Here is a 114,909-nt window from a genome sequence, read left to right on the forward strand (position 1 = left end):
CTAAACTCGCGCCGTTCGTTCGCTGAAGCGGATGAACCCACGATTCCAGCTTGCCGGCCCAGCCGGCTCATGTGAGGAGCGCCCAGCATGGCCTCGCTGCACCCCACTCTTGCGTCCGTGACCGAGCGCGTGATCGCGCGCAGCCGGCCGACGCGCTCAGTCTATCTCGCCCGCATCGACGCCGCGCAAGGCCGCTTTCCGGCGCGCGGCGCGCTGTCGTGCGCGAATCTCGCGCACGGCTTCGCCGGCCTCGAGGGCAACGACAAGTTCTCGATCAAGGCGATCAAGCAGCCGAACATCGGCATTGTGTCGTCGTACAACGAGATGCTGTCCGCGCACGCGCCGTACCGTGATTTCCCCGACATCATCAAGCAGGCCGCGCGCGAGGCGGGCGGCGTCGCGCAGTTCGCGGGCGGCGTGCCGGCGATGTGCGATGGCGTCACGCAGGGCAATCCGGGCATGGAGCTGTCGCTGTTCTCGCGCGAGGTGATCGCGATGAGCACGGCGGTCGCGCTCACGCACAACATGTTCGATGCGGCGCTGTGCCTCGGCGTTTGCGACAAGATCGTGCCGGGCCTGCTGATCGGCGCGCTGCAATTCGGCCATCTGCCGACGATTTTCGTGCCGGCGGGCCCGATGACGAGCGGCTTGTCGAACGACGACAAGGCGAAGATCCGCCAACAGTTCGCCACCGGCCAGGTGGGGCGCGACGCGCTGCTCGAGGCGGAATCGGCCGCGTATCACGGCCACGGCACCTGCACGTTCTACGGCACCGCGAACAGCAACCAGATGCTGATGGAGGTGATGGGGCTGCACCTGCCGGGCGCGGCATTCGTTCATCCGCACACGCCGCTGCGCGACGCGCTGACCGCCGAGGCCGCCAGGCGCGTGCTCGAACTGACGGCCGAGCGCGGCCATTACACGCCGATCGGCCGGGTGGTCGACGAGAAGGCGGTCGTCAACGGAATCGTCGCGCTGCTCGCGACGGGCGGCTCGACGAACCATACGCTGCATCTTGTCGCGATCGCGCGTGCGGCGGGCATCGTGATCGACTGGGACGACTTCGACGCGCTGTCGAGCGCGGTGCCGCTTCTTGCGAAGATCTATCCGAACGGCAAGGCAGACGTGAACCATTTCCATGCAGCGGGCGGCATCGCATTCCTGGTGCGCAATCTGCTCGAAGGCGGTCTGCTGCACGACGATGTGAAGACGGTAGCGGGCGATGGGCTGTCGTCGCACTACACGCGCGAGCCGCGGCTTGTCGACGGCAAGCTCGCGTGGGTGCCGGGCGTCGACGCGAGCGGCGACGACAAGGTGTTGCGGCCGATCGACGCGCCGTTCCAGCCGGACGGCGGCCTGCGTCTGATGCAGGGCAGGCTCGGGCGCGGCGTGATCAAGATTTCGGCGGTGGCGCCCGAGCACCGGAAGGTGAAGGCGCCCGCGATCGTGTTCGATTCGCAGGAAGCGGTGCAGGCCGCGTTCGACGCGGGCGAACTCACGCGCGACTTCGTTGCGGTGGTGCGCTTCCAGGGTGCGCGCGCGAACGGAATGCCCGAACTGCACCGCCTCACACCGCTGCTGGGCGTGTTGCAGGATCAGGGCTTTCACGTCGCGCTGGTGACGGATGGCCGGATGTCGGGCGCCTCGGGCAAGGTGCCCGCGGTGATCCACGTGTCGCCCGAGGCGCTGTTGAGCGGCCCGCTCGGCAAGGTGCAGACGGGCGATACGATCGTGATCGACGCACCGGCCGGCGTGCTCGACGTCGAGATCGACGAAGCAGCCTGGGCGGCGCGCGCGCTCGCGCAGCCCGCGCATCAGGCGGATAACGAGGTCGGCTTTGGCCGCGAGCTGTTCGGCGTGTTTCGCGCGGCGGCGGCGCCGGCGGAGCAGGGCGCGTCGGTGTTCGGCGCGATGGCGGGCGAGGCCGCGCGCGTGAGCGTCACCTGAGCACCGGGAACCTCGGCATACCGCCGCACCTAACCTAACCGAGCGGGCGCTGCAGCGGCTGCCTCTACGAACAGCCGCACAAGGCGAACAGCCACACAAAGCTGTGAAAGCTACGAAAGTCACGAAAAGGAGTCATACCGATGAAGACGATAGGCGAGATCGTGAAGCTGGGCCCGGTGATCCCGGTGCTTGCGTTCGATTCGGCCGAACAGGGCGAACAGGTGTCGCGCGCGTTGCACGCGGGCGGCGTGAAGGTGCTGGAAATCACGCTGCGCACCGCGGCGGGGCTCGATGCGATCAAGCGCGCGAGCGAACTCGCTGACGACATCGTGGTCGGCGTTGGCACCATCACGAAGCCCGAGCAATGCGCGCAGGCTAAAGCCGCGGGCGCGCAGTTCGGCGTATCGCCCGGCCTGACGAAGGACATGCACCAGGCGGCGCTCGACGCTGGCCTGCCGCTTTTGCCGGGTGTGATGACGCCCACCGATATCATCACCGCGCTCGAGCTGGGTTATGAAATCGTCAAGTTCTTTCCCGCGCAGCAGGCAGGCGGCGTGCCGATGCTGCAGGCGTTCCACGGCCCATTCCCGACGTTGAAGTTTTGCCCGACGGGTGGCATCACCGCCGAGACCGCGCCGAATTTCCTGAAGCTGCCGAACGTCGTGTGCGTCGGCGGTTCGTGGCTGACGCCGAAGGCGGCGCTCGCCGCGCAGGATTGGACCGAAATCACGCGTCTCGCGCGCGAGGCAAGCGGGCTCGCGCACTAAACATCGGACCGGATGCTCCTAGAATCCGCAGACGAAAATGCTTTCCTGAATCCTTGTTTTGCGAGGGGCCCGGCTGATGGAACCGGTTCTATCGCGAAGCACTGAACAAAAGTAGAATTCAGCGTCCTGACAGGCGGGCATCCGCGTTCTGTATCGGAGACTTCAAGCGCCGGGCGTCACGCGGCTTGCCCCGCGCCCGGCTCGAAAAATCCCAAGGAGGAGTGCCATATGGGGGCTGTCCAAGGCAGCACGCTGCTGATTTACACCGTGATCGCGATCGCGGCGCTGATCGTGATGATCGCGCGATACAAGATTTATCCGTTCCTTGTGCTGATCATCGTGTCGCTCGGCCTGGGCCTCGCGGTCGGCATGCCGATGGACAAGATCGTCAAGTCGTTCGAGACGGGCAACGGCAACACGCTCGGCCACATCGCGATCGTCGTCGGCCTGGGCACGATGCTCGGCAAGATGATGGCCGAATCGGGCGGCGCCGAGCGCATCGCGACGACGCTGATCCGCTGGTTCGGCGAGAAGAACATTCATTGGGCGATGATGTTCGTCGCGATCATCGTCGGCTTGCCGGTCTTCTTCGAAGTCGGCTTCGTGCTGCTGATTCCAATCGCATTCAACGTCGCCAAGCGCACCGGCAAGTCGCTGCTGCTCGTCGGGCTGCCGATGGTCGCGGGGCTGTCGGTCGTGCACGGGCTGATTCCGCCGCATCCGGCCGCGCTGCTCGCGGTCCAGCAGTACGGTGCGGACATCGGCAAGACGATCGCCTATGGCCTCATCGTCGGCGTGCCGACCGCGCTGATCGCAGGGCCGCTGTTCGCGCTCGTGATCCACAAATACGTGAAGCTGCCGCAGAACAACCCGCTTGCCGCGCAGTTCGTCGATTCGCACGGCAAGCCGGCCGCGCAGCGCGAGCTGCCGAGCTTCGGCATCACGCTCTTCACGATTTTGCTGCCCGTTGCGTTGATGCTCGTTGGCAGCTGGGCCGACCTGCTGTTCGCGCCGAAGACGCTGCCGAACAATTTGCTGCGTTTCGCCGGTACGTCCGACGTCGCGCTGCTGATCGCGGTGCTCGTCAGCTTCTGGACGTTCGGCGCGAAGCAGGGGTTCAATCGCGATCAGATCCAGAAGTTCTGCGGCGACTGCCTTGCGCCGATCGCGGGCATCACGCTGATCGTGGGCGCGGGCGGCGGGTTCGGCGGTATCCTGCGCGATAGCGGCATCTCGCAGCAGATCGTGTCGAGCGCCTCGCATGCGCACTTGTCGCCGCTGCTGCTCGGCTGGTTCGTCGCCGCGCTGATCCGTCTCGCGACGGGCTCGGCGACGGTCGCGATGACCACCGCCTGCGGGATCGTCGCGCCGATCGCGGCGGCCGCCGGCGCGGGCGTGAAGCCCGAGCTGCTCGTGCTCGCGACCGGTTCGGGCTCGCTCATTTTCTCGCACGTCAACGACGGCGGTTTTTGGCTCATCAAGGAATATTTCGGGATGACGGTGGGGCAGACGTTCAAGACCTGGACGTTGCTCGAGACGCTGATTTCGCTCCTCGGGCTCACGTTCACGCTGCTGATCAGCGCCGTTTTGTAACAACAAGGGGTAGTCAATGATTCTGATCGCTATGGGCGTGTCGGGCGCGGGCAAAACGCGGATCGGCGAATTGCTGGCGCAGCGCCTGTCGTGCACGTTCACCGATGGCGACGCATTTCACAGCGCGGCCAACAAGGACAAGATGCACCACGGCATTCCGCTCACCGACGAGGACCGCTGGCCGTGGCTCGCGGCGATTCGCGCGGCCATCGAGGAAAAGCAGCGTGACGGGCAGACGGCCGTGTTCACGTGCTCGTCGCTGAAACGCGCGTATCGCGACGTCCTGCGCGGCGGTGACCGCGACGTGCGCTTCGTTTATCTGAAGGGCTCGTTCGAGGTGCTGCGCGAGCGGCTGAAGGTGCGCACCGGCCACTTCTTCGATCCGTCGCTGTTGCAAAGCCAGCTCGATACGCTTGAGGAGCCGGGCCCGGACGAGGCGATCGAGGTCAGCATCGAGCTGCCGCCCGACGAGATCGTCGCGCGTGTGATCGCGCAAATCGCGCTGGAGCAGCAACAACAGCAACAACAGCAACAACAGCAACAACAGCAATGAGCGCGGGCGGCCGTCGCGGCGGCGGCTGGCCGCCCGGTATCAAATGACAAAGGCGCCCCGCGGGGCGCCTTTGTCATTGAGCCGGCGTGCCGGACGGGCCGGCGCGTCAGCCGGCGCTCACGCGATGCGCTTCGCCAGCTCGGCCGCCTTGCCGGTGTACGACGCAGGCGTCATCGCGAGCAGCCGCTCCTTCGCATCCTGCGCGATCGCGAGCGTGCCGATGAACTGCTGCAGCGCCTCGCGCGTGATGCCCTTGCCGCGCGTCAATTCCTTTAGTTGCTCATACGGATTCTCGATCCCGTAGCGGCGCATCACGGTCTGCACCGGTTCGGCGAGCACTTCCCAGCAGTTGTCGAGGTCTTCGTTCAGCCGCTGTGGATTCACTTCGAGCTTGTCGAGGCCGCGGATCAGCGCGTCGTAGGCGAGCAGCGAATAGCCGAGCGCGACGCCGATATTGCGCAGCACCGTCGAATCGGTGAGGTCGCGCTGCCAGCGCGACACCGGCAGCTTGTCGGCGAGATGGCGCAGCGTCGCGTTCGCGAGGCCGAGATTGCCTTCCGAGTTTTCGAAATCGATCGGGTTGACCTTGTGCGGCATCGTCGACGAGCCGATTTCGCCCGCCTTCGTCTTCTGTTTGAAGTAGCCGAGCGAGATGTAGCCCCACACGTCGCGGTCGAGATCGAGCAGGATCGTGTTCGCGCGCGCGACGGCGTCGAACAGCTCCGCCATGTAATCGTGCGGCTCGATCTGGATCGTGTAAGGGTTGAACGTGAGCTTCAGACGGCTTTCGATCACGTCGCGCGAGAACGCTTCCCAGTCGAATTCCGGATACGCGGACAGGTGCGCGTTGAAGTTGCCGACCGCGCCGTTCATCTTGCCGAGGATCTCGACTTTCTCGATCCGCTCGATCGCCCGTGCAAGACGCGCGGCAACGTTCGCGATTTCCTTGCCGAGCGTCGTCGGGCTGGCCGGCTGGCCATGCGTGCGCGACAGCATCGGTTGATCGGCGTGCGCGTGCGCGAGCGCGACGAGGCGGCCGTGGACGGTGCGCAGCGACGGCAGGATGACATGCGTGCGCGCGCCGGCCAGCATCATGCCGTGCGACGTGTTGTTGATGTCTTCCGACGTACACGCGAAATGGATGAATTCGCTGGCTTTCTCGAGTTCGGGCTGGCCTTTCACCGATTCCTTGAGCCAGTACTCGACGGCTTTCACGTCATGGTTCGTCACGCGCTCGATTTCCTTGATGCGCGCGGCGTCGTGCGCGGTGAAGCGCGCGACGAGATCGAGCAGGAACTGCTCGGCGGCGGCCGAGAAGCGCGGCACTTCGGCAAAGCCTGCGTGAGACAGTGCGATCAGCCAGTGCACCTCGACAGTGACGCGATGGCGCATGAACGCGGCTTCGGAGAGCCAGTCGCGCAGCGCCTCGGTCTTGGCGGCGTAGCGGCCGTCGAGCGGCGACAGCGCGGTGAGGGCAAAAAGAGTATCGGGACGGGTGTCGGACATGATGGGGCTTGGGCGCGTGCGGCCGCGGTTCAAACGTGAAGGGGTGAACCACGAATTTTACCATCGGCGCGAACCGGGCCGGCGGTTGAGCGGGCAGGGTGCGCCGGCCCGGAGGCTGCCGCGCGCCTGGCGGCAAAACCGATGCGCGGGCGGTGGCGATTGCCGCATCGCGTGGCGAGCGGCGTGCCGTCGAGCGCTCGCGTGCGCGACGCTGCTGACCGCACATCGGGAGTCGCCGACGCGCGCCGTGCGGCTGTTCACCGGCCGCCCGCCGTCATCATGCGCGACACCTTTGCCTATGGAGTGCGCGGGCCGATGAGGCGTGCCGCGCCGCTGACCACATACCGCCGGTCGCTCGCATGCGCCGGAATATGTCTGTCCGCTGTCAGTCGCCCGCGCGCGCCGCGCCGCCGATCGGCATGCCGGCTGCACCCGCCGCGCCTCTTGCCGGCGCCGTATGCCCGGGCGCGGCCCAGCGCAGCCACTGCGCGCGCAGCAACACGAGCGCGCCGAGCGCGCAAGCCGCGAGCGCGCCGAATGTCGCGAAGCCGAGCTGATAGCTGCCGGTGCTTTCCTTGGCGATGCCCATCACGACCGGCAGATAGAAGCCGCCGATGCCGCCCGCCGCGCCGACGATCCCCGACAGCAGCCCCGTCTTGCCCGGCCAGCGGTGCGGCACGAGCTGGAATGTCGAGCCGTTGCCGAGGCCGAACGCGATATACAGGCACACGAGCAGCGCAATGCCGCCTGCGAGCGGCGGCATCACGGCCGCGAACGCGAAGTCGGCCGCGGCGATCGCGGCGAGGATCGCCATCAGCGCGCGCACGCCAGTGACGCGATCCGCGAGATAGCCGCCGAGCGGCCGCACGATCGCGCCGATGAACGCGAGCATCGACATGAACAGGCCCGCCTCGATCTTCGGCATCTGGTAGAGCGTCGTGAGCAGCAGCGTCACGTAGGACGACATGCCGACGAAGCCGCCGAACGTAATGCTGTAGATCAGCATGATCACCCACGTATCGCGCTCGGCGAGCACCGCGCGATAGCGGCCAGGCAGCACTGCGATCGCGACGAGCGCGCCCATCACCGGCAGCAGCAGCACGCCCGCCTTGCCGGAGCCGAACGCGCCCGCGTGCACGGCGAGCACGAGCGCGATCAGCGCGACGAGCGTGAGCGCGAACGCACCGAGCGCGCGCGGCGCGCTGCCCGATTTTTCGCCGCGGTCGTCGGCCCATGCGAACAGCGCGAAGCCCGCGATCGCGAGCAGCGGCAGCGCGGCGGCTGTCGAAAACTTCCAGCCGAGCGCGGCGGCGATGTGCGGGAACATGAAGCCGTCGAGCACCGCGCCGATGTTGCCTGCCGCGGCGAGCCCGAGCACGAGGCCCTGCACCTTCGGCGGATAGCTGCTGCCCGCCATCGGCAGCGCGACCGCGAAGCTCGCGCCGCCGATGCCGAGAAACACGCCGAGCACGAGCAGCAGCGTGTACGACGGCGTGCCGGGCACGAACGGCAGCACGACGGCGGGCAGCGCGGACAGCAGCACGCCCATCAGCGCGATGCGCCGGCCGTCGGCGGACTGATAGAGATTGCCGAGCGTCACGCGCAGGATTGCCGCCGCGAGCACCGGCACCGCCACGAGAAAGCCCTGCTGCGCGGCCGTCATCGCGATGTCCTTGCCGATGAACGGCGCGAGCGGGCCGTACAGCACCCAGACAGTGAAGCCGGTGTCGAAATAGAGGAAGCAGGCGAGCAGCGAGCGCCAGTTGCCGCTTTTGACAGAGCTGCGCAGTGTATCCATCGATAGAGCCTCGCGTATGCGGTTGCCGTTTGAAGGCAGGGTGGGAGCTGGATCGAAACCGCTCCGCGGCGAGCAACGGAGCCACCAGTCTTCTGCAAGGCCTATGCCAGCCGCAGTGCAGCCGCAAGTTGGCCGCGGCGCGTGGTGCGAAAGCCCGCGCCATGAGCGCGCCGCATGGCGCGTCCCACGACGAGACGCGGCGCGGCGCGCACCGGGGGCAGGCGCGCGGCGCGGTTGCCGGCACCGCGTCTGTGCGTGCGGTGCATCGTTGGTGCGATGCAAGAAGTCTGACGAATGCGCGCCGCCGCGGCTTGCCGCCGCCCGCCGCTGTTTAAAATGCGAGCTTCACGGCTTGCGCAGGTCGCGCAAAGGCGCAAAAGGGCTCGCATGGAACTCAAATGGCTCGAGGACTTCGTGTCGCTCGCGGAAACGCGCAGCTTCAGCCGCTCGGCTGAACTGCGACACGTTTCCCAACCCGCGTTTTCGCGGCGCATCCAGGCGCTCGAAGCGTGGCTCGGCACGGAATTGATCGATCGTTCGGTCTATCCGACCCGCGTCACGCAGGCAGGCCAGGTGTTCTACGAGCAGGCGCTCGCGATGCTGTCGCAGGCGCACGAGGCGCGCACGCTGCTGCGCGGCCATATTGGCGCGCCGGTGCCGACGATCGAATTCGCGGTGCCGCACACGCTGTCGCTCACGTACTTTCCGCGCTGGCTTCAGCGGATCGAAGCGAAGATGGGGCAGGTGCATACGCGGTTGCGCGCGCTCAACGTACACGATGCGGTGCTGTCGCTCGTCGAGGGCGGCTGCGACCTGGTGATGGGCTACCACCATCCGAGCCATCCCGTCGCGCTCGATCCCGCGCGCTACGACATGCTCACGCTCGGCGCGGAGCCGATCAGCCCGTTCGCGGCGCCCGGGCGCGGCGGCCGCGCGCGCTACGCGCTGCCCGGCGCGGCCGATGCGCCCGTGCCTTACTTGTCCTATACGCCGAACGCGTACCTGGGCCGGATGACCGAAGTGATCATCGCGAATGCGCACACGCCGCTTTATCTAGACAAGGTGTACGAGACCGACATGGCCGAGGCGCTGAAGGCGATGGCGCTCGCCGGGCACGGCATCGCGTTCCTGCCGCACAGCGCGGTCGAGGACGCGGTCGCGGGCGGGCGGCTCGTGCGGCTTGGCCGCGCGGCGAAAGGCGGCGCGGAGCCGTTCATGCTGACCATGGAGATCCGTCTTTATCGGGACAAGTTCGCCGTGCAGGGCGACGAGTCGCGCCGCAAGCTCGTGAGCGCGCTCTGGGACGTGGTGCGGGACGAACTCGACGCGCGCTGAGCCTGCGGCACGCGCGATGCCGCCGTGCCGTCACGCCGCCTGCCGTTGTGCGCATGAAAATTGCGGCGGCCGATCGCACCGGATTTGCGTGCGTTCGCGCTGCGTATCAACGGTTTTTCACGCAAAAGCCCGATCATGCAAGAAATGCATAATCGAATAAGCAAACGGCATTGGATTTCGAAATGGGCTTTTTCGACAATGGGCGCATTCTTCGACCGTTGGAGATTCCATGTCTTCGCATTCGCAGTCCCCGTCCGTTGCGCAATCCATTCCGTCATACCTGCACGCGGACGACCTCGGGCCCTGGGGTAATTATTTGCAGCAAGTCGACCGCGTCGCGCCGTACCTAGGCTCGCTGTCGCGCTGGCTTGAAACGCTCAAGCGCCCGAAGCGCATTCTGGTCGTCGACGTGCCGATCGAACTCGATAACGGCACCGTCGCGCACTTCGAAGGCTATCGCGTGCAGCACAACGTATCGCGCGGGCCGGGCAAGGGCGGCGTGCGCTATCACCAGGATGTCACGTTGTCCGAAGTGATGGCGCTGTCCGCGTGGATGTCGGTGAAGAACGCGGCGGTCAACGTGCCATACGGCGGCGCGAAGGGCGGCATCCGCGTCGATCCGCGCAAGCTCTCGCGCGGCGAACTCGAGCGCATGACGCGCCGCTATACAAGCGAGATCGGCATCATCATCGGCCCGAACACCGATATTCCGGCGCCCGACGTCAACACCAATGAGCAGGTGATGGCGTGGATGATGGACACCTATTCGATGAACCAGGGCCAGACGGCGACGGGTGTGGTGACCGGCAAGCCGATTTCGCTGGGCGGCTCGCTCGGCCGCAAGGAGGCGACGGGCCGCGGCGTTTTCGTGGTCGGCTGCGAAGCCGCAAAGAAGAAGGGCGTCGAGATCGAGGGCGCGCGCATCGCGGTACAGGGCTTCGGCAATGTCGGCGGAATCGCCGCGCGGCTGTTCCAGGAAGCGGGCGCGAAGGTGATCGTGGTTCAGGATCACACGGGCACGATTTACCAGCCGGCCGGCGTCGATACGGCCAAGCTGCTCGATCATGTCGCGCAGACGGGGGGTGTCGCCGGTTTCCCTGGCGCTGAGCCGATGCCGAACGACGAGTTCTGGACGGTCGAGACGGAAATCCTGATTCCGGCCGCGCTCGAAAATCAGATTACCGAGAAGAACGCGTCGAAGATCCGCACGAAGATCGTCGTCGAAGGCGCGAACGGCCCGACCACGACGGCGGCCGACGACATCCTGAGCGCCAACGGCGTGCTCGTGATTCCCGACGTGATCGCGAATGCGGGCGGCGTGACCGTGTCGTACTTCGAGTGGGTGCAGGACTTCTCGAGCTTCTTCTGGACCGAGGACGAGATCAACCACCGTCTCGAACGCGTGATGCGCGAAGCGTTCGCGGGCGTGTGGGCGGTGGCCGAGGAGCACAAGGTGTCGGTGCGCACCGCCGCGTTCATCGTTGCGTGCAAGCGCATCCTGATGGCGCGCGAAATGCGCGGTCTGTACCCCTGATCCTTTGGCCGGCCGGTTGGCCGGCCGGCGGCGCGGCCTGCGGCCGGCGCCTTGCTTTTCGCGGGCGGCCTCGAGGACGAGGGAGTACGAGGCCGCCCGCGCGCGTATGCGAAGCGTCTACTATGTACGGACGTATTGCGTATGCGCAACCTGCCCGCCGGGAGTGTGGTTTACGACCATTACTTTCAAAAATATGACTTTGCTAAACTGGCGCGGGTTTTCGCCAAGGAGATGACCACAATGAAATTCCAACAAGCCATGCTGATGGCCGCGATGCTGAGCGTGTTCGCCGGCGGCGCCATTGCCCAGGAGACGGGCACGCTGAAAAAAATCAAGGATTCCGGCGTGATTTCGCTCGGACACCGCGAATCGTCGATTCCGTTCTCGTACTACGATCAGAACCAGCAGGTGGTCGGCTATTCGCGCGACTTCCAGATGAAGGTCGTCGACGCGGTCAAAAAGAAGCTGAGTCTGCCGAACCTGCAGGTGAAGAACATTCCGGTGACGTCGCAGAACCGCATTCCGCTCGTGCAGAACGGCACGGTCGACATCGAGTGCGGCTCGACGACAAACAACCTCGACCGCCAGAAGCAGGCGGCGTTCTCGAACACGATCTTCGTGATCGGCACGCGCTTGATGACGGCTAAGGATTCGGGCATCAAGGATTTCGCCGATCTGAAGGGCAAGACGGTCGTGACCACGGCGGGCACCACGTCCGAGCGTCTGCTGCGCGCGATGAACAACGAAAAGCAGATGGGCATGACGATCATCAGCGCGAAGGACCACGGCGAGTCGTTCCAGACGCTCGAGACGGGCCGCGCGGCCGCGTTCATGATGGACGACGCGCTGCTCGCAGGCGAGCGCGCGAAGGCCAAGCAGTCGGGCAACTGGGTGATCGTCGGCACGCCCCAGTCTCAGGAGGCGTATGGCTGCATGATGCGCAAGGACGATCCGGCGTTCAAGAAGGTGGTCGATGACGCGATCGCGGATGTCGAGAAATCGGGCGAAGCCGCGAAGATCTACGCGAAATGGTTCGAGAATCCGATTCCGCCGAAGGGGCTGAACCTGAACTTCCCGCTCTCCGACGCGATGAAGAAGCTCTACGCCGCTCCGAACGACAAGGCGCTCGACTGAGCGTATCGCTGTTCGAACCTGTTTAGCGCTGATGAAACGGAAGAGGCTCGGCTTCTTCCGTTTCTTTTTGCTGGAGTCTCGCTATGTCTTACCACTGGAACTGGGGCATTTTCCTTTCCCCCGTTTCGACTGGCGAACCGACCACCTACCTCGGCTGGCTGATGTCGGGGTTCTGGGTGACGGTCAAGGTGTCGCTCGTCGCCTGGGTGATCGCGCTCGCCGTCGGCTCGTTGTTCGGCGTGCTGCGCACCGTGCCGAACAAGGGGCTCGCGGCGATCGGTACGCTGTACGTATCGATTTTCCGCAACATCCCGCTCATCGTGCAGTTCTTCGTCTGGTATCTCGTCGTGCCGGAACTGTTGCCCGCGTCGATCGGCACATGGATCAAGCAATTGCCGCCCGGTACGCAGTTCTTCACGGCGTCGGTCGTCTGTCTCGGGCTTTTCACAGGCGCGCGGGTATGCGAGCAGGTGCGCTCCGGGATCAACGCGCTGCCCAAGGGCCAGCGCGCGGCTGGCCTCGCGATGGGCTTCACGCAATGGCAGACGTATCGTTACGTGCTGCTGCCTGTTGCCTACCGGATCATCGTGCCGCCGCTCACGTCGGAATTCCTGAACATTTTCAAGAATTCGGCGGTGGCCTCGACGATCGGTCTGCTCGATCTGTCCGCGCAGGCGCGCCAACTCGTCGACTACACCGCGCAGACCTATGAGTCGTTCATCGCGGTGACGCTCGCCTACGTGATCATCAACCTGATCGTGATGACGTTCATGCGCTGGGTCGAACGCAAGTCCCGGCTGCCCGGCTATATCGGAGGCAAGTGATGCATCAGTTCGACTGGAGTAGTATTCCCGGCGCGCTGCCGACGCTTTGGACGGGCGCGATCGTTACGTTCAAGATCACGCTGATCGCGATCGTGGTCGGGATCGTCTGGGGCACGCTGCTCGCGCTGATGCGCCTGTCCGGCGTGAAGCCGTTGCAATGGTTCGCGCAAGGCTACGTGACGGTGTTCCGCTCGATTCCGCTCGTGATGGTGCTGCTGTGGTTCTTTCTGATCGTGCCGCAGGTGCTGCAAGGCGTGCTCGGGCTGTCGCCGACGCTCGACATCCGGCTTGCGTCGGCGATGGTCGCGTTCTCGCTGTTCGAGGCTGCGTATTATTCGGAGATCATCCGCGCCGGTATTCAGGCGGTGCCGCGCGGGCAGGTCAACGCAGCGTTCGCGCTCGGCATGAACTACGCGCAGGCGATGCGCCTCGTGATCCTGCCGCAGGCGTTTCGCGCGATGGTGCCGTTGTTGCTCACGCAAGCGATCGTGCTGTTCCAGGATACCTCGCTCGTCTATGTGATCAGCCTCGCGGACTTCTTCCGCACGGCCGCGAATATCGGCGATCGCGACGGCACGAACGTCGAGATGATCCTGTTCGCGGGCGCATGCTATTTCGTCGTGTGCTCGATCGCGTCGATGTTGGTCAAGGGTTTCCAGAAAAAGGTCACAAGATGATTTCAATCAAGAACGTGTCGAAGTGGTACGGCCAGTTTCAGGTGCTGACCAATTGCACGACCGAAGTGAAGAAGGGTGAAGTGGTGGTCGTCTGCGGGCCGTCGGGTTCGGGCAAGTCGACGCTCATCAAGACGGTGAACGGCCTCGAGCCGTTTCAGCAGGGCGAGATCCTCGTCAACGGCGAATCGGTTGGCGACAAGAAAACGAACCTGTCGAAACTGCGCTCGAAAGTCGGGATGGTATTTCAGCACTTCGAGTTGTTTCCACACTTGTCGATCACCGAAAACCTGACGCTCGCGCAGATCAAGGTGCTCGGCCGAGGCAAGGACGAGGCGGCCGCGAAGGGGCTGAAGCTGCTCGATCGCGTCGGGCTCAAGGCGCATGCGGACAAGTATCCGGGGCAGCTCTCGGGCGGCCAGCAGCAGCGCGTGGCAATCGCGCGCGCGCTATCGATGGATCCGATCGCGATGCTGTTCGACGAGCCGACGTCCGCGCTCGATCCCGAGATGATCAACGAGGTGCTCGACGTGATGGTCGAACTCGCGCAGGAAGGCATGACGATGATGTGCGTGACGCACGAGATGGGCTTCGCGAAGAAGGTTGCCCATCGCGTGATCTTCATGGACAAGGGCGCGATCGTCGAGGACGACCGCAAGGAGGATTTCTTCGCGAATCCGAAATCGGATCGCGCGAAGGACTTTCTCGCGAAGATCCTGCACTGAGCGCTCGCATGCCGATCGGCGCCGATACGGGCGGGTAAGTATCGATAGGCGTGGCGGCGCGGGTCGGCAAAAACAGTCCGTCGGACGTCCGGCGGCTACAGGTAGACAGATATTTTCACCCTGCGAGCGGGCTACGCCGCAGGGTGTTTTTTTAGCCATGCCTACTTGAGCCGGGCTGGGCTTGCTCAAGCAGATCGGGCTATCCCGGATTTCGTTCGGCCGGGTTTCGTTTCGCATGTCTATTTTTTTATTGGAGGATCGAGGATTACGCTGAGCGCCTTATAAGGTAATGAGGCTATGCATTAAATGAATACTCATCCTGTTAATCAAAATGTCGGTGCGCAGCCGTCAACGATCGAGCGCCCGAGTACCTCGGCCGCCGCTGCGGCGTTGTCAGCCGCGCAACCGCAGACGGTCAGGCCAGAAAGCGGTTTGCTGGCGGATTTGCTCGAATCCTCCCGCCCTGCTCGTGCGATTGACGTTCAACCCATCCAGGCCGGCAAAGAAGGCGGAAGTTATAATTTGCAGGATTATTTTGCTTATCTTGATAGGCAAGGGTTTGTGCATGAATACGATAAGGGTAACGGCGATATCTCATTGAGCTTAATCATTCCGGTCAATGAGATGGCGCGTGCCGTATATAAAATGAATGTTGATCCTCGGATTGAAGGGGCCGGCGATTTAATTAGAAGACTTGGTTTCGCATGGGCCGCCATGGGATTCAAATTCCAATCTATCGATAAAGGCGTGCCGCAGGCCGCCGATTCGATAAGATGGGTATTGGATGAGCATGCCGGCGGCATAACTAAAAACAACTACAAGACAGACATCTTGCCGGATCTTCCTCGTCGCGAAGAGGTGTCGGCAGCGGTCTCGAGCGCGAAATTTCGAGAAATCGTAGGCGGGCTGTTGAATATGCCGGCCGATCCTCGCGCTTTGTATGTAAAGGAGATGAGCGGGGGCAATATTCAATGGAGGGCTTGTGCTGTCGATACGAAATGGAGAACGCCTGAAACGGTGCTGACCAAGCAAGCCAATCTGATGACCAGGCTGGGGTTTAAGAGGATATCGGCCGGGGAGTGGGCTCTCCGGCCGCTGAAGAGTGCCGGCGGATATGAAGTGGATGGAATCGATACGGACTTCGGACCTGTTTCGGTTCAAAAACTATACGAGCAGGGCCCGCTGGATTCGTTGAATGACGATATCAATCCTATCGTGATCGATGGAGATTTTCATGAAGGAGCAGCCGGGCAGGAGCGTCAGATACCGACTTTGGAAGAGGCGTGGGCGCTCGCGGTGGCAAAACGCATAGACGAATGGAAAGCCAATCGGAATCCCGCCGCCGTTTTTAGTTTCGTAAAGGATGACGGCTCGATCAAGGAGATGCTCTGAGCATCGATGTTCGTCCGGAAAGGCCGGCCTGAACCGGCGGCATTTTATTGAATGCACGGTTTGGCGCGCGCGGATTGCTTTTTCGATTATTGTGACTGGATTTTGCCGCCGATTTACCTGGCGCTTGCGATGAGGAATGGGCGAAGCGCTCCGGCATCGTGAATGCCGGCGTCATCGGCCACGGCTCAGCAGTGCCTTCAGATGACGGATATTTTGGACTCCGTGAGTGAGCGTACCTCCATGTGCGCCGGTAAAGGTGGCGGGACGCTTGTGCAGTGCTGCGAGGAAAAGTGTCTCGAAGCAGATCGCCGCCGTGATGCGCGCTCATCTCTTGGGAACGTGTATCGTGAAAACCGTCGCTGACGTGGCGGGGGCGAATGGCCGCAGGTGTCTGCGCGCGGACAATTTTGGCCACGCTCGTCTCAGGAGATCATCAAGACATCGAAATGTTTACGCGTCGAGATCAGTGGTGTGTCTGCCGTCAGTCGCGGCGAACGCATGGGATAAGGCGCGATTGGCGTGAGCCGCGGCGTCAAAAATCGATTGGATCGTCGCCCGGATCATCTGCGGCGAGCGCGGCTGCCCGGCGCGGCGCCGATGCGGACGCATCAAGCGCAGGATTCCTGAGCTTCTCGAGGACGATTTCCGGCACCGGAATACGCATGCGGGCGGCGACGTCGCCGCACTGGAACATCACGAGCTCGCCGGGTTCGAGCGCGGTCCACACCTCGTCGTCGGTCAGCGGTTGTGTCGCGATCACGGCAACCCGGTCCTCCGGCGTCGTGTATTTCGCGAAATCGATCGAGATGTCCTCGTCGATCAGATGCGCGGTCGAGAATGGCCAGCGTCGCACCAGATAATGCAGGCGCGTCGAGCAGTGCGCAAAGAGCGCTTGCCCGTTCGACATCAGGAAGTTGAATACGCCGTGCTGCGTGATGCCGCGCGTGAGTTCGCCGAGCTGCTCGAACAGTTCGGCGAGCGGCGGCTGCGCGTCGGGGAATGCATCGCGCAGGCCGCGCATCAGCATGCAGAACGCCTTTTCGCTATCGGTGGTGCCAACTGGCTGATAAACGCTGCTCCCGAGATCGGGCGCATAGCGCGGCAGATCGCCGTTGTGCGCGAAGATCCAGTGGCGGCCCCATAGCTCGCGCATGAACGGATGACAGTTCTCGAGCAGGATATGGCCTTGCGTCGCCTTGCGGATGTGCGCGATCGTGTTCTTCGATTTGATCGGGTAACGCTTGACCATTTCGGCCACGGGCGAAGTCGCCGATGACTGTTGGTCGATGAACAGCCGGCACGCCTTGTCCTCGAAGAACGCGATGCCCCAGCCGTCGGCATGGTGATCGGTGAGTCCGCCGCGGGCCGCGAAGCCGGTAAACGAGAAAGTCACGTCCGTCGGTTCGGCGCAGTTCATTCCGAAAAGTTGGCACATATTGCTGGGGCGGCTGAATACTGGCGGGTAAGGATACCGGGCTGAGCCGGTACAATGACGGATTCAAGCATATCACCGAGCCCTGAGCGGCAAAAGGCGGAATCCGTGCCGGTAAACGGCGTAATCCATGCGCGTGGCCCCAGGTTGCGGTTCGGCTGTCAGCCGGCGCCGCCGGGGCGGTGTGCGCTGCCTTTGCCGCCCGTTACGCCCACACGACACCATGAATGCTCCCGCTCCCGACACGCTGACCCTCGCGCGCCCCGATGACTGGCACTTGCACGTGCGCGATGGCGCAATGCTCGCCGCCGTCTTGCCGCATACCGCCCGCCAATTCGGCCGTGCGATCATCATGCCGAACCTGAAGCCGCCCGTCACGACGACGGCGCAAGCACTCGCGTATCGCGAGCGCATCCTGGCCGCGCTGCCGGCGGGTGCAGCGTTCGAGCCGCTGATGACGCTGTATCTGACCGACAACACGCCGCCCGACGAGATCCGCCGCGCGCGCGAAAGCGGCTTCGTGCACGGCGTGAAGCTGTATCCGGCGGGCGCGACGACGAACTCCGACGCCGGTGTGACCGATCTCGTCGGCAAATGCGCGAGGACGCTCGACGCGATGCAGGACGCCGGCATGCCGCTTCTCGTGCATGGCGAGGTGACGGACGCGTCGATCGACCTGTTCGACCGCGAGAAGGTGTTCATCGACCGCGTGATGGAGCCGCTGCGCCGCGCGTTTCCGGCTCTTAACGTGGTGTTCGAGCACATCACGACGAAGGAAGCGGCCGATTACGTGCGCGATGCCGACACCACGCACGGCCGCCTCGGCGCGACGATCACCGCGCACCACCTGCTGTACAACCGCAATGCGCTATTCGTCGGCGGGATTCGTCCGCACTACTATTGCCTGCCGGTGCTCAAGCGCGAGACGCATCGGGCCGCGCTGGTGGCGGCGGCAACCTCGGGCAATCCGCGCTTTTTCCTCGGCACCGACAGTGCGCCGCACGCGAAGGGGCTGAAGGAGGCCGCATGCGGCTGCGCGGGCTGCTACACGGCGCTGCATGCGCTCGAGTTGTATGCACAGGCATTCGATCAGGCGGGCGCGCTCGACAAGCTCGAAGGTTTCGCGAGTTTCTTCGGCGCGGACTTCTACGGGTTGCCGCGCAGCGGCGAGACGGTGACGCTGCGCCGCGAGACGTGGGAATTGCCGGGTGAGATCGACGCGGGTGGTTTGAGCGTCGTGCCGCTGCGCGGCGGCGAGCTGATCGGCTGGCGGCTCGTCTGACGCGCCGGCAGACGCGTCTGGCTGGGCCGCGGGTGATTGGCATGGAAAGAGGCGCGAGCGCCGGCTTCGAGATCGACTGGCGCGCAGCGTGGCTCGCGCCGTTCGCCGGGCAGGGCGAGCGCTGGGCCCGGGCCGCGCGGCAGGGCGAGCCGGCGTGGCTGCGCGCGCTGAACGACGATGCGTGCGCCGAATCCGTCGCGACGGCGGGCGGGCTGCCGCTTCGTTTCGTTGCGCAGGCGGCGCTGCCCACGGGCGTTGCCTACGAAACGCATATTGCGGCGACAGGCGCGGTTCCGACGCGCTACAACACGCATGATTTTTTCAACGCGCTGGTCTGGTTCGCCTATCCGCGGATCAAGGCGATGCTCAACGCGCGCCAGGCGGCGGCGATCGATGCCGCCGGCGTTGGCCCGGCGCGCGGCGCCGTCCGGGATGCGCTGACCTTGTTCGACGAAAATGGGGCGTTGTTCGCGACGTCCGATCCCGCGCTCGCAGCCGCGCTGCGCGGCTTCGACTGGCGCACGCTGATGCTCGCGTCGCGCACCGCGTGGGGCACGCGCTGCGAGGCGCGGATCGTCGGCCACGCGCTGCTGGAGAAGCTCGTTGAGCCGTACAAGGGGTGCACCGCGCATGCGTGGATCGTCGATGTGCCGCAGGTTTATTTCGAATGGAACGAAGCGGCGCGCCGCGCGTGGCTCGACGAGCATGCCGCGGCGGCGCTTGACGACGCGCTGCCGACGAGCCGCGCGTTCTCGCCCTTGCCGGTGCTCGGCGTGCCCGGCTGGTGGGCGGCGAACGCATCGCCGTCGTTTTACGGCGATCCGCAGGTGTTTCGCAGCGGCCGCCGCTCGCGCGCCGCTTGAGCGTTTGAGCCCACGCGGCCTGAGCCCGCAATGCGACGAGCGGGAAGATGCAAACGGGGCCGGCAACTAGCGGCAGACTGCACGCCGCCGCCGGCCGATGGGGCCACGAGTTGGAAAGCGTCGTCTCTGGCAACAGCTCCGCCATGACAATGCGTGGTGCCGCCGGTGGGCACTTACAGCTTGAACGGACGCCGCCTCGCGGTGCTAAAATTCCGTCCGCAAAGCAGGCCAGGCAGCCGCGGCTTTCGCGGTTTTGCCGCGAAGGGCGAGGAAAGTCCGGACTCCAATAGGGCAGGGTGATGGCTAACGGCCATCCGTGGCGACACGCGGAACAGGGCAACAGAAAGCAAACCGCCGATGGCCCGGCGCAAGCCGGGATCAGGTAAGGGTGAAACGGTGCGGTAAGAGCGCACCGCGGCTGCGGCGACGCAGACCGGCACGGTAACCTCCACCCGGAGCAATTCCAAGTAGGCAGGCGCGCATTTTCGGATGCAGGACGGTGCCCCCGTCTCGTCTGCGGGTAGGAAGCTTGAGCGCGTCAGCAATGGCGCGCCTAGAGGAATGGCTGCCACGGATCGCGCGCTTTCGAGCGAGCGGTCTGCACAAAATCCGGCTTATCGGCCCGCTTTGCCAATCGATAAACGAAAGGCCGCCGCTGCATCGTGCAACGGCGGCCTTTTTTCGTTCGGCCGATCCGGTGCCTGGCCTCGGCGCGGGCGGGCTTATACGGCGACGATCTCGAACGAGTGCGTGAGCTCGGCCGTTTTTGCCAGCATGATCGAAGCCGAGCAGTACTTGTCGTGAGACAGATTGATCGCGCGTTCGACGGTTGCGGGATTCAGATTGCGGCCCGTTACCGTGAAGTGAAAGTGGATCTTCGTGAAGACCTTCGGGTCCTCGCTCGCGCGCTCGGCCTTGAGCGACACCGAGCAGCCGGTCACTTCTTGGCGGCTCTTCTTGAGGATCAGCACGACGTCATACGCGGTGCAGCCGCCCGTGCCGACCAGCACCATTTCCATCGGGCGCGGCGCGAGGTTATGCCCACCGCCTTCCGGCGCGCCGTCCATCGAGACAAGGTGGCCGCTGCCCGTTTGGGCGGCGAATGCCATGCCATCCTGTCCCATCCAGCTAATCTTGCATTCCATGCGTGAGCTCCAGCGTTGCTTGATTTAATTGTCAATCGGCATTGTAGCCCTGCACCGGGCGCGTGGCTGATGCGGTGCAATATGGCCGAGCGCAGCGCCCGGCGAGGCTTCGCGGGCGATTCGACGAGCCGGCAAGCCCCTGCCGGATCTAGGGGTTTGGCTTGAGAAGAAAAAATGGGGCACGTTGCAGACGGTAGCCTATCTGTTTGATTCGAAAGAAGGATGGGGATTACTTCGCACGGCCTCAAAAATTTTCGTATTGTAAAATCATATTTCTCAATGCGGTTTTTCTTGTCCTACCCAGATCGGCCTCGTATAATGTGTCACATTGGTTGTCGCGCTGCGGCAACCTCCGCATGTCTCCTCCACCCTCCTCCTTTGGTGGATTAAGCCCGAACCGGCGGTTCGGGCTTTTTTTCGTCTGCTTTTTCGTCGAATGCAAGTTTCGACGGACATTTTTCGCATCCACCGCTGTCATTACGCATCCGGCGTTAGCCGGTCACAGTGGTCAATGCCGATTGCCATTGACCAGTCAATGCAAATCTCTTTATAATTCAGGGCTTTTCCGCATTCATGCCCACGGAAAAAGAACAGGGAGAGCCTGCACCGCGCCACGAAGCGCACATAGACAAGCAGGAAAAGAACATTGGGCACAGCAAATTTATTGGATCGATCATGAAGACGTTTTCCGCAAAAGCCCATGAGGTGGCGCGCGAATGGTACGTGATTGACGCGACGGATAAGGTTCTCGGCCGTGTCGCCAGCGAAGTGGCACGCCGTCTGCGCGGCAAGCACAAGCCTGAGTTCACCCCGCACGTCGACACCGGTGATTTCATCATCGTCATCAACGCGAGCAAGTTGAAGGTCACGGGCAATAAGGTTCTCGACAAGAAGTACTACCGTCACTCGGGCTACCCGGGCGGTATCTATGAAACGACGTTCGGCAAGATGCAGGAACGCTTCCCGGGCCGCGCGCTCGAGAAGGCGGTCAAGGGCATGCTGCCGAAGGGCCCGCTCGGCTACGCGATGATCAAGAAGCTGAAGGTCTACGCTGAAGCCACGCATCCGCATTCGGCGCAACAGCCGAAGGCGCTCGAGATCTAAGGGGAGCCCACATGATCGGTAACTGGAACTACGGTACGGGCCGCCGCAAGAGCGCAGTCGCTCGTGTCTTCATCAAGGCTGGCAAGGGCGACATCGTCGTCAACGGCAAGCCCATTTCCGACTACTTTTCGCGCGAAACGTCGCTGATGATCGTGCGTCAGCCGCTGGAACTGACGAACCATGCGCAGACGTTCGACATCAAGGTGAACGTGTCGGGCGGCGGTGAAACGGGGCAGGCAGGCGCGGTGCGTCACGGCATCACCCGCGCGCTGATCGACTACGACGCGACGCTGAAGCCGGCGCTGTCGAACGCAGGCTTCGTCACGCGTGATGCGCGTGAAGTCGAGCGTAAGAAGGTCGGTCTGCACAAGGCACGCCGCGCGAAGCAGTTCTCGAAGCGTTAATCGCTTGTGCCGCGTGCCGTTGTACGCGGTGTCGCAGCAAGAAAAACCGCCAGTTTTTGCACTGGCGGTTTTTTTATGTGTGCGCGGTTTGTGTTTGCGCAAGGAATGCGCAAAAAATGTCCGCGCGCATCTTGATTTCTCCTGCGCAAGCACGATCTGCGGATCGGTCCTACAATAGCGCCAATGCTTTTTGGAGAGTTCGCATGAACGCTGTCACCGAATCCGCGGCAATCACCGAGATGCCGGCTCCGTTCGTCTTCACCGACGCGGCGGCCGACAAGGTCAAGCAATTGATCGACGAAGAAGGCAACCCCGACCTCAAGCTGCGCGTGTTCGTGCAGGGCGGCGGCTGCTCGGGTTTCCAGTACGGCTTCACGTTCGATGAAGAAATCAACGAGGACGACACCGTGATGAACAAGAACGGCGTCCAGTTGCTGATCGATTCGATGAGCTATCAGTATCTGGTTGGCGCCGAAATCGACTACAAGGACGATTTGAACGGCGCACAGTTCGTTATCAAGAATCCGAACGCGACGACGACTTGCGGCTGCGGTTCGTCATTCTCGGTTTAATGCCGGGTGTAATTGCCGGATAGTCGGAAACGGGGCGCAATGCCCCGTTTCTTTTTGGCGGAGGCCGAACCGCGGTGAGCGATTCGGCCTGATTGCGGGGTTGCGGCGGCAGCCGGCAGGCGTGAAGCCGCGTCCAGCGCGGCAATAACGCCGTGGCGGCGCTGCGCCGCTCAGAGTTCGGCCAAGCGTCTGCCGCCCTCGCGCAGCGTCGCGTCGTCCTTGCAGAAACTCAAGCGCACCAAGCCGGTATCCGAGCCGTCACGGTAAAAGCTCGACAGCGGAATCACGCCGACTTGCTTGCGACGCAGCACATCGAGCACGAAATCCTGGTCGCTCGCGTCGTAAAAGCCGCGAAAACGCGCCAACATGAAAAAACTGCCTTGGCTCGGGACGATCTCGAGCCGCGAGCCGGCCATCGCGTCCACGAGCAGATCGCGCTTGCGCTGGTAGAACGCCGGCAGGTCAAGGTAGCTCGAGGGCCGCGTCAGCGCATCGGCAAGCGCAGCTTGCAGCGGCGCAGGCGCCGAAAACACCAGGTACTGATGAACCTTGCGAATTTCGGCCGTCAGTTCGGCCGGCGCCACGCAGTAGCCTACCCGCCAGCCCGTCACGCTATAAGTCTTGCCGAGCGACAGGACGACGACGCTACGCTCGGCCAGCTCCGGATAGCGCGACATGCTGTGATGCGTGCGTGCGTCGTAGACCATGTGTTCGTACACTTCGTCGGCGAGGATCACGATGTCGGTGCCGCGCGTCACGGCGATCAAGCGGTCGATGTCGTGCTGATCGAAGACCACGCCAGTCGGATTGTGCGGCGTGTTGACGATCAGCATCCGGGTTCTGGGCGTGATTGCCGCGGCCACTTCGTCCCAATCGATGCGCAACGTATCGAGCCGAATTTTGAGCGCAATGGGCGTTGCGCGTTGCAGCCGGATCGCCGGTTCGTAGCATTCGAATGCTGGCTCGAAGAAGATCACTTCGTCGCCGGCACTTACGAGCGCGCTGATCGCCGAATAGATTGCCTCGCTGCCGCCTGCGGTTACGGTGATCTCGCGATCGACATCGTAGCGGGCGCCATATAGCGCGGCGGTTTTTTCCGCGAGGATTTCGCGCAGCGCCGGCAGACCAGGGATCGGCGCGTATTGATTGAAACCATCCTGCATCGCCTGCGTCGCGGCGCGAATCAATTCGGCGGAGGGCGCAAAGTTGGGCGCGCCCTGCCAGAGATTGATCGCCTGATAGTCGGCGGCCTGCCGGGCGATCACGGCGAAGATGGACAGCCCGCTGTTCGGTAATTTGGAGGAGCGCATGGAGCGGTTCCGGTCGATGCGGCGGAGTCGTCCATTGTATCGGCACTGCGGCCGCAGCGAGCCGGTGTGCCGGCTGCGGGCGAGCAGGAGCGCCCGTGCGTGAATGGCGTCAGCGGGAAAAAATGAATTTCCTCCGATTATTCAATTATTGAAGCCGACTGATATAAGCTGGCCACGCTAGAAAATTCAATTCAATAAAATTGCGGAGGGTTAATGAAAAAATTATGGATGGTTGTTTTTGCATTTGTCATATCGATATCGAATGCGAGCGGCTCTGATCGGGTTTCGGTGGACGAAGCCACAATCCTGAATCAGCTTTATCGCGATGCGCTTGCCGAAGGCGGCGCGTTGACCGTCTATGCCGGCGGCGATACGGCCAATGCCGGGGATGGCGTGGCAGAGCGCTTTCAGCAGCGTTTTCCCGGCGTCAAAATCGCGATTATCACGGATCTCAGTAAATTCCACGATGCGCGTATCGATAATCAAATCGCGCGCGATAGATTGTCGGTCGACGTTGCGCATTTGCAGACATTGCAGGATTTCCCTCGCTGGAAACGGGAGGGCGTGCTTTTGCGTTACGTTCCGCCGATCGGGTGGCGGAATATACCGGTCGATTTGAAAGATCCGGAAGGCTATTACACGGGGATCGGAATCTTCAGTCTCGGCTATGTCGTCAATACGACGCTCGTGCCGGCGGGCGAGGTGCCGCGTACCGCGCGCGATCTTTTGCAGCCGAGATTCAAGGGCAAGATCGTGCTGACTTATCCGAATGACGACGATGCCGCGCTGTTCATTTTCTATCAAATCGTCCAGCAGTACGGATGGGCATATCTGGACGATTTGATCGCGCAGCGGCCGTATTTCAGGCGCGGCTCGGTCGGTGCCGGGCAGGATGTGGCGTCGGGGAAATATGCGGTCAGTCTCGATGCATGGTGGCCGCTGAAAGCGCCGGCGGGCAGCACCGCGCGCTACGTCACGCCGCAGGACGCGTTCATGACCTGGCCGCAGACGGCGGCTATTTTCAAGAATGCGCGTCATCCCGCCACGGCGAAGCTGTACGTGAACTGGCTGTTGTCTCGCGAATTCCAGAGCAGCGATCTTGCCGCGCAATGGCCGATCAGAACCGATGTGGCGCCGGCGGCGGGGTATCGGCCGATCTGGGCCTATCGGAACACGGACCCGGCGGCGTTCGCGCGTTTCATGAGTGATCGGGCGGAAGTGGAGCGTTTTCGCGCGCAACTCGCGCTGTATGTGGGCGAAGCGCAGGGGCCGAATCCAACCGGCGTCAGCGGGCTGCTGCCGTCCGCTTCCAGCTCGCGCTGACTTGGGGGCGGGCGGTATGCCGGCGCCGTATTGATCGCGGCGGCGCTGGCCTTGCCGCCGGCTCAGCGCGGATACAACGCGCCGAGCACGCGTTCGCCCGCCGCGCCCGTGACGGTCGGCAGGTTGCCCGGCTCGCGCGCGGCGAAGCGGCGCGCGAGCCACGCGAACGCGAGCGCTTCGACTTGCTGCGGCGGCACGCCGAGCGCGGTTGTCGTGTCGACGGCCGCGCCCAGCCCGCGCGCGGCGACGGCGGCCGACAGCGCGTCGAGCAACACCGGGTTGCGCGCACCGCCGCCGCATACGTAGACGGCCTCGCAATCGCGCGCGTGCCGCGCGATTTCATCGGCGACGCTTTCGGCCGTGAGCGCGACGAGCGTTGCTTGCACGTTTTCCGCCGGCAGCGTGGCGAAGCCGCGCAGCTTCGCGTCGAGCCAGTCCGGGTTGAACAGGTCGCGGCCCGTGCTTTTCGGCGGCGGCGCGCGGAAGTAAGGTTCGTCGAGGAGCGCGGCGAGAAGGGCGGCGTCGGGCGTTCCGCGCGCCGCGAAGCGCCCGCCGTCGTCATATGGCTGGCTCAGATGGCGCGCAGCCCACGCGTCGAGCAGCGCGTTCGCGGGTCCGCAGTCGAAGCCGCGCACCGTGCCGCCGTGCGCGGCGGCCGCGGGCAGGATCGTGATATTGCTGATACCGCCGAGATTGCAGACGACACGTGTGGTGCCGGGCGAGCCGAACATCGTCGCGTGAAACGCCGGTACGAGCGGCGCGCCCTGGCCGCCCGCGGCAACGTCGCGGCTGCGAAAATCGGCGATCACGTCGATGCCGGTCAATTCGGCCAACAGCGCCGGATTGTTGATCTGGCGCGTATAGCCGCGCTCCGGCCGATGCCGGACGGTCTGCCCGTGCACGCCGATCGCGCGCACGTTGCCTGGCGCGAGTTCGGCCGAGTGCAGCAATGCGCGGCAACATGCCGCGTAGCGCGCGGCGAGCGCGTTCGCGGCGAGCGCCTCGCGTTCGATCTCGTCGTCACCCGGCTGCTGCAGCGCGAAGAGCGCGTCGCGCAGCGCGCCGTCGAAATCGGCGAACGCCTGCGCCAGCACGGCGGGCGGCTTGCCGGCGTCGAACCGCACGGCGACGCCGTCCACACCGTCCATGCTCGTGCCCGACATCAGGCCGAAGTAGACGCCATCCGCGGGATGGCTGGGTTGCGTGCGCGAGGACGTCACGTTGATCGCTCCGGAGTCGTGGTTGAGCGGCGCGGGCGCGTTGCCGCGCGCTATCGCGCCCGATTATCCGCGCAAGCGGGCGCGGCGTTAAGCGGGCGACCCGCAACTTATGGGAAAATCGCTCTTTTTGCGACATTTCCTTTTCCTGCACCGATGAGCACCGATCCCACTTCGAAGCCAGCGTTCCCGATCACCGACGAAGTCCGCCACGCGCTCGCCGTTACGAAGCGCGGCGTCGACGAACTGCTGATCGAGGAGGAATTCGCGGGCAAGCTCGCGAGAAGCGCGGCGACGGGCAAGCCGTTGCGCATCAAGCTCGGCCTCGATCCGACCGCGCCCGACATCCACCTCGGCCATACGGTCGTGCTGAACAAGATGCGGCAGTTGCAGGATCTCGGCCATACGGTGATTTTCCTGATCGGCGATTTCACCTCGCTGATCGGCGATCCGTCGGGCCGCAACGCGACGCGGCCGCCGCTCACGCGCGAGCAGATCGAGTCGAACGCGAAGACGTATTTCGAGCAGGCGGCGCTGGTGCTCGACCGCGAGAAGACCGAAATCCGCTACAACAGCGAATGGTCGATGCCGCTCGGCGCGGATGGGATGATCAAGCTCGCGTCGCGCTACACGGTGGCCCGGATCCTCGAGCGCGAGGACTTCACGAAGCGCTTCCAGGGCGGCGTGCCGATCTCGATCCACGAATTTCTGTATCCGCTGATGCAAGGCTACGATTCGGTCGCGCTGAATGCCGATCTGGAACTCGGCGGCACCGATCAGAAATTCAATCTGCTCGTGGGCCGCGAGCTGCAGAAGCAGTACGGGCAGGAGCAGCAGTGCATCTTGACAATGCCGCTGCTCGAAGGGCTCGACGGCGTCGAGAAGATGTCGAAATCGAAGGGTAACTACATCGGCATCAGCGAAAAGCCGAACGACATGTTCGGCAAGCTGATGAGCATTTCCGACGTGCTGATGTGGCGCTACTACGAGCTGCTGTCGTTTCGCAGCCTCGACGAGATCGCGCAGTTCAAGCGTGAGGCCGAAGGCGGCCGCAATCCCCGCGACTTCAAGGTGCTGCTCGCGCAGGAGATCGTCGAGCGCTTCCATTCGCACGCGGATGCGCAGCGTGCGCTTGACGACTTCAATCATCGCGCGAAGGGGGGGGTGCCGGACGATATTCCGTCGGTGACGCTTGCCGGCGCGCCGCTTGCGATCGGCCAGTTGCTCAAGCAGGCGGGGCTCGTGCCGTCGACCAGCGAGGCGCTGCGCAATATCGAGCAGGGCGGCGTGAAGATCGACGGCGCGACGGTGTCGGATAAGGCGCTGAAAGTCGAGGCCGGCGAGTTCGTCGTGCAGGTCGGCAAGCGCCGCTTCGCGCGCGTGACGCTCACCGCATGAGCGCACGGCAAGCCGGCCGGCGGCTGGGGCGCGGCGGCGGCGCGTGTGCGGCCGCGCTGCGCGCCGTGAGCGTGGCTAAAACGCATGCCGCGGCGGTGTCCGCATGCACGGTGCAAGCGCGCACGGCAAGCGCGGCGGCGGCATGATCGCGCTGATCCAGCGCGTCAAGCGTGCGGATGTGCGCGTCGGCGAGCGCGTGACGGGCGAGATCGGGTCGGGGCTGCTCGCGCTCGTCTGCGCGGAGCGCGGCGATACCGAAGCGGTTGCCGATAAATTGCTCGCCAAGGTGCTCGGCTATCGTGTGTTCAGCGACGCCGCGGGCAAGATGAACTTGCCCGTGTCGAATCTCGACGGCGCAGGGCGCGCGGGCGGCCTGTTGCTCGTGTCGCAGTTCACGCTCGCGGCCGATACGGCCAGCGGCCTGCGGCCGAGCTTCACGCCCGCCGCGCCGCCCGACGAGGGCGCGCGGCTTTTCGACTACTTCGTGCGCGCCGCGCGCGCGCGCCACCCGATCGTCGCGACGGGCGAGTTCGGCGCCGACATGCAGGTGTCGCTCGTCAACGACGGGCCGGTGACGTTCTGGCTGCAGGTGCGCGCCTGATTCCGATGCGAGACCCCCACGATGACAATGGCCACGACGCAGATTCTCTTCATCCGGCACGGCGAAACCGAGTGGAACCGCATCAAGCGGATTCAAGGGCATATCGATATTCCGCTTGCCGAAACGGGGCTTGCGCAGGCCGGGCAACTCGCCGAGCGGCTCGCGCGTGATGCGCGCGCGGGCGTGCGTATCGATGCGATCTATTCGAGCGATTTGATGCGCGCGCGGCAGACCGCGAAGCCGGCGGCCGATGCGCTTGGTTTGCCGCTCACGCTGTCAGAGGGGTTGCGCGAGCGCGCTTACGGCGTGTTCCAAGGCTATGACAGCGCGCAGATTGAAGCGCGCTTTCCCGATGCGTATGCACGCTGGCAGACGCGCGACCCAGGTTTCGCGCCGGAAGGCGGCGAATCTCAGCGCGCGTTCTATCATCGTGTGCTGCACGAAGTCGAGCGGATCGTTGCCGCTCATCCGGGGGCGCGCATTGCGTGCGTCGCGCACGGCGGCGTGCTCGACTGCGTCTACCGGTTCGCGAACGATCTGCCGCTTGACGCGCCGCGTCACTACGCGCTGCTGAATACGAGCGTGAATGTGGTCGATTACGACGGCGGCCGGGCGCGCGTCGTGCGCTGGGCCGATGTCGATCATTTGAGCGCCGCAAGCGATGACGACGGATATCGGAAGGTGCTGTGACGGGGCGATGGGCGCGGCGCGCAGCTTAGGACGATAAGGGGCGCCGCGGGCCGTCGCGGCTTGCATCGTCGGCGTCCGTCATTGCCTGCGCGCATCGCCGCTGCTTCGATGGCCGGTTGCTGGGCCGGCGGCAGCGCGTCGGCCTGCCGCTGGCCATACTCACGCTTCACGCGTCTCGCGAGGGGACGGCCGCGCTGCGTGCGCTCGTACCGGCGATGCCCGCATCGCATTGCATCGCCGAACTTTTGCCGGGGGCGCTCGCTGCGCGTCAGCGCAGCTCGTGACGCGCCTTGTAATCGAGCGCATAGGCTATCTTGCCCGGCTTGTCGGCGGTGATCGGCTGGCGCAGCTTGTCGAATTCCCCCTTGTTGTATTTCTTGCCGCCATTGAGTTGGTCGGCGCGCCCGAGGTCGGCGCCCGTCTTGCCGTCGATTACCGGATCGGTTGACGCGACCATGCGCGCGGCTGCATTCCAGACAGCGTTCAGGTAGCCCGTGTCGGCGGTTGCCGGGTTGGGGTCGGTCGAGCCCGCGCGCGTGACGTCGTAGCCCGCGAGCGAGAACTTTTCCGGTTGCGTGCGCAGCCAATCGGCCCAGTAAAACTCGAGGTAGTCGGTTGCGCTTGCGGGCTTCGCGTAGCCGATGTCGCGCGTGAAATAGACGAGCGACCGGTATGGGTCATTGCGCAGGCCGAGCTTCAGGCCAAGCCCGGTGGGCAGCCGGTCCGGCGTGATCGGCTGGCCGTCGCCATCCTTCAGCCGCAAATAGCAGCGGTCTTGCATTTGCTGCCAGAACGCGTTGCCCGAATAGGCGCTGAGATTGTCCTTGACGACGACATGCACGTGCAGCGGCGCGCCGCCGTCCGGTGTTTCGTAATAGGTCGACAGGCCGTGGTGACCGTCGGTTACATAGAGCGTGTCGCCGTTCGGGCCGACGACGACGGGATTGAGGACCGAGCGCTCGCGCGAATCGGCGCTCGCCGCGCATTGGTAGCTCGCGGGGTCGCGCAGCGTGGATTGTGCGGCGTAGCCGTTTGTTGCGATGCCGCCAAGCCCTTCGTCCGCGCAGAAATCGTCGAACTTCTTGTCCGGTTGGCGCTCGTAGCGGCCGAGCTTGTAATAGATCTGGTCATAGCCGATCGCGCCTTGAGTCGGACGCAGCTCGCCAAGTGTTACGTCGAGCATGTCACCCGCGCGCGCGCTTTTCCATTTGCCTGGCTCGGGCGCAGGCTGCGCCGGATTGCCGGCATTCGCTGCGCTGCCGGGCTGTTGGCTCGGGTTCGCGCCGTCGGCGCCGGATGCTGGGCCGGCGGGGGCGGCGGGTACGTTCGACGAAGCAGAGGAGAACTCGTCGCCGCCGCATCCGGCCAGCACGGCGACGATCGGAAAAACAGCGAAAACGGTGTACAGACGTGGCATCGGGCGTGAGCTAATGAAGGTGGACGGCGCGCTGCTGACGCGCGTATAAATTGTCAGCATCGCGAATGAATGTGACGGGTATTTGAAATAATGTCGAAAAATCAGCTTATTGGCCGTTTCGATCTGGCGCTGCCGGCGCGGCGGCGACGCGCCGGCGCGCGCGCTTCGATACGCCGTTGACGAGCGCCCAGCGGACCATCGGCGCGACGATCCGCACACCGGGCCGCACCAATGCGCGGCGCACCGGCGCGAGTGCCGACAGCCCAAGCATTCGCTGCGCCCAGTCGGGCAGCAGATCGATGCCGGCATTGAAGAAGAGCGTGGCCGCCGGGCGCAACGCCGGTTTTGGCACCGGCGCGTTCAACAAAATGCGCACGACCTCTTGCGTGCGCTCGCTTGCCTCGAGTTCGGCGCGCGTTGCGGCGAAATATGCGCTGACCTCGGCGCGCGTCTTGGGGGCAGCGGCCGCGCCGAGCAACTCGGCGATGCGCGCCGTTTCCTCGAAGTAGCGATCCTGATCGGCGCCTGACAGCCGCGGGTTGACGTAACGCAGGTGCGCGGCAAGAAAACTCGAGACCTCGGCGACGTGCACCCATGTCAGCAGCGCCGGATCGCCCGCGCGATAAGGGCGCCCATCGGTTCCCGTGCCGACGACGGCTTCGTGAATCGCTTTCACGCGCGCTATCAGCCGCATTGCGTCGTCGCGGCTGCCGTATGTGGTGCCGGCGATGAAGGTCGCGGTGCGGCGCAGCCGGCCGAGGATGTCGGTGCGGAACGTCGAATGATCCCAGACGCCCGCGAGCGCGAGCGGATGCAACGCCTGCAGCAACAATGCGGCGATGCCGCCCGTCATCATCGACGTGAAGTCGGCATGCACCTTCCAGCACACCGAATCGGGGCCGAACAGGCCAGGATCGCCGGGCGGCGATGAATAGTCGAGCGACGGGCCGCCGCCGTCCGTCGTCAGATAGGTGACGCCCCCCGCGACGCGCGCGCGCACGCGTTCGACAAGCGGATGGCTGATCGGCGGAGCGGCGGGGTGCCTGCGCAGGGGCTCGGACATCGGTCGGCTCGCCGGGAAATCGTGGCTCAGCGCCCGGTGTCGGGCGCGTCCCAGAGGTTGCGCACGGCACTCGCGGCGTCCGGCGCGGCGAGCCCGAAATGCCGGTATGCGAGCAGTGTCGCGATGCGGCCGCGCGGCGTGCGCTGCAAGAAGCCCTGCTGGATCAGATATGGCTCGAGCACATCCTCGATCGTGTCGCGCTCCTCGCCGATCGCGGCGGCGAGATTGTCGACGCCGACCGGGCCGCCGTCGAACTTGTGCAGAATTGCTTCGAGCAGCTTGCGGTCCATCAGGTCGAAGCCAACCGGATCGACGTCGAGCATCGCGAGCGCGGCGTCAGCAATGGCCGCGGTGATATTGCCGTCGGCCTTCACTTCCGCATAGTCGCGCACGCGGCGCAGCAGCCGGTTCGCGATGCGCGGCGTACCGCGTGAGCGCTTCGCGATCTCCAGCGCGCCCATCGGATCGATCTGCGCGTTCAGCAGCGCGGCCGAGCGGCTGACGATTCGTGACAACTGCTCGGCGTCATAGAACTCGAGCCGCGCGACGATCCCGAAGCGGTCGCGCAGCGGATTGGTCAGCATGCCCGCGCGCGTGGTCGCGCCGACGAGCGTGAACGGCTGCAGGTCGAGCTTGACGCTGCGCGCAGCCGGCCCTTCGCCGATCATGATATCGATCTGATAATCCTCGAGCGCCGGATATAGGATTTCCTCGACGACGGGCGACAGCCGATGGATCTCGTCGATGAACAGCACGTCGTTCGCTTCGAGATTCGTGAGGAGCGCGGCAAGGTCGCCCGCGCGTTCGAGCACCGGGCCGGATGTCTGGCGCAGGTTTACGCCCATCTCGCGCGCGATGATGTGCGCGAGCGTCGTCTTGCCGAGGCCGGGCGGCCCGAACAACAGCACGTGGTCGAGCGCCTCGGCGCGGCGTTTCGCGGCCTCGATGAAGATTTCGAGCTGGCCGCGCACCTTCTCCTGCCCGACGTATTCATCGAGCTGGCGCGGACGCAGCGCGCGTTCGAACGCCTCTTCGTGCGAAGACGCGGGCGTGGCGGAAATGATCCGCTCGGCGGCGAGTTTGTCGGTTTCGATCATGCGGCCATTGTACCGCGTGGCGCGTTTCGTCCAATCTGGCCAAACGGCCTAATTGCCCGGTTGAGCCCGGCGTGCGAAGCTGGGTTCCGACACCGCGCCACACCGTAGCGGCTATGCCTTCGATAGCGCCCTGAGCGACAGCTTGATGCCTTCGGACACACCGGTGCCGGCCGGCACGTTCTTGATCGCCGCGAGCGCTTCTTTTTCCGAGTAGCCGAGCGCGACGAGCGCATTGAGAATATCGGTCGCGTGGTCCGACTGGGACGCGGCGCTTGCAAGCGCGCCCAGATCGGCGCCGAGTTTGCCTCTGAGTTCGAGCAGCAGGCGCTCGGCGGTTTTCTTGCCGATGCCGGGCACGCGGGTCAAGCGCGCCGCGTCCTGCAGCGTGACGGCCTGCGACAGTTCCGCGACGCTCATCCCGGACAGCACGGCGAGCGCCATCCGCGCGCCGACGCCCGTGATCTTGAGCAACTCGCGGAACGTCGAACGTTCCTGCGGCGTGAGGAAGCCGTATAGCAGATGCGCGTCCTCGCGAACGATCTGCTGGGTGAGCAGCACGACCTTCTCGCCCGTGTGCGGCAGGTTGTAGAACGTGCTCATCGGCACGTCGACCTCATAGCCGACGCCGTTGCAGTCGATGAGGAGATGCGGGGGATTTTTTTCGAGGAGGATGCCGGCAATGCGACCGATCATGGCGGTGGTGACACGTGACGGAAACCGCGAGTGTAGCGTACCGCGCGACCCGGGCGGCGTGGCGCCGCTCGCGATCGCATACGACTGCCGAAGTTGCGGCCGAACGCGCCCGATGCGCAGCGCAACGGCGGTGCGGGACGCTGCCGGCGGCGGCCAGCGCGCTCAGGCGCGAGCGCGCGGTTTGTGGCGCTCAGCCGACGAGCCGCCCGCGCCGCACGCGCAGCCCTTTTTTCGCGAGGGCGGGCGCGATGCCGCCGAGCGTGTTGAGCGTGTCGCCGCCGTGCGCGTGGCAAATCGCCATCCCGAGCGCATCGGCCGCGTCGGTGCCCGGCAGCCCGGACAAATTCAACAGACGCGCGACCATCTCCTGCATCTGCGTTTTTGTCGCGCGCCCGTATCCGACCACGGCCTGCTTGAGCTGCAGCGCCGTGTATTCCGCAACCGGCAGGCCGCCCGACACCAGCCCGCAGATTGCGGCGCCGCGCGCTTGGCCGAGCAGCAGCGTCGATTGCGGGTTGACGTTGACGAACACTTTTTCGATCGCCGCCTGCTCGGGCGAGTGTTCGCGGATCAGTGTCGCGATGCCGTCGAAGATCGTGCCGAGGCGGGTCGGCAGATCGGCGGTGGGGGTCTTGATCACGCCGCTCGCAACATACGCGAGCCGATGGCCGCTGACGTCGATCACGCCGAAGCCGGTGACGCGCAAACCAGGGTCGATGCCGAGAATTCGCATGAAGAAACGGGGAAACTGTCTGCGATCGATACTACACGAATGATGCGGCGGCCAGAGGCTTGCGCGTGCGGCGCTGACCGCGCGGCGCGGCGCGCCAGCGCCGATAAGCGTGCGGGCCGATAAAAAACCCGGCGGGGTCGCCGCCGGGCCGCCGGTTTGCGTCGCACGCGCTGGAGGGCGGCGCGCACGCCGCTCATCAATGGCGGAAGTGGCGCACGCCCGTCAGCACCATCGCGATGTTGTGCTCGTCGGCGGCCGCGATCACTTCGTCGTCGCGTACCGAGCCGCCTGGCTGGATCACGCAGGTCGCGCCCGCCGCAACGACGACGTCGAGGCCGTCGCGAAATGGGAAGAACGCATCCGAGGCGACCGCCGAGCCGGCGAGCGCGAGGCCCGCGTTCTGCGCCTTGATGCTCGCGATGCGCGCCGAATCGACGCGGCTCATTTGGCCCGCGCCGACGCCGAGCGTCATGCCGCTGCCGCAGAATACGATGGCATTCGACTTCACGTACTTCGCGACGCGCCATGCGAACAGCAGGTCGTCCATTTCCTTCGGCGTCGGGTGGCGTTTCGTGACGACACGCAATTCGTGCGGCTGCACGTTGCGTGTGTCGAGCGATTGCACGAGCAGGCCGCCGCCGACGCGCTTCAGATCGAAGGGACGGCTGTCGCTGGACGCCGCGGCGCCCGGTGCGATCTCGAGCAGACGCACGTTCTGCTTGGCGGCGAACACCTGCTTGGCGGCGTCCGAGAATGACGGTGCGATCAGCACTTCGACGAACTGCTTGGCGACCGCTTGCGCGGCGGCTTCGTCGACTTCGCGGTTGAACGCGATGATGCCGCCGAACGCGGAGGTCGGATCGGTCTGGAACGCCTTCGCGTAGGCTTCGGCCGCATCCGTGCCGAGCGCGACGCCGCACGGGTTCGCGTGCTTGATGATCACGCAGGCGGGGGCGTCGAATGTCTTCACGCATTCCCATGCCGCGTCCGAATCGGCGATGTTGTTGTACGACAGTTCCTTGCCCTGCAACTGGCGATAGTTCGCGAGCGCATCGGCTGGCGCTGCGAGGTCGCGATAGAACGCCGCGCTCTGGTGCGGGTTCTCGCCGTAGCGCAGATCCTGCACCTTGTCGAACGCCATGTTGAGCGTCGCCGGATAGGTGTGGCGCGACGCGTGCTGCAGTTCGTCGGTCAGGCTCGTCAGATAGTTGGTGATCGCGCCGTCGTACTGCGCGGTGTGCGCGAATACTTTCGTCGCGAGCCGGAAGTTCGTCTTGTAGCTGAGCGCGTTGCCGTTCGCCTTCATTTCGTCGAGCACCACGGCGTAATCGGCCGGATCAACGATCACCGTCACGTCGCGGTGGTTCTTTGCCGCCGAGCGCAGCATCGTCGGGCCGCCGATGTCGATGTTCTCGATCGCGTCGGCGAGCGTGCAGTCGTCCTTGGCGACCGTGGCGACAAACGGATACAGGTTCACGACGAGCAGATCGATCGTCGGGATGCCGTGCTGCTCAAGCGAGCGCATGTGCTCGGGCAGGTCGCGGCGCGCGAGGATGCCGCCGTGCACCTTCGGGTGCAGCGTCTTCACGCGTCCATCGAGCATTTCCGGGAAGCCGGTGTAATCGGCTACTTCAGTGACGGGCAGGCCGGCGTCGGCGAGCAGTTTCGCGGTGCCGCCTGTCGACAGCAGCTTGACGCCGAGCCCGGACAGCGCTTTTGCGAAATCGACGATGCCGGTCTTGTCGGAAACGGAGAGGAGCGCTTGCTTGATCATGATGGAGCCACCAATAGGCAGGATAACCAGGAAAACGGGGCGCGGCCGCGTGCGGCGCTACAGCAGGCCGTGCTGCTGCAGTTTCTTGCGCAGCGTGTTGCGATTGATGCCGAGGTACTCGGCGGCGAGCGACTGATTGCCGCCCGCCTGCTCGAGCACGACTTCGAGCATCGGCTTTTCGACGCACGACATCACCATTTCGTAGACGTCATGCGGATTGGAGCCGTCGAGATCCCGGAAGTAGCCATCCAGGCTGTCGCGGACGCATTGTTCGATGTTGTGCTTGCTCATGCTGCTAACTGGTTGGAATCGCCCAGCCCGCCGCGGCCGCCGTCCGCTTCGTCGACATAGACGAGACGATCGGACAGCGCCTGTTGCGCGTCGAAGAACTCGTTGACGGCGGCAAGCTGCTCGCGGGTGGAATCGAGCGTGTTCATTCGGTGCCGGAACCCATTCGCGCCGGAAAGGCCGCGAGTGTACCAGCCGATGTGCTTGCGTGCAGTGCGTACGCCCGTGAATTCTCCGTAGAACGCGTAGTGATCCTCAAGGTGCTCGTTCATGACCTGGCGGATCTCGTCAATGCGCGGCGGCGGCATCCGCTCGCCGGTTTGCAGGAAATGATCGATTTCGCGAAAGAGCCATGGCCTTCCTTGCGCGGCGCGACCGATCATCAGCGCGTCGGCGTGCGTCGCGTCGAGTACGGCCTTCGCTTTTTCCGGCGACGTAATGTCGCCGTTGGCGACGACCGGAATGCGCACCGCGGCCTTCACCGCGGCAATCGTCTCGTACTCGGCGTCGCCGTGGTACAGGTCGGCGCGCGTGCGGCCGTGCACGGTCAGCATCGAGATGCCGGCCGCCTCGGCGAGTTTGGCGACCGTCACCGCGTTCTTGTGCTCGCGATCCCAGCCGGTGCGGATCTTCAGCGTGACCGGCACGGCGTCGGGCCCGGTGCCGACCGCGGCGACCACCGCCTCGACGATTCGCGCGACGAGCGGCTCGTTTTGCAGCAGCGCGGAGCCCGCGGCGACGTTGCAAACCTTCTTTGCCGGGCAGCCCATGTTGATGTCGATGATCTGCGCGCCGTTGGCAACGTTGTAGCGTGCGGCTTCGGCCATCATCGCCGGGTCGGCGCCCGCGATCTGCACGGCGATCGGCTCGACCTCGCCCGCGTGATTCGCGCGGCGCATCGTCTTCTCGCTCTTCCAGAGCTGTGCGTTCGAAGCGACCAACTCGGACACGGCGTAGCCCGCGCCGAGGCGCTTGCAAAGCTGGCGGAACGGCCGGTCCGTGACGCCCGCCATCGGGGCGACGAACAGATTGTTGCGCAGGACGTGAGAGCCGAGAACGGGCATCGCAGTGGGGCCGCCCGCACGGGCGCGGGCAGGAGGTCGACGGACGGGAAAACGCGCATTTTACCGTAACCGCCGATGCCGCCGAATTGTGCAAATGTCGGTGATCGTTAAATCGGCGAGGAAGAGGGCGTGAAAGTGGCGCCGCGCATGGTCGCGGCAGGCGGCTCGCGGTGGCGCGACGTGTCGCGGCGTTTTTGCGGCAACGCAGTGTGCGGGTGAGGCGTGTCGCGCTGCCATGCAACGGCAGGTTATGTGCATGATGTTGGCGTTTGCCCGGAGCTTCGACGATTCGCGGCGATCGGCGCGCGAGCCGGGCAGCGGTTGTGCATCGCAGGCATGACGAAGCGACGCAGCCCGTCGATAAGTGGCAGCGCGCGCAGCGGGCCGATGCGGCGCGATATCGGCGCATCGGCCCGCCGGTTAGGGTGGGCGCCGGCGGGCGTGCCGGCGCGTTGCGTCACGCACCGCCCGCGCATGCCGGGCGGCTTTTACCGGATCGGGCCCGTGAGTTTTCGGGAAAACGGAAATGGCCGGCCGATTCGGCCGATTCGGCCGGCGCGGCACGCTTAGCGCCGCTGTCCGAACATCATCTGCCGCGCGATGGCCGTCTTGAGCGGCGGCACGCATTCGAGCGCGGTGAGCGCGGCGCCGCGCAGCAGTGCGAGCGGCGTCGAATCGATCGTGAAGAGGCGCGCGAGCGTATCCGTGGCGCTGATCGTGAGGCGCCGGTCGAGTGCGCGGCGCGCGTTGAACGCCGCGAGCGCAAGCGGCGTTGCGCCATGCTCGGACAGCGTCTCGACCAGGGTGTGCGCATCGCGCAAGCCGAGATTCAACCCCTGGCCCGCGACCGGATGCAGCGTTTGCGCGGCGTTACCGACGATTGCGATGCGGCCGTCGACGAGCGTGTCGGCCGCGGCGAGTCCGAGCGGAAACGACGCGCGCCCCGCGATATGCGTGAAACGGCCCATTCGCTCGCCGAACGCGATGCCGAGTTCGCGTAGAAACGCGTTGTCGGGCAACGCGCCGCGCCGCTGCGCGGCGTCGGGCGCGCAGCACCAGACGAGCGCATAGTCCGCTTGCCGCGGGCCGCCCAGCGGCAGCAGCGCGAGCGGGCCTTCGGCGGTGAAGCGCTCCCAGGCGACGCGCGGGCGCGGCGCCGATACCGAGACGGTGCCGACGAGCGCGGTTTGCCCGTAGTCTCGGCGCTGCGTGCGCTCGGCGAGCTTGCGTTCGCGGTCGCCGAAAAGCCCGCCTTCAGCATTGACGAGCACGCGCGTGCGCAGTATGCGCATGCCGTCCGGCGTCTCGATCGTCACGCTCACGCCTTCGGCATCCTGCGTGGGCGTTTGCGCGCAAGCCGGCATGAACCAGTGCACCGGCGCGCCGCGCGCCGCGCGCGCGAGCGACTCGACGATCGAGCCGTAGCGCGCGACATAGCCGAGTGCGGCGAGGTCGTGCTCGTCCCGGTCGATCAGCGTGCGCCCGAAGCGGCCGCGCTGCGACACGTGGATATGCTCGATCGGCGTCGCGTCGGCGGGCCAGCCGAGCGTGTCGAGCAGAATCCGGCTGCCTTGCGATACGGCGATCGCGCGCGGATCGTTTGCGCTCGCTTGCGGCGAGCGCGCGTCGATTAATGCGATCGACAGCGCGCGCGTGGCGCTGCGGCGCGTGAGCCAGCCGGCAAGCGCGAGCCCGACCGGGCCGGCGCCGACGATCGCGATATCGAAATCGAACGCAGGTGAGCAGGCGGCGGTCGTCATCGTGAGGGGTGGTTCGTTCTGGCGGGAAGGCGACGGGCGAGCGTCACGGCTGCCGCTGCGGTGACGGCGCGGCGGCGCGCGCATCGCGCATCAGCGCCTCGATCTCGCCCGCGGCCACCGGCACGCCGCGCGTGATCAGCTCGCAGCCGCCGGGGGTGACGAAGGCGTCGTCCTCGATCCGGATGCCGATGTTCCAGTACGCCGGCGGTACGTCATCGGCGGGGCGCACGTACAGGCCCGGTTCGAGCGTGAGCGCCATGCCCGGCTGCAGCACGCGCGACGGCCGTGCGCCGTCTTCGCCGCGCGGTGCACGGCGCTCGCGATAGTCGCCGCAATCGTGCACGTCCATGCCGAGCCAGTGGCCGGTGCGGTGCATGTAAAAGCGCGTGTACGCGCGCTCGGCGATCACGTCGTCGACGCTCGAAAAGCGCGCCTTCGGCACGAGGCCGGTGTCGAGCATGCCTTGCGCGAGTACGCGCACCGCGGCGTCGTGCGGATCGTCGAATGCCGCGCCGGCGCGCGTGGCCGCGATTGCGGCCTCCTGCGCGGCGAGCACGATGTCGTACAGCTCGCGCTGAGGGCCCGAAAAGCGGCCGTTCGCCGGAAACGTGCGGGTGATGTCGGACGCGTAGCCGTCGAGTTCGCACGCCGCGTCGATCAGGACCAGATCGCCGTCTTGAACGATCGCGTTGCCGGCCGGGTAATGAAGCACGCAGGCGTTCGCGCCGGTGGCGACGATCGAGCCGTAAGCCGGCGATTGCGCGCCGTGGTGGCGGAACGTGTACAGCAGTTCGGCTTCCAGCTCGTATTCGTGCACGCCGGGGCGGCATGCGGCGATCGCGCGGCGGTGCGCGAGCGCGGAAATATCGGCGGCGCGGCGCATGATGGTTTGCTCGTGCGTATCCTTGACGAGCCGCATGTCGTCGACGAGCGGCGTCAGATCGAACGCCGCGCGTGGCGGCGTGACGCCCGTGCGTTCGCGCGCGCGCACCGTGTCGAGCCAGCCGGCGATGCGGCGCTCGAGTTCGGCGGATGCGCCGAACAGATAGAAGAGCGCAGGCGCGTCGGCAATGAGGCGCGGCATCTCGGCATCGAGCGCGTCGTAGGCGAATGCGGCGTCGAAGCCGAAGGCGTCGCGCGCGGCGTCGGGGCCGAAATGGAAGCCTTCCCAGATCTCGCGCTCGGGATTTTTCGCACGGCAGAACAGAATCGTGCGCGGCTCGCTTGCCTCGGACGACGCGTCGAGCACGACAAGCGCATCGGGCTCGGCGAAGCCGCTCAGGTAATAGAAGTAGCTGTCGTGCCGGTACGGATAAGCGCTGTCGCGGTTGCGCATCACTTCCGGCGCGGTGTGGATGATCGCGACGCCGCCGCCTTGCGCGCGCAGCGCGGCCAGCACGCGGTCGCGGCGCTGGCGGTAGACGTCGAGGGCGATAGCGGATTCGGTCGGCTGGTTCATCACGCGATTGTAGCGCCGTCGCGGCGCATGCGCGCGAGCGCAATGGGCGGCGCAAATTGTTGCAAACCATCCACAGGCCGGGCAGCCGATTGTCAATCAGACAACGCCCCCCGGTTATGATCGGCGGCAACGTATACTCTCGGGCGGTATTCTCGACAGAACCCGACAGAAGGCAATGATGAAATTAATCGGCTCGCTCAGCAGCCCATTCACCCGCAAGGCGCGAATCGTGCTCGCTGAAAAGAAGATCGACTACAAACTGGAACTCGAGAACGTTTGGGCGCCAGACACCAACATCCACGCGTCGAACCCGCTCGGCAAGGTGCCCTGCCTGGTGATGGAAGACGGCGCCGCGGTGTTCGATTCGCGCGTGATTTGCGAATACGTCGATACGCTGTCGCCGGTGGGCAAGCTGATTCCGCCTTCCGGGCGCGAGCGCATCGAGGTGCGGTGCTGGGAGGCGCTTGGCGACGGCGTGCTCGACGCGGCGGTGGCAATTCGCGTGGAGCACATGCAGCGCGAGCCGCAGCAGCGAAACGACGCGTGGGTCGCGCGCCAGCAGCGCAAGATCGACGACGGCCTCGTCGCGATGTCGCAGGGGCTCGGCGGCAAGCCGTGGTGCGTCGGCAATCACTACACGCTCGCCGACATCGCGCTCGGCTGCACGCTCGGTTATCTCGACTTCCGGATGCCGGAAATCAATTGGCGCGAGCGCCATCCGCATCTCGACAAGCATTACGCGAAGCTGTCGCAGCGCCCGTCGTTCGTCGATACGGTGCCGCAGTGACGGCGGCGCGCGGCCGATAAGCAGCGGCCGGTAAGCGGCCAACGACAACGCCTCGCGGCACTCGCCGCGAGGCGTTGTCGTTTGGGACACGGGCAGGCTCAGCCGAGTTGCGCGTAGACGATTTCGCCGGGCGTGAACGAATCGCTGCGCGCGACGGGCCACCACGTGTCGTACAGCGACAGCCCGCACGGGCTGCCGCTCAGCAGCGCGCCCGGCGGCAGATATTTGAGCAGTTGCGACATCAACCGCACCTCATGCGGCGCGATGCGCTGAACGATATGGTGCGCGCGCAGCTCGCGCGGATGGCGCAGCCCCGCCGCCTGGATCAGTTCCTGCAGCGCATGCAGTGTGTTCCGGTGGAAGTTGCGCACGCGTTCGGCCTTGTCGGGCACGACGAGCGCGCGCTGGCGCACCGGGTCTTGCGTGGCGACGCCGGTCGGGCAGCGGCCGGTATGGCAGTTCTGCGCCTGGATGCAGCCGACCGCGAACATGAAGCCGCGCGCCGAGTTCACCCAGTCCGCGCCGATCGCGAGCGTGCGCGCGATATCGAACGCGGTGATGATCTTGCCGCTTGCGCCGAGTTTCACGCGATCGCGCAGCCCGATTCCGACGAGCGTGTTATGGACGAGCAGGAGCCCTTCCTGCAGCGGCACGCCGACGTGATCGGTGAATTCGAGCGGGGCTGCGCCCGTGCCGCCTTCCGCGCCGTCGACGACGATGAAATCCGGCACGATGCCCGTTTCGAGCATTGCCTTCGCGATGCCGAAAAATTCCCACGGATGGCCGATGCACAGCTTAAAGCCGGTCGGTTTGCCGCCCGCCAGCTCGCGCAGCCGGTCGACGAATTCGAGCAGCTCGCGCGGCGTCGAGAATGCCGAATGCGCGGCGGGCGACACGCAATCCTCGCCCATCGGCACGCCGCGCGTCTCGGCGATCTCGGGCGTGATCTTCGCGGCGGGCAGCACGCCGCCGTGGCCCGGCTTGGCGCCCTGCGAGAGCTTCACCTCGATCATCTTCACTTGCGGCTCGCGCGACTGCTTCTCGAATTTGTCCGGATCGAACGTGCCGTCGGCGCGGCGGCAGCCGAAGTAGCCGGAGCCGATTTCCCAGATGATGTCGCCGCCGTTCTCGCGGTGGTACTTCGACATCGAGCCCTCGCCGGTGTCGTGCGCGAAGCCGCCCAGCTTCGCGCCGAGGTTCAGCGCGCGGATCGCGTTTGCCGACAGCGAGCCGAAGCTCATCGCCGAGATATTGAAAATCGAGATGTCGTAAGGCTGCTTGCGCGACGCGCCGACGCGAATCCGGAAATCATGCCCGTCGAGCTTCGTCGGCGCGAGCGAGTGGCTGATCCATTGATGCGCGACGGCTTTCACGTCCAGCTCGGTGCCGTAAGGCCGGTTGTCGGCGACGTTTTTCGCGCGCTGGTAGACGAGGCTGCGCTGCGCGCGCGAGAACGGCTTTTCGTCGGTATCGTCCTCGACGAAGTATTGGCGGATCTCCGGGCGGATGAACTCGAACAGGAAGCGCAGGTGGCCCCAGATCGGATAGTTGCGCAGGATCGCGTGCCGGTCCTGCTTCAGGTCATACAGGCCGAGCGCGAAGGCGGCGGCAACCGGCACCATCCATAGCCACGAAATCGCATGCCGCGCGGCAAGCAGCGCGAGCGCGGCGAGCAGAACGGCTGCGCACCACATCGCGAGATAGCGTCGAGAAAACATGGGGACTCCCAATCATCGTTTTTTGAGACGCCGCGATGCCCGGTAGGGCCGGGCGGTGCGGCAACCGGCACGGCGCGCCGTTCGACGCGGCGCCGTGCGCGTGCCGCCAGTCTAAACCGTTCGCCGCTCAGCGCGCGCCGGCGAGCGTGGCAACGCCGCTTGCCGGGTGCGCGGCGCTCAACGCGGATGTGGGCGCGGCCGGAGCGGTGAGGCCGGCTGGGCTGCCGGCCGCCGATTCGATGATGCCGCCGCCGATGCACACGTCGCCGTCGTACAGCACCGCCGACTGGCCGGGCGTGACTGCCCACTGCGGCGTGTCGAACGTGAGCGAGAAGCGTTCGCCGTTCGCGTCGCCGGCCGGGGCGCGGCCGAACGCGCAGTGCGCGTCGGCCTGCCGGTAGCGGGTTTTCGCGCCGCACCGCATGCCGTCGGCGGGTGGCTCGCCCGCGATCCAGCTGACGTTGCCCGCGACAAGTTCGCGCGACAGCAGCCACGGATGGTCATGGCCTTGGACGACGTACAGCGTGTTCGACGCAATGTCCTTCGCCGCGACGAACCACGGCTCGCCGCTGCCGTCCTTGCTGCCGCCCAGGCCGATGCCCTTGCGCTGCCCGAACGTGTAGAACGCGAGGCCGATGTGCTCGCCGACCGTCTTGCCGTCGGGCGTCTTCATCGGGCCGGGCTGCGTCGGCAGATAGCGGTTCAGGAAGTCGCGGAACGGCCGCTCGCCGATGAAGCAGATGCCGGTCGAATCTTTTTTCTTCGCATTCGGCAGGCCGATGCGCTCGGCGATCTCGCGCACCTGAGTTTTCGGAATCTCGCCGAGCGGGAAGAGCGTCTTCGACAATTGCGCTTGATTCAGCCGGTGCAGGAAGTACGACTGGTCTTTCGTGTGATCGAACGCCTTGAGCAGCTCGAAGCGGCCGTCGCGCTCGCGCACGCGCGCGTAGTGGCCGGTCGCGATCGTCTGCGCGCCAAGTGACATCGCGTGATCGAGGAACGCCTTGAACTTGATCTCGGCGTTGCAGAGCACGTCCGGATTCGGCGTGCGGCCCGCCGAGTACTCGCGCAGGAATTCGGCGAATACCCGGTCCTTGTATTCGGCCGCGAAATTGACCGCCTCGACGTCGATGCCGATCAGATCCGCAACCGATACGACGTCGATCCAGTCCTGCCGCGTCGAGCAGTATTCGCCGTCGTCGTCGTCCTCCCAGTTCTTCATGAAGAGGCCGACGACGTCATAGCCCTGTTCCTTCAAGAGCCATGCGCTCACCGACGAATCGACGCCCCCTGACATGCCCACCACCACCCGGCGCTTGCTCATTTGCCCACCGCCTGCCGAATGTCGGCCGCGCCTGTCGTGCCGCCCGTGCGATAGGGCGCGACCGAGTGCGTGTGAACGAAATCGAGCGGCACGCGGCGCCCGGCGAGGTAGTCGTCGACGCTGCGCATCACGGTGGGCGAGCGGTGGCGCTGCGCGCATGCGCGCAGCTCGTCGGCCGTCATCCACAGCGTGCGGACGATGCCGTCGTCGAGCGCGCGGCCCGCGAGCACGTCGCCCGCACGGCCGCAGAACGCAAAGCGCAGATAAGTCGCGCCGGCGCGCGCCGGGCGCTCGTAGTGCGCGAGATAGATGCCGACGAGCGCGTCGGGCTCGAACGGACGCGCGGTTTCCTCGAGCGTCTCGCGAATCACCGCGTCGACGAGTGTTTCGCCGGCTTCGAGATGGCCTGCGGGCTGATTGATTCGCAGGCCCGATGACGTGTGCTCTTCGATGACGAGAAAGCGCCCGTCGCGCTCGACGATCGCGGCGACCGTCACGTGCGGAGTCCAGATTTCGGGTTTCATGGTCACGCATTTTACCGGTTGCGCGCGTGGGCTGCCGCAACCCCATAGCGCGGTTCCGACCCCGGCGCAAGCCCCTGCGTTGCCAGTCCGCGCCGGCCGGGCCGCTGCGAAGCCGCCCCGTTGCGGAATCGCGGCCGCTTTCGGTTAAAGTGGCGCCTGAAACAGCCGTTGCCTTCGAGCCGGTATGTCCAGTCGTCCGGCTCGCCCGCAGTCCAGCAGCAAAAATCATGCAGAGGAGGGATCGACGATGCATATCGGAGTGCCTGCCGAGACGCGGGCGAACGAGGCGCGCGTGGCGGCGACGCCGGAGACGGTCAAGAAATACGTGGCGGGCGGCCATCGCGTGACGCTCGAGCGCGGCGCGGGCGTGGGCGCGAGCTTCCCGGACGACGCATATGCGGCGGCCGGCGCGGAGCTTGCCGATGCGCCCGCCGCGCTCGGCGCGGATCTCGTGCTGAAGGTCCAGGCGCCGACTGAGGCCGAAACCGCGCATCTGAAGCGCGGCGCGACGCTTGTTGGAATGCTCGAGCCGTTCAACGCCGAGCAGGCGGCGCGGCTCGCGGCGGCGGGCGTCACCGGTTTCGCGCTCGAGGCTGCGCCGCGCACCACGCGCGCGCAGAGCCTCGACGTGCTGTCGTCGCAGGCCAATATCGCTGGCTACAAGGCGGTGCTGGTCGCCGCGTCGCTGTATCCGCGCTTTCTGCCGATGCTGATGACGGCCGCCGGCACCGTGAAGGCCGCGCGCGTGCTGGTGCTCGGCGCGGGCGTCGCCGGCTTGCAGGCGATCGCGACCGCCAAGCGTCTGGGCGCGGTGATCGAGGCGTCCGACGTGCGCCCGGCGGTGAAGGAGCAGATCGAATCGCTCGGCGCGAAGTTTCTCGACGTTCCGTATGAAACGCAGGAGGAGCGCGACGCGGCCGAGGGCGTGGGCGGCTACGCGCGGCCGATGCCGGCATCGTGGCTCGGGCGCCAAGCGGCGCTCGTGCACGAGCGCGCGAAGCAGGCCGACATCGTCATCACCACCGCGCTGATTCCGGGGCGCCCCGCGCCGACGCTGATCTCCGTGGAGACCGTCCAATCGATGAAGCCCGGCTCGGTGCTCGTCGATCTCGCGGCGGGCCGCGGGCCCGAGGTGGACGGCCGCAAAGGCGGCAACTGCCCGCTGAGCGTGGCCGATCAGGTGATTGTCCACCAGGGCGTGACGATCGCCGGTTACACGAATCTGGCCGCGATGGTGCCCGCCGACGCGTCGGCGCTCTACGCGCGCAATCTGTTCGACTTCCTGAAGCTGATCGTCACGAAGGAAGGCGCGCTCAACATCGATCTTTCGGATGACATCGTCGCCGCGACGCTTTTGTGCCGCGACGGCGAAGTCACGCGCAAATAACGGGGAGGCGGCGATGGAACTCATCAATCACACGGTCATCAACGTGATCATCTTCGTGCTCGCGGTGTATGTCGGCTATCACGTGGTCTGGAACGTGACGCCCGCGCTGCACACGCCGCTGATGGCGGTGACCAACGCGATCTCGGCAATCGTGATCGTCGGCGCGATGCTTGCCGCCGCGCTCACGGTGGGCAGCGTGGGCAAGTTCTTCGGCACGCTCGCCGTCGCGCTCGCGGCCGTCAACGTGTTCGGCGGCTTTCTCGTCACGCGCCGGATGCTCGAGATGTTCAGGAAGAAGGAGCCGAAAGCCGGCGGCAACGCGAAGGAGGGCGCGCGATGAGCATGAACGTCGTCACGCTGCTGTATCTGGTCGCGTCGGTGTGCTTCATTCAGGCGCTCAAAGGTCTGTCGAATCCGAAGAGCGCTAGACGAGGCAATCTATTCGGAATGGTCGGCATGACGATCGCGATTCTCACGACCGTCGCGCTGATCGTCAAGCAGGCCGCGTGGCTCGGCGCGAATCTGCCGCTCGGGCTCGCGCTCGTGCTCGGCGCGCTCGTCGTCGGCGGCGCGATCGGCGCGGTGGTGGCCGCGCGTGTCGAGATGACGAAGATGCCGGAGCTCGTCGCCGCGATGCACTCGCTGATCGGTCTGGCCGCGGTGTGCATCGCGTATGCGGTGGTGGCCGAGCCGGCGGCGTTCGGCCTGGTGCCGCAGGATGCGGCATCGCCGGACTTCATTCCATACGGCAACCGCATCGAGCTGTTCATCGGCACGTTCGTCGGCGCGATCACGTTCTCCGGCTCGGTGATCGCGTTCGGCAAGCTGTCAGGCAAATACAAGTTCCGGCTGTTCCAGGGCGCGCCCGTGGTCTACCCCGGCCAGCATCTGATCAACCTGATGCTCGCGCTCGCGATGCTCGGCTTCGGCGTGCTGTTCTTCCTGACGCAGGCGTGGCTGCCGTTCATCGTGATGACGGCGATCGCGTTCGTGCTCGGCGTGCTGATCATCATCCCGATCGGCGGCGCGGACATGCCGGTCGTCGTGTCGATGCTGAATTCGTACTCGGGCTGGGCGGCGGCGGGCATCGGCTTCTCGCTGAACAACGCGATGCTGATCATCGCGGGCTCCCTGGTCGGCTCGTCGGGCGCGATTCTGTCGTACATCATGTGCCACGCGATGAACCGCTCGTTCTTCAACGTGATCCTGGGCGGCTTCGGCGGCGACGCGGGCGCGGCCGCGTCGGGCGGCGCGAAGGAACAGCGGCCGGTGAAATCGGGCTCGGCCGACGACGCCGCATTCATGCTCGGCAACGCGGAGACGGTGGTGATCGTGCCGGGCTACGGTCTTGCGGTGGCGCGTGCGCAGCATGCGCTCAAGGAGTTGACCGATAAGCTGGCCGACAAGGGCATCGACGTGAAATACGCGATTCACCCGGTCGCCGGGCGGATGCCGGGGCATATGAACGTGCTGCTCGCGGAAGCGGAAGTGCCTTACGAGATCGTGCACGAGATGGAGGACATCAACGGCGAGTTCGGTCAAGTCGACGTGGTGCTGGTGCTCGGCGCGAACGACGTCGTCAACCCGGCGGCGAAGAACGATCCGAAATCGCCGATCGCGGGCATGCCGATCATCGAGGCGTACAAGGCGCGCACGGTGATCGTCAACAAGCGGTCGATGGCGGCGGGCTACGCGGGGCTCGACAACGAGCTGTTCTACATGGACAAGACGATGATGGTCTTCGGCGATGCGAAGAAGGTCATCGAGGACATGGTGAAGGCTGTCGAGTGAGCGCGCGCGATGCGCGGGGCGGGGCGCTTGCCGGCTGAGCGGCCGCCTCGCGCGGCGCTGGTGCGCTGGGCCTGTTACGGGCGTGAACAGAGCCTAGCGTTGATGCACCGGCGCATTCGCGTTGCGCAGATAATCGGCGAGCCGCCGGCCCTCCTGATCGGGAAACGGCTCGCACACCGCAACCTCGCTCATCCGCGCGATATCGAACGTGCGGAAATCCCCGCGCATCTCGCACCACGCGCCGATCGTCCAGCGCCCGCCCCAATATAGCAGCCCGAGCGGCCATACGCGGCGCGCCGTCTGCGCGCCGAACCGGTCGCGGTACGCGAAGCTGACCGTGCGCCGTCTGTCGACAGCCTCGTGCAGCGCATCCACTTTCTCCGAGAATGAGCGGTCGATGTGAAACGACGGTGCGAACACCGCGAGCCGCTCGAGCGTCGCGCGCTTGTCGGCAGGCATTGCCGAGGCGATTTTCGCGAGCGCCGAGCGCGCGCCGCCCGCGAAGCGCGCGCCGCCCCAGGTCTCGATCATCCGCGCGCCGGCCGCGAGCGCGGCCAGCTCTTCGGCGGTGAACGTCAGCGGCGGCAGGCTCGCCGCGCGGTTCAGGCGATAGCCGATGCCGGCTTCGCCCTCGATCGGCACACCGGACAGTTGCAGATCGCGCACGTCGCGGTACACGGTGCGCGGCGATACCGACAGCCAGTCGGCGAGTTGCTGCGCGGTCGTCAGACGCCGGCCGCGCAGCAATTCGGCGATCTGGAACAAGCGGTCGGCGCGGCGCGTCATCGCGGGGCTTTCGAGGAGTGAGCGGGATTGGCAATGTCGCGATGATAGCGCCGGGCGCGGCGGCCGGCACGCCTGTTTGCGGCGCTAGGCCGCGCGGGCGCGGGCGCCGCCGCGCTCAACGGCATATGCGCGAATGCAGGCCGATGCGGTTGCCTTCGGTGTCGATCAGATAACCGATGTAGCCATAGTTGTTCGGCAGCTCGATCACCGATCCCTGCACGATACCGCCCGCGCGCTTTGCGCGCTCGAGCGCGGCCGTCACCGGTCCGTTCGCGTTCAGGTAGACGGCGACGCCGTGCTCGCCGGGCTTGAGCCGCTGCGGATCGTAGACGAGCGCGCCGCCCGTGGCCGCTTCGGGATGCACGAATACCGCGGTCGGCACGCCGCCGATCACGTCGCGTTGCAGCGCGGTGTCGAGCATCGCTTCGTAGAAACGGATCGCGCGTTCGAAATCGAGCGATGGAATGTCGAACCATGCGATCACATGTTCGCTGTTTGCCGTGGTCATGACAGGCTCCTGAGTACATGGGTGAAGACGACGTCCGGCCGGGAGGATGGGCCGCATCGCGACGGTTTCGCAGTGTGCGCGAGGCCTGCTGACAGCGTGTTGTCAGTAGCGTCGGAGCGTTGGGCGCGCGCGTTCAGCCACGCGGCGAAACGCGGTGGACGGGCGGCCGAACGGATTTCATGTCCGGTCAAGGCGCTCGGGGGGCCTGCGTTTGCTTGTTCGGAGGCCGCATATTCGCAACCGGCGGGCACTGCTCGAGCCGGATGCGAATGACGCGTGAGCGAAGGCGGGCGATGCTGGGCGGCAGCTTCGCACTTCATGCATGGAGCTGGCGCACGGTTCAAGTTTCAAGTCGTGATCGTGCGACGCGAACGAAAGCGGCGGTACGGCACGCAGTGCGCTGCCGATCCGTGAGATCGCAACGTGACGCGATGGGTCGATGCAATCAGGCGCGCGTCGCTCTGAACGGTCCGAAGCGCGGCGCGCCGGCAACGCCGAGCCCGTCGCGTGCGCGGCATTGCCGGCGGTCTGCCGCCGCCGTCACGCGTGATCGGCGCCGTCGCTCGCGGATGCGTTGTTGCGTTGCCGCGTGCTGCCCGCGATCAGATCGAAGCGGAACAGCCGGCATTCGAGCGCGCCGTTGAACAGCGGCGTTTTCGCCGATTCTCGCAGCCGCAATTGCCCGGGTAGCGTGCGGTCCGAACTCAGCAGGAACGCGCGCCAGCCGGCGAAGTGCTGCTTGAGCGCATCGCCGAGCGCGTGGAAGAACTCGCTGTCCGGCGCGTCGGTGTGGGTGCGGCGGAACGCGTCGTCGCTGCGTGGGCGATCCGTGCCGCGCACGTCACCGCGTGGCCCGCGGCCGCGCACGGCGATTCGCTCGCCATACGGGGGGTTCGCGACGATCACGCCGGGCGTGTCGACGGGCGGCGTCATGTGGCGCGCGTCGAGCTGCTTGAGCCACATCGGCGGCACGCCCGCGCGCTCGAGATTTGCGCGGGCTTTGTCGAGCATGTCGCCGGAGATGTCGCTGCCGAAGATCGCGAGATCGTCGCGCTTGCCGCGCGCCGCGCGCTTGGCATCCATCGCGGCGACCTTGAGCGTTTGCCACGTGGTGATGTCGTACTGCTTGAGCTTCTCGAAGCCGAAACGGCGTTCGACGCCGGGCGCCACGCCGAGCGCGATCTGCGCGGCTTCCGCGACGAATGTGCCGCTGCCGCACATCGGGTCGTACAGCGGCGTGCCGGGCGTCCAGCCGGTCAGCCGCAGGATGCCCGCGGCGAGATTCTCGCGCAGCGGCGCGGCGCCCTTGTCGAGCCGCCAGCCGCGCTTGAAGAGCGGCTCGCCGGACGTGTCGAGGTAGAGCGTGCAGTCGGCGGCCGTCAGGAACGCGAACACGCGCACGTCGGGCTGCGCGGTATCGATGCTCGGACGCGCGCCCGTTTTGTCGCGCAAACGGTCGCAGACGGCGTCCTTCACGCGCAGCGTCGCGAATTCGAGGCTCTTGAGCGGCGACTTGATTGCGGTAATGTCGACGCGCAGCGTCTGCGTCGCCGCGAACCAGCGCTCCCACGGCTGTTCGAGCGCGAGCGCGTAGACGTCCTGCTCGTTGCGGTACGGGCGCGAGGCGATTTTCAGCAGGACGCGGCTTGCGATCCGCGAATGCAGATTGGCCGCCATGCCGGCTGCCCAGCCGCCGCGAAAATGCACGCCGCCCGACACCTGCGCGCCCGCGTCGAACGGGGCGACGGCGTGGCGCGCGGCGATCTCGGCGAGTTCGCCGGCGAGCGCGGCTTCAAGCCCGCGCGGGCAGGGAGCGAAAAAATCGAATAGGGTCGGCAAAGACATAGGACGGGCGGATGCGGGCAAAAGTACGCCATTGTACGCGGGCGCGCGGGGGTGGCCGCGCCGGCGGCGGCCGGGCATGGAGCGGGGGCGCGTGCGCCGGATGGGAACAGGAAACGGCGCGTCTGCCGTGGCGCGCGGCCGGGGCTGCCCCGGCGGGTACGCCGATGGCTTCCCCGGCGGCCTCCTCAGCGCTTCCCCAGCGCTTCCCCAGCACTTCCCAGCGTTTCCCCGGCTTCCTGGTGCTCCCCGACGAGCCTTACCGCTCAATGCACGCTGCTTTCTCCAGCGGCCCCGCGCGGCGGCCAAACGAGGCTGATCGGCCGCTTGAGCACCGCGCGGCCGATCGCGGCGACGAGCGAGCGCACCTTCGTTGGCCGAAGGCTGCGCGAGCGCACGGCCATCGTGAAGGCGAGCGCGAAGCTTACTGCCACGTTGAGGATCGCCATGCTGAGCACGCCCGCGACAGCCCACCACAGCTCGCCCGAGCGCAGTGTTTCCTTGCCGAGCACGCCGAGCGCGACGCCGATCGAGCCGGCGGATAGCGTCACATGGCGCACTTCGAACGAGAATGCGAACACGCTGACGATCGCGGGCGCGAGGCCGAGCATCAGCCCGAGGCCGACGTTGCCGACCACGCCCGCGACGTTCGAGCGGCAAAAGTGCGCGAGCTTGGCCGCGCCCGCGATGCCGAGCGTGAGCCGCAGGCGCCGGTTGTACGCAAGCGCGTCGCCGACGCGGTGCAGCACGAACCAGTTGTCTGCCCAGCCGGCGATGAGGCTCGACGCCCACAGCAGCACGCCCGTCAACGCGGCGTAGATCGGCGTCGGGCCGATCAGCGAGAACGACTGCAACGTGGCGTGCGCCTTTTGCGGCGAGATCACGTTGGTATGCAGCACGGTTTGCGCGAACATCTGCACGGCGAAACATACGGGCAGCACGACGAGCACGTTGCCGCAGATCGCGGCCGCCTGCGTGCGGATCAGCGCGATCACCGACGACACGAACTGCTTCACGCCTGCGTCGTGCGACGTGCGATCCAGTTCGCGCGCGATCGTCGGCGCGGTCATCGCCGGCTGCTTGGTGGCGAGCGTGAAATGCAGAAAGTGCATCAGCAGGAAGCTTGCCGCGTAGTTGACGCCGGCGAGCAGGCCTTCGAGCATCGATTGCAGGTGCGCGCCGGTGATCCAGAACTTGATGCAGACAGTTGCGACCGTCACGAGGCCGCCGCCCGCGGCCATGCGCAGCATCTTCAGATAGTCGGCGCGGCCGCGCGTGATGTAGTGCTCGCCGGTGTCGGCGTTCGTCTCGACGAGCTTGCGCGCGAACAGTGCGAAATTGCTGCGCACGAGGTGCGACACGCTTTGGCTGTTGTGATTCGCATCGACCAGCTCGGCCGTCAGCCGCGCGAGGCCGCGCAGGTCATCGCGCGCCATCCAGGCGTTCAGGAGCGTCTCCGCGCGCTTGATGCGCATGCGCATGCGCTCGACCTGGAACACGATGTCGACCGACACGCCGTTGCGGTACAGGTGCGCGTATATGTCTTCGATCGATTGCCCGCATTCGTCGAGCAGCACGCGCAGATAGTTCACTTCGTGCAGCAGCTTGTTCGGATCGCCGCCCGCGCCTTCTTCGAGCGCCGCGTTCGCGGTCTCGACGGCGAGCATCGCGCGCGTGAGCCGGAAGAACGGCTGCGCTTCGAGCGGCGCCCGCGCGTCGTCGCTCGACAGGCGGCTGCGCACGGTCTGCGACAGGCCGGTCGAGCTGATCTGGCACGTCAGGTTATGCAGCGCGGCGAGCAGGTCGCGCGAGAACGCGCCGGGCTCGTGGCGCTCCTGGTCTGTCACGTCGAAGGCGAACAGATCGGACAGGCGCGCGAGCAGATCGTCGGGCAGCGCGTCGATCCACGCGGCGTCGCTCGTGAGCGGGAACATCAGCGTGAACAGTGCGGCCAGCTCGCGGCGGTTCGGCGCGGGCGGAATCAGCGATGAGTCGAACCGCTCGACGAGCGCGCCGAAAAAGCCCGAATGCACCGGCATGCCCGCATCGCACAACAGCGAGATGCCGTCGCTTTCGCGCAGCACACCGCGGATCACGCGCGCGACATTGGCCTTCCACGCGGGATTGCGCTCGAGCACGTGCAGCGCATAGCGCAGCCGCGCATGCGCGGTCAGCGTGCGTTCATCGGGGGCGTCGCCATCGGACGGCGTGCCCGCCGATGCGGCCGGCATCGCGCCGCTGCGCCGCAGCCAATGCGCGAACTCGATCAGCCATTCAGCGCGCTCCGCATACGGCGCGTTGGCGTCGGCGGTCGCAAGGAGCGCGTCGAGCTGATGACTCGCGTTTCGCGACGCCCGCCATTTCTTGATCAGGGTCGTCAGGGATTCGAACATAAAGAGATAGGCGCCGCTTGACGCCGAGTCCGGCCAGCAGACCGGCGGCGCGGCTTGGGGCTTTGCGTCAAAAAACCAGACATATTACCCGCTAAGCATGATCGGCAATCGGCTGGCCGGGCGAACGGCGGGCCGGGCGGCGCGTGCGATGGCGCCCCAATTGACGCGGAGGCGGCGCATGCGCATGGCTCGCGAGTTTATTCGCGCGATGTGATGCTTCACGAACCTTTCGCTCTCGCGTTCTTCAACGCGGGCGATCGCGTCAGGCGACCTGATCGCCTACTCGAACGTCAGCTAAAAAGGAGCGAAACATGCCAAATTGGGTCATTACCGGGGGCAGTACCCCGATGGATAAGATCGTCGGCTACCGGGACACGCTGCAAGCTATGCGGGCCTTCGTGCATGCCGGCGGCGCATTGCAGCACAATCACGTCAACGTGTACGGGCATGCGTTGCCTTCGCCGAACCCGCCGTGGATCACGTTGCGGTTCTCCAACCATAATTTCGAGGTGAGCGAGATCAACGGTCAGCCGATCGACTACAACTATCCGCAACAGTTGCCGGCGTTCGACTGCGCGACGTTCCCGTTCGCTTTTCCCGTCAACCCGGCCGCCGTCAATCTGAATCAGAAAACGCAGCTGCTGTTTCTGTTTGCCGAAGCGGCCCGCAGCCGGGTGATCCAGGACCGGATTGAAGGTTCGCTTGCCGGCTACGGCGGCGTGGATTTGCAAAGCCTGGAGGTGCTGGCGAGGCATTACGCCGCCACCTGCGAGGTCGTGCAGATCAACTGGGTGCATCCGAACCGGCCGCTGACTCGCGACGATTACCTGGCGTATGCGGCGACGCTTCCGCCCGGCTATCCAGTTCGATTCGCGATCGAGCAGTTGCTTGCCTGAGCGCGGGCGGCCCGGCGGCGCGCGCTGCGGCGCGAGGGCAGCGCGGAGACGGCGCGTGCCGGCCGGATTCCGCGTTGGATTCGAGCGCCCCGGCGGCCCGTTACGACGTGCCGTCGACGGGCTGCGCGTTCTGCGCCGCCGGGCTGGCCGGACAGCGGACGACAGGCGTGGCGGGCGCCGCCGCAGTGGCGCCCGCCGCTGGCCGCTTCGCCGGGGCCGCAGCCTGAATTGGCGCACGCGCGGCAGCGATCGCATGCACACCGGCCGTGATCTGATCTGCGAGCACGCCGATCGCACGGCGATGACCGTCAACGAGCGCGCCGTAACCCGGCTGCACCGGCTCGACGACGTCGGTGCGGCACGTCATGACCATTTGGCTCGGCAGCGCGCGCACGCTCCAGACGGCGGTCAGCGCCGCATGCCGGTCCGGCCACGATTCGAAGCGCTGGACATTCACGCTGATCCGGTAGACGGGGACATTGGCCGGATAAGCGGAATTCGCGACGTCGATCGTATCGAGCCGCCGCGTGAGCGCCGACGACAGCGCGCGGCGTATCTCGTCGGCAGGCTGCGACACCCAGCGCGTTTGCTCGAGCACGTCCACTTGCGACGGACTTTTCTGGACGACGAATTGATTCATCGCGACTTGTTCCGGCACGTCGATCGCGGGCACCTGGATCAGAAATGCGGGATTCGCGCTGACGGCCGGTGCTGGCGCTGGTGTCGACGCGGCGGCCGCGGCCGCCGCGTCGAGCGTATAGAAGCGCGTGGGCGGCGACGAGCAGGCCGCAAGCGCGGCCGCCGCCGCACCGGCGAGCACGAAGCGCGCGGTGCCGCGCACCGCACGCACGGCCCGCGCGAAATGGGCCGCTCGGATCGTATGTGCGGTCATTTCTTGTCTCCTGGTTTGCCTTGCAGCAACGATTCGGGATGCCGTTCGAGATAGCCGGCGAGTGCGTTCAGCGATTGCAGCGTGCGCGTCAGTTCCTTGAGCGCGCCGCGCACGTCCGATTGCAGCGGCGAATCCTGCTGCAGTGTCGCCTCGGCCGTGGTGAACGTTTGCTTGGCCGCCGACAGCGTATCGCGCGCTTCGGGCGCGACTTCGGTGTCGAGCCGTTTGAACAGCTTGTCCGCGTTCGTGAGCGCGCTGTTCAGGTTGTTGCCGATCTGGTCGAACGGCACCTTGTCGAGCTTCTTCGCGATGTCCGCGACCTGCAGTTGCAGTTCGTCGAGCGTATTGGGCACCGTCGGCAGCTCGACCGGCTCGTGCGCCAAGTCGAGCTTCACCGGCGAGGCTTTCGGGAAGAAGTCGAGCGCGACGTAGAGCTGGCTCGTCAGCAGGTTGCCGGTTCGCAGCTGCCCGCGCAGCCCATGCTGGACGAGGCGTTGCAGCAGCTCGCGCCGCGCCGTTTCGCCTTTTCTTTCCGTCGCGTCGCGAAAGCGCCTGCCGAGCCGGTCGGGGTAGAGGTTCATCGTCACCGGCATGATGAAATTCTTCGTCTTGGGATCGAAGTCGATGCCGATGTTCGTCACCTGGCCGAGCACGATACCGCGAAAATCGACCGGCGCGCCGATCGACAGCCCGCGCAGCGACTGGTTGAAACTCATCACCACCTGCACGGGCTCGCCGTCCGGATCGCGCATTGCGTCGGCCTGGTCGGCGCCGAGACGGAACGTCGTGTTCTGGGGGGCGACCGGGCCCGCCGACTGGCCGGTCGGCGCCTGGAACGCGAGGCCGCCGAGAATCACGGTCGCGAGCGACTGCGTGTTCAGCTTCAGGCCGCTCGAGTCGAGCTGCAGATCGACGCCGCTTGCCTGCCACCAGCGCGAATTCAGGCCGACGTACTGGTCATACGGCGCGTTGACGAACACATTGAACGTGACGCCCGTGCCCTCCTTGTCGAGCGAGAAGCCAACCACTTGGCCGACCTGCACGCGCCGGTAGTAGACGGGCGAGCCGATGTCGATCGAGCCGAGCGAATCGCCGCGCAGCACATACTGCGTGCCTTTCTGGTCGCCGGTGACGGCGGGCGGCGTTTCGAGCCCGGTAAACGAGCGCACGGTGTCGTCCGAGCGGCCGGCGTCGGCGCCGATATACGCGCCCGACAGCAGCGTGCCGAGCCCCGACACACCGCTCGCGCCGACTCGCGGCCGCACGACCCAGAAGCGCGAATCCTTCGCGGCGAAGCGCTCGGCTTCCTTCTTCAGCTGCACGTCGACGAGCACGTGCGACAGATCATTCGACAGCTTGATCGCCTTCACCATGCCGATCTCGACGTCTTTGTACTTCACCTGCGTCTTGCCAGGTTCGAGGCCTTCGGCGCTGCGAAAGCTGATCGTGATGTCGGGGCCGCGATCCAGCACGGATTTCACGACGAGCCCGATGCCGATCAGCGCCGCGACGAGCGGCACGAGCCAGACGAGCGACGGCAGCCAGCCGGTGCGCCGGCTGATGACGGGCTCGGGCAGCTTCGGCGGTTCGCCGCCGGATGGGGAGGGGGGAGCCGCATTCGGTTCGTGCTGCGGGCCTTGCGGACTATTCATGAGGATTCCCTGACGTTTCTTCTACGTTGTCCCAAATGAGTCGGGGGTCGAACTGCATCGACGCGATCATGGTCAGAATTACGACCGCGCCGAACGCAAGCGCGGCGGGGCCGGCGGTGATCGTCGCGAGCGAGCGGAAATGCACGAGCGCGACGGTCAGCGTGACGACGAAGATATCGAGCATCGACCAGCGGCCGATGCGCTCGACGATCCGGTACAGCTTGGTGCGCTGCATCGGCCGCCACGCGGAACGGCGCTGCGCGGTGACGACCAGGATGAGCAGCACGCCGAGCTTGAGCATCGGCACGAGGATGCTGGCGATGAAAACGATGGCGGCCAGCGGCCATTCGCCCGATATCCAGAAATAGACGACGCCGCTCATGATCGTATCGTCCTGCGAGCCGACGATCGATGTCGTGTGCATGATCGGCAGCAAGTTCGCCGGCAGATAGAGGATTGTCGCGGCGATCAGGAACGCCCAGGTGCGCGCGATGCTGTCCGGCGTGCGCAGGTGCAGCGCCGCGCCGCAGCGCTCGCAACGTGTTTTCGGGTGCGGCGCGCCGGGCGAAACGGGCACGAGCTTCTGCACGTGCGCGCATGCATGGCAGCTCGCCATGCCGGCGCGTGCGGCGGTGACGATTTCGCTCATCGGCAGCGCGCCTCCTCGGCCGGGCCGCCCGATGGGCTCTCGCCCGGTTTGCGCCCGCGTTCGTTCAACTCATCGGCGATATCCCACAGCGTATGCGGCTCGACCATGACGACGACCGCGAGTATCAGCGTGAGCGCGGCGAACGCGAACAGTGCGGCGTCCGGAATCACGCGCGCCAGGCTCACCATCTTCACGATCGTGACGAGGATGCCGAGCATGAACACCTCGATCATTCCCCACGGCCGCACGAACTGGATTGCGCGCAGCACGCGGTTGAAGCCGGGCGGGACCATGCCGGCGCGCAGCGCAAAAAGCACGTAGAGAAGCGCGGCGAGCTCGACCAGCGGAAACAGCAGCGTCGAGCAGAACACCATGACCGCGACGATTTCCATCCCCTGGCGCCACAATGTATCGAGCGCGCCGATCACGGTCGTCTGCACGCGCATGCCGTTGACGTCCATTTCGAGGATCGGAAACCCTTGCGCGATCAGGAATGTGATGAGCGCGCCGAGCGTGAGGGCGCAAAGGCGGTCGATTTGCGCCGAGCCGCTCCGGTAGAGCAGTGCATCACAGCGCGGGCAGCGTGCGGTTTGTTTGCCGCTAAGGCTTGGTTTGTGCAACAGTGCGTCGCACTCATGACAGGCAATGAGAGTGTGTCGTTCCATAGAAAGGGACGGTTGTGCGGTATTGCCGGTGCATGCCCGCAGGGCTGGAATCCGCGCCCATATTACCAAAAGGGCGATTTGCGCGGCGTCAAGTACACAACATTCGGCTGACGGAGACGGCCGGCCGCTCGAGCCGCCGGCCGTCTCGCGCCACCGCGCGCGCTTCTGCCGAGCGCGGCCGGTTACGGTAGCATGGCGGCCGTGGAATGAATGCGTCGCACGGATACGAGCGCGCCGCCGTGGCGCTTCGCATAACTGGAGAATTCATGACCTCGCTTTTTTCGTCTGCCTCCGCCCCGCCGGTGGCGTATACGCGCACCGCGATCGCGCTTCATTGGCTGATCGCACTCCTGATCGTGTGCGGCTTCGCGCTCGGCTGGGTGATGACCGATATTCCCGGCTTCACGCCGGCCAAGCTCAAGTATTACTCGTGGCACAAATGGATCGGCGTCACAGTGTTCGCGCTCGCGATCGCCCGCGTGCTGTGGCGCGCCACCCACGTGCCGCCGCCGATGCCGGCCGGCATGCCCGCGTGGCAGCGTGCAGGCGCGCACGGCGTGCATGCGCTGCTCTACGTGCTGATGCTCGCGATTCCGGTCACGGGTTATTTGTACAGCTCGGCTGCGAACGTTCCGGTCGTCTACCTCGGTCTCGTGCCGCTGCCGCGCCTGCTCGACCCGGACCCGGCGCTGAAGGCGACATTGAAGGCGGCGCACGTCGCGCTCAACTACGGCCTGCTCGCGCTCGTTGCCGCACACGTCGCCGCGGCCGTCAAGCATCAGTGGCTCGATCGCGACGGCGTGCTGTCGCGTATGCTTCCCTTTCTCAAATAACCCGGAAATCAGGATCGCTTATGAAAGTCTCGTTCTACCGTTACATGCTCGCGGCGTTTGCAGCCGCTTCGGTTGCGTTGTCGGGCGACGCGCTCGCACAAGTCGATCTGGCCAAGAGCAAGGTGTCGGCTGTGTTCAAGCAGATGAACGTGCCGACGGAAGGCGTGTTCAAGAAGTTCAACGCGCAGATCAAGTTCGATCCGGCGAAAGCCGCGCAGGGCAGCGCCCAGGTGACGATCGATGTCGCAAGCTACGATCTAGGCGATCAGATGTACAACGACCAGGTCGCAGGCAAGGACTGGTTCGACGCGAAGACGTATCCGCAGGCGAGCTTCGTGTCGACTGCGATCGCGCCCGCGGGTGGCAACAAGTACAACGTGTCGGGCAAGCTGACGATCAAGGGCAAGACCCAGGCGGTGACTTTGCCCGTGACGGTCACCTCCAGCGGCGCGACGCAGGCGTTCGACGGCGTGCTGCCGATCAAGCGCTCGGCATTCAACGTTGGCACCGGCGAGTGGAAGGATACGTCGATCGTTGCCGACGAAGTGCAGATCAAATTCCATATCGTTGCCGCGAAATGACGCGGGTGGCTTTAGGCCGCCAGGGCCGCCGCGTCGCGGTCCCGCCCCGTTTTTGCTTCACTCGGCTCACGGCTCTGGGCGGGCCGGGAGATTTTTTCGCACCACCTACGCCGCCCTGGCGGGCGGCCCCGTCACAAGGAGATTGATTTGAACCAGCAACTGATGATCGCGGCGGGTGCGCTGGCCGCCGCACTGTCGTTCTCGGCGCACGCCGCCCCCGACACCTACAAGTTCGACCCGACCCACACGTACCCGAGCTTCGAGGCCGACCACTTCGGCGGGCTGTCGGTGTGGCGCGGTAAGTTCGACGAATCGAGCGGCACGGTGACGCTCGACCGCGCGGCGAAGACGGGCACCGTCGACGTGACGACGAAGGTTGCGTCGATCGCGACGGGCAGTGCGAAGCTCAACGAGCATTTGCAAACCGCCGATTTCTTCGACTCGGCCAAATATCCGGATGCGAACTACAAGGGCACGATCAAGTTCGAAGGCGACAAGCCGGCGGAAGTGGTCGGCAATCTGACGCTGCATGGCGTGACGAAGCCGCTGACGCTGAAGATCGTTTCGTTCAAGTGCATGCCGCATCCGATGCTGAAGAAGGAAGTGTGCGGCGTGGATGCGGCCGGCGAGTTCAACCGCGACGATTTCGGTCTCGACTACGGCAAGCAGTACGGCTTCAAGATGAAGACGAAGCTGCTGATCACGGCCGAGGCGGTGAAGCAGTAAGCGTGACGCGAAACCGCGCGTGCTTGCGCCGCGCGGTGGAGCAGGCCACGCGGCCGCGCTTCGCAAGGAGCGCGGTTTTTTTGCGCGCCGGGATGCGCACAAAAAAGGCCGGTTCGCAACGAACCGGCCTTCATCGTTTTCAGGCGCCGCCGTCGAGCGGCACTGTCAAAGCAGCACAAGCAGCACTTTCAAGCGGCGCGAATCCCGCTCAAACCTGGGCTCCCGCATTCGGATCGTTCGGGTCGTGCGCGGCCTTTTTCTCTTTCATCAGATCCTCGCGTTTGATCCCGAGCCACATCGCCAGCGAACCGGCCACGAACACCGACGAGTAGATGCCGAACATGATGCCCACCGTTAGCGCGAGCGCGAAGTAGTGCAGCGTCGGGCCGCCGAAGAAGAACATCGACAGCACCATCATTTCGGTCGACGTGTGCGTGATGATCGTGCGCGACATCGTGCTGGTGATCGCGTGGTTGATCACTTCCTGCACGCTCATCTTGCGTTCGCGGCGGAACGTCTCGCGGATTCTGTCGAAAATGACGACCGATTCGTTGACCGAGTAGCCGAGCACCGCGAGCACCGCGGCCAGCACCGACAGCGAGAACTCCCACTGAAAGAACGCGAAGAAGCCGAGGATGATCACGACGTCGTGCAGGTTCGCGATGATGCCCGCGACCGCGTATTTCCACTCGAAGCGAAACGACAGGTAGATCACGATGCCGATCACGACGCACGCGAGCGCGAGCAGGCCGTCGGTCGCGAGTTCGCGGCCGACCTGCGGGCCGACGAACTCGACGCGCTGCAACTGCACGTCCGGGCTCTGCGCCTTCAGGCCCGCCATCACCTGGTCGCTCTGTTGCGCGGACGTGAGCCCTTGCTTGAGCGGCAGCCGGATCAGCACGTTGCGCGACGTGCCGAAGTTCTGCACCTGCGCATCGGCATAGCCGAGCTGGCCGAGCGTCGCGCGCACCGGCTCGAGCTGCGCGGCCTGCTGGTATTGCACTTCGATCACCGTGCCGCCCGTGAACTCGACGGACAGATGCAGTCCGCGATGGAACAGGAAGAACACGGCGGCCACGAACGTCACGAGCGAGATCACGTTGAAGACCAGCGCGTGCCGCATGAACGGGATGTCTTTACGGATGCGGAAAAATTCCATGATGGTCTCCGGCGCTTAGTTGGACGGGCCTTGCTTCGGCGGCACGCCCGGCCCCGAGCGGCGGCGCGCGACCGGCTTGCCGGCGCGCGGCGCGTTGGCGGGCTGCTTCGGCGTGGCGGTGTGCGTGCCGGTAAGCGGCGCGTTCGCGCGCGCGTCGTCGCCGAGTTGCGCGGGCGCGCTGGCGGCGGGGCGCCACACCTGCCCGATCGCGAGCGACTGCAGCTTCCTGCGCCCGCCGTACCAGAGATTCACGAGCCCGCGCGAGAAGAACACCGCGGAGAACATCGACGTGACGATGCCGATGCAGTGAACGATCGCGAAGCCGCGCACCGGGCCCGAGCCGAACGCGAGCAGCGCGAGGCCGGCGATCAGCGTCGTGACGTTCGAATCGAAAATCGTCGCCCACGCGTGCGCGTAGCCTTGCTGGATCGCGGTCTGCGGCGCCGCGCCGTTGCGCAGCTCCTCGCGGATACGTTCGTTGATCAGCACGTTCGAGTCGATCGCCATGCCGAGCGCGAGCGCGATCGCGGCGATGCCGGGCAGCGTGAGCGTGGCCTGCATCATCGACAGCGCGGCGATCAGCAGCAGCAGGTTCACCGACAGCCCGATCACCGACACCAGGCCGAACAGCATGTAGTACGCGATCATGAACACGGCGATCGCGACGAAGCCCCAGACCACCGAATGGAAGCCCATCTTGATGTTGTCCGCGCCGAGGCTCGGGCCGATCGTGCGTTCCTCGATGATGTCCATCGGCGCGGCGAGCGAGCCCGCGCGCAGCAGCAGCGCGAGATCGGTGGCCGCCTGCGGCGTCGGCTGGCCAGTGATCTGGAAGCGGTCGCCCAGCTCGGATTGGATCGTCGCGACGGTCAACACCTCGCCGCGGCCTTTCTCGAACAGCACCATCGCCATCGGCTTGCCGATGTTCTCGCGCGACACCGCGCGCACCGCGCGGCCGCCCGCCGCGTCGAGGCGGATGTTGACAGACGGACGCTGATGTTCGTCGAAACCGGCCGACGCGTCGATGATCCGGTCGCCGGTGAAGATCACCTGCTTCTTCAGCAGCACGGGCGTCTGGTTGCCCTGCGTGAACAGTTCCTCGCCGGGCGGCACCGGATCGTTCGGATTCGGGTGCGTGTTGAGCGGATCGGCGAGGCGCGCCTCGAGCGTCGCCGTGCGGCCGATGATGTCCTTCGCCTTCGCAGTGTCCTGCACGCCCGGCAGCTCGACGACGATCCGGTCGTTGCCCTGCTGCTGGAGGATCGGCTCGGATACGCCCAGCTCGTTGACGCGATTGTGCAGCGTCGTCAGGTTCTGCTTGAGCGCGGCGTCCTCGACGGCCTTTTGCACGGCCGGCGTGAACGTGCCGACCACCTGATAGCCGCTGCCGCCCGGCTGCGTGGCCCATTGCAGCTCGGAGACGGACTGCGCGAGCAGCTTGCGCGCTTGCTCCGCGGTGTCCTGGTCGGCGAAATTCGCGACGACAGCTTGGTCGACGCGGTTCACGCCGCCGTCGCGGATGCCCTTGTCGCGCAGCAGCGTGCGCGCGTCGGACGCGTCGGAGTCGAGCTTTTTCGTCAGCGCGCCCGTCATGTCGACCTGCAGCAGGAAGTGGACGCCGCCGCGCAGATCGAGACCGAGATACATCGGCAGCGCGTGCAGCGCGCTCAGCCAGCGCGGCGACGCGCTTTGCAGATTCAGCGCGACGACGTACTGCGGATCGTTCGGATCGGCGTTCAGCGTCTTTTGCAGCAGATCCTTCACGCGCAACTGCGTGTCGGTGTCCTTCAGGCGCACGCGAATGGTCGCGTTCGCGGACGCGTTGTCGAACGTGACGTCGTCGGCCGCGACGTTGTTGGCCTTGAGCGCGGTTTCGACCTGCGCGAGCGTGTCGGCGCCGAGCTTGACCGTGGCCTTGCCGCTCGACACCTGCACCGCCGGCGCTTCTCCGAAGAAGTTGGGCAGCGTGTACAGGAAGCCGATGGCGAGCGCCACGACCATCACGACATATTTCCAGAGTGGATAACGATTCATGAGGGGGCCGAACGGGTGGGTTGGCTGGGATCGCGCCGCATCCGGCGCCGCCCGCGCCGCGCATGCGGCGGGGCGCTCGGGCGCGCGAACGCGGCGGCGGGGCTTACAGCGACTTGATCGTGCCCTTCGGCAGGATGGCCGTCACGGCGGCCTTCTGCACGGTGATTTCAGTGCCCGAGGCGATTTCGACGCCGATATAGGCATCCGTCACCTTCGTCACCTTGCCGACGAGCCCGCCGCTCGTCACCACTTCGTCGCCCTTGGCCATCGCGGCGAGCATGTTGCGGTGTTCCTTCTGCCGCTTCATTTGCGGACGGATCATGATGAAGTAAAGCACACCGAACATCAGCACGAGCGGCAGGAAGCTCATCAGGCTCGATTCGGCACCGCCCGCTGCGCCCTGCGCATAGGCATTGGAAATGAACGACACGTTGGTCTCTCCGTGGGAAGATCGAAAAAAAACAAGCCGGTTATTCTACCACCGGCCCTCATTGCGACAGCGGCGCAAATGCGCTTTGGTTTCAAGCTGTTAACGAACCGTTCACGGCCCGTTCACGCCGGTTGGCGCGCGTTTGCGTGCATATCGAAAGAAGATTGTAAGGTGTTGCGGCGCAACCGGCGCGGCGCGCCGTCAGTCGACGCCGCGTGCGCGATCCTGCGCGAAGCGCTTCCTGAATGCGTCGAACGTGTGCGTGTCGATCGCCTCGCGGATCTCGCGCATCAGTTCGAGGTAGTAGTGCAGGTTGTGGATCGTGTTCAGTTGCGCGCCGAGAATCTCGCCGACGCGGTGCAGATGGTGCAGGTAGCCGCGCGAGAAGTTTCGGCACGTATAGCAGCCGCAAGTCTCGTCGAGCGGCTTCAGCGCGTTCTTGTGCGACGCGTTGCGGATCTTCACGTCGCCAAAGCGGGTGAACAGCCAGCCGTTGCGGGCGTTGCGGGTCGGCATCACGCAGTCGAACATGTCGACACCCGCGGCGACCCCGGCGACCAGATCCTCGGGCGTGCCGACGCCCATCAGGTAGTGCGGCTTGTCGGCGGGCAGGCGCGGTGCGATGTGCTCGAGCACGCGCATCATGTCCTCTTTCGGCTCGCCGACCGACAGCCCGCCGATCGCGAGCCCGTGAAAGCCCAGCTCGGACAGCCCGGCGAGCGATTCGTCGCGCAAATCCTCGTACATCCCGCCTTGAACGATGCCGAACAGCGCATTCGGATTGCCCAGCCGCTGGAACTCGTCGAGCGATCGCTTTGCCCAGCGCAGCGACATGCGCATCGAGTCGGCCGCTTCCCGATGCGTGGTCGGCACGCCGTTGGTCGCGTAAGGCGTGCACTCGTCGAACTGCATCACGATGTCCGAGTTCAGCACCTTCTGAATTTGCATCGACACTTCCGGCGACAGGAACAGCCGGTCGCCGTTGATCGGCGACGCAAACGTGACGCCTTCCTCGGTGATCTTGCGCAGCTCGCCGAGCGAGAACACCTGGAAGCCGCCCGAATCGGTCAGGATCGGCCTGTTCCAGCCCATGAAGCGGTGCAGCCCGCCGTGCGCACCGATCGTCTCGAGGCCGGGGCGCAGCCAAAGATGAAACGTGTTGCCGAGGATGATCTGCGCGCGCATCTCGTCAAGCTCGCTCGGCTTGACCGCCTTCACGGTCCCGTAGGTGCCCACGGGCATGAAGATCGGCGTGTCGACCACGCCGTGATTGAGCGTGACGCGGCCGCGGCGCGCACGGCCGTCGGTCGTCAGCAGTTCGAATTTGAGGCCGTCGTGCGCATGCACGTGCGTATGCGTATCGTGGGATGAGCCTTCGGTCATCTGTTTGAACTCCTTGCCGCCGGAGAGCCGTTTGCACGGGGCCGCGGTAAGCGCTGAAGCGCCGGCTGCGGCCGGCCCAGTCCGGCGCATGTTGAAAGCGCCGCCGGCAAGGGCCGGCGGCGGTAAGAAATACGGTGGATTGCGGCCCGGGTTCGCGTGAGATCGCGCAGCGGCGTTGCCGGTACGCTCAATCACCGAAACGCTGCGCTCATGCGCCGCGGCGATTCTCCTCGGGCACGTCCCGCCGCGTGAGCAGCATCGCGTCGCCGTAGCTGAAAAAGCGGTAGCGCCCGTCGATCGCATGCCGGTACGCGGCACGGATCGTCTCGAGGCCGGCAAACGCGCTGACCAGCATCATCAGCGTCGATTTCGGCAAATGGAAATTCGTCACCAGCCGGTCGACGACGCGAAAACGATAGCCCGGCGTGATGAAAATATCGGTTTCCGCGCGCGTCGCGGCAAGCGGCCGGCCGGCCGCCTCGGCGTCCCGCGCGGCGGCCTCGAGCGCGCGCAGCGACGTCGTGCCGACCGCGATCACGCGGCCGCCGCGCGCACGCGTCGCGGCGAGCTGCTCGACGAGCGCGCCGCTCAATTCGTACCATTCGCGGTGCATCCGGTGCTCGGCGATATTCTCGGCGCGCACCGGCTGGAACGTGCCCGCGCCGACGTGCAGCGTGAGCGTCGCGCGCTCGACGCCGCGCGCATCGAGCGCGGCGAGCACCGCATCGTCGAAATGCAGCCCGGCCGTGGGTGCGGCGACGGCGCCGGGATTGGCCGCGAACACGGTCTGATAGCGGGTTTCGTCGATCGAATCGGGCGCGTGCCCGATGTACGGCGGCAGCGGCAGGCGGCCGTAGCGCTCGATCAGCGCGTCGCAGTCGTCGGGAAAATGCAGCGTGAAGAACGGCTCGACCCGCTCGCCGACCGTCACGTCGAACGCGTCGGCGAGCGTGAGCGTCGTGCCGGCGGCCGGGCTCTTGCTCGCGCGGATCTGCGCCAGCGCGGTGCGCGGCCCGGTCACGCGTTCGATCAGCACTTCGATCTTGCCGCCGCTCGCCTTGCGGCCGAGCAAGCGGGCCTTCAGCACTTTGGTATCGTTGAAGACGAGCAAATCGCCCGGCTCGATGCAGCCGGGCAACTCGGCGAAGCGCCGGTCGACGAGCCGGGCGCCCGCGGGTGCGTTGCCGACCTCGAGCAGGCGGCTCGCGCTGCGCTCGGGCAGCGCGGTTTGCGCGATCAACTCGGGCGGCAGATCGAAATCGAAATCGGAAAGCGTAAGCATGCGAAATGAGGCTGCGAAACGGGATTGCAAACCGGGACTGCAAACGAGGTCTGGACGGCCGGCCGCGCAAGCAAAGCGCGTGGCGGCGTGCGCGAGCCGCTATGATGGCGGGGTTGCGCGGTTGGCCGGCGTGGTGCGTCCGCGTGACGTGAAAGCCGCTATTGTACTTGCTCGACGAAGCCTTTTCTGACCGATGCCCGTACCCGTTCGCCGTTCCATTGCCGATCCAGCCGAAGCCGATGTGTTCGACGGCGATGCCGTGTCAGCTCAGGCGACCGCCGACGCCGGCGCGCCGCGCCGTGCCGCGATGGGGCGCGGCCGCACGACTGGCGGGCGTGTCGCGCCGGCCGGCGGGCAGAGCGGCGCGGCAGACTCGCCCGCGGCGCCGGGCCGCAGGCGGGCGGCCCAATCCGGATCGAAGCCGGCTGCGGCATCGCCAGCATCGGCTTTGCCCTCCGCCGCCGCCGCGGGCGCTGCCATTGGCGCTACCGTTGCCGCCGCCGACACGTCCAACGCGAAAGCGGCCGCCAAACCCGCATCGAAACCGCTCAAGACCGCCGACAAGCTCGCGAAGCTCGGCCTCACGCGCTCGATTGACCTCGTGCTTCATCTGCCGATGCGCTACGAGGACGAAACGGCCCTCACGCCGATCGGCGAATTGTTGCCCGGCGAAACCGCGCAGACCGAAGGCGTCGTGTTCGACAGTGAAGTCACGTACCGGCCGCGCCGCCAGCTCGTCGTGAAGCTGCGCGACGACGACGGCGCGCAGCTCGTGCTGCGCTTTCTGAACTTCTACGGCTCGCAGGCGAGCCAGATGGCGACGGGGCGCCGGCTGCGCGTGCGCGGTGACGTGCGCGGCGGCTTCTTCGGCCTGGAGATGGTGCATCCGGCGGTGAAGGTCGTCGATGCCGACACGCCGTTGCCGCAGGCGCTGACACCCGTTTATCCGAGCACGGCGGGCGTGTCGCAGGCGTATCTGCGCAAGGCGATCGACAACGCGCTCGAGCGCACGCCGTTGCCGGAAATCCTGCCGCCCGAGATCGAGCGCGAGTATCTGAAGCCGCTTGGCGTGCCGTCGCTCGCGCAGGCCGTGAAAATCCTGCATCATCCGCGCGCCGATTCGGACGAAGCCGCGCTGATGGACGGCTCGCATCCCGCGTGGACCCGCATCAAGTTCGACGAACTGCTCGCGCAGCAGTTGTCGCTCAAGCGCGCGCACGAGGAGCGCCGCACGCGCGCCGCGCCCGCGATGCCGCGCCGCGCGCGCGATGCTTCGGCCTCGGATGCGGCGTCGCTGTCCGCGCGTCTTTACGCGGCGCTGCCGTTCGCGCTGACGGCGGCGCAGGAGCGCGTCGTTGCCGAGATCGCGCGCGATCTGACCGAGCCGCACCCGATGCAGCGGCTGCTGCAAGGCGATGTCGGCAGCGGCAAGACGGTGGTTGCGGCGCTCGCCGCCGCGCAGGCGATCGACGCCGGCTATCAAGCCGCGCTGATGGCGCCGACCGAGATCCTCGCCGAGCAGCACGCGCGCAAGCTGCGCGGCTGGCTCGAGCCGCTCGGCGTGTCAGTCGCGTGGCTCGCGGGCAGCCTGAAGGCGAAGGACAAACGCGCGGCGATCGAGGCGGCCGCGCTCGGCACCGCGCAGCTCGTGATCGGCACGCACGCGATCATCCAGGATACGGTCGAGTTCGCGCGGCTCGGGCTCGTGATCGTCGACGAACAGCATCGCTTCGGCGTCGAGCAGCGGCTCGCGCTGCGCGCGAAGGCGGCCAACGCGGCAGACGGCGCGGCGGGCTTCCAGCCGCATCAGCTGATGATGTCGGCCACGCCGATTCCGCGCACGCTCGCGATGACGTATTACGCGGACCTCGACGTGTCGACGATCGACGAACTGCCGCCCGGGCGCACGCCCGTTCTCACGCGGCTCGTCTCCGATGCGCGGCGCGACGAAGTGATCAGCCGTGTGCGCGAGGCGGCGCTCGCCGGGCGGCAGGTGTACTGGGTGTGCCCGCTGATCGAGGAGAGCGAGACGCTGCAGTTGCAAACAGCGGTCGAAACCTACGAGACGCTCGCCGCCGCGCTGCCCGAGTTGAAGGTGGGCCTGGTCCACGGCCGTCTGCCGCCCGCCGACAAGGCGGCCGTGATGGACGCGTTCTCGCGCAACGACGTGCAACTGCTCGTCGCGACCACGGTGATCGAGGTCGGCGTCGACGTGCCGAACGCGTCGCTGATGGTCATCGAGCACGCGGAGCGCTTCGGGCTTGCGCAGTTGCATCAGTTGCGCGGCCGGGTCGGGCGCGGCACAGCGGCTTCGGTGTGCGTGCTGATGTACAGCGGGCCGCTGTCGATCGCGGGCCGCGCGCGGCTCAAGACGATGCGCGAGACGACTGACGGCTTCGAGATCGCCCGGCGCGATCTCGAAATCCGCGGGCCCGGCGAGTTTCTCGGCGCGCGCCAGTCGGGCGCGGCGATGCTGCGCTTTGCCGATCTGGAGCACGACGGCTGGCTGATCGAGCCGGCGCGGGAAGCGGCGGCGCGGCTCATCGCCGGCTACCCGGAGGTTGTCGCGCAGCATCTCGCGCGCTGGCTCGGCGCGCGCGAGCAGTATCTGAAAGCCTGAGCGAGCGGGCGAAGCGGCGCGATGCGGCAGCGTGTCTTATGCACAGAGGTTGGCGAATCGGCCCAATCGGTGTATAAATTTAATCTATCGTCACGAAACGATTGATTAACTCACGATGACGCTTACCGAATTGAAATACATCGTCGCGGTCGCCCGCGAACGGCATTTTGGCCGGGCTGCCGAGGCATGCTTTGTCAGTCAGCCGACGTTGTCAGTGGCGATCAAGAAGCTCGAGGACGAATTGAACGTACAAATCTTCGAGCGCGGCGCGAGCGAAGTGAGTGTGACGCCGGTTGGCGACCAGATCGTCACGCAGGCGCAGCGCGTGCTCGAGCAGACATTCGCGATCAAGGAAATCGCCAAGCAGGGCAAAGACCCGCTCGTCGGGCCGTTCAGGCTGGGGGTGATCTACACGATCGGGCCGTACCTGCTGCCCACGCTCGTCAAGCAGATGATCCGCAGTGTTCCGCAGATGCCCCTGATGCTGCAGGAGAACTACACGCTGAAGCTGCTCGAACTGTTGAAGCAGGGCGAGATCGACGCGGCGATCATGGCGCTGCCGTTTCCCGAGACGGGCCTGACGGTGCGGCCGTTGTACGACGAGCCGTTCGTCGTCGCGCTGCCGGCAGGGCACCCGTGGGAGAAGCGCCGCAAGATCGACCCGGCCGATCTGAAGCAGGAGACGATGCTGCTGCTTGGCAGCGGCCATTGCTTTCGCGACCACGTGCTTGGCGTGTGTCCGGAGCTGATGCACTTCTCGCAGACGGCCGACGGTATCCAGAAGACCTTCGAGGGCTCGTCGCTCGAGACGATCCGCCACATGGTGGCAAGCGGCGTGGGGATCACGGTATTGCCGCGGATGTCGGTCGCGCAGCTCGGCCCTCACGGCAGCGGCGCGGATGCCGATCTGCTCTCTTATGTGCCGTTCGACGAACCGGTTCCTGACCGGCGCGTCGTGCTCGTGTGGCGCAAGAGTTTCACGCGGATGCCGGCGATCGACGCGATCAGCGATGCAATCAGCGCGTGCGCGCTGCCCGGCGTGGCAAAGCTCGACATCCCGGCGACGGTCAACTGAGCGCCGCATAGCGGCCGGCGAACCGGGGCGCGCCCCGGTTATAGTCTTGCCTATTGAATAGATAAATTTAATCAAAACATAAATTCGATAGATAAATATAAAATTCTTTCGTAGGCTGCCCAGGCCGACGGGGCCGACGCGAGGCGGCCAAGGCCGTTCGGCATGCGCATAGGCTGTCGCTGTCGCTGTCGCTGTCGCTGTCGCTGTCGCTGTCGCCGTTGCCGTTGCTGTCGCCGTTGCCGGCACGCCGACGCTGCGCCGGTTTGGCCGGCGCCGGATTTGCTGCTCTTGCAACCCGCCGCGTCGGCGAAGGCAGCAGGATCGAACGATGCGCGGCGGCATGCGCCAACGCGGAACATCGTTCCGTATGCGAAGGAGGATGAACATGAACCCATCGACGCTCGACTGGCGGGCAGTAGTCCGGCGCCCGCCTGCGATTCAATCCCGTGCGCTTGCGGCTGCCGCGGTGCGCCGCCTGATCGGCTTCGCGATTGCGGGCAGCGGCGCGGCCGCGCTGATCGCGCAGCTCGCCCGGCATTTCGGCTGACGCCCGCCACGCCGGTTTTGCGCAATGGCACGGGACCGGTTCTACGTTAAACTCGGCGGAACAGCGTGCTTGAGGCGCGCGGCGGCTCGAGCCGCCACCGCGTGCCGTGCCGGTTCCATTCACATCGACAAGGAGTCAGCGATATGGTCAAGAAAGGAAACGCTACCCAGATCAACATCGGCATCAGCGACAAGGATCGCAAGAAGATCGCGGAAGGGCTCTCGCGCCTGCTCGCCGATACCTACACGCTGTATCTGAAGACGCACAATTTCCACTGGAACGTGACCGGCCCGATGTTCAACACGCTGCACCTGATGTTCGAGGAGCAGTACAACGAGCTATGGCTTGCCGTCGATCTCGTCGCCGAACGGATTCGCACGCTCGGCGTCGTCGCGCCCGGCACGTATCGCGAGTTCGCGAAGCTGTCGTCGATTCCGGAGGCTGACGGAGTGCCGGCCGCCGACGAGATGATCCGCCAGCTCGTCGAAGGGCACGAGGCCGTGGTGCGCACCGCGCGTGCGATCTTCCCGGCCGCCGAGGCCGCGAGTGACGAGCCGACCGCCGACCTGCTGACCCAACGCCTGCAGACACATGAAAAGACCGCATGGATGCTGCGTTCGCTGCTTGCATGACAGCCGGCTGGGGTTGAGTGCGCGAGTCCGCTTTCGATCGATTCGATGCGGCCTTTGCCCGGCAAAGTTTTAGAATGTAACACATCGATCACGATGCACGCGGCCCGGCGCGGCGCATTTCGGTCCCCATTTCCTCGACAGCATGGCCCGACGTAAAGACATGAGTGCCGACGCGTGCCCCGTCGCACGCGCGGTGGACGCGATCGGCGACCGTTGGTCGCTGATGATCGTGCGTGACGCGTTCGACGGAATGCGCCGCTTCGGCGAATTCCAGCGCAATCTCGGCATCGCCCGCAATATGCTGGCCGACCGGCTGAAGATGCTGGTCGACGAGGGCGTGCTCGAACCGGTGCCTGCGTCCGACGGCTCCGCGTATCAGGAATACGTGCTGACGGACAAGGGGCGGGCGCTTTTTCCGGTGGTCGTCGCGTTGCGGCAATGGGGCGAATCGCATCTGTATGGGGCCAACGAGGCGCATTCGCAGCTTGTCGACCGGCGCAGCGGCCGGCCGGTCGCGGTGATGACGCCGCGCACGCAAGGCGGCCGCGTGCTGCGGCCGGAGGATGCGATCGTCGATCACGAGCCGGCGGCGCGTTAGCCGGCGGGCGGTTTCGAGCGCGCGGCCCGTCAGCCGCCGCGCGCGGGTTCGCTTTTGAGCTTCGCATACCCTGGCGCTTCGATCCGGCTATGCCGGCGGCCGCGTTTTTGCGGCAAATCCTGCCGGGTTCTACAATGCCGGGATTATGTTCGACGGCGTCCCGCCCGCTTGCCCGATGCTTGCCCGTTTTCCCCTTTATTTGCGGCTGATCCGGATGGACAAGCCGATCGGCAGCCTGTTGCTGCTGTGGCCGACGCTCAACGCGCTGTGGATCGCGTCGGACGGCCATCCGTTGCCGTCGCTCGTCGTGATCTTCGTGATCGGCACGATTCTGATGCGCTCGGCCGGCTGCGCGATCAACGATTATGCGGACCGCGATTTCGACCGCCACGTGAAGCGCACCGCCGAGCGGCCGCTCACGTCGGGCAAGATCCACGCATGGGAAGCCGTGGCGATCGCCGTGGGCCTGACGCTCGTATCGTTCTTGCTGATCTTGCCGCTCAATGCGCTGACGAAGGAGCTATCGGTCGTTGCCGTGTTCGTGGCGGCGACTTATCCGTTCATGAAGCGTTTCTTCGCAATTCCGCAGGCGTATCTCGGCATCGCGTTCGGCTTTGGCATTCCGATGGCGTTCGCGGCCGCGCTGGACGCAGTGCCCGCCATCGCGTGGGTGATGCTGGCCGCGAACGTGTTCTGGGCGATCGCGTATGACACGGCTTACGCGATGGTCGATCGCGACGACGACATCAAGATCGGCATGCGCACGTCGGCGATCACGTTCGGCCGCTTCGACGTGCTGGTGATCATGCTGTGCTATGCGGCGATGCTCGGCATCTACGTGTGGCTCGGCGCGGTGCTGCGCCTAGGCGCGTTCTACTGGGCGGGGTGGGTGGCGGCGGCTGGCTGCGCGGCTTATCACTACACGCTGATCAAGGACCGCGAGCGGATGTTGTGTTTCGCGGCGTTCAGGCACAACAATTGGCTGGGCGGCGCGCTGTTCGCCGGGATTGCCGCGCATTACGCGACGGCCGCGTTGTGACGGCACGCGCAGCGCGTCGGACCGCGCGTCGGACGAGGTCGCGCAACAGCTCGATAAGCGCAGTGCCGGCAGCGTCGAGCGGGCCGGAATTGCCGAGCGTCGTGAGCGCGGTGCCGGCCGGCAATGTCCATTCGACGCTGCGCGCGAGCCGCGCGCCGAGCGTTTGCCCGGTGTGCCCGCCAGCGGATTTTTCCGGCGCGCTTCGATTCCGCGCGGCCCCGTCTTTCGCATTTTCATCGTTCGTGTTGCCGCCTGCCATGCGCTCGCGTGCGGTGCCGTTCGCCGCTTCTCCGTCGCTCGACGCTCATGCTTGCGCCTCGTTGCCACCGGCAGCCGGTTCGGCCCGCCCGCCGAACGGCACGCGCTTGCACAGCACGAACGGCGCGCCCGGCTCAGGCTCGACGAACAGCGCGGCGTGATCGACGGGCAGCGGCCCGAGCGGCGCGGCCGCCGTGCGCCACCAGTCGATCAGCGCATCGCGCTCGGCGGGGTCGGCGAGCGAATCGGACAGGGTCATATGAAACCGGTATTCGTCGAGCACATACGGATATCCCCATATGTCGAGCAGCGCGCGCTGGCGCGCGCTCAGCGGCGCGGCGCGGCGTTTTTCGCGCTCCGCATCGGATGGCGGGCGGCGCAGCGGCGCGAACGCATGGAGCGCGCTCGCCGCGAGCGCTCGCAGCTTCGCGTCGCCGTGTTCGGTCGCGGGCCGCAGCGCGACGAACGAGCCGAGCGCCGCGATGTCGACTGCGACGCAGAACGGCGCGCAGTCGCGCGCCCAGCGGGTGGCCGCGGCGACGAGACCGTCGGGCGTGACGCCGGTTCGCAACGCGAATGGCGCGACGAGCGTTGCGTGCCAGCCATAGCGGCGCGGCGCGAGCGTCAGCGCCTCGACGCGCCGCGCGAGCGAGGCCGGTTGCGGCGGCGTGAGCGCCGTGCCGTCCTCGGGGTCGCGGCCGAGCCATGCGCAGCCTGCTTGCCACCATGCGGATGTGCGCGGCGGCGCATAGTAGATCGCAAAGCGCGCGTGTTCGGACCATGCGCGAGCGTGCGCGTGGCCGGCGGGCTCAACGCGCATGGCCGGGCGCCGTGTCGTTTTCGACCAGCAATTGCACGCGGTCCGCGGCGAAATAGGTCGTGCCGTATTTGATCGGCGTGCCGTCGAGATCGACGTCGACGTTTTCGACCCACAGCACGGGCTGCTGCTTGTTGACGTTCAGACGCCGCGCGATCGACGCGTCGGGCAGCACGCTGCCGATGCGGCTCCATTTGCGCAGATAGTCGGTGACGCCGTATTCGGCGAGCGCGTCGGTGATGCGCTCGTGCCGATCGAGCACGGCGGGCAGCTCCGCGAAGCGGGCGGCCGGGTAGACGCTTTTCGCGTAGGTGAGCGCGACGCCATCCGCTTCGTGTATCGACTCGATCCGGTACACGTAAGCGGCCGCGCGCAGGCCGAGCGCGCGCGCGGCCGCCGGATCGGCCTTCACGCGCTCGGCCGACAGCATGCGGCCGGTTGCCGATTGGTGATGGCGGTTCAGGTTCTCGGTAAAGCGCGTGCGGCGGCCGATCGTGTAATCGATCGCACCCGGCTGGACGAACGTGCCGCGGCCCTGTTCGACGCTGACGAGCCCGGATGCGGCCAGGCCGAGCATCGCGCGCCGCACCGTATGCCGGTTGACGTCGAAACGCTTCGCAAGCTCGCCCTCGCTCGGCAGCCGTCCGTTTTCGCCGAAGCCGTTCGCGGCGATTTCCGCGGCGAGAATCTGCTCGATCTGCCGCCAGACCGAGACGCCGCTGCCGCGCTCGAGCGGCGAATCCTGGACGGAGGGGGCGGCGGATGTCATGGTGCTGTCATTCCTTTGCGTTCCAATTACTGTCTTCGCCGCATTGTAGTGCGCGGCCGACGGCAATTCGATGAATCATGCCAGCTAATTTGCATTGCCTCGTTTTACATCCAGACGTCTAGACGTTTAGACAAATAGATGGTTAAATCAGGCAACCGATTCGCCGACATCAAGCATTGATGCATTGAGCAGCCGATCACGACGGAGCTTCGATGACGACATCCTCCGCTTCTCCTTCGTTCGCCGCGCGGCGCGATTGGCTCGCGTTGCTGGCGGGCATGCCCCGCGACGAACTCGAGCGCTCGCTCGAGCAGGCGCTTGCCGGTGCGCCGGCGCCAGGATACGACTGGCTGCGCCCGCCCGAGACCGGGCTTGCGATGGTGCGCGGCCGCATCGGCGGCACGGGCGATCCGTTCAATCTCGGCGAGGCGAGCGTCACGCGCGCGGTGCTGCGGCTCGCGCACGACGGCGCGCCCACGGTGCTCGGCATCGCGTATCAGTTGGGCCGCGACAAGCGCCGCGCGGAGCTGGCCGCACTTGCCGATGCGCTGCTGCAATTGCCGGCGTACCGCGCGCGCGTCGAAGCGCAGGTGATTGCGCCATATCGCGCGCGGCTGGCTCAACGGCGCGCAGCCCGCGCGCGCGACGCCGCGGCCACGCGCGTCGAATTTTTCACGATGGTGCGGGGCGAATGACGATGGCCGATACGCTGATTTCCCTGACCGACGTTGCGCTAGGTTTCGCTGATCCGGTGCACGACACGCAGCGCGCGTTCCGCGCGCTGCTCGACGCGCTCGCGCGGCCGGGTACGACGGGCCGCGTCGCGCTCGCGCGCGCCGATGCGTCGCGGCCGGTACGCGCGGCGCCTGCGGCATTCGCGGCATTGCTCGCGCTGTGCGATGACTCGACGCCGGTTTTTCTCGGCACGCCGGACGCCGCGCTCGCGTCGGCGCTGCGTTTTCATACCGGCGCGCCGGTCGTCGACGATCCAAGCGCTGCGCAGTTCGCGTATGTCGACGATCCCGCCACGCTGCTGCCGTTGCGCCGCTTTTCGAGCGGCGCCGCGCTGGCGCCCGAGCAAGCGGTCACGCTGTTCGTGCGCGTCGCGTCGCTGACGGGCGGCACGCCGCTGGCGCTGCGCGGACCAGGCATCCGGCACACCTGCACGATCGCGCCCGCGGGCCTGCCCGCCGCGTTCTGGCGCGAGCGCGCCGAATTCGCCCCGCATTTTCCTTGCGGCATCGATTGTTATCTCGTTTGCGGCGACGCGTGCATCGGCCTGCCGCGCACGACGCACGTGGAGGCGCACTGATGTATGTCGCGGTGAAAGGCGGTGAACGCGCGATCGAGGCATCGTGGCGTTTGCTGGACAAAGCGCGGCGCGGCGATCCGGCGGTGCCGGAGTTGAGCGTCGCGCAAATTCGCGAGCAGCAGCGTCTGGCGGTCGCGCGCGTGATGACGGAAGGCGCGCTGTACGACGAAACGCTGGCGGCGCTCGCGATCAAGCAGGCGGCGGGCGATCTCGTTGAGGCAATATTTCTGCTGCGCGCGTACCGCACGACGCTGCCGCGCTTTGGCTATACGTTGCCGATCGATACGGGTGCGATGCGGCTCGACGGGCGGATTTCCGCCACGTTCAAGGACGTGCCGGGCGGACAACTGCTCGGCCCGACCTACGACTACACACAACGCTTGCTCGACTTCGCGCTGCTCGCCGAGCGAGACGAACGAGACGAACGAGACGAACGAGACGAACGAGACGAGGCGCCCGCGCCCGGCGCACGAGCGGCATGCGCCGAGGATCGGCCGCCGCTCGACGGCACGCAGCCGGCGCCGCGCATCGTCGCGCTGCTGAACGACGAGGGGCTGATCGAACAGGAGCGGCCGACGCCCGGCGCGCCGGCGCCGGGCGATCTGTCGCGCGAGCCGCTTGCGTTTCCCGCGGATCGCGCCACGCGGTTGCAGAATCTCGCGCGCGGCGACGAAGGCTTCCTGCTGGCGATGGGCTATGCGACGCAGCGAGGCTATGGCAACACGCATCCGTTCGCGGGCGAGCTGCGCTACGGGACGGTCGCCGTCGAGATGTCGCTCGACGAATTGGGCGGCGAGGCGATCGAAATCGGCGAGATCGACGTGACCGAATGTCAGATGATCAATCAATTCGCAGGTGGCAACGGCGAACCGCCGCGCTTCACGCAGGGCTACGGCCTCGCGTTTGGTCACGCCGAGCGCAAGGCGATCGCGATGGCGCTGATCGATCGCGCGCTGCGCGCGCCTGAACTTGGCGAAGACGTGACGCAGCCGCCGCAGGATCAGGCGTTCGTGCTGGCGCATAGTGATAACGTCGAAGCGTCCGGCTTCGTTCAGCATCTGAAGTTGCCGCACTATGTCGATTTCCAGTCCGAGCTGGAACTCGTGCGCCGGATGCGTGCGCAACACGCGATGCATGCGGCGCGCGCGAACGGAAATGAACCGCACGCCGCCGCGCCGCGCGCGGCCCACGAGGACTCATCGCGATGAACGCGCCCGATCCGGCTTGCACGAGCATGCCGAACACGATGAACGCGGCCGACGGCGCAGACGCGGACGTCGCGTCCGGCTACAACTTCGCGTACCTCGACGAGCAGACCAAGCGGATGATCCGCCGCGCGCTGCTCAAGGCCGTCGCGGTGCCCGGCTATCAAGTGCCGTTCGCGTCGCGCGAGATGCCGCTGCCGTTTGGCTGGGGCACGGGCGGCATCCAGGTGACGGCCGCGCTGATCGGCACGGGCGATACACTGAAAGTCATCGATCAGGGCTGCGACGCAACGACGAACGCAGTCAACATACGCCGCTTCTTCGCGCGCTGCGCGGGCGTGGCGACGACAACCAGAACGGCCGACGCGTCGATCATCCAGACGCGTCACCGCATACCGGAGAAGCCGTTGACCGAGCGGCAGATCCTGATCTACCAAGTGCCGATGCCCGAGCCGCTCTTCAGGCTCGAGCCGCGCACGACCGAGTGCGCGAAGCTGCATGCGTTTGCCGACTATGGGCTGATGCATGTGCGGCTGTACGAAGACATCGTGCGCCACGGCCGCATCGCGACGACATACAACTATCCGGTGATCGTCAACGACCGCTATCTGATGTCGCCGTCGCCGATTCCGAAGTTCGACAACCCCAAGCTGCACATGAACCCCGCGCTGCAACTGTTCGGCGCGGGGCGAGAGCGGCGCATCTACGCGATCGCGCCGTACACGAAAGTCGTGAGTCTTGATTTCGACGATCATCCGTTCGAGATCCAGCGTTGGGACGCCGCATGCGCGCTGTGCGGCTCGCGCGAAAGCTTTCTCGACGAAATGATCGTCGACGATCACGGCACCCGCCGTTTCGTCTGCTCGGACAGCGACTACTGCGAAAGCCGGCGCGGCGGCGATGCGGCGCAAGCCGTCGGCGCCGGCGGCCTCGACGGTGCCGATATGCGGCCGCCGCCGCGCGCCGGCATCGAGCAGCCGGCCGGAGAAACGACATGACGCCGCTATTGAGCGCATGCGGTCTGACGAAGCGTTTTGGAGGACGAAACGGTTTCGCGAACGCGAGCTTCGAACTGTATCCGGGCGAGGTGCTGTGCATCGTCGGCGAATCGGGGTCCGGCAAGACGACGTTGCTGAACGTGCTGTCGCTGCAAACCGCCGCGGATGCGGGCACGCTGCATTACACGGGCCGCGACGGCGCGCGCGTCGATCTGCTCGCGCTCGCCGAGCCGCAGCGGCGGCATCTGATGCGCACCGAGTGGGGCTTCGTCACGCAGAATCCGCGCGACGGGCTGCGCGCCGACGTTTCGGCCGGCGCGAATATCGGCGAGCCGCTGATGGCGCTCGGCGCGCGTCATTACGGGCGGCTGCGCGCGAGCGCCGCTGATTGGATGGCGCGCGTCGAGCTGCAAGCGCAGCGCATCGACGATCTGCCGACGACGTTCTCGGGCGGCATGCAGCAGCGGTTGCAGATCGCGCGCAATCTCGTGACGCAGCCGCGCCTCGTGTTCATGGACGAGCCGACGGCGGGCCTGGACGTATCGGTGCAGGCGAGGCTGCTCGACTTGCTGCGCACGCTGACGTCGACATTGTCGCTGTCGATGCTGATCGTCACGCACGATATCGGTGTCGCGCGGCTGCTCGCGCATCGGCTGATGGTGATGCAGCATGGCAAGATCGTCGAGGCGGGGCTGACCGATCAGGTGCTCGACGATCCGCAACACCCTTATACGCAGATGCTCGTATCGTCCGTGTTACCGGTATGAGGTTCGCCATGCCCATGATCGAATCGTTCGCGCCCGCGCGCGCATTCGCCGGCAACGCCGCGCTGATGCTGCACGCGCACGGCGTGTCCAAGATTTTTACGCTGCACGGGCAGGGCGGCGTGACGATCGACGCGCTGTCGCAAGTGTCGATCGACGTTTGCGCAGGCGAATGCGTCGCGCTGACGGGGCCGTCCGGCGCGGGCAAGAGCACGCTGCTGCGATGCATGTACGGCAATTATCTGGCGAGCGCGGGGGCGATCGCGGTGCGCACGGGGCCACGCCCGGGCGATCATGTGGTGCTGACCCACGTTGGCGCACACGACGTGATCCGCTTGCGGCGCGACGTGATCGGCCACGTCAGCCAGTTCCTGCGTGCGATTCCGCGCGTGCCCGCGCTCGCGCTGGTGGCCGCGCCGCTCATCGCGCGCGGCGTGGCCGAGCGCGACGCGGGCGAGCGCGCGGCGAGCCTGCTCGCGCGCTTGAACGTGCCCGAGCGTCTATGGCCGCTTGCGCCCGCGACGTTTTCCGGCGGCGAGCAGCAGCGCGTGAACATCGCGCGCGGGCTGATTGCCGAGCAGCCGATCCTGTTGCTCGATGAACCCACCGCGTCGCTCGATGCAGCCAATCGCGACGTCGTCGCCGAGCTGATCGTCGAGGCGCGGCGGCGCGGCGCCGCGATCGTTGGCATTTTCCACGATGATGCGATGCGCGAGCGGGTCGCCACGCGTTGTTTCGAATTGCGTGCGCCGTCGCGGCGCCCGGCGTGATTTTCCGTCATCAAGCGATGTATCCATCGGAGCGAGCGATGTTGATTACCAATGCGCGTGTCGTCACGCGCGACGACGTCTTCGTCGGCACCGTGCAACTCGCGGGCGGCACGATTCGCGCGGTGTCGCGCGGTACGACCGCCTCGCGCGACGCGCAAGACTGGGGCGGCGATTATCTGCTGCCGGGGCTCGTCGAGATGCATACGGACAATCTCGAAAAACATCTCGCGCCGCGCCCGGGCGTGTATTGGGATATCGATGCGGCATTCGTCACACACGATGCGCAGATCGCGGCGGCGGGCATCACCACCGTATTCGACGCGCTCGCGATCGGCACGCGTTTGAACGTCGGCGTGCGCGGCCGCGACGTGCAAACGCGCTGTGCGGATGCGATCGAGCGCTTCACGTGCGACGGTCTGCTGCGTGCCGAGCACTTCTTGCATTTACGTTGCGAAGTGGCGACCGGCGATGTCGTCGACGTGTTCGACGCGTTGGCGCGGCACCCGCGCCTGCGGCTCGCATCGGTGATGGATCACACGCCGGGGCAGCGGCAGTGGCAGGACCCGCAGCAATGGCGCCGCTATCAGGAGCGGCACAAGACGTGGACGGATGAGGAAGCCGCGACGATGCTCGCCGAGCTTGCCGGCGAGCAGCAGCGTTACGCCGAGGTTCACCGGCGCGCGATCATCGCACGTTGTCAGGCGCTCGGCGTGCCCGTCGCGAGTCATGACGACACGCTCGTCGAGCATGTCGAGCAGGCCGCGGCCGAAGGGATCGCGCTTGCCGAGTTTCCGACCACGCTCGCCGCTGCCGAGGCGGCGCACGCGCGAGGCATCGCGACGATCATGGGCGCGCCGAATCTGGTGCGCGGCGGCTCGCACTCGGGCAACGTGTCGGCGCTGGCGCTCGCGCAGGCCGGGCTGCTCGACATCCTGTCGTCGGATTACGTGCCGTCGAGCCTGTTGAGCGCGGCGTTCAACCTCACGTACAACGCCGGCTGGAGCCTGCCGCGCGCGATCGCGACGGTGTCGCTCGAGCCGGCGCGCAAGACGGGGCTGGCCGATCGCGGCGAGATCGCGCCGGGGCTGCGCGCGGATTTCGTGCGCGTCGCGATGCAGCGCGCGTTGCCGGTGCCTCGCGCCACCTATGTCGCCGGGCAGCGGGTGGCATGAGCGCGGGCGGGTTCGGCGCCGGATACGGCTGCGCACACGCATGGCGGCAAGAGAATTGACGCGGCTCCATCGTGCCTCCCGCTCGCTGCCGCGCCGCTTGCTGTCCACGCGTTACGCGTGGCGCACGCACCGTTGATGACGGCCCGTTTGCCGCGCTCACGCGCGCACGGCCGGGTGCGCGGCACGGCGATGCGCCCGCGCTCCGCCGCGTTGTGTTGGGTTGTGCGGCGTCGCGCCCCGTTATCCCGCGCCGCTGGCGGGCGCGATTTCACAACCGGCGAATATGCGCGTCCTTCTACGGTAGCTCTACGCGACTATCGGACGGAGGACAAAAGATGGCGGTTATCGAATACGTGCTGGACTATGTCGCCATGCTTGAAAGCATGATTCCGGAGCACGCGGGCGAATCGACGAGCATTCCCGACGAAATCGTGAGCGAGCCCGGCATATACCTGGTGGTGAACGGGCGCGACGCTTACGTAGGCGTGTCGAAAGACGTCAGGAAGCGGTTTCAGCAGCGGCAGGGCGCCTGTTTCGAGCTGTGTATTCCGCGCGGCGCGCTCAAGGGCGCGCACGCCTATGTCGGATTCGTGCGATACCGCAATCACGGTGCGGCGGCATGGGAATACGAGCGGCGCTATAACGGCAACCGTACCACCATTTTTCTCGACGGCCATCGGTACGATTACGAGCACATGTTGATCCGGGCATTTCCGGAGATGCATCCCGACACCCAGATGACGAACAGCAGAAAAACCTATTTCCTCAAGAACCGGGGAAGATATCCGATCGAGATCAAATTCGTGCCGTTTCCGGATACCGAATCCGAAGAAAACAAGTCGTATAAGCTCAAAGCCGGCGGAAAACTTTGATAAACGGCCGTCGCACGCATCGAATGTGGCGGGCAAACGCATCGGCGGCGGCGCGCGATGTGTATCGACGGTCTTGGCCGGCACTGGATGAGCAATGCAGCGGTGGTTGCGCCGCGCACCGGCGAAGTGCGTGCGGCGCCGCGAGCCACGCGTATGAGCGCACGGCTCGCGGCATGCGCATCGCATCCCGCCTGCGCTGCCTACGTATCACGCGCCGCCCAGTTCGTCCCCCATCTCCTTTGCCCGTGCATTCGCGGCGAGCACGCCGCGCACGATCGCTTGCTTGACGTCCTGCGCGTCGAACGATGCGAGCGCGGCGGCCGTCGTGCCGCCCTTCGAGGTCACGCGTTCGCGCAACACGCTCGCCGGCTCGCCGGACTGCGCGGCAAGCTGCGCCGCGCCCGTAAACGTCGCGACGGCGAGTGCGCGGCCTTGTTCGTCGTTCATTCCGAGCTGGCGCGCCGCTTCCTGTAGCGCTTCGATGAAGTAGAACACGTAGGCCGGGCCGCTGCCCGAAATCGCGGTGACCGCGTCGAGCCGCGCTTCGTCGTCGAACCATACCGTCTCGCCGACCGCGCCGAGCACCTTCGATGCGAGTTCGCGCTCCGCCGCGTCGACGTCTGGTAGCGCGGCGAGTCCCGTCACGCCCATGCCGACGAGCGCCGGCGTATTCGGCATCGCGCGCACCACGCGCGCATAGCCGCCCAGCCAGCGCGACAGGTCCGCGCCGCGAATCCCGGCCGCGATGCTGATGACCAACTGCGTCGACAGGTGCGGCGCGAGCGCGGCTGCGACGTCCTTGAGCACTTGCGGCTTGACAGCGAGCACGATCGCGTCGTAGCCGGCGATCGCGGCGTCGATCGCGGCGGCCGTGCGCACACCGAATTGCGCTTGCGCGCGCTGGCGCGCGTCTTCGTTGACGTCGACGGCAAGCAGGTCGAGCGCCGCGACGCCGCGCTTGACGAGTCCGCCGATCAACGCGGCGGCCATATTGCCGCCGCCGATGAATGCGATTTTCATGATGATGGAGCCGGTAACAAACAGAAAGGAAGAAAGGCGGCGGATTCAGTGCGCGTAGTCGCGCGCACCGAAGATCGCCGTGCCGATCCGCACGATCGTCGCGCCTTCGGCGATCGCGGCTTCGAGATCGGCCGACATGCCCATCGACAGCGTATCGAGCGCGAACCCGTCCGCGCACAGCCGCTCGAACAGCGCGCGCAGCGCGCGATGCGGCGCGCGCTGCGCGTCGGGATCGCCGGCGGGTTCGGGAATCGCCATCAGGCCGCGCAGCCGCAGCGCGGGCAGCGCGGTGATCGCGCGCGCGAGCGTGGCCGCGTCGTCGGGCGACGCGCCGCTTTTCGACGCCTCGCCGCTGATATTCACTTGCACGCACACGTTGAGCGGTGGCAGATGCGCGGGCCGCTGTTCCGAGAGGCGCTGCGCGATCTTCAGCCGGTCGATCGTGTGCACCCAGTCGAAGCGCTCGGCGACGGCGCGCGTTTTGTTCGATTGCAGCGGCCCGATGAAATGCCATTCGAGCGCGGCGCGCAGATCGGCGAGCGCGTCGATCTTGTCGATCGATTCCTGCACGTAGTTCTCGCCGAATGCGCGCTGGCCGGCGGCATGCGCGGCGCGCACCGCGTCGGCGGGGAACGTCTTCGACACGGCGACGAGCGTGACCGAATTCGGCTCACGGCCGGCCGCGCGCGCGGCGCTGTCGATGCGGCAGTGAACGGAGGCGAGACGGGCGGCGAGATCGGACATGGCAGAACGAACGGAACGTGGCGCGCGCCGGGCAGCGTGCCGAGGCGCGCGGGAAATGCGGGAATTATACGGACATGCGGGCGACGCGCGCCGTTGCACGGCAGTCGGCACGCGGTAGCGGATGCCGGATGCGCATGCCGGCCGCGGGCACATGATCGATACTGCGTGCGAACTGCGAACTGCGAACTGCGAACTGCGAACTGCGAACTGCGAACTGCGAACTGCGAACTGCGAATTTCCGTCCGCGCTCATTCATGCAGCAGCGTATCCACGAGTTGCACCCAATGCACGACAGGCACCTGCGTACCGCTTTGCAAATGCGCGATACAGCCGATGTTCGCCGATACGATCATTTGCGGCTCGGTCGCCTGCAGCTTCGCGATTTTCTGTTTGCGCAGCTTGTAGGCGAGCGACGGCTGCGTGAGCGAGTAGGTGCCGGCCGAGCCGCAGCATAGATGGCTGTCGGCGGGCAGGTGGACTTCGATGCCCAGCGATTCGAGCAGATGCTCGACGTGCCCGCGCAATTGCTGGCCATGCTGCAGCGTGCAGGGCGGGTGATAAGCAACGGTATGGATGCCGCGCCGCCGCGCGAGCGTGGCAAGCTCGGGCTCGAAGTTGCCGAGCAGCTCGGAAAGATCCTTCGTCAGCTCGACGATGCGGCGCGCCTTGTCGGCATACGCCGCGTCGCCGCGCAGCAGGTGCGCGTATTCGAGCACCGTCGCGCCGCACCCCGACGCGTTCATGACGATCGCCTCGACGCCGCGCTCGACGTGCGGCCACCATGCGTCGATATTGCGGCGCGCGTCGCTCAGCGCTTCGTCGTGAAAGCCCAGATGCAGCCGGATCGCGCCGCAGCAGCCGGCCTCGGGCGCGATGACGGTTTCGATGCCGAGCGCGTCGAGCACGCGCGCGGTCGCGATATTGATGTTCGGCATCATCGCCGGCTGCACGCAGCCGGCGAGCATCAGCACCTTGCGTGCGTGTGGCGCGCTCGGCCACGCGAGCAGGCGCGCGCGCGGCGGCACCTTGTCGCGCAGCCGCCTGGGCAGCAGCGGCCGCACATGCTGGCCGAGCCGCATCATCGGCGCGAACACCGCCGCGTTCGGCACGAAGCTCGCGAGCGCGCGCCGCAGCAGCCGTTGCGACAGCGTGCGGGGCACCTTCGTTTCGACGATCTTGCGGCCGATCTCGACGAGCCGGCCGTACTGCACGCCCGACGGACATGTCGTCTCGCAGCTCCGGCACGTGAGGCAGCGGTCCAGGTGCTGCTGCGTGCTGCGCGTGACGCTCGCGCCTTCGAGCATCTGCTTGATCAGGTAGATGCGCCCGCGCGGGCCGTCGAGTTCGTCGCCGAGCATTTGATAGGTCGGGCAGGTTGCGGTGCAGAAGCCGCAGTGCACGCATTTGCGCAGTATCGCATCGGCATCGTCGCCATCGGGCGTGTCGCGGATGAAATCGGCGAGATTCGTCTGCATGCCGGCCTCAGAGATCGGAATAGAGCCGGCCGCGGTTGAACACGCGCGCCGGATCGAAGGCGGCCTTCAGGCCGCGATGGATTTTCATCAGCGGCGCGGGCAGCGGCGTGAAGGTGCCCGCGCTGCGGTCGTAGCTGCCGCTCGAGCGGAACAGCGTCGCGTGGCCGCCCGCCTGTTTCGCGCTCATGCGCACCGTCTGCGCGTCGGCGTCGGTGATCCACCAGCGCTGCGCGCCGCCCCATTCCATCATTTGCAAGCCGGGCAAGTGCAGCGGCTCGGTGATCGACGGCAGCGACAAGCGCCATAGCGCGTGGCCGGGCGCGAGCGACGCGAAGAACGGATCGCTCTGCTCGCGCACCCCTTCCCAGAAACGTTCGGCCTCGACCGCGTCCACCGCTTCGCCGCCAAGCGCGGTTTTCGCGCTCTTGACCGCGGTTTCCGCGCCGGATAGGCGCAGCACGAGCGTGTCGTAGCGCCACGCGCTCGCGGACAGCGGAAACGGGCGGCCCGCCCATTCGTTGAGCTTACGAACCGCGTCGGTCGCGTTCATGTCGAACTTCAGTGTGACTTCGGTGGCGGGCAGCGGCAACACCTTGACCGACACCTCGAGCATCAGGCCGAGCGTGCCGAGCGCGCCCGCCATCAGCCGCGATACATCGTAGCCCGCGACGTTTTTCACCACTTGCCCGCCGAATCGCAGCACGTCGCCGCGCCCATCGAGCAGCGTGACGCCGAGCATGAAATCGCGCGGCGCGCCGGTGCTCGCGCGGCGCGGGCCGGCGAGGCCCGTCGCGATCGCGCCGCCGATCGTCGCGCCGCGCCCGAAGTGGGGCGGCTCGAACGGCAGCATTTGGCCGCATTCGCCGAGCGCCGCTTCGATCTCGCAAAGCGGCGTGCCCGCGCGCGCGGTGACGACAAGCTCGGCGGGGTCATATGACACGATGCCCTGGTATACGCGGGTGTCGAGAATCCCGCCGTCGAGCGCCTGGCCATACCAATCCTTCGTGCCGCCGCCGCGGATTCGCAGCGCCTGGCGGTTTGCCGCGGCCTCGCGGATGCGCGCCGCCCAGTCGGCGACGATATCGTCCTGTTCCATCGCGTATCGGTGCGTTGATCGTTCGGTCGATTCTACCGGGCTGTTGCGATCGTACAGTTGGGCGAACCCCTTAGAAACTTCACCGTTGCGGCCGGGCGGGAAGGCTTGCGGCGGCCAGCCGGCTGCCCTGGCTGGCCGGGCGATTGGCAAGCCAGGCAAGGCCGGCGGCAACGCGCGTGCGCGCGCCGTCAAAAGCGCGGCAGTTCGGGGTGCGGCAACAGCCCGCCGCGCACGTGCTGCCGCCCGTATTCGGCGCAGCGCGCGCGGATCGGAATGCCCTTGTCGGGATTGAGCAGGCCGGGCGGATCGAACGCGCGCTTGACCGCGAAGAACGCGTTGCGTTCCGCTTGCGAGAACTGCACGCACATCGCGTTCAGTTTCTCGACGCCGACGCCGTGCTCGCCCGTCACCGTGCCGCCCAGCTCGACGCAGGTCTCCAGGATGTCCGCGCCAAACGCCTCCGCGCGGTGCAGCTCGTCGGGGTCGTTCGCGTTGAACAGAATCAGTGGATGCATGTTGCCGTCGCCCGCGTGGAACACGTTGATGCAACGCAGCCCGTAGCGCGCTTCCATCTGCTCGATGCGCGCGAGCAGCGGCCCGATCGCGCGGCGCGGCACCGTGCCGTCCATGCAGTAATAGTCGGGCGAGATCCGGCCGGCGGCTGGAAACGCGTTTTTGCGGCCGGACCAGAAGCGCAGCCGCTCGCGCTCGCTGCGCGACACCTGGATGCGCGTCGCGCCGTGCTCGCGCAGCACGGCGGTCATTCGCATGATTTCCTCGGCCACTTCCTCCGGCGTGCCGTCCGATTCGCACAGCAGGATCGCGGCGGCGTCCAGATCGTAGCCCGCCTGCGTGAATGCCTCGACTGCCTGCGTCGCAGGCTTGTCCATCATTTCGAGGCCGGCCGGCACGATGCCGGACGCGATGATCGCCGCTACCGCGTCGCCGCCCTTGACGACGTCGTCGAAGCTCGCCATCACGAGCTGCGCGGTTTGAGGTTTCGGGATCAGCTTGACCGTGACCTCGGTGACGATGACGAACATGCCTTCGCTGCCGATGGTCACGGCGAGCAGATCGAACCCCGGCGTGTCGAGCGCGAGCGAACCGAATTCGACGATTTCGCCGTCGATCGTCACGCCGCGCACGCGCATCACGTTGTGCACCGTGAGCCCGTACTTCAGGCAATGGACGCCGCCCGAATTCTCCGCGACGTTGCCGCCGATCGTGCAGGCGATCTGCGACGACGGATCGGGCGCGTAGTAAAGCCCGTATTGCGCGGCGGCCTCGGAGATCGCGAGATTGCGCACGCCGGGCTGCACGGTTGCCGTGCGCGCGTATGAATCGACCTCGATAATCTTCGTGAGCCGCGCGAGCGACAGCACGACGCCGAGCGTGATCGGCAGCGCGCCGCCGGACAGGCTGGTTCCCGCGCCACGCGGCACGATCGGCACGTCGAGCCGGTGGCAGATCTGCACGATGCGCTGCACCTGCGATTCGGTTTCCGGCAGCGCGACGGCGAGCGGCAGCCGCCGGTATGCGGACATGCCGTCGCATTCATACGCGGCGGTGTCCTCGTCGCGGTACAGCAGGCAATGGGTCGGCAGCACGGCCATCAGCGCCTGCACGACTTCGCGCTGGCGCTGCGTGCGCAACTCGGCCGACAGCGCGTCGGGGGCGTTCATGTCTGCTCCTCGGGGTGGGTCGGCGGCATCGGGCGGCGGCTTGCGGTCGTTGTTGTCATGCGTCGTCCATCGTGAAGATCTTGCCGGGATTCATCAGATTGCGCGGATCAAGCGCGCGCTTGATCGCGCGCATCGCATCGAGCGCGCATTCGCCGTGCTCGGCGGCGAGAAACCGCATCTTGTGCAGCCCGACGCCATGCTCGCCCGTGCAGGTGCCGCCCATGCGCAGCGCGCGCGCGACGATCCGGTCGTTCAGCGCTTCCGCCTCGGCGAACTCTTCGGGCTTGTTCGGATCGGTGAGCATCAGCACGTGGAAGTTGCCGTCGCCGACATGGCCGACGATCGGGCACAGCAGCGACGAAGCGTTCAGATCAGCCTCGGTTTGCTCGACGCACGCGGCAAGCTGCGAGATCGGCACGCACACGTCGGTCGTCACCGCGCGGCAGCCGGGCTTGAGTTGCAGCATCGAGAAGTACGCATGGTGACGCGCGGACCAGAGGCGCGTGCGGTCTTCGGGGCGCGTCGCCCATTCGAAGCCCGAGCCGGCATTCTGCGCGGCGAGCGCCTCGACCTGCTGCGCCTGCTCGCGCACGCCCGCGTCGGTGCCGTGGAATTCGAAGAAGAGCGTCGGCGCCTCGGCCAGCGTGAGATGCGCGGTGCGATTGATCGCGCGAATCGCGAGCGCGTCGACGAATTCGACGCGCGCGATCGGCACGCCGGTCTGGATCGTTTCGATCACGGTGCGCACCGCCGCGCTCATCGACGGGAACGCGCAGACTGCCGCCGAAATCGCTTCCGGATACGGATGCAGCCGCACCGTGACGTCGACGATGACGCCGAGCGTGCCCTCCGAGCCGACGAACAGCCGCGTCAGATCGTAGCCCGCCGACGATTTGCGCGCGCGCGTGCCGGTTTTCACGACACGGCCGTCCGCGAGCACTGCGCTCAAGCCCAGCACGTTCTCGCGCATCGTGCCGTAGCGCACCGCGTTCGTGCCCGATGCGCGCGTCGCGGTCATTCCGCCGAGGCTTGCATCCGCACCGGGATCGATCGGGAAGAACAGGCCCGTATCGCGCAGCGCGGCATTCAGCGCATTGCGCGTGACGCCGGGCTCGACGGTCGCGGTGAGGTCTTCCGCGTCAATCGACAGCACACGGTTCATCCCGGACAAATCGACCGACACGCCGCCGCGCACGGCAAGCAGATGGCCTTCGAGCGACGAGCCGGCGCCGTAGGGAATCAGCGGTACGTCATGGCGCGCGCAGAGCAGCACGGCGTCGCGCACGTCGTCGAGCGTTTGCGCGAATACCACGGCGTCGGGCCATTGCGGATCGAATGGCGATTCGTCGCGGCCGTGGTGGGCGCGCACCGCGGCGCCCGTCGACATCCGCGTGCCGAAGCGCGCGGCGAGCGCGTCGATGAAGCCGGCCGGCAGCGCGCGTTGAGGCGGCTCGGGGTGGTTCACATGCGTCTCCGGTGCGAGTTGTTTGTTGTATCGACGTTTCGTCGAGTCCGCGGTGAGGCAGGTTGGGGCGGCCGGATCATTCTACGCTCGAAAGCGCGCGTCTCGCCGCGAGCGCGGCTGCGATAATAGGGATTTCACCGACGCGGCGCGGACCGCCGCGGATCATGGAGACATGGATGGGCAACCGCTTGAGCAAGATCGCGACGCGCACGGGCGACGACGGCACGACGGGCCTCGGCGACGGCAGCCGCGTGCGCAAGGACGGCGCGCGGATCGCGGCGATCGGCGACGTCGACGAATTGAACTCGCACCTGGGCGTGCTGCTTGCCGAGCCGCTGCCGGATGAGATCCGCGCGGCGCTCGCGTCGATCCAGCACGATCTGTTCGATCTGGGCGGCGAGCTGTGCATACCTGGGCACACGGCGATCACCGATGTGCATCTCGCGCGCATCGACGCGTGGCTTGCGCATTACAACGCGCAACTGCCGCCGCTCAAGGAGTTCATCCTGCCGGGCGGCGCGCGCAGCGCGGCGCTCGCGCACGTGTGCCGGACGGTGTGCCGGCGCGCGGAGCGCTCCATCGTCGCGCTCGGCGCGCATGAGGCGCTTGGCGCCGCGCCGTGCCGTTACGTGAACCGCTTGTCGGATCTGCTGTTCGTGCTGGCGCGCGTGCTGAACCGCGCGGCGGGCGGCGCCGACGTGTTGTGGGACCGCACGCGCGCCCAGTAAGCGCGGCGGCACGAAGCCGCCGCGAGCATCGCTCAATCTTCCGATCAATGGTGTTATATTGCAGCGCGACAATTTGACCGTCGATGTCGCGCCTTTAAAAATGTAAATTTAAAGCATCTTTTTAGGGAGAACACTTCGATGACACAACTCACCGCTGATCAAATGGCGCGTGTGAAAGCGACCGCTCCGGTTCTCGCGCAACACGGCGTGACGATCACCAAACACTTCTACAGCCGGATGTTCGGGCGCCATCCGGAGTTGAAGCATGTGTTCAACCAGACTCATCAGAAAACCGGCAACCAGCCCGAGACGCTCGCGAAAGCGGTCTACGCGTATGCGGCGCACATCGACGATCTTGGCGCGCTGAGCGGTGCGGTGTCGCGGATCGCGAACAAGCACGCGAGCCTGAACATCCGGCCGGAGCAGTATCCGATCGTCGGCGAGAACCTGCTTGCATCGATCGTCGAAGTGCTCGGCGACGCAGTCGATGCCGACACGCTCGAAGCATGGCGCGTCGCATACGGCCAGCTCGCGCAGATCCTGATCGGCGCGGAGGCGAATCTGTACGCGGGCGCGGCGTGGAGCGGCTTTCGGCCGTTCCGGGCCGTGCGCAAGGTGCGCGAAAGCGACGAGATCACGTCGTTCTATCTGACGCCCGCCGACGGCGGCGCGGCGCCGTCGTTCGAGCCGGGCCAGTACGTGACGGTGAAGCGTTTCGTCGGCGATCTCGGGGTGGATCAGCCGCGCCAGTACAGCTTGTCCGATGCGCCGCACGGCAAATGGTTGCGCATCTCGGTCAAGCGCGAGGCCGGCCACGCAGATGCCGTGCCGGCCGGCAAGGTCTCGACGCTGCTGCATGACGGCGTCGAGGAGGGCGCGACCGTCGAGGTCACCGCGCCGATGGGCGATTTCACGCTCAAGCGCGAGGCCGGCACGCCGGTCGTGCTGATCTCGGGCGGCGTCGGCATCACGCCGATGGTGTCGATGGCGTCGACGTTGATTGCCGATGGCAGCCCGCGCGACATCCGCTTCATTCACGCATGCCGATCGGGCGCGGTGCATGCGTTCCGCGATTGGCTGAACGACGTGGCGCGCGAGCATGCGAACGTCAAGCGCACGGTGCTCTACGAGCAGGTCAGCCCTGATGATCGCGCGGGCGTCGATCATGATGTGCAGGGACGGCTCACGCCGGAGCGCATCGCGCAATATGCGCTCGCGCCGGATGCCAACTACTACGTATGCGGCCCGGTGGCGTTCATGAAGGCGCAGTGCGACGCGCTCGTCGCGCTCGGCGTCGCGCCGCAGCGCGTGCATACGGAAATCTTCGGCTCGGGCGTGCTTTCGTGACACGCTGACGGCCGATTGCCGGTCAACGCCAAGCCGCAAAAGCCCGGCTTGCCCTGAGCCGGGCAGGACAAGCCCGGCGTCGTGCGCGCCGGGCCGGCTCGCGGCGTGGTCAGTTTCCGCTGCCGCGCGCCACTCGCCGCGCATTTACCGCCGCGGCGAGCCCTTCGAGCACCGTCACGCTGTCGTCCCAGTTGATGCATGCATCGGTGATGCTTTGGCCGTAGGTGAGCGCGCAGCCTTCCTTCAGATCCTGCCGCCCCTCGACGAGGTGCGATTCGACCATCACGCCGACGATCCGCTCGTCGCCCGCCGCGAGCTGGCGGCCGATGTCCGCGCATACCGGAATCTGATTCTCGTGCTTCTTCGAGCTGTTCGCATGGCTCGCATCGATCATCAGGCGCGCGGCGAGACCGGCGCGGCCGATGTCCGTGCACGCGGCGTTCACGCTGTCGGCGTCGTAGTTCGGCGTTTTGCCGCCGCGCAGGATCACGTGGCAGTCCTCGTTGCCGGCCGTCGACACGATCGCCGAATGGCCGCCCTTCGTCACCGACAGGAAATGGTGCGGCTGCGACGCGGCCTTGATCGCGTCGACCGCGATCTTCACGTTGCCGTCGGTGCCGTTCTTGAAGCCCACCGGGCACGACAGTCCCGATGCGAGTTCGCGGTGCACCTGCGACTCGGTCGTGCGCGCGCCGATCGCGCCCCACGAGACCAGATCGGCGATGTATTGCGGGCTGATCATGTCGAGGTATTCGGTGCCGGCCGGCAGGCCGAGCGCGTTGATCTGAAGCAGCAGCTCGCGCGCGATACGCAGGCCGTCGTTGATCTTGAAGCTGTTGTCGAGATGCGGATCGTTGATGAGCCCCTTCCAGCCGACCGTCGTGCGCGGCTTCTCGAAGTACACGCGCATCACGATCTCGAGTTCGTTCTTGAAGCGTTCGCGCTCGCCGACGAGCCGGTTCGCGTATTCGAGCGCCGCTTTCGTATCGTGGATCGAACACGGGCCGATGACGACGATCAGGCGATCGTCCATTCCGTGCAGAATCCGGTGCATCGCTTGGCGAGCGTTGTAGATGAGTTCCGACACGGCTTCCCCGAGTGCGAATTCGCGGATCAGGTGCGCGGGCGGAATCAGCTCTTTCAGCTCTCGGATGCGGACGTCGTCGGTATTGTGCGGGGGCATGCTTGGGTTCTCCAGTTCTAGGCGCCGCCCGGTGCAGGCTGGTGCGGCTCGCGAGTCAAATCATTGCGTCAAATCGGATACGGGAAAGCGGCGGGGCGAAAAAAAACCGCCGGGTTCGCCGGCGGTTTTTCGGAATTTCGGTTGCGCTTCGTGCGCCATCACTCCTCTCGATCCGCCAGCGGCCTGAGATACCAAAAAAAGTAAAAATAAAACTTGGCGGACATGGCGAATGTGCGGTGCTGTAACGAGACAAGCGCGAAATAAGCGATAGACGATTTATACCCGGTCGCAACGCGGCTGACAATCCCGCGCCTTCAAAAATGCGGACAATCCGCGCGCCGCTCTGCGTTCGTGCGAATTGTCCGCGCGCCGATGCGGCAACGCCGCATTACGACGCGGTGCCGCCCACCGTCATGTTATCGAGACGCAGCGTCGGCTGGCCGACGCCGACGGGCACGCTCTGGCCTTCCTTGCCGCAGACGCCCACGCCGGTATCGAGCTTCATGTCGTTGCCGATCATGCTCACGTATTTCAGCGATTCCGGGCCGCTGCCGATCAGCGTCGCGCCTTTTACCGGATACGTGATCTTGCCGTTCTCGATCATGTACGCCTCGGATGCGGAGAACACGAACTTGCCGTTCGTGATGTCGACCTGGCCGCCGCCGAAATTCACCGCGTACAGCCCATGCTTGACCGACGCGATGATCTCCTGCGGATCTTTGTCGCCGTTGAGCATGTAGGTGTTCGTCATGCGCGGCATCGGCAGCGCCGCATACGATTCGCGCCGCGCATTGCCGGTGACGGGCATTTTCATCAGGCGCGCGTTCAGCGTGTCCTGGATATAGCCCTTCAGGATGCCGTCCTCGATCAGCGTCGTGCACTGCGTGGGGTTGCCTTCGTCGTCGATGTTCAGCGAGCCGCGGCGGTTCGGCAGCGTGCCGTCGTCGACGACCGTCACGCCCTTCGCCGCGACCTGCTCGCCGATGCGGCCGGCGAACGCCGACGAACCCTTGCGGTTGAAGTCGCCCTCCAGGCCGTGGCCGATCGCCTCGTGCAGCAGCACGCCGGGCCAGCCGGGGCCGAGCACGACGGTCATCGCGCCGGCGGGCGCGGGGCGCGCGTCGAGATTCACGAGCGCGGCGTGCACCGCATCGTCGACGTAGCGGGCGAGCACGTCGTCGGTGAAATAGCCGTAGTCGAAGCGGCCGCCGCCGCCGCCTGTGCCGATCTCGCGGCGGCCGTTGTGCTCGGCGATCACGGTGACGGACACCCGCACGAGCGGGCGGATGTCGGCGGCAAGCGCGCCGTCGCTGCGCGCGACGAGCACGACGTCGTATTCGCCCGCGAGGCCCGCCATTACCTGCTTGATGCGCGGGTCGCGGCTGCGCGCCATTTGCTCGACACGCTCGAGCAGCTTCACTTTCGCGGTCGCGTCGAGCGACGCGAGCGGGTCGGCGGGCAGATACAGGTCGCGGCCCGAGACGCCCGTGAGCGACGCGGCCGCGCGAATCTTGCGCTTGCCGCCGCCTGCCGCGGCGATTGCCTTCGTCGCGGCGGCCGCCTGGCCGATCGCGTCCGGCGACAGGTCGTCCGAGTAGGCGAACGCGGTGCGCTCGCCCGCGACCGCGCGCACGCCGACGCCCTGGTCGATACTGAAGCTGCCCGATTTGACGATGCCTTCCTCGAGGCTCCACGCTTCGCTGCGGGTCGCCTGAAAATACAGGTCCGCATAGTCGACACGGTGCGTGAAGATATCGGCGAGCGTGCGCGTGAGCAGCGCTTCGTCGAGGCCATACGGCGTGAGCAGGGTGTCCTTCGCGAGCGCGAGATTGCGGATGCCAGGTTCGATGATGTTCATGCGGATTCGGGGATTGTCGGAATCTGAAACGGTTGTCGGACGTTTTCGGTTATGAATGGGCGAGCGCGGCGGCTTTTCACCGGTTGCGGCCGCTTACGCGAGCACCCGGTGCCGCCACGCGGGCAGGCTTTGCCGCACCTCGGCGATCCGCGCCGGATCGACGTCGCCCGCGACGACGCCCGCGCCTTCGTCGCGCACCGCGACGATCTCGCCCCATGGATCGATCAGCATGCTATGGCCCCATGTGCGACGGCCATTTTCGTGCACGCCGCCTTGCGCGGCGGCAAGCACGTAGCATTGGTTCTCGACCGCGCGCGCGCGCAGCAGCGTTTCCCAGTGCGCGCGGCCCGTGGTGTACGTGAATGCCGACGGCACGACGATCAACGCGCAATCGCCCATTTGCCGGTAAAGCTCCGGGAAGCGCAGATCGTAACAGACCGATAGCCCGACCCGGCCAAACGGTGCATCGAATGTGCGCACCGCGCTGCCGGGGCGGATCGTGCGCGCTTCGTCGAATGATTCGTTGCCTTTGTCGAAACTGAACAAATGGATCTTGTCGTAGCGGGCCGTCTCGCGGCCCTGCGGATCGAACACGAGCGTCGTGTTCAGCACGCGCGCGGGCTCGGGCGCTTTCAGCGGCAGCGTGCCGCCGATCACCCAGACGCCGTGTTCGCGCGCGGCATCGGCGAGAAAGCGCTGCAACGGGCCGTCGCCGTAAGGCTCGGCGTGCGCGAGCTTGTCGGTGTCGCGCATGCCCATCAGGCAGAAATATTCGGGCAGCAGCACGAGTTGCGCGCCCGCCGCGGCCGCACTGGCGATCAGCCGGCCGGCATCGGCCTGATTGCGCGCCGGATCGGGCGTGCTGACCATCTGCAGCGCGGCAACGCGAAACGGCTTGTCTGACGAATGGCGGTCGGTCATGGTGAATTCAGCGGCACAAAATAGGGTGCGAGCCGGGGCGCGCGCCTGTCGCGGACATCAGCGACGGGTCTCGGGCGTGTCGTCCATCTTAACCCGTTCGCCGCGCGTGCGCTCGATGTGCGGATGCGCCCACGAGCCGGTGATCGCATAATCGATCGCGAACGCGTGCGCGAGCGTCTCCGACAGCGCGAGGTTCGCGGCCAGCACGCCGAGGCCGAGCAGCGGATTGACGATGGCCGCGCCGATCGCCGCCGCGCTCGCGCTGATCTTCGGCGCGACGTGCGCGTCGAGTTGCTGCGTTTCGTTCGCGAGATCGACCGAGCCTTTCACCGTGACCTTCGCGGGTGCCGCCGTCATCTGGAAATCCTGCGTGCGCGCGATGCCGTTGGCGATCTGCCCGGTGCCGGTGATCTTCTCGAACGGCAGCCCCTTGCCGATGACGTCGCGAAAGTCGAGCGTCAGGAAGCGCGCGAGGCCTTGCAGGCTCAGCACGCCGAGCAGCTTCGCCGCGCCCGGATCGACCTTCAGGATCTGGCCGTGCTCGAGATCGAGCGACAGGTGGCCGCCGAGCGTCGGATAGTCGATCGACGTGGGGCCGCCGCGCCAGCCGACTTTGCCCGACAGCGTGCCTCGCCCGTTCTTGACGGTGCGCGGCAGGCCCACGCGCTCGAGCAGCTCGCCCGCGTCGTCGATCGCGAGCGTGAAGTCGAACACCGTGCGGCGTGGCGCGTCGTCTTCGTCCACGCCGCGCGCGAGCGAGCGGCGCGACGTGCGCCAGTTGGCCGTTGCGGTGAGCTTCGCGGCCGGGTTCTTGAGTTCGAGCTTGTCGAGCTGCCAGACCGGGATGCCATTTTCGTCGACGTTGCGCGCGTCGACTTCGAGCCGTCCGATGTCGTGGCCGTGCGCCACCACCTGGTCGACGATGACGTCGATCGCGGGCATCGCGCGGTTCGCCGGCGTGGGCAGGTCGATCGCGCGGCCGACGAGATCGTGCTCGGCGCTATCCGGGATCACGAGTTTCGCGAGCCGCGCGCTCAGCACGCCCGCACCCGTCGGGCCGCCGCCCGGCGCCCACGACAGATAGCCGGATACCTGATTCGATGCGATATTGGCCTGCCATAGCTCATCGACGTGCGATGCGCCGACGATCACGTTTTCCCAATTGCGCTTGAGCAGCTTCAGCGTATCGAGGTGGAACGCGAAGCGCTTCGGCGCGAAGCTCGCGAGATCGATGGCGGGCGGCCGCGCCTGCATTGCCGGCTCTGGCGCGGCCGCCGGCGCGCGCAGCGACTGCGCGAACGCGAGCCACGCGTCGGCGTCGAGTTCGCGCATGTCGAGCGCGGCGCTCACGCCTTCCTGCGGCATGTCGGGCATCCGGTTCATCCCGAGCGTGCCGCGTACCGCGCGTATGGCCGAGCCGGGCTTCACGTCGAGCAGATAGTCCGCGGCGATCGGGCCGAGCGTGAAGCTCGCGCGCTCGAGCGTTTGGCCGCCCGGCTGCGGCTCGGGCGCGAATGTGAAGTGCAGCGGCATCGGCGTGCCGGCCGGCTTGGCGAGCGGCGCGGGAAAATTCAGCGCGATGCCCGTCAAGTCCGAGCGCGCGTCGATTTCGGGCAGCCCGCCCTTCGCGCCGCGCACCGCGAGCCGGTAAGGCGCTTCGCCCACGACGCGTTCGAGCGCGGCGGCGGCCGCGCCGCGTAGGTTCAGGTTCATGCCGCGCGCGGTATCCACCGACGCGCGGCCGTCGATGTCGAACGCATAGCGGCCGTTTTCCGCGAGCGAGCCGCGCGCGCGCAGCTCGCCGCCCGCAAAGCGCGCGGTGAGCCCGTCGACCGACGCGGTGCGCTGCGTGAAGCGCACGTTGCCGCGCAGTTGCGAGAGGCTCGGCACGCCGTCGGCTTCGAGCGTGTTGCCGTCGAAGCCGAGCGTGCCCTCGACGCCCACGTGCGGATGCGATACGTGCTGCGGAATGTCGAGCTTGAGCGCGAGCGTCGCCGGGCCTTGCGCGCGCACCCGCTCGCCGAGGTGTCCGGTGATGCCGGCAAGCGCGCTGTGATTCGCGTAATCGAGCAGATCGGCGAGCGGGCCGCGCCCGCGCCCTTCAATGACGAGCGGCGAGCGGGCCGGATTGCCCAGATCGTCGATGCGGCCGGTCGCGCCGGTGAGCGCGAATCCTTTGTAGCGCGCGCGGGCGATGTCAAAGCGCAGCTTGTTCTGCTTGAGTTCGAACCGGCCGTCGATGCCGTCGAATGCCGGCCAGACGTTCGGCGTGCCGTTTTGGAGCACCCGCGGCGGCTGAGGGGTCGGCTCGAAGCGGCCGCCCGAAAATGGCGCGACGATATGGAATACGCCCGCGTTCGGGTCGTGCTCATAGGGAAATTCGTCGAGCGGGCCCTTGGCGACGATCGTCGCGCCTTTGTTGATCTGCCCGGCCTGCAACGCATGGCCGAGGTACTGGCGCAGATTTTCGGACAGGCTCGTCGGCAGGTAGCGCGCAATGTGCGCGATGGCCGCGCGCTCGAAGTTCGCCGTCAGATCGAGCGAGCCGCGGCCGTGACCGGGGTTCGCGTAGCGGCCGGCGACCGAGATCGCGGCGTCGGCGTTCTCGACGCGCAATTCGGGCACCGCGACGTCGACTTGCGCATGTTGCCCGCCGGCGGCCGCCGGCGTGACGGTCCAGCTTGCGCGGCCGCGCAGCCGGTCGAACGTCAGGCGCGGATCGTCGAACACGCCCGGCACGGTGACGGCCGCGTCCACGCAATCCACGCTGACCGAGCCGCCTTGCTCGTTGGCGTCCACATGCCCCCACAGATTCTCGACGCCCGGAATCCCGACGCGCGGATGGCCGTGCGCCGACAACCCCGGCGGCGGCTCCTGCGCTTCGATGCTGATGCCCTGCAGATCTCCCTGGAACCGGTAGCGGATGATCGGCGCGGTGCCGCTTTGCCGCTCCTGATCGACGAGCGCGGCGGTCTCGGGCTTGGCGCGCTCGACTTCCAGCGCGTAGTTGGCGACGAGCCCGCGCGGATCGAAGCGCACGAGTTCGTTGCGCAGCCGCGCGGGCAGCGGCAGCCCGCGGACGAACTCGGACAGGATGCCGAAGTCCACGCGATCGCCCGACACCGACAGCAACTGGCCTTCGTCGACGTTCGGCACGCGATAGCGCGCGCTCAGCGTGTGCAGCGAGAGCGCGCGCGACAGCGGCGTGCCGTCCGGCAGCGCAGGCTGGCTGAGTTCGGCGTGCAGCCGCGACAGATGGAGCGTGTAGTCGCGCTTCGGGTCGATCGCGAGATCCCAGCCGAAGCGCGCGATCGGGATGTCCAGGCGCGGCTGGGTCGGGCGCACGCGCAGCGCGACGTCGTAGCCGTGCAATTCGCCGCTCGCGGTTTGCAGGTGGCCGTTGCCGAAGCGCGCCCAGATCTTGTTGTCGATCAGGCCCGCGTAGGCGGTGAGCCGGATGTCCGCATAGCGGGAAAGCGTGGGCAGATCGACCGGGCCCGTCGACAGATATGCGTCGCCCGTCCAGTTCGACGGCTTGCCGACCGGCGCAAGCGGCTTGTGCGTGAAGCGCGCGCGAAAATCCAGCGGGCCGCGCAGCAGCGTGCCGTTCGCGGGCGCCTGCAATGCGAGCCGGTGGATGAGCCCGTCGTTGAGCACCGCGATGCGAATGCCGTTCAGCGCAAGCTCGGGCGCGTCATGCTGCGCGTCGCGCCAGCGCAGCGTGCCGCCGCGCAGCACGATCGCCTCCTGCTTGAGCAGCCACGCGCTGAATGTATCGTCGGCGCGGGTTTTCGTCGTCGTCGGAACGGCGACGCCCGCGATGAACAGCGTGCCGTCGGCCGCGCGCTCTGCGAGCAGATCGGGCGCGTCGACGACGAGGCTCGACAGCGTCGGCGCGAGTTGCGCAAGCGAGCGCCACGACAGCGCCGCGCTCGCGTGCGGCACCGACAGCGCGAGCTTGCCGCGCCGGTCGCGAATCGTTAGGCCGGTGATGTCGACGCCCGGCTGCATTCCCGACCAGTGCGGCGCGAGCCGGCCTATCCTGAGTTCGGCATGCAGCTTTTCCGATACGAAGCTTTCAATCCGCGGACGGAACTCGTCGATGCGCGGCAGCAGCAGGTAGCGCAGCCCGAGAAACAGCGCGGCCGCGATGAAGTAGACGGCGATCGCGATCGCCAGCACGCCCTTGAACACGCGACGCAGGACCGGGTGATCGTGCTGCGGAGGTCCGGCTACGGGCGTTGAGGCGGAATCCTGGCGGTCGGACATGCGGCGAAGGAGGGGCGATGTGGTAGCTTTAGGTCGCTTGCTGACTAACGTCCAACTGTATCACACGGGTTTCCCCCGGGCGGGCCTCGACGGCCGCGTGTGTGGGCTGTCCAGCCTTTCTCAGCGCCATGCGCGCCCGACGATGACCGACGCCTCCGCTTTGCTGTCCCTTTCGTATTCGCACTATCTGGCGCGCGCGGCAGCGGCGCGGCCCGCGCTCGCCGAGCGGATCGCCGCGTGGGCGGCCGCGCCCGTCACGCGCGCGGCGCTCGACGCGCGCTTTGCCGAACTGCTCGCCGAAGGCGGCGCGCCGCCGTCCGAGGAATCGTTGAGGCGCGCGCTGCGGCAGTTGCGCATCGAGGCGTTCGGCGCGCTCGCCGAACGCGATCTGGCCGGCCGCGCCGATGTTGCCGAAGTGACCGGCACGATGACCGATCTGGCCGAACTGGCGATCCAGCGTTCGCTCGCGCTGCTGTCCGCGGAACTCGGCGCGCTGTTCGGCGAGCCGCGCGGCCCGGCGGGCGAGCGGCTCGTGCTCGGCGTGGTCGGGATGGGCAAGCTCGGCGGCCGCGAACTCAACGTCTCATCCGACATCGACCTGATCTTCGTCTACGAGGACGACGGCGAGACGGCGGGCGGCAGCCGCGCGCCGATTTCCACGCACGAGTTCTTCACCCGGCTCGGGCGGCGGCTGATCGGCGTGCTGTCCGAGGTGACCGCCGACGGCTACGTGTTTCGTGTCGATATGCGGCTGCGCCCGAACGGCGATTCCGGCCCGCTCGTATGCAGCCTCGGAATGCTCGAGGAATATTTTTATGTGCAGGGCCGCGAGTGGGAACGCTATGCGTGGATCAAGGGCCGGCTCGTGTCCGAACAGCACAGCGACGCGGCGCAACGCCTCGCGCGGCAGCTCGATGCGATCGTCAAGCCGTTCGTCTATCGGCGCTATCTCGATTTCGGCGTGATCGGCGCGATCCGCTCGCTGCACGAGCAGATCCGCGACGAGGCGCGGCGGCGCGCGACGATGCGCCCGGACAAGGCCGACGACATCAAGCTTGGCCGCGGCGGCATCCGCGAGATCGAATTCAGCGCGCAGGTGTTCCAGTTGATACGCGGCGGGCAGGACGCCGGCTTCCGGGTGCGGCCGACGCTCGCGGTGCTGCGCCACGCGAGCGCGCGAGGGCTGATCGGCGACGACGTGCGCGCCGGGCTGACCGATGCGTATCTGTTCCTGCGCACGCTCGAGCACCGGCTGCAGTACCGCAACGACGCACAGACCCACGCGATGCCCGTCGATCCCGGCGAGCGCGCGGCGCTTGCCGCGTCGCTCGGGTTGGCTGATTACGCGGCGCTCACGGCGGCGCTCGAGCGCCACCGCGCATTCGTCGAGGCGCAGTTCGATCAGGTGTTCGCCGACAAGGCGGCCGACGGCCGAGGCCGCGCCGACGCTGGCGAAGCGGGCCGGATCTGGAGCGCCGCGCTCGGCGACGACAGCGCCGACGACGCGCTCGCCGCACGCCTGGGCGGGCTCGGTTTCGCCGATCCGGCGGCGATGCTCGCGCGGCTCAAGGCAATCTGGCGCTCGTCGCGCTATGCCGGCCTGCCGGAGACGAGCCGGGTGCGCTTTGAGCGCGTCGCGCAGCGCGCGCTCGAAGCCGCGCCGCGCATTGACGCCGCGCACCGCGACGAAACCGTCGCGCGCTTTTTCGACCTGCTCGAGACGGTCGGCCGCCGCGGCGCGTATCTCGCGCTGCTGACCGAATACCCGGCGGCGCTCGAACGCGTGCTGTCGGTGCTTGGCGCGACGCGTTGGGGCGGCAGCTACCTGATTCGCCATCCGCAACTGCTCGACGAGCTGCTCGACGACGAGGCGATCGACAGCCCGTTCGACTGGCAGGCGTTCAAGAGCGCGCTACGCGCGCGGCTTGCCGCCGCCGACGGCGCGGAGCAGCAGATGGACCTGCTGCGTCACGCTCAGCATGCCGAAGTGTTCCGGATTCTGCTGCTCGACCTGGCGGGCAAGCTGTCGGTCGAGCATGTGAGCGACCGCCTGTCGGAGCTGGCCGACGCGATGCTCGACGTGACGATCGAAGTCGTCTGGGCGCAACTCGCGAAGCGCCACCGCGACACGCCGCGCTTCGCGGCGATCGCATACGGCAAGCTCGGCGGCAAGGAACTGGGCTATGCATCGGATCTCGATCTGATTTTCCTGTACGACGATCCGGACGAGCGCGCGGCCGACGTCTACACGACGTTCGCGCGGCGTCTGATCACGTGGCTCACCACCGCGACGGGCGCGGGCACGCTGTTCGACATCGATCTGCGGTTGCGGCCGAACGGCGAGGCGGGCCTGCTCGTCACCGATCTGGACGCGTTCCGGCGCTATCAATTGCGCGAGGGCGACGCGGCGAACACCGCATGGGTATGGGAGCATCAGGCGCTCACGCGCGCGCGCCACAGCGCGGGCGACGCCGCGATCGGCGCGGCGTTCGAGGCGATCCGCGTGCAGGTGCTGACGATGCCGCGCGATGCGGCGGTGCTCGCGCGGGAGATTGTTGGAATGCGCGACAAGGTGCTCGCCGGGCACCCGAACACGAGCGCGCTGTTCGATCTGAAGCACGATCGAGGCGGGATGGTCGACGTCGAGTTCATCGTCCAGTATTGGGTGCTGCTGCATGCGGCGCGGCACCCGGAGATGCTTCGCAATACCGGCAATATCGCGCTGCTGCGCGAGGTCGCGCGCTTCGGGCTGATGAGCGACGCGGAGGCCGAGACGGTCGGCGCTGCGTACCGGACTTACCGGCGGCTGCAACATCGGCTGCGGCTCGACGGGATGGAGAAGGCGCGGGTCGAGCCGCAGCGGGTTGCCGACGAGCGCGCGGCGGTGGCCGCGCTGTGGGCGCGGGTGTTCGGGTAGGGCGCGCGACGCGCGGCGGCTCGAACGCGCGTCGGTCCGCAAGCGCTGGCGCGGCGGCGCGCGCCGCCGTTGCCGCGCTGCCGGTCGGCAGCTGCCATGGCCGCATCAAGCGGTCAGCATTTCCTTCGCGTGTCTGCGCGTGGTTGCGGTGATTTCGAGGCCGCCCAGCATTCGCGCGACCTCCTCGATCCGGCTCGCTTTGTCGAGCGCGACGACGCTCGAGACAGTGCCGCCCCGCGCATCCTGCGCCTTCGCGACCTGGAAGTGCTGATCGCCGCGCGCGGCGACTTGCGGCAGGTGCGTGACGCACAGCACTTGCCGCATGCGCCCGAGCTGGTGCAAAAGCCGCCCGACCACCTCGGCGACGCCGCCGCCGATGCCCGTGTCGACTTCGTCGAAGATCAGTGTCGGCGTCGGGCTCGCCGCGCTCGCGATCACCGCGAGCGCGAGGCTGATGCGCGCGAGTTCGCCGCCCGATGCGACCTTCGCGAGCGGCCGCAGCGGCACGCCCGGATGGCCCGCGACACGGAACTCGATCTGCTCGAGGCCGTGCGCGCCGCCTTGTTCGAGCGGCACGAGCGCGACCTCGAAGCTGCCGCCGGCCATCGACAGTTCCTGCATCCCCGCCGTCACCGCCGCGCCGAGCGCCTTGGCGGCCGCCTTGCGCGCTTTCGACAGCCGCTTCGCGTCGGCGAGATACGCCTCCCTCGCGCGCTCGGCGGCCGCGTGCAGCGCGGTGAGATCGGCGGCGGCGTCGAGTTCGGCGAGCTGCACGCGGCGCGCGGCATGCTCGTCGTGCAGCGTCTGCGGCGGCAGCCGGAATTTGCGGGCGGTGGAGTGCAGCGCGTCCAGGCGCGTTTCGACTTGCGCGAGCCTGTCCGGATCGAGATCGAGCCGCTGCGCGCAATGCGACAGCGAATACGACGCTTCCTGCAACTGGATTTCGGCCGGTTCGAGCGACGCAAGCACGTCGTTGAGCGCCGGATCGTATTCGGAGAGGCTTCTGAGCTTCGATACGATCGCGCGCAGTTGCGTGAGCATCGCGCCGTCGGATTCGGAAATCGCGGCGAGCGCGCCCTGCACGCCGTCGATCAGGTTCGCCGAATGCGTGAGTCGCTTGTGCTCGGCGCTGATCTCGTCCCATTCGCCCGGCAACGGCGCGAGCTTGTCGAGTTCGGCGAGCTGCCACGCGAGTTTTTCGCGTTCGAGCTGACGCTCGCGCTCGTGCGACAGCGCGGCTTCAATCGCGGCGCTCGCGTCGCGCCACGCGCGAAAACGGCGCGCGACGGCCGCCGCGTCGTCGGCGAGCCCCGCATGCGTGTCGAACAATTCGCGCTGCGCGTCCGCGCGCATCAGCAATTGGTGCGCATGCTGGCCATGAATGTCGACGAGCATTTCGCCCACTTCGCGCAGTTGTGCGAGCGTCGCGCTCGTGCCGTTGATGAACGCGCGCGAGCGGCCGTTCGCGTCGATCACGCGCCGCAGCATCACCGTGTCGTCGGCGTCGAACGCGTGTTCGTCGAGCCAGCGCGCGACGCGTTCGTGCGGCGTGAATTCCGCGCTGATGTCGGCGCGGCCGCTGCCGGTGCGCACGACGCTCGCGTCGGCGCGCTCGCCGAGCGCGAGTGCGAGCGCATCGATCAGGATGGATTTGCCGGCGCCCGTTTCGCCTGAGAAGACGGTGAAGCCGGTGTCGAATTCGAGGTCGAGCGCGGCGACGATGACGAAGTCGCGGATCGAGAGATGGCGGAGCATGGGTGTTGGGCGGCGAAGGAGAACGTCAGGAAGCGGGATCGTCGTCTGCTTCGGTCGACGGATGTTCGTTCCAGTGCAGCTTCTTGCGCAGCGTCGCATAGTAGCTGTAGCCGACCGGGTGCAGGAACGGCACCATGTATTTGGAGCGGCGCACCTCGATCGTGTCGTTCAGCTCGAGCGCGGTGAATGATTGCATGTCGAAGTTCACGTTCACGTCGCGGCCGCTGACGATCCGGATGGCGATCTTCGAATCGTCCGGCAGCACGATCGGCCGGTTCGACAGCGCGTGCGGCGCGATCGGCACGAGCACGATGCCTTGCAATTGCGGGTGCAGGATCGGCCCCGACGACGACAGCGCATACGCGGTCGAGCCGGTCGGGGTGGCGACGATCAAGCCGTCGGAGCGCTGGTTGTACATGAAGCGGCCGTCGACCGACACGCGCAGCTCGGCCATCCCGGAAAAGCCGCTGCGATTGACGACCACGTCGTTGAACGCGAGCGCGTGGTAGATCGGTTCGCCGTCGCGCACGATCCGCGCTTCGAGCAGCGTGCGCTCCTCACGTTCGTAGCTGCCGGCGAGCATGGCCGGCACGACGTCCTTCATGTCGGACGCCGGGATATCGGTGATGAAGCCGAGGCGGCCGTGGTTGATGCCGATGAGCGGCGTCTTATACGGCGCGAGCTGGCGGCCGATGCCGAGCATCGTGCCGTCGCCGCCGAGCACCACCGCGACGTCGGCGCGCGCGCCGATCTCGGCGGGCGTGAGCGCCGGGTAGCCGGCCGCATGGCCGGCGGCGCCGATCGCCTGCGCGGTGTCCGCCTCGAACACGACTTCGAAGCCGCGCTTGGCGATGCACGCGGCAAGCGTCGTCAGCGGCTCGACGATGCCTGGCGTATTGCTGCGCCCGACGAGCGCGACGGTGTGGAATTGATGGCCGATTTTCATGCCGGCATTACACCATAGCTCGATGACGAAAAGAACCGCCCGGCGCGCCGGGCGCGGCAAAACGGCTGCCGCGGGCGGCAGCGCGCCGCGAGCGCCGGAGACTCGCCGTTATCGCCCGGTTGCGCTAGAATTTTCCATCATGTTAGATCCGCGCGCACAAACCCTCCTCAAGACCCTGATCGAACGGTATATCTCCGACGGTCAGCCGGTCGGGTCACGCACGTTGTCTCGTTATTCCGGGCTCGAGCTGAGCCCGGCGACGATCCGTAACGTGATGTCCGACCTGGAGGAACTCGGCCTCGTGTCGAGCCCCCACACGTCGGCGGGCCGCGTGCCGACGCCGCGCGGCTATCGCCTGTTTGTCGATACGATGCTCACGGTCGAATCGACGATCGACGCGGAGGCCGTCACGCGGCACGTGCAGACGACGCTGCAGACGGGCGAGCCGCAGCAGCGGGTGGTCGCGGCGGCGGCGAGCGTGCTGTCGAGCCTGTCGCAGTTCGCGGGCGTCGTGCTGACGCCGCGCCGCAGCCACGTGTTCAAGCAGATCGAGTTCCTGCGGCTGTCCGACAAGCGGATTCTTCTGATCATCGTGACGCCTGAAGGCGATGTGCAGAACCGGATCATGGCGACGCAGCGCGATTACGCGCCATCGCAGCTCACCGAGGCGTCGAACTACATCAACACGCACTTTGCCGGCCTGTCGTTCGATGAGGTGCGTGTCCGGCTGCGCGAGGAAATCGACGAACTGCGCGGCGACATGACGGCGCTGATGCACGCAGCCGTCACGGCGAGCACGGAGGCGTCCGACGACGAGGACGCCGTGCTGATTTCCGGCGAGCGCAACCTGCTCGAAGTCGCCGATCTGTCTTCCGACATGGCGCGGCTGCGCAAGCTGTTCGACGTGTTCGACCAGAAGACGAGCTTGCTGCAGTTGCTCGATGTGTCGAGCCACGCGCAAGGCGTGCAGATTTTCATCGGCGGCGAATCGACGCTCGTGCCGATCGATGAGATGAGTGTCGTGACCGCGCCATACGAGGTGAACGGCAAGATCGTCGGCACGCTCGGCGTGATCGGGCCCACGCGGATGGCCTACAACCGCGTGATTCCGATCGTCGATATCACGGCCCGCCTGCTGTCGATGACGCTCAGCCAGCAGTAACCGGCTTCGTCCGGCATTTCGTCTGTCATTCATTTATTTCCCCGGCATTTTTTCTGCCTGCGGCGCGCGCCCGAATGCCGCGCCTGCCGGTTAATCGTGCCGGCGCGCCGGTTGCCGCGCAATCGGCCAAACGGCCGGCTGGCCCGGGTGGGGCGTCCCGTTATAATGAATGACGTTCGATTCGGTGCCCCTGGCACGCTCATTCATGCGTTTTGACCTCGAACCACCGTCGCATGCCGCGGCCGCGCAGCGCGTCGCGGTGCTGCTGATCAATCTCGGCACGCCCGACGAGCCGACGCCGCGCGCGGTGCGCCGTTACCTCGCGCAGTTCCTGTCCGATCCGCGGGTCGTCGAGATTCCGCAGGTGCTCTGGCAGATTGCCCTGCGCACGCTGATTCTGCCGCTGCGCGGCCGCTCGTCGGCGAAGAAGTATGCAGCCGTCTGGCTGCCCGAGGGTTCGCCGCTGCGCGTCTATACCGAGCGCCAGGTCGACGCCGTGCGGCCCCTTTTCGCGGCCAATGGCTATCGGGTGAGGATCGATTACGCGATGCGCTACGGCGCGCCCGGTATCTCCGATGTGCTCGGGCAATTGAAGCGCGCGGGTGTCGAGCGGGTGCTGCTGATGCCGATGTATCCGCAATATTCGGCGTCGACGACGGCGACCGCGTTCGACGCCGCATTTGCGGCGTTCAGGAAGATGCGCAACCAGCCGGAAGTGCGCACGGTACGCCACTACGCGGACCATCCGGCGTATATCCACGCGCTTGCCGAACAGGTCCGCCAGTATTGGGCGGCGCATGGGCGGCCGGCGTTCGACTCAGGTGACAAACTCGTGCTGAGCTTCCACGGCGTGCCCAAGCGCACGCTCGATCTCGGCGATCCGTACCACGACCAGTGCCAGCAAACGGCCGCGCTGCTGATGGCCGCGCTCGGGCTGACGACGTTCGAGTGCCGGGTCACGTTTCAGTCCCGTTTCGGCAAGGCGGAATGGCTGCAGCCTTATACGGCGCCGACGCTCAAGGAACTGGGCGCGGCCGGCGTGCGCCGCGCGGACGTGTTCTGCCCCGGATTTACTGCCGATTGCCTCGAGACGATCGAGGAGATCGGGATAGAGGGGCGCGATGAGTTTCTGCACGGCGGCGGCCACGAATTTCATCGGATTCCGTGCCTGAATACGTCGCCCGCTTGGATTGCCGCGCTCGGCGAGATCGCGGCCGAAAACCTGCAAGGTTGGCCGGTGCGCGTGGCGGTGCCGGAAGCCGTCGCCTGATCGCTGGATATACGCGATGAATTTCAAGATTTCGACCGAACCCGGCGCGCGGCTGCGTATCGACAAATGGTTGTGGGCCGCGCGTTTTTTCAAGACCCGATCGCTCGCGGCCGACGCAGTCGATAAAGGGCGCGTGAAGATCGGCGGCTTGCCCGTCAAGCCCGCGAAGGAGGTGCGTGTCGGCGACCGGGTCGAGGTGACGATCGAAAGCATGGTCTGGCAGGTCGACGTGCTCGGGGTATGTGATGCGCGCGGTCCGGCGAGCGTCGCGCAGTCGCTTTATGTGGAAACCGACGCGGGCCGGGAAAAGCGGCTGGCGGAACTCGACCGGCGCCGGCATTTCCGCGAACCGGCGGCGGAATTGCATGGGCGGCCGACGAAGCGGGACCGCCGGATCATCGACAAACTTTCGAATGAGCGCTGAGAAGCTGCTCGAACGTCGCGAGCGCGCCGCCGTATTCGGTCGTGTGCTCAGTGACGGCTCCCGAAAGGCAAATGGTCGTCGTGCCGGCGACGAGTACCAGCGCGACTGCCGAGATAGCAAAGGTCAGCTTCACGGTACTCCCCCTCGAGAAGACGGGTGAAAGGGCCTGGGAATGGGTGTCAGGCAGGGTATACGCACATCGAAACGCTTGTTCGAAGTGTAGTTCAGCGCCCCCATGCGATCCAGAGGGCGGCCGGTAAGGGTTGTTACAGCACGTTTCGGTCTGCGTCAACCGAGAAGGCGGCGCCGGTGGCATGGCGCAAGCCCGTCGGGCGGGACGCGATGCTTACGGATTGCCCCTTGAAATCGCCGGGTGGAGCCCCATTTCGCACCAGGATAGTGCGGTATCGGCCGACAGCGCGGTTTCGCGCGAGGTCGGCGCGCCGTTTGGGATTTAACCTCTAACCGACTTTCGAAGCGACATGGAAAACACGCAAGACAATCCGACTGGCCAAACGATTGACGAAAACGGTCGCGAGGCCCGGGCCGCGGAGCCGGCGGCCCAAGCTGGACAGGCTGCGGCGCCGGCTGAGCAGGCCGCCTCCTCGGCCGACGCGTCGAAGGCAGCCTCCTCGGCAGGCGCCCCGGGCGACGGCGCGGCGCTTGCCGATGCGCAAGCGAAGCTCGCTGAGCTGCAGGAGAGTTTTTTGCGCGCGAAGGCGGAAACCGAAAACGTGCGCCGCCGTTCGCAGGAGGATGTTGCGAAAGCGCACAAGTTCGCGATAGAGGGCTTTGCGGAAAACCTGCTGCCGGTGCTCGACAGCCTCGAGGCGGCGCTCAACGATACCTCCGGCGATCTGGCGAAGGTTCGCGAAGGCGTCGAGTTGACGCTGCGCCAGTTGCAAAGCGCGCTCGAGAAAGGGCGTGTGGTTGCGCTCAATCCGGTTGGCGAGAAGTTCGATCCGCATCTGCACCAGGCGATTTCGATGGTGCCGGCCGACCAGGAGCCGAACACGGTCGTCGCCGTGTTGCAAAAGGGCTACACGATCGCTGAGCGGGTGTTGCGCCCCGCGCTCGTGACGGTAGCGCAGCCGAAGTAACGGCGAGGCGGCACGGCGTTGGCGCAGATCGGCATCGATTCGGCGGCTTTCGCGGCATTCGACATGCAGGCGCTCGACGCCGGGCACTTCGACGCGGGGCTCGCGGCCGCGGGTGACCGGCTTGCCGTGGTGTTCTTCTGGGGTGTTGACTGCTTCAACTGCGAAATCGCGAAAAAGGCGATGCTCGCGAACCCGGACGCGATCCGCGCGCTCGGCCTCAAGTGGTTTCACTGCAGCATCTATGAGCACCGCGAACTTGGGCGGCGCTTCGGATTGCACGGCGTGCCGACGTGGTTTTTCTTTTACCGCGGCAGGCGGCTTGGCCGGGCGACCGGCTGGCACGGGCTCGCGCAGTTCGAGGCGGCCGTGGCCGCCGCGCGCGCGAAGGCTGCTGCGCAAACCGGCCACGACGCCGATTGAAAAAATTTAATGGCCACGTCTGTTTTGGGGTCTTGAAAACGACACAGCCGCACCTATTTCGTGTGCAGAGCCGAATTGAGCGCGGCGCAACGGGCGGAAATGCCGGCGCGCCGCAGCAAACAGAGATTATTGGAGATTAGGAAAAATGGGAAAGATCATCGGTATTGACCTCGGCACCACGAACTCGTGCGTCGCGATCATGGAAGGCAACCAGGTCAAGGTCATCGAGAACTCGGAAGGCGCGCGCACCACGCCGTCGATCATTGCGTACATGGACGACAACGAAGTGCTCGTCGGCGCGCCGGCCAAGCGTCAGTCGGTGACAAACCCGAAGAACACGCTGTTCGCGGTGAAGCGCCTGATCGGCCGCCGTTTCGAAGAGAAGGAAGTGCAGAAGGACATCGGCCTGATGCCCTACTCGATCATCAAGGCCGACAACGGCGACGCGTGGGTCGAGGCGCACGGCCAGAAGCTCGCGCCGCCGCAAGTGTCGGCCGAAGTGCTGCGCAAGATGAAGAAGACGGCCGAGGATTACCTGGGCGAGCCCGTCACGGAAGCCGTGATCACGGTGCCCGCGTACTTCAACGATAGTCAGCGCCAGGCGACCAAGGACGCCGGCCGCATTGCTGGTCTCGAAGTCAAGCGGATCATCAACGAGCCGACCGCCGCAGCGCTCGCATTCGGCCTCGACAAGGCCGAGAAGGGCGACCGCAAGATCGCGGTGTACGACCTTGGCGGCGGCACGTTCGACGTGTCGATCATCGAGATCGCGGACGTCGACGGTGAAAAGCAGTTCGAGGTGTTGTCGACCAATGGCGATACGTTCCTGGGCGGCGAGGATTTCGACCAGCGCATCATCGACTACATCATCGGCGAGTTCAAGAAGGAGCAGGGTGTCGATCTGTCGAAGGACGTGCTCGCGCTGCAACGTCTGAAGGAAGCGGCCGAGAAGGCGAAGATCGAGCTGTCTTCGGGCCAACAGACCGAAATCAATCTGCCGTACATCACGGCCGACGCGTCGGGTCCGAAGCACCTGAATCTGAAGATCACGCGTGCGAAGCTCGAGGCGCTCGTCGAAGATCTGGTCGAGCGCACAATCGAGCCGTGCCGGACCGCGATCAAGGATGCGGGCGTCAAGGTGTCGGATATCGACGACGTGATTCTGGTCGGCGGCCAGACCCGCATGCCGAAGGTGCTGGAAAAGGTCAAGGAGTTTTTCGGCAAGGAGCCGCGCCGTGACGTGAACCCGGACGAAGCCGTCGCCGTCGGTGCGGCAATCCAGGGCCAGGTGTTGTCGGGCGATCGTAAGGATGTGCTGCTGCTCGACGTGACTCCGCTGTCGCTCGGCATCGAGACGCTTGGCGGCGTGATGACCAAGATGATCAACAAGAACACCACGATTCCGACCAAGCACGCGCAAGTGTATTCGACCGCGGACGACAACCAGGGCGCGGTGACGATCAAGGTGTACCAGGGCGAGCGCGAAATGGCGGCCGGCAACAAGCTGCTCGGCGAGTTCAACCTGGAAGGCATTCCGCCCGCACCGCGCGGCGTGCCGCAGATCGAAGTGACCTTCGACATCGACGCGAACGGCATTTTGCACGTCGGCGCGAAGGACAAGGCGACCGGCAAGGAAAACAAGATCACGATCAAGGCGAACTCGGGCCTGTCCGAAGCCGAGATCGATCAGATGATCAAGGATGCGGAGGCGAACGCGGCGGAAGATCACAAGCTGCGTGAGCTTGCCGATGCGCGCAACCAGGGCGACGCGCTCGTCCACAGCACGAAGAAGGCGCTCACCGAGTACGGCGACAAGCTGGAGGCGGGCGAGAAGGAGAAGATCGAGGCGGCGCTCAAGGAACTCGAGGACGTGCTGAAGAACACGTCGAGCGACAAGGCGGCGATCGATGCGAAGATCGAGGCGGTTGCGACGGCTTCGCAGAAGCTCGGCGAAAAGATGTACGCCGACATGCAGGCGCAGGCGGGCGCGGCTGGCGCATCTGGGGCATCTGGGACAGCGTCGGCCGACAGCGGCGCGCAGGCGGCCGACGACGTTGTCGACGCCGACTTCAAGGAAGTGAAGAAGGACTGAGGCCGGGCCGAGATCGGGCTGCACCGCGTATCATCGATGCGCGGCGCAGCCTTCCCGGGTCCGTTTCTTCGCTCCGGATAGGCGGATCATTCTTGCGCCTGGCGAGCCTCGCGGCTCTCCGGGCACATTTGTTTTATGGCGAACCGATATGGCGAAACGGGATTACTACGAGGTTCTGGGCGTCGCGAAGAATGCGAGCGACGACGAAATCAAGAAGGCATATCGCAAGCTCGCGATGAAGTACCACCCCGACCGCAATCCTGACAGCAAGGATGCGGAAGAGCGTTTCAAGGAGGCGAAGGAAGCCTATGAAATGCTGTCGGACGGCCAGAAACGCGCGGCGTATGATCAGTATGGCCACGCGGGCGTCGATCCGAACATGGGGGGAGCCGGCGCGCAAGGGTTCGGCGGTTTCGCCGATGCGTTCGGCGATATCTTCGGCGACATCTTCGGCCAAGCGGCAGGCGGCGCACGCAGCCGCGGCGGCCCGCAGGTGTATCGCGGCGCGGATTTGCGCTACAGCATGGAGATCACGCTCGAGCAGGCGGCGCACGGCTACGATACGCAGATCCGCGTGCCGAACTGGACGTCGTGCGGTGTTTGTCACGGCTCGGGTGCGAAGCCAGGCACGAAACCGGAAACCTGCCCGACCTGTCACGGACAGGGCACGGTGCGCATGTCGCAAGGCTTTTTCAGCATTCAGCAGACCTGCCCGAAGTGCCACGGCACCGGCACCTACATTCCGGAGCCGTGCACGAACTGTCATGGCTCGGGCAAGGTGAAGGAAACCAAGACGCTCGAAGTGAAGATTCCGCCGGGCATCGACGATGGGATGCGGATCCGCTCGGCCGGCAATGGCGAGCCGGGCATCAACGGGGGGCCGTCGGGCGACCTGTACGTCGAAATCCACATCAAGCCGCATTCGGTGTTCGAGCGCGACGGCGACGATCTGCATTGCCAGATGCCGATTCCGTTCACGACGGCGGCGTTGGGCGGCGAGATCGAAGTGCCGACGCTTGCCGGCCGCGCGAGCTTCACGGTGCCGGAAGGCACGCAGTCGGGCAAGACGTTCCGTCTGCGGGGCAAGGGCATCAAGGGGCTGCGTTCGAGCATCGCGGGCGATCTGTACGTGCACGTGCAGGTTGAGACGCCCGTGAAGCTTACCGATCAGCAGCGCGATCTGCTCCAGCAATTCGAGAAGTCGCTCGCGGAGGGCGGCTCGCGTCACAGCCCGCAAAGCAAGAGCTGGTTCGACCGCGTGAAGAGCTTCTTCGAGTGACGCCCGGCACGGTGCAGCTGGTCTTCAGGTTTCAGGCAGCACAGGATGACTGACCAAACGGGCGCGGTTTTCGCGCTCTTCGACGATTGCGATTCGACCGCGGCAGCGCGGTCGAGCCGTTTATATGCCGGCTTTTCGCATCAGCGCGTCGTGACCGATCCGGCCCAGCTCGACGCACTGTGCGCGGCGGTCGCGGCCGATGCGCGGCGGGGGCTGCACCCGGTCGTGATCGGCGATTACGAGTTCGGACGCGATCTGCAGCTCGGGCCGAAATTCGCGGCGAAATCCGCAGCAAAGGGCGGCGGTGCGCTGCGGTTTCTGCTGTTCTCCACTTGCACGAAGCTGTCGCGCGACGAAGTCGACGCATGGCTTGCCGAGCGCGACGGCGGGCTCGCCGAGCCGTCGGTCGCGGGTATCGCGCATATGCGCGCGAGCGTGACGCGCGACGCATTCGATGCGGCGATCGCCGCGATCCACGATGCGCTGCGCGCGGGCGATTCATACCAGGTCAATTACACCTATCGGCTTCATTTCGACACGTTCGGCGCGCCGCTCGCGCTATACCGCCGCTTGCGCGCGCGTCAGCCGGTGCGCCACGGTGCGCTGATCGCGTTGCCGGGAGACGCGTGGATCGTGTCGTGTTCGCCGGAGCTTTTTGTCGAGAAGACAGGGACGCGGCTGCGCGCGCGGCCCATGAAAGGCACCGCGCCGCGCTCGTCCGATTCCCGCCTGGACGCGGCGGCGGCCGAGTTTTTGGCGAGCGATGTCAAGAATCGCGCCGAGAACCTGATGATCGTCGATCTGTTGCGCAACGATCTGGCGCGCATCGCGCGTACCGGATCGGTGACGGTGCCCCGGCGTTTTTCGATCGAGCCCTATGCGTCGGTGTGGCAGATGACGTCGACGGTCGAGGCGGAACTGGTCGAGCGCGCGACATTTGCCGACGTGCTGCGCGCGCTTTTCCCGTGCGGCTCGATCACGGGCGCGCCGAAGCACAAGACGATGCAGTTGATCGATGCGCTCGAGACGACGCCGCGCGGGCTCTATACGGGCTTGCTCGGTTGGTTGGATGCGCAGCGGGAAGCTCCGCCGGCCCACGTTTCGCACGCGTTTGCCTCGGCGGGCGCCGGCGCAGCGCAGAATGTTTCGGCAGACGCGTCGCGCGAATGCCCGCCGGGGGACCCGCCGGCGCAGGATGACATTCGCTCGACCGGCGTGCGGCCGCGCGTTGCGGTACGGGGCGATGTGCCGTCGAGCGCGGCCGCGGCCGATTTGCGGTCCGATATATGGTCTGATTCGCGGTTCGCCGTTGACGCTCAAAGCGCTCAAACGACTTTCCACGCCGAAGACGCATTGCGCGATGCGTGCGGCGATTTTTGCTTGTCGGTCGCGATTCGCACGTTGACGCTTGAGCCGGTGGCAGGCGGCGGGCGGCGGGGCACGATGGGCGTCGGTGGCGGGATCGTGCTCGACAGCGTAGCGGCAGACGAATATACGGAGTGTGCGGTGAAGGCGCGTTTCCTAACGGGCGTCGATCCCGGCTTCCGGTTGTTCGAGACGACGTGCGCGACGCGCGGCGCCGGCGTGCGTCATTT

General features: G+C 66.4%; 99 protein-coding genes and 1 other RNA gene (1 of these 100 only partly in view). 54 read left to right on the forward strand and 46 right to left on the reverse strand.

Annotated elements, in window-relative coordinates:
* The first annotated feature begins 87 nt into the window (after positions 1-87).
* The 4 genes from edd (at position 88) to WS68_RS01255 (ending at position 4,860) form a co-directional block, all read left to right on the forward strand.
* Positions 88-1,947, forward strand: coding sequence for a phosphogluconate dehydratase (gene edd / locus WS68_RS01240; RefSeq protein ID WP_059569061.1), 1,860 nt, complete (start codon positions 88-90; stop codon positions 1,945-1,947).
* 140 nt (positions 1,948-2,087) lie between these two features.
* Entirely contained in the window at positions 2,088-2,714 is a 627-nt protein-coding gene (gene eda, locus WS68_RS01245; protein ID WP_059569062.1) for a bifunctional 4-hydroxy-2-oxoglutarate aldolase/2-dehydro-3-deoxy-phosphogluconate aldolase, read from the forward strand.
* A 228-nt stretch (positions 2,715-2,942) separates the two neighbouring features.
* On the forward strand, positions 2,943-4,307 hold the full coding sequence (locus WS68_RS01250) for a GntT/GntP/DsdX family permease (RefSeq protein WP_059569063.1): 1,365 nt from the start codon (positions 2,943-2,945) through the stop codon (positions 4,305-4,307).
* 16 nt (positions 4,308-4,323) lie between these two features.
* The gene (locus WS68_RS01255) at positions 4,324-4,860 is read left to right on the forward strand and encodes a gluconokinase (protein ID WP_059569064.1); all 537 of its coding nucleotides are present in this window, start codon (positions 4,324-4,326) and stop codon (positions 4,858-4,860) included.
* A 117-nt stretch (positions 4,861-4,977) separates the two neighbouring features.
* On the opposite strand, the gene purB is transcribed toward WS68_RS01255, so the two are convergent.
* Both purB and WS68_RS01265 read right to left on the reverse strand, forming a co-directional pair.
* Positions 4,978-6,366 carry an adenylosuccinate lyase gene (gene purB, locus WS68_RS01260; RefSeq protein WP_059569065.1) on the reverse strand — a complete coding sequence of 463 codons (1,389 nt, stop codon included), beginning with the start codon at positions 6,364-6,366 and terminating at the stop codon, positions 4,978-4,980.
* A gap of 385 nt (positions 6,367-6,751) precedes the next feature.
* A complete protein-coding gene (locus tag WS68_RS01265) occupies positions 6,752-8,164 on the reverse strand; it encodes an MFS transporter (RefSeq protein ID WP_059569066.1) in 1,413 nt (470 codons plus the stop codon).
* Positions 8,165-8,551: 387 nt separating this feature from the next.
* Between WS68_RS01265 and WS68_RS01270 the strand changes: the two genes are divergently transcribed.
* The 7 genes from WS68_RS01270 (at position 8,552) to WS68_RS01300 (ending at position 15,782) form a co-directional block, all read left to right on the forward strand.
* Positions 8,552-9,499 carry a LysR substrate-binding domain-containing protein gene (locus WS68_RS01270; protein WP_059569067.1) on the forward strand — a complete coding sequence of 316 codons (948 nt, stop codon included), beginning with the start codon at positions 8,552-8,554 and terminating at the stop codon, positions 9,497-9,499.
* A gap of 229 nt (positions 9,500-9,728) precedes the next feature.
* On the forward strand, positions 9,729-11,033 hold the full coding sequence (locus tag WS68_RS01275; RefSeq protein WP_059569068.1) for a Glu/Leu/Phe/Val family dehydrogenase: 1,305 nt from the start codon (positions 9,729-9,731) through the stop codon (positions 11,031-11,033).
* Positions 11,034-11,273: 240 nt separating this feature from the next.
* Positions 11,274-12,167, forward strand: coding sequence for a glutamate/aspartate ABC transporter substrate-binding protein (locus WS68_RS01280; protein WP_059569185.1), 894 nt, complete (start codon positions 11,274-11,276; stop codon positions 12,165-12,167).
* An 83-nt stretch (positions 12,168-12,250) separates the two neighbouring features.
* A complete protein-coding gene (locus tag WS68_RS01285) occupies positions 12,251-12,991 on the forward strand; it encodes an amino acid ABC transporter permease (protein WP_059515938.1) in 741 nt (246 codons plus the stop codon).
* A complete protein-coding gene (gene gltK / locus WS68_RS01290; RefSeq protein ID WP_059569069.1) occupies positions 12,991-13,668 on the forward strand; it encodes a glutamate/aspartate ABC transporter permease GltK in 678 nt (225 codons plus the stop codon). The genes WS68_RS01285 and gltK overlap by 1 nt, the downstream gene beginning before the upstream one ends.
* Positions 13,665-14,390, forward strand: coding sequence for an amino acid ABC transporter ATP-binding protein (locus WS68_RS01295; protein ID WP_059569070.1), 726 nt, complete (start codon positions 13,665-13,667; stop codon positions 14,388-14,390). Before gltK ends, WS68_RS01295 begins: the two co-directional genes overlap by 4 nt.
* Before the next feature lie 306 nt (positions 14,391-14,696).
* Positions 14,697-15,782 (forward strand): hypothetical protein, encoded by a 1,086-nt coding sequence (locus WS68_RS01300; protein WP_156429300.1) that lies wholly within the window; start codon positions 14,697-14,699, stop codon positions 15,780-15,782.
* A 532-nt stretch (positions 15,783-16,314) separates the two neighbouring features.
* Here WS68_RS01300 and WS68_RS01305 read toward each other — a convergent pair.
* The gene (locus WS68_RS01305; protein ID WP_059569072.1) at positions 16,315-17,217 is read right to left on the reverse strand and encodes a class II glutamine amidotransferase; all 903 of its coding nucleotides are present in this window, start codon (positions 17,215-17,217) and stop codon (positions 16,315-16,317) included.
* 220 nt (positions 17,218-17,437) lie between these two features.
* Between WS68_RS01305 and pyrC the strand changes: the two genes are divergently transcribed.
* From pyrC to rnpB, 3 genes are all read left to right on the forward strand, one after another.
* Positions 17,438-18,496: a dihydroorotase gene (gene pyrC, locus WS68_RS01310; protein WP_059569073.1), complete on the forward strand. Its 1,059-nt coding sequence runs from the start codon at positions 17,438-17,440 to the stop codon at positions 18,494-18,496.
* Between the two features lie 41 nt (positions 18,497-18,537).
* Positions 18,538-19,359, forward strand: a complete 822-nt coding sequence (locus WS68_RS01315; protein ID WP_059569074.1) for a DUF3025 domain-containing protein — start codon at positions 18,538-18,540, stop codon at positions 19,357-19,359.
* A 220-nt stretch (positions 19,360-19,579) separates the two neighbouring features.
* An RNA gene (gene rnpB / locus WS68_RS01320) (RNase P RNA component class A) lies at positions 19,580-19,992 on the forward strand.
* An 89-nt stretch (positions 19,993-20,081) separates the two neighbouring features.
* Here the strand turns inward: rnpB and WS68_RS01325 are convergent.
* Positions 20,082-20,504 (reverse strand): OsmC family protein, encoded by a 423-nt coding sequence (locus WS68_RS01325; protein WP_059515953.1) that lies wholly within the window; start codon positions 20,502-20,504, stop codon positions 20,082-20,084.
* 675 nt (positions 20,505-21,179) lie between these two features.
* On the opposite strand from WS68_RS01325, the gene rplM reads away from it, so the two are divergent.
* The 3 genes from rplM (at position 21,180) to erpA (ending at position 22,584) form a co-directional block, all read left to right on the forward strand.
* Complete coding sequence (gene rplM, locus WS68_RS01330) at positions 21,180-21,608, forward strand: 50S ribosomal protein L13 (protein WP_059569075.1); 429 nt, start codon at positions 21,180-21,182, stop codon at positions 21,606-21,608.
* Between the two features lie 11 nt (positions 21,609-21,619).
* Complete coding sequence (rpsI, locus tag WS68_RS01335; RefSeq protein WP_004194309.1) at positions 21,620-22,012, forward strand: 30S ribosomal protein S9; 393 nt, start codon at positions 21,620-21,622, stop codon at positions 22,010-22,012.
* A 203-nt stretch (positions 22,013-22,215) separates the two neighbouring features.
* Complete coding sequence (erpA, locus tag WS68_RS01340) at positions 22,216-22,584, forward strand: iron-sulfur cluster insertion protein ErpA (protein WP_059569076.1); 369 nt, start codon at positions 22,216-22,218, stop codon at positions 22,582-22,584.
* A gap of 170 nt (positions 22,585-22,754) precedes the next feature.
* Here the strand turns inward: erpA and WS68_RS01345 are convergent, their stop codons facing one another.
* Positions 22,755-23,894, reverse strand: a complete 1,140-nt coding sequence (locus WS68_RS01345; protein ID WP_059569077.1) for a methionine aminotransferase — start codon at positions 23,892-23,894, stop codon at positions 22,755-22,757.
* 228 nt (positions 23,895-24,122) lie between these two features.
* Here WS68_RS01345 and WS68_RS01350 point away from each other — a divergent pair, with 228 nt between their 5' ends.
* Positions 24,123-25,217, forward strand: a complete 1,095-nt coding sequence (locus WS68_RS01350) for an ABC transporter substrate-binding protein (protein ID WP_231752924.1) — start codon at positions 24,123-24,125, stop codon at positions 25,215-25,217.
* A 62-nt stretch (positions 25,218-25,279) separates the two neighbouring features.
* On the opposite strand, the gene WS68_RS01355 is transcribed toward WS68_RS01350, so the two are convergent.
* Positions 25,280-26,380, reverse strand: coding sequence for an anhydro-N-acetylmuramic acid kinase (locus tag WS68_RS01355; protein ID WP_059569079.1), 1,101 nt, complete (start codon positions 26,378-26,380; stop codon positions 25,280-25,282).
* 210 nt (positions 26,381-26,590) lie between these two features.
* Here WS68_RS01355 and tyrS point away from each other — a divergent pair, with 210 nt between their 5' ends.
* The 3 genes from tyrS to WS68_RS01370 all read left to right on the forward strand — a co-directional run bounded on the left by tyrS (position 26,591) and on the right by WS68_RS01370 (position 29,123).
* Entirely contained in the window at positions 26,591-27,832 is a 1,242-nt protein-coding gene (gene tyrS, locus WS68_RS01360; protein ID WP_059569080.1) for a tyrosine--tRNA ligase, read from the forward strand.
* Positions 27,833-27,974: 142 nt separating this feature from the next.
* Positions 27,975-28,433 carry a D-aminoacyl-tRNA deacylase gene (gene dtd, locus WS68_RS01365; RefSeq protein WP_059569186.1) on the forward strand — a complete coding sequence of 153 codons (459 nt, stop codon included), beginning with the start codon at positions 27,975-27,977 and terminating at the stop codon, positions 28,431-28,433.
* Between the two features lie 27 nt (positions 28,434-28,460).
* Positions 28,461-29,123, forward strand: coding sequence for a histidine phosphatase family protein (locus WS68_RS01370; RefSeq protein WP_059569081.1), 663 nt, complete (start codon positions 28,461-28,463; stop codon positions 29,121-29,123).
* Between the two features lie 268 nt (positions 29,124-29,391).
* Here WS68_RS01370 and WS68_RS01375 read toward each other — a convergent pair whose 3' ends face one another.
* The 10 genes from WS68_RS01375 to WS68_RS01425 all read right to left on the reverse strand — a co-directional run bounded on the left by WS68_RS01375 (position 29,392) and on the right by WS68_RS01425 (position 40,471).
* Positions 29,392-30,540, reverse strand: a complete 1,149-nt coding sequence (locus WS68_RS01375) for a ParB/Srx family N-terminal domain-containing protein (RefSeq protein ID WP_059569187.1) — start codon at positions 30,538-30,540, stop codon at positions 29,392-29,394.
* Positions 30,541-30,646: 106 nt separating this feature from the next.
* Positions 30,647-31,603, reverse strand: a complete 957-nt coding sequence (locus WS68_RS01380; protein WP_059569082.1) for an oxygenase MpaB family protein — start codon at positions 31,601-31,603, stop codon at positions 30,647-30,649.
* A 26-nt stretch (positions 31,604-31,629) separates the two neighbouring features.
* Positions 31,630-32,700: a Holliday junction branch migration DNA helicase RuvB gene (gene ruvB, locus WS68_RS01385; protein ID WP_059569083.1), complete on the reverse strand. Its 1,071-nt coding sequence runs from the start codon at positions 32,698-32,700 to the stop codon at positions 31,630-31,632.
* 111 nt (positions 32,701-32,811) lie between these two features.
* The gene (gene ruvA, locus WS68_RS01390; RefSeq protein ID WP_059569084.1) at positions 32,812-33,393 is read right to left on the reverse strand and encodes a Holliday junction branch migration protein RuvA; all 582 of its coding nucleotides are present in this window, start codon (positions 33,391-33,393) and stop codon (positions 32,812-32,814) included.
* Positions 33,394-33,583: 190 nt separating this feature from the next.
* Positions 33,584-34,126 (reverse strand): crossover junction endodeoxyribonuclease RuvC, encoded by a 543-nt coding sequence (gene ruvC, locus WS68_RS01395; protein WP_059569085.1) that lies wholly within the window; start codon positions 34,124-34,126, stop codon positions 33,584-33,586.
* 196 nt (positions 34,127-34,322) lie between these two features.
* Positions 34,323-35,900, reverse strand: coding sequence for a bifunctional phosphoribosylaminoimidazolecarboxamide formyltransferase/IMP cyclohydrolase (gene purH, locus WS68_RS01400; protein ID WP_059569086.1), 1,578 nt, complete (start codon positions 35,898-35,900; stop codon positions 34,323-34,325).
* 57 nt (positions 35,901-35,957) lie between these two features.
* On the reverse strand, positions 35,958-36,191 hold the full coding sequence (locus WS68_RS01405) for a Fis family transcriptional regulator (RefSeq protein WP_004194052.1): 234 nt from the start codon (positions 36,189-36,191) through the stop codon (positions 35,958-35,960).
* Positions 36,188-37,252 (reverse strand): tRNA dihydrouridine synthase DusB, encoded by a 1,065-nt coding sequence (gene dusB / locus WS68_RS01410; protein WP_059569087.1) that lies wholly within the window; start codon positions 37,250-37,252, stop codon positions 36,188-36,190. The genes WS68_RS01405 and dusB overlap by 4 nt, the downstream gene beginning before the upstream one ends.
* A gap of 566 nt (positions 37,253-37,818) precedes the next feature.
* Positions 37,819-39,012 (reverse strand): UbiH/UbiF/VisC/COQ6 family ubiquinone biosynthesis hydroxylase, encoded by a 1,194-nt coding sequence (locus WS68_RS01420; RefSeq protein ID WP_059569188.1) that lies wholly within the window; start codon positions 39,010-39,012, stop codon positions 37,819-37,821.
* 43 nt (positions 39,013-39,055) lie between these two features.
* The gene (locus tag WS68_RS01425) at positions 39,056-40,471 is read right to left on the reverse strand and encodes an aminopeptidase P N-terminal domain-containing protein (protein WP_059569089.1); all 1,416 of its coding nucleotides are present in this window, start codon (positions 40,469-40,471) and stop codon (positions 39,056-39,058) included.
* Positions 40,472-40,646: 175 nt separating this feature from the next.
* On the opposite strand from WS68_RS01425, the gene WS68_RS01430 reads away from it, so the two are divergent.
* Complete coding sequence (locus WS68_RS01430; RefSeq protein ID WP_059569090.1) at positions 40,647-41,258, forward strand: glutathione S-transferase family protein; 612 nt, start codon at positions 40,647-40,649, stop codon at positions 41,256-41,258.
* A gap of 98 nt (positions 41,259-41,356) precedes the next feature.
* Here WS68_RS01430 and WS68_RS01435 read toward each other — a convergent pair whose 3' ends face one another.
* The 3 genes from WS68_RS01435 to WS68_RS01445 form a co-directional block, all read right to left on the reverse strand.
* Positions 41,357-42,976: an FMN-binding glutamate synthase family protein gene (locus tag WS68_RS01435; protein WP_059569091.1), complete on the reverse strand. Its 1,620-nt coding sequence runs from the start codon at positions 42,974-42,976 to the stop codon at positions 41,357-41,359.
* Between the two features lie 127 nt (positions 42,977-43,103).
* Positions 43,104-44,300: a tRNA 2-thiouridine(34) synthase MnmA gene (mnmA, locus tag WS68_RS01440; protein ID WP_059569092.1), complete on the reverse strand. Its 1,197-nt coding sequence runs from the start codon at positions 44,298-44,300 to the stop codon at positions 43,104-43,106.
* Positions 44,297-44,824, reverse strand: coding sequence for an NUDIX hydrolase (locus WS68_RS01445; protein ID WP_059569093.1), 528 nt, complete (start codon positions 44,822-44,824; stop codon positions 44,297-44,299). The genes mnmA and WS68_RS01445 overlap by 4 nt, the downstream gene beginning before the upstream one ends.
* 247 nt (positions 44,825-45,071) lie before the next feature.
* Between WS68_RS01445 and WS68_RS01450 the strand changes: the two genes are divergently transcribed.
* The 3 genes from WS68_RS01450 to WS68_RS01460 are packed head-to-tail and all read left to right on the forward strand — an operon-like array spanning position 45,072 to position 48,002.
* On the forward strand, positions 45,072-46,211 hold the full coding sequence (locus tag WS68_RS01450) for a Re/Si-specific NAD(P)(+) transhydrogenase subunit alpha (protein WP_059569094.1): 1,140 nt from the start codon (positions 45,072-45,074) through the stop codon (positions 46,209-46,211).
* Positions 46,212-46,224: 13 nt separating this feature from the next.
* Positions 46,225-46,551: an NAD(P) transhydrogenase subunit alpha gene (locus tag WS68_RS01455; protein ID WP_059569095.1), complete on the forward strand. Its 327-nt coding sequence runs from the start codon at positions 46,225-46,227 to the stop codon at positions 46,549-46,551.
* Positions 46,548-48,002, forward strand: coding sequence for an NAD(P)(+) transhydrogenase (Re/Si-specific) subunit beta (locus WS68_RS01460; RefSeq protein ID WP_059569096.1), 1,455 nt, complete (start codon positions 46,548-46,550; stop codon positions 48,000-48,002). Before WS68_RS01455 ends, WS68_RS01460 begins: the two co-directional genes overlap by 4 nt.
* 93 nt (positions 48,003-48,095) lie before the next feature.
* Here the strand turns inward: WS68_RS01460 and WS68_RS01465 are convergent, their stop codons facing one another.
* The 4 genes from WS68_RS01465 to WS68_RS01480 all read right to left on the reverse strand — a co-directional run bounded on the left by WS68_RS01465 (position 48,096) and on the right by WS68_RS01480 (position 53,531).
* On the reverse strand, positions 48,096-48,788 hold the full coding sequence (locus tag WS68_RS01465) for a helix-turn-helix transcriptional regulator (protein WP_059569097.1): 693 nt from the start codon (positions 48,786-48,788) through the stop codon (positions 48,096-48,098).
* A 115-nt stretch (positions 48,789-48,903) separates the two neighbouring features.
* A complete protein-coding gene (locus tag WS68_RS01470) occupies positions 48,904-49,296 on the reverse strand; it encodes a VOC family protein (protein WP_059569098.1) in 393 nt (130 codons plus the stop codon).
* A 540-nt stretch (positions 49,297-49,836) separates the two neighbouring features.
* Positions 49,837-51,141, reverse strand: coding sequence for a THUMP domain-containing class I SAM-dependent RNA methyltransferase (locus WS68_RS01475; RefSeq protein ID WP_059569099.1), 1,305 nt, complete (start codon positions 51,139-51,141; stop codon positions 49,837-49,839).
* 263 nt (positions 51,142-51,404) lie between these two features.
* On the reverse strand, positions 51,405-53,531 hold the full coding sequence (locus WS68_RS01480) for a site-specific recombinase (RefSeq protein WP_059569100.1): 2,127 nt from the start codon (positions 53,529-53,531) through the stop codon (positions 51,405-51,407).
* Between the two features lie 311 nt (positions 53,532-53,842).
* On the opposite strand from WS68_RS01480, the gene WS68_RS01485 reads away from it, so the two are divergent.
* On the forward strand, positions 53,843-54,427 hold the full coding sequence (locus WS68_RS01485; RefSeq protein ID WP_156429303.1) for a hypothetical protein: 585 nt from the start codon (positions 53,843-53,845) through the stop codon (positions 54,425-54,427).
* A 100-nt stretch (positions 54,428-54,527) separates the two neighbouring features.
* Here WS68_RS01485 and WS68_RS01490 read toward each other — a convergent pair whose 3' ends face one another.
* The 4 genes from WS68_RS01490 to WS68_RS01505 are packed head-to-tail and all read right to left on the reverse strand — an operon-like array spanning position 54,528 to position 58,285.
* On the reverse strand, positions 54,528-55,319 hold the full coding sequence (locus tag WS68_RS01490; protein WP_059569102.1) for a PqiC family protein: 792 nt from the start codon (positions 55,317-55,319) through the stop codon (positions 54,528-54,530).
* Positions 55,316-56,971: a PqiB family protein gene (locus tag WS68_RS01495; RefSeq protein ID WP_059569103.1), complete on the reverse strand. Its 1,656-nt coding sequence runs from the start codon at positions 56,969-56,971 to the stop codon at positions 55,316-55,318. The genes WS68_RS01490 and WS68_RS01495 overlap by 4 nt, the downstream gene beginning before the upstream one ends.
* Entirely contained in the window at positions 56,964-57,620 is a 657-nt protein-coding gene (locus tag WS68_RS01500) for a paraquat-inducible protein A (protein WP_059569104.1), read from the reverse strand. Before WS68_RS01500 ends, WS68_RS01495 begins: the two co-directional genes overlap by 8 nt.
* Positions 57,617-58,285: a paraquat-inducible protein A gene (locus tag WS68_RS01505; protein WP_059569105.1), complete on the reverse strand. Its 669-nt coding sequence runs from the start codon at positions 58,283-58,285 to the stop codon at positions 57,617-57,619. Before WS68_RS01505 ends, WS68_RS01500 begins: the two co-directional genes overlap by 4 nt.
* Before the next feature lie 266 nt (positions 58,286-58,551).
* Here WS68_RS01505 and WS68_RS01510 point away from each other — a divergent pair, with 266 nt between their 5' ends.
* From WS68_RS01510 to WS68_RS01520, 3 genes are all read left to right on the forward strand, one after another.
* On the forward strand, positions 58,552-59,118 hold the full coding sequence (locus tag WS68_RS01510) for a cytochrome b (RefSeq protein ID WP_059569106.1): 567 nt from the start codon (positions 58,552-58,554) through the stop codon (positions 59,116-59,118).
* A gap of 20 nt (positions 59,119-59,138) precedes the next feature.
* Positions 59,139-59,699: a YceI family protein gene (locus tag WS68_RS01515; RefSeq protein ID WP_059569107.1), complete on the forward strand. Its 561-nt coding sequence runs from the start codon at positions 59,139-59,141 to the stop codon at positions 59,697-59,699.
* Positions 59,700-59,846: 147 nt separating this feature from the next.
* A complete protein-coding gene (locus tag WS68_RS01520) occupies positions 59,847-60,425 on the forward strand; it encodes a YceI family protein (protein WP_059569108.1) in 579 nt (192 codons plus the stop codon).
* A 208-nt stretch (positions 60,426-60,633) separates the two neighbouring features.
* On the opposite strand, the gene secF is transcribed toward WS68_RS01520, so the two are convergent.
* The 5 genes from secF to queA form a co-directional block, all read right to left on the reverse strand.
* Entirely contained in the window at positions 60,634-61,584 is a 951-nt protein-coding gene (secF, locus tag WS68_RS01525; protein WP_059569109.1) for a protein translocase subunit SecF, read from the reverse strand.
* 15 nt (positions 61,585-61,599) lie between these two features.
* Positions 61,600-63,618 (reverse strand): protein translocase subunit SecD, encoded by a 2,019-nt coding sequence (gene secD / locus WS68_RS01530; protein WP_059569110.1) that lies wholly within the window; start codon positions 63,616-63,618, stop codon positions 61,600-61,602.
* A 103-nt stretch (positions 63,619-63,721) separates the two neighbouring features.
* The gene (yajC, locus tag WS68_RS01535) at positions 63,722-64,048 is read right to left on the reverse strand and encodes a preprotein translocase subunit YajC (RefSeq protein ID WP_059516026.1); all 327 of its coding nucleotides are present in this window, start codon (positions 64,046-64,048) and stop codon (positions 63,722-63,724) included.
* A gap of 201 nt (positions 64,049-64,249) precedes the next feature.
* Positions 64,250-65,431, reverse strand: a complete 1,182-nt coding sequence (gene tgt / locus WS68_RS01540; RefSeq protein ID WP_059569189.1) for a tRNA guanosine(34) transglycosylase Tgt — start codon at positions 65,429-65,431, stop codon at positions 64,250-64,252.
* Positions 65,432-65,639: 208 nt separating this feature from the next.
* Positions 65,640-66,713, reverse strand: coding sequence for a tRNA preQ1(34) S-adenosylmethionine ribosyltransferase-isomerase QueA (queA, locus tag WS68_RS01545; RefSeq protein ID WP_059569111.1), 1,074 nt, complete (start codon positions 66,711-66,713; stop codon positions 65,640-65,642).
* Positions 66,714-66,906: 193 nt separating this feature from the next.
* Between queA and recG the strand changes: the two genes are divergently transcribed.
* The 6 genes from recG (at position 66,907) to ubiA (ending at position 73,224) form a co-directional block, all read left to right on the forward strand.
* On the forward strand, positions 66,907-69,333 hold the full coding sequence (recG, locus tag WS68_RS01550) for an ATP-dependent DNA helicase RecG (RefSeq protein WP_059569112.1): 2,427 nt from the start codon (positions 66,907-66,909) through the stop codon (positions 69,331-69,333).
* A 115-nt stretch (positions 69,334-69,448) separates the two neighbouring features.
* Positions 69,449-70,408, forward strand: a complete 960-nt coding sequence (locus tag WS68_RS01555) for a hydrogen peroxide-inducible genes activator (RefSeq protein WP_059569113.1) — start codon at positions 69,449-69,451, stop codon at positions 70,406-70,408.
* Positions 70,409-70,793: 385 nt separating this feature from the next.
* A complete protein-coding gene (locus WS68_RS27160) occupies positions 70,794-70,955 on the forward strand; it encodes a hypothetical protein (RefSeq protein WP_156429304.1) in 162 nt (53 codons plus the stop codon).
* A 143-nt stretch (positions 70,956-71,098) separates the two neighbouring features.
* Positions 71,099-71,587 (forward strand): non-specific DNA-binding protein DpsA, encoded by a 489-nt coding sequence (gene dpsA, locus WS68_RS01565; protein WP_059516036.1) that lies wholly within the window; start codon positions 71,099-71,101, stop codon positions 71,585-71,587.
* Positions 71,588-71,729: 142 nt separating this feature from the next.
* Positions 71,730-72,185: a winged helix-turn-helix transcriptional regulator gene (locus WS68_RS01570; RefSeq protein ID WP_059569115.1), complete on the forward strand. Its 456-nt coding sequence runs from the start codon at positions 71,730-71,732 to the stop codon at positions 72,183-72,185.
* A 175-nt stretch (positions 72,186-72,360) separates the two neighbouring features.
* Positions 72,361-73,224, forward strand: coding sequence for a 4-hydroxybenzoate octaprenyltransferase (gene ubiA / locus WS68_RS01575; RefSeq protein ID WP_059569190.1), 864 nt, complete (start codon positions 72,361-72,363; stop codon positions 73,222-73,224).
* Positions 73,225-73,528: 304 nt separating this feature from the next.
* Here ubiA and WS68_RS01580 read toward each other — a convergent pair whose 3' ends face one another.
* Both WS68_RS01580 and phnF read right to left on the reverse strand, forming a co-directional pair.
* On the reverse strand, positions 73,529-74,302 hold the full coding sequence (locus WS68_RS01580) for a DUF1045 domain-containing protein (RefSeq protein WP_059569116.1): 774 nt from the start codon (positions 74,300-74,302) through the stop codon (positions 73,529-73,531).
* Positions 74,292-75,068 carry a phosphonate metabolism transcriptional regulator PhnF gene (gene phnF / locus WS68_RS01585; RefSeq protein ID WP_059569117.1) on the reverse strand — a complete coding sequence of 259 codons (777 nt, stop codon included), beginning with the start codon at positions 75,066-75,068 and terminating at the stop codon, positions 74,292-74,294. The genes WS68_RS01580 and phnF overlap by 11 nt, the downstream gene beginning before the upstream one ends.
* Positions 75,069-75,280: 212 nt before the next feature.
* Between phnF and phnG the strand changes: the two genes are divergently transcribed.
* From phnG to WS68_RS01625, 8 genes are all read left to right on the forward strand, one after another.
* On the forward strand, positions 75,281-75,763 hold the full coding sequence (gene phnG / locus WS68_RS01590; protein ID WP_059569118.1) for a phosphonate C-P lyase system protein PhnG: 483 nt from the start codon (positions 75,281-75,283) through the stop codon (positions 75,761-75,763).
* A complete protein-coding gene (gene phnH, locus WS68_RS01595; protein WP_059569119.1) occupies positions 75,760-76,380 on the forward strand; it encodes a phosphonate C-P lyase system protein PhnH in 621 nt (206 codons plus the stop codon). Before phnG ends, phnH begins: the two co-directional genes overlap by 4 nt.
* Positions 76,380-77,588 (forward strand): carbon-phosphorus lyase complex subunit PhnI, encoded by a 1,209-nt coding sequence (locus WS68_RS01600; RefSeq protein WP_059569120.1) that lies wholly within the window; start codon positions 76,380-76,382, stop codon positions 77,586-77,588. The genes phnH and WS68_RS01600 overlap by 1 nt, the downstream gene beginning before the upstream one ends.
* Positions 77,585-78,583, forward strand: a complete 999-nt coding sequence (locus tag WS68_RS01605; RefSeq protein ID WP_082709748.1) for an alpha-D-ribose 1-methylphosphonate 5-phosphate C-P-lyase PhnJ — start codon at positions 77,585-77,587, stop codon at positions 78,581-78,583. Before WS68_RS01600 ends, WS68_RS01605 begins: the two co-directional genes overlap by 4 nt.
* The gene (gene phnK / locus WS68_RS01610; RefSeq protein WP_059569121.1) at positions 78,580-79,350 is read left to right on the forward strand and encodes a phosphonate C-P lyase system protein PhnK; all 771 of its coding nucleotides are present in this window, start codon (positions 78,580-78,582) and stop codon (positions 79,348-79,350) included. The genes WS68_RS01605 and phnK overlap by 4 nt, the downstream gene beginning before the upstream one ends.
* Positions 79,347-80,117 (forward strand): phosphonate C-P lyase system protein PhnL, encoded by a 771-nt coding sequence (phnL, locus tag WS68_RS01615; protein WP_059569122.1) that lies wholly within the window; start codon positions 79,347-79,349, stop codon positions 80,115-80,117. Before phnK ends, phnL begins: the two co-directional genes overlap by 4 nt.
* A gap of 38 nt (positions 80,118-80,155) precedes the next feature.
* Positions 80,156-81,289, forward strand: coding sequence for an alpha-D-ribose 1-methylphosphonate 5-triphosphate diphosphatase (locus WS68_RS01620; protein WP_059569192.1), 1,134 nt, complete (start codon positions 80,156-80,158; stop codon positions 81,287-81,289).
* A 335-nt stretch (positions 81,290-81,624) separates the two neighbouring features.
* Positions 81,625-82,161: a hypothetical protein gene (locus tag WS68_RS01625; RefSeq protein WP_059569123.1), complete on the forward strand. Its 537-nt coding sequence runs from the start codon at positions 81,625-81,627 to the stop codon at positions 82,159-82,161.
* A 207-nt stretch (positions 82,162-82,368) separates the two neighbouring features.
* Here the strand turns inward: WS68_RS01625 and proC are convergent, their stop codons facing one another.
* The 6 genes from proC to WS68_RS01660 all read right to left on the reverse strand — a co-directional run bounded on the left by proC (position 82,369) and on the right by WS68_RS01660 (position 89,643).
* Positions 82,369-83,181 (reverse strand): pyrroline-5-carboxylate reductase, encoded by an 813-nt coding sequence (gene proC, locus WS68_RS01630; RefSeq protein ID WP_059569124.1) that lies wholly within the window; start codon positions 83,179-83,181, stop codon positions 82,369-82,371.
* 45 nt (positions 83,182-83,226) lie between these two features.
* Complete coding sequence (locus WS68_RS01635; protein ID WP_059569125.1) at positions 83,227-83,925, reverse strand: YggS family pyridoxal phosphate-dependent enzyme; 699 nt, start codon at positions 83,923-83,925, stop codon at positions 83,227-83,229.
* Between the two features lie 248 nt (positions 83,926-84,173).
* Positions 84,174-85,400 carry a glycolate oxidase subunit GlcF gene (glcF, locus tag WS68_RS01645; protein WP_059569127.1) on the reverse strand — a complete coding sequence of 409 codons (1,227 nt, stop codon included), beginning with the start codon at positions 85,398-85,400 and terminating at the stop codon, positions 84,174-84,176.
* A 7-nt stretch (positions 85,401-85,407) separates the two neighbouring features.
* Complete coding sequence (gene glcE / locus WS68_RS01650; RefSeq protein ID WP_059569128.1) at positions 85,408-86,496, reverse strand: glycolate oxidase subunit GlcE; 1,089 nt, start codon at positions 86,494-86,496, stop codon at positions 85,408-85,410.
* Between the two features lie 188 nt (positions 86,497-86,684).
* Entirely contained in the window at positions 86,685-88,178 is a 1,494-nt protein-coding gene (locus tag WS68_RS01655) for an FAD-linked oxidase C-terminal domain-containing protein (RefSeq protein ID WP_059569129.1), read from the reverse strand.
* A 55-nt stretch (positions 88,179-88,233) separates the two neighbouring features.
* Positions 88,234-89,643 carry an FAD-binding oxidoreductase gene (locus WS68_RS01660; RefSeq protein WP_059569130.1) on the reverse strand — a complete coding sequence of 470 codons (1,410 nt, stop codon included), beginning with the start codon at positions 89,641-89,643 and terminating at the stop codon, positions 88,234-88,236.
* A gap of 176 nt (positions 89,644-89,819) precedes the next feature.
* Between WS68_RS01660 and WS68_RS01665 the strand changes: the two genes are divergently transcribed.
* Together WS68_RS01665 and hmpA are read left to right on the forward strand one after the other, a co-directional pair.
* Complete coding sequence (locus tag WS68_RS01665) at positions 89,820-90,371, forward strand: cob(I)yrinic acid a,c-diamide adenosyltransferase (RefSeq protein ID WP_059569193.1); 552 nt, start codon at positions 89,820-89,822, stop codon at positions 90,369-90,371.
* Positions 90,372-90,428: 57 nt separating this feature from the next.
* The gene (hmpA, locus tag WS68_RS01670; protein WP_442857140.1) at positions 90,429-91,718 is read left to right on the forward strand and encodes an NO-inducible flavohemoprotein; all 1,290 of its coding nucleotides are present in this window, start codon (positions 90,429-90,431) and stop codon (positions 91,716-91,718) included.
* A gap of 109 nt (positions 91,719-91,827) precedes the next feature.
* Here the strand turns inward: hmpA and aroG are convergent, their stop codons facing one another.
* The 4 genes from aroG to WS68_RS01690 all read right to left on the reverse strand — a co-directional run bounded on the left by aroG (position 91,828) and on the right by WS68_RS01690 (position 99,949).
* Complete coding sequence (gene aroG / locus WS68_RS01675) at positions 91,828-92,901, reverse strand: 3-deoxy-7-phosphoheptulonate synthase AroG (protein WP_059569132.1); 1,074 nt, start codon at positions 92,899-92,901, stop codon at positions 91,828-91,830.
* A 388-nt stretch (positions 92,902-93,289) separates the two neighbouring features.
* On the reverse strand, positions 93,290-94,759 hold the full coding sequence (tldD, locus tag WS68_RS01680; protein ID WP_059569133.1) for a metalloprotease TldD: 1,470 nt from the start codon (positions 94,757-94,759) through the stop codon (positions 93,290-93,292).
* 93 nt (positions 94,760-94,852) lie between these two features.
* The gene (locus WS68_RS01685) at positions 94,853-95,680 is read right to left on the reverse strand and encodes a carbon-nitrogen hydrolase family protein (RefSeq protein ID WP_059569134.1); all 828 of its coding nucleotides are present in this window, start codon (positions 95,678-95,680) and stop codon (positions 94,853-94,855) included.
* A gap of 57 nt (positions 95,681-95,737) precedes the next feature.
* Positions 95,738-99,949, reverse strand: coding sequence for a YhdP family protein (locus WS68_RS01690; RefSeq protein WP_059569135.1), 4,212 nt, complete (start codon positions 99,947-99,949; stop codon positions 95,738-95,740).
* 142 nt (positions 99,950-100,091) lie between these two features.
* Here WS68_RS01690 and glnE point away from each other — a divergent pair, with 142 nt between their 5' ends.
* Positions 100,092-102,866: a bifunctional [glutamate--ammonia ligase]-adenylyl-L-tyrosine phosphorylase/[glutamate--ammonia-ligase] adenylyltransferase gene (gene glnE, locus WS68_RS01695; RefSeq protein WP_059569136.1), complete on the forward strand. Its 2,775-nt coding sequence runs from the start codon at positions 100,092-100,094 to the stop codon at positions 102,864-102,866.
* Between the two features lie 105 nt (positions 102,867-102,971).
* On the opposite strand, the gene recN is transcribed toward glnE, so the two are convergent.
* Positions 102,972-104,621: a DNA repair protein RecN gene (gene recN / locus WS68_RS01700; RefSeq protein WP_059569137.1), complete on the reverse strand. Its 1,650-nt coding sequence runs from the start codon at positions 104,619-104,621 to the stop codon at positions 102,972-102,974.
* Positions 104,622-104,646: 25 nt separating this feature from the next.
* Positions 104,647-105,567, reverse strand: a complete 921-nt coding sequence (locus WS68_RS01705) for an NAD kinase (protein ID WP_059512895.1) — start codon at positions 105,565-105,567, stop codon at positions 104,647-104,649.
* A gap of 139 nt (positions 105,568-105,706) precedes the next feature.
* Between WS68_RS01705 and hrcA the strand changes: the two genes are divergently transcribed.
* The 8 genes from hrcA to WS68_RS01745 all read left to right on the forward strand — a co-directional run.
* Complete coding sequence (gene hrcA, locus WS68_RS01710; protein WP_082709758.1) at positions 105,707-106,729, forward strand: heat-inducible transcriptional repressor HrcA; 1,023 nt, start codon at positions 105,707-105,709, stop codon at positions 106,727-106,729.
* Positions 106,730-106,934: 205 nt separating this feature from the next.
* On the forward strand, positions 106,935-107,999 hold the full coding sequence (gene hemH, locus WS68_RS01715) for a ferrochelatase (RefSeq protein WP_059569139.1): 1,065 nt from the start codon (positions 106,935-106,937) through the stop codon (positions 107,997-107,999).
* 16 nt (positions 108,000-108,015) lie between these two features.
* Positions 108,016-108,423 carry an RNA-binding S4 domain-containing protein gene (locus tag WS68_RS01720; protein WP_059569140.1) on the forward strand — a complete coding sequence of 136 codons (408 nt, stop codon included), beginning with the start codon at positions 108,016-108,018 and terminating at the stop codon, positions 108,421-108,423.
* Between the two features lie 482 nt (positions 108,424-108,905).
* Entirely contained in the window at positions 108,906-109,523 is a 618-nt protein-coding gene (grpE, locus tag WS68_RS01725; RefSeq protein ID WP_059569141.1) for a nucleotide exchange factor GrpE, read from the forward strand.
* A 63-nt stretch (positions 109,524-109,586) separates the two neighbouring features.
* Positions 109,587-109,943 (forward strand): thioredoxin family protein, encoded by a 357-nt coding sequence (locus WS68_RS01730; RefSeq protein ID WP_059569194.1) that lies wholly within the window; start codon positions 109,587-109,589, stop codon positions 109,941-109,943.
* Positions 109,944-110,088: 145 nt separating this feature from the next.
* Positions 110,089-112,035: a molecular chaperone DnaK gene (gene dnaK, locus WS68_RS01735; protein WP_059569142.1), complete on the forward strand. Its 1,947-nt coding sequence runs from the start codon at positions 110,089-110,091 to the stop codon at positions 112,033-112,035.
* A gap of 148 nt (positions 112,036-112,183) precedes the next feature.
* Complete coding sequence (gene dnaJ, locus WS68_RS01740) at positions 112,184-113,314, forward strand: molecular chaperone DnaJ (RefSeq protein WP_059569143.1); 1,131 nt, start codon at positions 112,184-112,186, stop codon at positions 113,312-113,314.
* A gap of 45 nt (positions 113,315-113,359) precedes the next feature.
* Positions 113,360-114,909: the 5' portion of a chorismate-binding protein gene (locus tag WS68_RS01745; protein ID WP_059569144.1), read on the forward strand. 601 nt of this gene lie beyond the right edge of the window; only the first 1,550 of its 2,151 coding nucleotides appear in the window; its start codon is at positions 113,360-113,362; its stop codon lies beyond the right edge, outside the window.

This window comes from Burkholderia sp. TSV86, assembly GCF_001522865.1.
Lineage (GTDB): Bacteria > Pseudomonadota > Gammaproteobacteria > Burkholderiales > Burkholderiaceae > Burkholderia.

Coding starts and splice junctions, on each gene's coding strand:
- edd (WP_059569061.1), top strand. CDS start 88: ATGGCCTCGCTGCACCCCACTCTTGCGTCCGTGACCGAGCGCGTGATC.
- eda (WP_059569062.1), top strand. CDS start 2,088: ATGAAGACGATAGGCGAGATCGTGAAGCTGGGCCCGGTGATCCCGGTG.
- WS68_RS01250 (WP_059569063.1), top strand. CDS start 2,943: ATGGGGGCTGTCCAAGGCAGCACGCTGCTGATTTACACCGTGATCGCG.
- WS68_RS01255 (WP_059569064.1), top strand. CDS start 4,324: ATGATTCTGATCGCTATGGGCGTGTCGGGCGCGGGCAAAACGCGGATC.
- purB (WP_059569065.1), bottom strand. CDS start 6,366: ATGTCCGACACCCGTCCCGATACTCTTTTTGCCCTCACCGCGCTGTCG.
- WS68_RS01265 (WP_059569066.1), bottom strand. CDS start 8,164: ATGGATACACTGCGCAGCTCTGTCAAAAGCGGCAACTGGCGCTCGCTG.
- WS68_RS01270 (WP_059569067.1), top strand. CDS start 8,552: ATGGAACTCAAATGGCTCGAGGACTTCGTGTCGCTCGCGGAAACGCGC.
- WS68_RS01275 (WP_059569068.1), top strand. CDS start 9,729: ATGTCTTCGCATTCGCAGTCCCCGTCCGTTGCGCAATCCATTCCGTCA.
- WS68_RS01280 (WP_059569185.1), top strand. CDS start 11,274: ATGAAATTCCAACAAGCCATGCTGATGGCCGCGATGCTGAGCGTGTTC.
- WS68_RS01285 (WP_059515938.1), top strand. CDS start 12,251: ATGTCTTACCACTGGAACTGGGGCATTTTCCTTTCCCCCGTTTCGACT.
- gltK (WP_059569069.1), top strand. CDS start 12,991: ATGCATCAGTTCGACTGGAGTAGTATTCCCGGCGCGCTGCCGACGCTT.
- WS68_RS01295 (WP_059569070.1), top strand. CDS start 13,665: ATGATTTCAATCAAGAACGTGTCGAAGTGGTACGGCCAGTTTCAGGTG.
- WS68_RS01300 (WP_156429300.1), top strand. CDS start 14,697: ATGAATACTCATCCTGTTAATCAAAATGTCGGTGCGCAGCCGTCAACG.
- WS68_RS01305 (WP_059569072.1), bottom strand. CDS start 17,217: ATGTGCCAACTTTTCGGAATGAACTGCGCCGAACCGACGGACGTGACT.
- pyrC (WP_059569073.1), top strand. CDS start 17,438: ATGAATGCTCCCGCTCCCGACACGCTGACCCTCGCGCGCCCCGATGAC.
- WS68_RS01315 (WP_059569074.1), top strand. CDS start 18,538: ATGGAAAGAGGCGCGAGCGCCGGCTTCGAGATCGACTGGCGCGCAGCG.
- WS68_RS01325 (WP_059515953.1), bottom strand. CDS start 20,504: ATGGAATGCAAGATTAGCTGGATGGGACAGGATGGCATGGCATTCGCC.
- rplM (WP_059569075.1), top strand. CDS start 21,180: ATGAAGACGTTTTCCGCAAAAGCCCATGAGGTGGCGCGCGAATGGTAC.
- rpsI (WP_004194309.1), top strand. CDS start 21,620: ATGATCGGTAACTGGAACTACGGTACGGGCCGCCGCAAGAGCGCAGTC.
- erpA (WP_059569076.1), top strand. CDS start 22,216: ATGAACGCTGTCACCGAATCCGCGGCAATCACCGAGATGCCGGCTCCG.
- WS68_RS01345 (WP_059569077.1), bottom strand. CDS start 23,894: ATGCGCTCCTCCAAATTACCGAACAGCGGGCTGTCCATCTTCGCCGTG.
- WS68_RS01350 (WP_231752924.1), top strand. CDS start 24,123: ATGGTTGTTTTTGCATTTGTCATATCGATATCGAATGCGAGCGGCTCT.
- WS68_RS01355 (WP_059569079.1), bottom strand. CDS start 26,380: ATGTCGGGCACGAGCATGGACGGTGTGGACGGCGTCGCCGTGCGGTTC.
- tyrS (WP_059569080.1), top strand. CDS start 26,591: ATGAGCACCGATCCCACTTCGAAGCCAGCGTTCCCGATCACCGACGAA.
- dtd (WP_059569186.1), top strand. CDS start 27,975: ATGATCGCGCTGATCCAGCGCGTCAAGCGTGCGGATGTGCGCGTCGGC.
- WS68_RS01370 (WP_059569081.1), top strand. CDS start 28,461: ATGGCCACGACGCAGATTCTCTTCATCCGGCACGGCGAAACCGAGTGG.
- WS68_RS01375 (WP_059569187.1), bottom strand. CDS start 30,540: ATGCCACGTCTGTACACCGTTTTCGCTGTTTTTCCGATCGTCGCCGTG.
- WS68_RS01380 (WP_059569082.1), bottom strand. CDS start 31,603: ATGTCCGAGCCCCTGCGCAGGCACCCCGCCGCTCCGCCGATCAGCCAT.
- ruvB (WP_059569083.1), bottom strand. CDS start 32,700: ATGATCGAAACCGACAAACTCGCCGCCGAGCGGATCATTTCCGCCACG.
- ruvA (WP_059569084.1), bottom strand. CDS start 33,393: ATGATCGGTCGCATTGCCGGCATCCTCCTCGAAAAAAATCCCCCGCAT.
- ruvC (WP_059569085.1), bottom strand. CDS start 34,126: ATGCGAATTCTCGGCATCGACCCTGGTTTGCGCGTCACCGGCTTCGGC.
- purH (WP_059569086.1), bottom strand. CDS start 35,900: ATGATCAAGCAAGCGCTCCTCTCCGTTTCCGACAAGACCGGCATCGTC.
- WS68_RS01405 (WP_004194052.1), bottom strand. CDS start 36,191: ATGAGCAAGCACAACATCGAACAATGCGTCCGCGACAGCCTGGATGGC.
- dusB (WP_059569087.1), bottom strand. CDS start 37,252: ATGCCCGTTCTCGGCTCTCACGTCCTGCGCAACAATCTGTTCGTCGCC.
- WS68_RS01420 (WP_059569188.1), bottom strand. CDS start 39,012: ATGACGACCGCCGCCTGCTCACCTGCGTTCGATTTCGATATCGCGATC.
- WS68_RS01425 (WP_059569089.1), bottom strand. CDS start 40,471: ATGAACCAGCCGACCGAATCCGCTATCGCCCTCGACGTCTACCGCCAG.
- WS68_RS01430 (WP_059569090.1), top strand. CDS start 40,647: ATGATGAAATTAATCGGCTCGCTCAGCAGCCCATTCACCCGCAAGGCG.
- WS68_RS01435 (WP_059569091.1), bottom strand. CDS start 42,976: ATGTTTTCTCGACGCTATCTCGCGATGTGGTGCGCAGCCGTTCTGCTC.
- mnmA (WP_059569092.1), bottom strand. CDS start 44,300: ATGAGCAAGCGCCGGGTGGTGGTGGGCATGTCAGGGGGCGTCGATTCG.
- WS68_RS01445 (WP_059569093.1), bottom strand. CDS start 44,824: ATGAAACCCGAAATCTGGACTCCGCACGTGACGGTCGCCGCGATCGTC.
- WS68_RS01450 (WP_059569094.1), top strand. CDS start 45,072: ATGCATATCGGAGTGCCTGCCGAGACGCGGGCGAACGAGGCGCGCGTG.
- WS68_RS01455 (WP_059569095.1), top strand. CDS start 46,225: ATGGAACTCATCAATCACACGGTCATCAACGTGATCATCTTCGTGCTC.
- WS68_RS01460 (WP_059569096.1), top strand. CDS start 46,548: ATGAGCATGAACGTCGTCACGCTGCTGTATCTGGTCGCGTCGGTGTGC.
- WS68_RS01465 (WP_059569097.1), bottom strand. CDS start 48,788: ATGACGCGCCGCGCCGACCGCTTGTTCCAGATCGCCGAATTGCTGCGC.
- WS68_RS01470 (WP_059569098.1), bottom strand. CDS start 49,296: ATGACCACGGCAAACAGCGAACATGTGATCGCATGGTTCGACATTCCA.
- WS68_RS01475 (WP_059569099.1), bottom strand. CDS start 51,141: ATGTCTTTGCCGACCCTATTCGATTTTTTCGCTCCCTGCCCGCGCGGG.
- WS68_RS01480 (WP_059569100.1), bottom strand. CDS start 53,531: ATGTTCGAATCCCTGACGACCCTGATCAAGAAATGGCGGGCGTCGCGA.
- WS68_RS01485 (WP_156429303.1), top strand. CDS start 53,843: ATGCCAAATTGGGTCATTACCGGGGGCAGTACCCCGATGGATAAGATC.
- WS68_RS01490 (WP_059569102.1), bottom strand. CDS start 55,319: ATGACCGCACATACGATCCGAGCGGCCCATTTCGCGCGGGCCGTGCGT.
- WS68_RS01495 (WP_059569103.1), bottom strand. CDS start 56,971: ATGAATAGTCCGCAAGGCCCGCAGCACGAACCGAATGCGGCTCCCCCC.
- WS68_RS01500 (WP_059569104.1), bottom strand. CDS start 57,620: ATGAGCGAAATCGTCACCGCCGCACGCGCCGGCATGGCGAGCTGCCAT.
- WS68_RS01505 (WP_059569105.1), bottom strand. CDS start 58,285: ATGGAACGACACACTCTCATTGCCTGTCATGAGTGCGACGCACTGTTG.
- WS68_RS01510 (WP_059569106.1), top strand. CDS start 58,552: ATGACCTCGCTTTTTTCGTCTGCCTCCGCCCCGCCGGTGGCGTATACG.
- WS68_RS01515 (WP_059569107.1), top strand. CDS start 59,139: ATGAAAGTCTCGTTCTACCGTTACATGCTCGCGGCGTTTGCAGCCGCT.
- secF (WP_059569109.1), bottom strand. CDS start 61,584: ATGGAATTTTTCCGCATCCGTAAAGACATCCCGTTCATGCGGCACGCG.
- secD (WP_059569110.1), bottom strand. CDS start 63,618: ATGAATCGTTATCCACTCTGGAAATATGTCGTGATGGTCGTGGCGCTC.
- tgt (WP_059569189.1), bottom strand. CDS start 65,431: ATGACCGAAGGCTCATCCCACGATACGCATACGCACGTGCATGCGCAC.
- queA (WP_059569111.1), bottom strand. CDS start 66,713: ATGCTTACGCTTTCCGATTTCGATTTCGATCTGCCGCCCGAGTTGATC.
- recG (WP_059569112.1), top strand. CDS start 66,907: ATGCCCGTACCCGTTCGCCGTTCCATTGCCGATCCAGCCGAAGCCGAT.
- WS68_RS01555 (WP_059569113.1), top strand. CDS start 69,449: ATGACGCTTACCGAATTGAAATACATCGTCGCGGTCGCCCGCGAACGG.
- WS68_RS27160 (WP_156429304.1), top strand. CDS start 70,794: ATGAACCCATCGACGCTCGACTGGCGGGCAGTAGTCCGGCGCCCGCCT.
- dpsA (WP_059516036.1), top strand. CDS start 71,099: ATGGTCAAGAAAGGAAACGCTACCCAGATCAACATCGGCATCAGCGAC.
- WS68_RS01570 (WP_059569115.1), top strand. CDS start 71,730: ATGGCCCGACGTAAAGACATGAGTGCCGACGCGTGCCCCGTCGCACGC.
- ubiA (WP_059569190.1), top strand. CDS start 72,361: ATGCTTGCCCGTTTTCCCCTTTATTTGCGGCTGATCCGGATGGACAAG.
- WS68_RS01580 (WP_059569116.1), bottom strand. CDS start 74,302: ATGCGCGTTGAGCCCGCCGGCCACGCGCACGCTCGCGCATGGTCCGAA.
- phnF (WP_059569117.1), bottom strand. CDS start 75,068: ATGACATCCGCCGCCCCCTCCGTCCAGGATTCGCCGCTCGAGCGCGGC.
- phnG (WP_059569118.1), top strand. CDS start 75,281: ATGACGACATCCTCCGCTTCTCCTTCGTTCGCCGCGCGGCGCGATTGG.
- phnH (WP_059569119.1), top strand. CDS start 75,760: ATGACGATGGCCGATACGCTGATTTCCCTGACCGACGTTGCGCTAGGT.
- WS68_RS01600 (WP_059569120.1), top strand. CDS start 76,380: ATGTATGTCGCGGTGAAAGGCGGTGAACGCGCGATCGAGGCATCGTGG.
- WS68_RS01605 (WP_082709748.1), top strand. CDS start 77,585: ATGAACGCGCCCGATCCGGCTTGCACGAGCATGCCGAACACGATGAAC.
- phnK (WP_059569121.1), top strand. CDS start 78,580: ATGACGCCGCTATTGAGCGCATGCGGTCTGACGAAGCGTTTTGGAGGA.
- phnL (WP_059569122.1), top strand. CDS start 79,347: ATGAGGTTCGCCATGCCCATGATCGAATCGTTCGCGCCCGCGCGCGCA.
- WS68_RS01620 (WP_059569192.1), top strand. CDS start 80,156: ATGTTGATTACCAATGCGCGTGTCGTCACGCGCGACGACGTCTTCGTC.
- WS68_RS01625 (WP_059569123.1), top strand. CDS start 81,625: ATGGCGGTTATCGAATACGTGCTGGACTATGTCGCCATGCTTGAAAGC.
- proC (WP_059569124.1), bottom strand. CDS start 83,181: ATGAAAATCGCATTCATCGGCGGCGGCAATATGGCCGCCGCGTTGATC.
- WS68_RS01635 (WP_059569125.1), bottom strand. CDS start 83,925: ATGTCCGATCTCGCCGCCCGTCTCGCCTCCGTTCACTGCCGCATCGAC.
- glcF (WP_059569127.1), bottom strand. CDS start 85,400: ATGCAGACGAATCTCGCCGATTTCATCCGCGACACGCCCGATGGCGAC.
- glcE (WP_059569128.1), bottom strand. CDS start 86,496: ATGGAACAGGACGATATCGTCGCCGACTGGGCGGCGCGCATCCGCGAG.
- WS68_RS01655 (WP_059569129.1), bottom strand. CDS start 88,178: ATGAACGCCCCCGACGCGCTGTCGGCCGAGTTGCGCACGCAGCGCCAG.
- WS68_RS01665 (WP_059569193.1), top strand. CDS start 89,820: ATGGGCAACCGCTTGAGCAAGATCGCGACGCGCACGGGCGACGACGGC.
- aroG (WP_059569132.1), bottom strand. CDS start 92,901: ATGCCCCCGCACAATACCGACGACGTCCGCATCCGAGAGCTGAAAGAG.
- tldD (WP_059569133.1), bottom strand. CDS start 94,759: ATGAACATCATCGAACCTGGCATCCGCAATCTCGCGCTCGCGAAGGAC.
- WS68_RS01685 (WP_059569134.1), bottom strand. CDS start 95,680: ATGACCGACCGCCATTCGTCAGACAAGCCGTTTCGCGTTGCCGCGCTG.
- WS68_RS01690 (WP_059569135.1), bottom strand. CDS start 99,949: ATGTCCGACCGCCAGGATTCCGCCTCAACGCCCGTAGCCGGACCTCCG.
- glnE (WP_059569136.1), top strand. CDS start 100,092: ATGACCGACGCCTCCGCTTTGCTGTCCCTTTCGTATTCGCACTATCTG.
- recN (WP_059569137.1), bottom strand. CDS start 104,621: ATGCTCCGCCATCTCTCGATCCGCGACTTCGTCATCGTCGCCGCGCTC.
- WS68_RS01705 (WP_059512895.1), bottom strand. CDS start 105,567: ATGAAAATCGGCCATCAATTCCACACCGTCGCGCTCGTCGGGCGCAGC.
- hrcA (WP_082709758.1), top strand. CDS start 105,707: ATGTTAGATCCGCGCGCACAAACCCTCCTCAAGACCCTGATCGAACGG.
- hemH (WP_059569139.1), top strand. CDS start 106,935: ATGCGTTTTGACCTCGAACCACCGTCGCATGCCGCGGCCGCGCAGCGC.
- WS68_RS01720 (WP_059569140.1), top strand. CDS start 108,016: ATGAATTTCAAGATTTCGACCGAACCCGGCGCGCGGCTGCGTATCGAC.
- grpE (WP_059569141.1), top strand. CDS start 108,906: ATGGAAAACACGCAAGACAATCCGACTGGCCAAACGATTGACGAAAAC.
- WS68_RS01730 (WP_059569194.1), top strand. CDS start 109,587: ATGCAGGCGCTCGACGCCGGGCACTTCGACGCGGGGCTCGCGGCCGCG.
- dnaK (WP_059569142.1), top strand. CDS start 110,089: ATGGGAAAGATCATCGGTATTGACCTCGGCACCACGAACTCGTGCGTC.
- dnaJ (WP_059569143.1), top strand. CDS start 112,184: ATGGCGAAACGGGATTACTACGAGGTTCTGGGCGTCGCGAAGAATGCG.